This window comes from Variovorax sp. 22077 (genome assembly GCF_052044195.1).
GTDB classification, from domain to species: Bacteria; Pseudomonadota; Gammaproteobacteria; order Burkholderiales; family Burkholderiaceae_C; genus Variovorax; species Variovorax atrisoli.
This window is the reverse complement of the sequence record NZ_JBQEQC010000015.1, coordinates 55,984-168,230: the sequence shown is the minus strand read 5'-3', so window position 1 is coordinate 168,230 and position 112,247 is coordinate 55,984. Positions and strand designations below refer to the sequence as shown.

Annotated in this window: 92 protein-coding genes and 2 pseudogenes (1 of these 94 running past the window's edge); 47 read left to right on the top strand and 47 right to left on the bottom strand. The window is 68.7% G+C overall.

All coding sequences use genetic code 11. The features are described 5' to 3' along the window. The 6 genes from ACTJLF_RS21865 to ACTJLF_RS21840 form a co-directional block, all read left to right on the top strand. Positions 1–525 (top strand): TlpA family protein disulfide reductase (locus ACTJLF_RS21865; protein WP_440883905.1); only part of this gene is annotated, 525 nt, incomplete at its 5' end. Positions 526–625: 100 nt separating this feature from the next. Continuing rightward, complete coding sequence (accB, locus tag ACTJLF_RS21860) at positions 626–1,099, top strand: acetyl-CoA carboxylase biotin carboxyl carrier protein (RefSeq protein ID WP_019656789.1); 474 nt, start codon at positions 626–628, stop codon at positions 1,097–1,099. A gap of 2 nt (positions 1,100–1,101) precedes the next feature. Beyond that, positions 1,102–2,451 (top strand): acetyl-CoA carboxylase biotin carboxylase subunit, encoded by a 1,350-nt coding sequence (gene accC, locus ACTJLF_RS21855; RefSeq protein ID WP_019656790.1) that lies wholly within the window; start codon positions 1,102–1,104, stop codon positions 2,449–2,451. A gap of 115 nt (positions 2,452–2,566) precedes the next feature. Then, entirely contained in the window at positions 2,567–3,457 is an 891-nt protein-coding gene (prmA, locus tag ACTJLF_RS21850; protein ID WP_126182545.1) for a 50S ribosomal protein L11 methyltransferase, read from the top strand. An 82-nt stretch (positions 3,458–3,539) separates the two neighbouring features. Then, positions 3,540–5,063, top strand: a complete 1,524-nt coding sequence (locus tag ACTJLF_RS21845; RefSeq protein WP_126182546.1) for a zinc-ribbon and DUF3426 domain-containing protein — start codon at positions 3,540–3,542, stop codon at positions 5,061–5,063. Positions 5,064–5,122: 59 nt separating this feature from the next. After that, positions 5,123–6,025, top strand: a complete 903-nt coding sequence (locus ACTJLF_RS21840; protein ID WP_126182547.1) for a carbohydrate kinase family protein — start codon at positions 5,123–5,125, stop codon at positions 6,023–6,025. Between the two features lie 90 nt (positions 6,026–6,115). Here ACTJLF_RS21840 and ACTJLF_RS21835 read toward each other — a convergent pair whose 3' ends face one another. The 8 genes from ACTJLF_RS21835 to ACTJLF_RS21800 all read right to left on the bottom strand — a co-directional run bounded on the left by ACTJLF_RS21835 (position 6,116) and on the right by ACTJLF_RS21800 (position 16,493). After that, the gene (locus ACTJLF_RS21835; protein WP_019656794.1) at positions 6,116–6,625 is read right to left on the bottom strand and encodes a histone H1-like DNA-binding protein; all 510 of its coding nucleotides are present in this window, start codon (positions 6,623–6,625) and stop codon (positions 6,116–6,118) included. Positions 6,626–6,820: 195 nt separating this feature from the next. Beyond that, positions 6,821–8,080, bottom strand: coding sequence for a ribonucleotide-diphosphate reductase subunit beta (locus ACTJLF_RS21830; RefSeq protein ID WP_126182548.1), 1,260 nt, complete (start codon positions 8,078–8,080; stop codon positions 6,821–6,823). 191 nt (positions 8,081–8,271) lie between these two features. Beyond that, entirely contained in the window at positions 8,272–11,187 is a 2,916-nt protein-coding gene (locus ACTJLF_RS21825; protein WP_126182549.1) for a ribonucleoside-diphosphate reductase subunit alpha, read from the bottom strand. A 350-nt stretch (positions 11,188–11,537) separates the two neighbouring features. Continuing rightward, positions 11,538–12,155, bottom strand: coding sequence for a 1,6-anhydro-N-acetylmuramyl-L-alanine amidase AmpD (ampD, locus tag ACTJLF_RS21820; RefSeq protein ID WP_126182550.1), 618 nt, complete (start codon positions 12,153–12,155; stop codon positions 11,538–11,540). After that, entirely contained in the window at positions 12,142–13,719 is a 1,578-nt protein-coding gene (locus ACTJLF_RS21815; RefSeq protein WP_126182551.1) for a sigma-54-dependent transcriptional regulator, read from the bottom strand. The genes ampD and ACTJLF_RS21815 overlap by 14 nt, the downstream gene beginning before the upstream one ends. A gap of 5 nt (positions 13,720–13,724) precedes the next feature. Then, a complete protein-coding gene (locus ACTJLF_RS21810) occupies positions 13,725–15,422 on the bottom strand; it encodes a two-component system sensor histidine kinase NtrB (protein WP_019656799.1) in 1,698 nt (565 codons plus the stop codon). Next, positions 15,419–15,676, bottom strand: coding sequence for a PP0621 family protein (locus ACTJLF_RS21805; RefSeq protein ID WP_019656800.1), 258 nt, complete (start codon positions 15,674–15,676; stop codon positions 15,419–15,421). The genes ACTJLF_RS21810 and ACTJLF_RS21805 overlap by 4 nt, the downstream gene beginning before the upstream one ends. A gap of 1 nt (position 15,677) precedes the next feature. Next, positions 15,678–16,493: a cytochrome C assembly family protein gene (locus ACTJLF_RS21800; protein WP_019656801.1), complete on the bottom strand. Its 816-nt coding sequence runs from the start codon at positions 16,491–16,493 to the stop codon at positions 15,678–15,680. A 115-nt stretch (positions 16,494–16,608) separates the two neighbouring features. On the opposite strand from ACTJLF_RS21800, the gene ffh reads away from it, so the two are divergent. Then, entirely contained in the window at positions 16,609–17,997 is a 1,389-nt protein-coding gene (ffh, locus tag ACTJLF_RS21795; RefSeq protein WP_019656802.1) for a signal recognition particle protein, read from the top strand. A gap of 84 nt (positions 17,998–18,081) precedes the next feature. Here ffh and ACTJLF_RS21790 read toward each other — a convergent pair whose 3' ends face one another. From ACTJLF_RS21790 to ACTJLF_RS21755, 8 genes are all read right to left on the bottom strand, one after another. Beyond that, the gene (locus tag ACTJLF_RS21790) at positions 18,082–19,221 is read right to left on the bottom strand and encodes an AAA family ATPase (protein WP_126182552.1); all 1,140 of its coding nucleotides are present in this window, start codon (positions 19,219–19,221) and stop codon (positions 18,082–18,084) included. After that, the gene (locus ACTJLF_RS21785) at positions 19,218–20,117 is read right to left on the bottom strand and encodes an RNA ligase family protein (RefSeq protein ID WP_126182553.1); all 900 of its coding nucleotides are present in this window, start codon (positions 20,115–20,117) and stop codon (positions 19,218–19,220) included. Before ACTJLF_RS21785 ends, ACTJLF_RS21790 begins: the two co-directional genes overlap by 4 nt. Positions 20,118–20,407: 290 nt before the next feature. Then, complete coding sequence (gene mdoH / locus ACTJLF_RS21780) at positions 20,408–22,420, bottom strand: glucans biosynthesis glucosyltransferase MdoH (protein ID WP_126182554.1); 2,013 nt, start codon at positions 22,418–22,420, stop codon at positions 20,408–20,410. A 405-nt stretch (positions 22,421–22,825) separates the two neighbouring features. After that, positions 22,826–24,214, bottom strand: coding sequence for a sigma 54-interacting transcriptional regulator (locus ACTJLF_RS21775; RefSeq protein ID WP_019656806.1), 1,389 nt, complete (start codon positions 24,212–24,214; stop codon positions 22,826–22,828). A gap of 64 nt (positions 24,215–24,278) precedes the next feature. After that, positions 24,279–24,938 carry a hypothetical protein gene (locus ACTJLF_RS21770; protein ID WP_019656807.1) on the bottom strand — a complete coding sequence of 220 codons (660 nt, stop codon included), beginning with the start codon at positions 24,936–24,938 and terminating at the stop codon, positions 24,279–24,281. Positions 24,939–24,999: 61 nt separating this feature from the next. After that, positions 25,000–26,427, bottom strand: a complete 1,428-nt coding sequence (locus ACTJLF_RS21765) for a sensor histidine kinase (RefSeq protein WP_019656808.1) — start codon at positions 26,425–26,427, stop codon at positions 25,000–25,002. Further along, a complete protein-coding gene (gene miaB / locus ACTJLF_RS21760) occupies positions 26,427–27,776 on the bottom strand; it encodes a tRNA (N6-isopentenyl adenosine(37)-C2)-methylthiotransferase MiaB (protein ID WP_126182556.1) in 1,350 nt (449 codons plus the stop codon). The genes ACTJLF_RS21765 and miaB overlap by 1 nt, the downstream gene beginning before the upstream one ends. 90 nt (positions 27,777–27,866) lie before the next feature. Next, positions 27,867–28,328 (bottom strand): hypothetical protein, encoded by a 462-nt coding sequence (locus tag ACTJLF_RS21755; RefSeq protein WP_126182557.1) that lies wholly within the window; start codon positions 28,326–28,328, stop codon positions 27,867–27,869. Positions 28,329–28,578: 250 nt separating this feature from the next. On the opposite strand from ACTJLF_RS21755, the gene ACTJLF_RS21750 reads away from it, so the two are divergent. Together ACTJLF_RS21750 and ACTJLF_RS21745 are read left to right on the top strand one after the other, a co-directional pair. After that, complete coding sequence (locus tag ACTJLF_RS21750; protein WP_126182876.1) at positions 28,579–29,763, top strand: efflux RND transporter periplasmic adaptor subunit; 1,185 nt, start codon at positions 28,579–28,581, stop codon at positions 29,761–29,763. 55 nt (positions 29,764–29,818) lie between these two features. Next, positions 29,819–32,977 (top strand): efflux RND transporter permease subunit, encoded by a 3,159-nt coding sequence (locus ACTJLF_RS21745; RefSeq protein ID WP_019656812.1) that lies wholly within the window; start codon positions 29,819–29,821, stop codon positions 32,975–32,977. 162 nt (positions 32,978–33,139) lie between these two features. Here the strand turns inward: ACTJLF_RS21745 and ACTJLF_RS21740 are convergent, their stop codons facing one another. The 4 genes from ACTJLF_RS21740 to ACTJLF_RS21725 all read right to left on the bottom strand — a co-directional run bounded on the left by ACTJLF_RS21740 (position 33,140) and on the right by ACTJLF_RS21725 (position 36,480). After that, positions 33,140–33,781 (bottom strand): histidine phosphatase family protein, encoded by a 642-nt coding sequence (locus ACTJLF_RS21740; protein ID WP_019656813.1) that lies wholly within the window; start codon positions 33,779–33,781, stop codon positions 33,140–33,142. 20 nt (positions 33,782–33,801) lie between these two features. Beyond that, positions 33,802–34,428, bottom strand: a complete 627-nt coding sequence (locus tag ACTJLF_RS21735) for a DUF4136 domain-containing protein (protein ID WP_019656814.1) — start codon at positions 34,426–34,428, stop codon at positions 33,802–33,804. Positions 34,429–34,475: 47 nt separating this feature from the next. Beyond that, a complete protein-coding gene (gene ttcA / locus ACTJLF_RS21730; RefSeq protein ID WP_019656815.1) occupies positions 34,476–35,420 on the bottom strand; it encodes a tRNA 2-thiocytidine(32) synthetase TtcA in 945 nt (314 codons plus the stop codon). 67 nt (positions 35,421–35,487) lie between these two features. Then, positions 35,488–36,480, bottom strand: coding sequence for a LysR family transcriptional regulator (locus ACTJLF_RS21725; RefSeq protein WP_126182558.1), 993 nt, complete (start codon positions 36,478–36,480; stop codon positions 35,488–35,490). A gap of 100 nt (positions 36,481–36,580) precedes the next feature. Between ACTJLF_RS21725 and ACTJLF_RS21720 the strand changes: the two genes are divergently transcribed. Continuing rightward, a complete protein-coding gene (locus ACTJLF_RS21720) occupies positions 36,581–37,813 on the top strand; it encodes an MFS transporter (RefSeq protein WP_019656817.1) in 1,233 nt (410 codons plus the stop codon). Positions 37,814–37,834: 21 nt separating this feature from the next. On the opposite strand, the gene ACTJLF_RS21715 is transcribed toward ACTJLF_RS21720, so the two are convergent. Together ACTJLF_RS21715 and ACTJLF_RS21710 are read right to left on the bottom strand one after the other, a co-directional pair. After that, complete coding sequence (locus ACTJLF_RS21715; protein WP_019656818.1) at positions 37,835–38,209, bottom strand: dihydroneopterin aldolase; 375 nt, start codon at positions 38,207–38,209, stop codon at positions 37,835–37,837. 11 nt (positions 38,210–38,220) lie between these two features. After that, positions 38,221–39,000 (bottom strand): SDR family oxidoreductase, encoded by a 780-nt coding sequence (locus ACTJLF_RS21710; RefSeq protein ID WP_019656819.1) that lies wholly within the window; start codon positions 38,998–39,000, stop codon positions 38,221–38,223. A 23-nt stretch (positions 39,001–39,023) separates the two neighbouring features. Between ACTJLF_RS21710 and ACTJLF_RS21705 the strand changes: the two genes are divergently transcribed. Next, positions 39,024–40,139, top strand: coding sequence for a class I SAM-dependent methyltransferase (locus ACTJLF_RS21705; RefSeq protein ID WP_126182559.1), 1,116 nt, complete (start codon positions 39,024–39,026; stop codon positions 40,137–40,139). Between the two features lie 149 nt (positions 40,140–40,288). Here ACTJLF_RS21705 and ACTJLF_RS21700 read toward each other — a convergent pair. Continuing rightward, a pseudogene (locus ACTJLF_RS21700) lies at positions 40,289–41,440 on the bottom strand (IS481 family transposase). An 849-nt stretch (positions 41,441–42,289) separates the two neighbouring features. Between ACTJLF_RS21700 and ACTJLF_RS21695 the strand changes: the two are divergent. From ACTJLF_RS21695 to ACTJLF_RS21680, 4 genes are all read left to right on the top strand, one after another. Continuing rightward, complete coding sequence (locus ACTJLF_RS21695) at positions 42,290–43,180, top strand: TauD/TfdA dioxygenase family protein (RefSeq protein WP_126182560.1); 891 nt, start codon at positions 42,290–42,292, stop codon at positions 43,178–43,180. Between the two features lie 28 nt (positions 43,181–43,208). After that, positions 43,209–44,219 (top strand): ABC transporter substrate-binding protein, encoded by a 1,011-nt coding sequence (locus tag ACTJLF_RS21690; protein ID WP_126182561.1) that lies wholly within the window; start codon positions 43,209–43,211, stop codon positions 44,217–44,219. A gap of 59 nt (positions 44,220–44,278) precedes the next feature. Then, on the top strand, positions 44,279–45,145 hold the full coding sequence (locus ACTJLF_RS21685) for an ABC transporter ATP-binding protein (protein WP_240649902.1): 867 nt from the start codon (positions 44,279–44,281) through the stop codon (positions 45,143–45,145). 121 nt (positions 45,146–45,266) lie between these two features. Continuing rightward, a complete protein-coding gene (locus ACTJLF_RS21680) occupies positions 45,267–46,136 on the top strand; it encodes an ABC transporter permease (RefSeq protein WP_126182562.1) in 870 nt (289 codons plus the stop codon). A 25-nt stretch (positions 46,137–46,161) separates the two neighbouring features. On the opposite strand, the gene ACTJLF_RS21675 is transcribed toward ACTJLF_RS21680, so the two are convergent. Further along, the gene (locus tag ACTJLF_RS21675) at positions 46,162–46,560 is read right to left on the bottom strand and encodes a DUF5329 family protein (RefSeq protein ID WP_126182563.1); all 399 of its coding nucleotides are present in this window, start codon (positions 46,558–46,560) and stop codon (positions 46,162–46,164) included. Positions 46,561–46,674: 114 nt separating this feature from the next. Here ACTJLF_RS21675 and hisN point away from each other — a divergent pair, with 114 nt between their 5' ends. The 5 genes from hisN to ACTJLF_RS21650 are packed head-to-tail and all read left to right on the top strand — an operon-like array spanning position 46,675 to position 50,640. After that, complete coding sequence (hisN, locus tag ACTJLF_RS21670) at positions 46,675–47,451, top strand: histidinol-phosphatase (RefSeq protein ID WP_019654593.1); 777 nt, start codon at positions 46,675–46,677, stop codon at positions 47,449–47,451. 10 nt (positions 47,452–47,461) lie between these two features. Beyond that, on the top strand, positions 47,462–47,656 hold the full coding sequence (locus ACTJLF_RS21665; protein WP_019654592.1) for a DUF2905 domain-containing protein: 195 nt from the start codon (positions 47,462–47,464) through the stop codon (positions 47,654–47,656). Between the two features lie 34 nt (positions 47,657–47,690). Further along, positions 47,691–48,617: an ROK family protein gene (locus tag ACTJLF_RS21660; RefSeq protein WP_132752259.1), complete on the top strand. Its 927-nt coding sequence runs from the start codon at positions 47,691–47,693 to the stop codon at positions 48,615–48,617. Between the two features lie 41 nt (positions 48,618–48,658). After that, complete coding sequence (locus ACTJLF_RS21655) at positions 48,659–50,197, top strand: tetratricopeptide repeat protein (protein ID WP_440883904.1); 1,539 nt, start codon at positions 48,659–48,661, stop codon at positions 50,195–50,197. Further along, on the top strand, positions 50,194–50,640 hold the full coding sequence (locus ACTJLF_RS21650) for a DUF1877 family protein (RefSeq protein ID WP_354326738.1): 447 nt from the start codon (positions 50,194–50,196) through the stop codon (positions 50,638–50,640). Before ACTJLF_RS21655 ends, ACTJLF_RS21650 begins: the two co-directional genes overlap by 4 nt. A 32-nt stretch (positions 50,641–50,672) precedes the next feature. Here the strand turns inward: ACTJLF_RS21650 and ACTJLF_RS21645 are convergent, their stop codons facing one another. Further along, positions 50,673–52,118 (bottom strand): aminotransferase-like domain-containing protein, encoded by a 1,446-nt coding sequence (locus ACTJLF_RS21645; RefSeq protein ID WP_019654588.1) that lies wholly within the window; start codon positions 52,116–52,118, stop codon positions 50,673–50,675. 174 nt (positions 52,119–52,292) lie between these two features. Here ACTJLF_RS21645 and ACTJLF_RS21640 point away from each other — a divergent pair, with 174 nt between their 5' ends. After that, a complete protein-coding gene (locus ACTJLF_RS21640) occupies positions 52,293–52,637 on the top strand; it encodes a hypothetical protein (protein WP_019654587.1) in 345 nt (114 codons plus the stop codon). Between the two features lie 18 nt (positions 52,638–52,655). Here the strand turns inward: ACTJLF_RS21640 and otsA are convergent, their stop codons facing one another. The 5 genes from otsA to ACTJLF_RS21615 all read right to left on the bottom strand — a co-directional run bounded on the left by otsA (position 52,656) and on the right by ACTJLF_RS21615 (position 60,043). Further along, positions 52,656–54,041: an alpha,alpha-trehalose-phosphate synthase (UDP-forming) gene (gene otsA / locus ACTJLF_RS21635; RefSeq protein ID WP_019654586.1), complete on the bottom strand. Its 1,386-nt coding sequence runs from the start codon at positions 54,039–54,041 to the stop codon at positions 52,656–52,658. A gap of 88 nt (positions 54,042–54,129) precedes the next feature. Next, positions 54,130–56,052, bottom strand: coding sequence for a glycoside hydrolase family 15 protein (locus ACTJLF_RS21630; RefSeq protein ID WP_440883903.1), 1,923 nt, complete (start codon positions 56,050–56,052; stop codon positions 54,130–54,132). Then, a complete protein-coding gene (gene otsB, locus ACTJLF_RS21625) occupies positions 56,049–56,852 on the bottom strand; it encodes a trehalose-phosphatase (RefSeq protein WP_038114569.1) in 804 nt (267 codons plus the stop codon). Before otsB ends, ACTJLF_RS21630 begins: the two co-directional genes overlap by 4 nt. Before the next feature lie 84 nt (positions 56,853–56,936). After that, positions 56,937–58,778, bottom strand: a complete 1,842-nt coding sequence (locus tag ACTJLF_RS21620; RefSeq protein ID WP_440883902.1) for an ATP-binding response regulator — start codon at positions 58,776–58,778, stop codon at positions 56,937–56,939. A 77-nt stretch (positions 58,779–58,855) separates the two neighbouring features. After that, entirely contained in the window at positions 58,856–60,043 is a 1,188-nt protein-coding gene (locus ACTJLF_RS21615) for a multifunctional CCA addition/repair protein (RefSeq protein WP_440883901.1), read from the bottom strand. Between the two features lie 161 nt (positions 60,044–60,204). On the opposite strand from ACTJLF_RS21615, the gene ACTJLF_RS21610 reads away from it, so the two are divergent. After that, a complete protein-coding gene (locus ACTJLF_RS21610; protein ID WP_019654581.1) occupies positions 60,205–60,930 on the top strand; it encodes an OmpW/AlkL family protein in 726 nt (241 codons plus the stop codon). Between the two features lie 36 nt (positions 60,931–60,966). Here the strand turns inward: ACTJLF_RS21610 and ACTJLF_RS21605 are convergent, their stop codons facing one another. From ACTJLF_RS21605 to ACTJLF_RS21595, 3 genes are all read right to left on the bottom strand, one after another. After that, positions 60,967–61,656, bottom strand: a complete 690-nt coding sequence (locus ACTJLF_RS21605) for a glutathione S-transferase family protein (RefSeq protein WP_019654580.1) — start codon at positions 61,654–61,656, stop codon at positions 60,967–60,969. A gap of 122 nt (positions 61,657–61,778) precedes the next feature. Further along, positions 61,779–62,336, bottom strand: coding sequence for an MgtC/SapB family protein (locus ACTJLF_RS21600; protein ID WP_019654579.1), 558 nt, complete (start codon positions 62,334–62,336; stop codon positions 61,779–61,781). A 15-nt stretch (positions 62,337–62,351) separates the two neighbouring features. Continuing rightward, positions 62,352–64,382 carry a lytic transglycosylase domain-containing protein gene (locus ACTJLF_RS21595; RefSeq protein ID WP_126182573.1) on the bottom strand — a complete coding sequence of 677 codons (2,031 nt, stop codon included), beginning with the start codon at positions 64,380–64,382 and terminating at the stop codon, positions 62,352–62,354. 9 nt (positions 64,383–64,391) lie between these two features. On the opposite strand from ACTJLF_RS21595, the gene ACTJLF_RS21590 reads away from it, so the two are divergent. Next, a complete protein-coding gene (locus tag ACTJLF_RS21590; protein ID WP_019654577.1) occupies positions 64,392–65,009 on the top strand; it encodes a 5-formyltetrahydrofolate cyclo-ligase in 618 nt (205 codons plus the stop codon). A gap of 170 nt (positions 65,010–65,179) precedes the next feature. On the opposite strand, the gene ACTJLF_RS21585 is transcribed toward ACTJLF_RS21590, so the two are convergent. Further along, the gene (locus tag ACTJLF_RS21585; protein ID WP_019654576.1) at positions 65,180–66,163 is read right to left on the bottom strand and encodes a LysR substrate-binding domain-containing protein; all 984 of its coding nucleotides are present in this window, start codon (positions 66,161–66,163) and stop codon (positions 65,180–65,182) included. A gap of 170 nt (positions 66,164–66,333) precedes the next feature. Between ACTJLF_RS21585 and ACTJLF_RS21580 the strand changes: the two genes are divergently transcribed. Then, positions 66,334–66,651, top strand: a complete 318-nt coding sequence (locus ACTJLF_RS21580) for a DUF2917 domain-containing protein (protein WP_019654575.1) — start codon at positions 66,334–66,336, stop codon at positions 66,649–66,651. 120 nt (positions 66,652–66,771) lie between these two features. Here the strand turns inward: ACTJLF_RS21580 and ACTJLF_RS21575 are convergent, their stop codons facing one another. Further along, on the bottom strand, positions 66,772–67,179 hold the full coding sequence (locus ACTJLF_RS21575) for a BLUF domain-containing protein (RefSeq protein WP_019654574.1): 408 nt from the start codon (positions 67,177–67,179) through the stop codon (positions 66,772–66,774). A 92-nt stretch (positions 67,180–67,271) separates the two neighbouring features. Here ACTJLF_RS21575 and ACTJLF_RS21570 point away from each other — a divergent pair, with 92 nt between their 5' ends. Further along, complete coding sequence (locus ACTJLF_RS21570) at positions 67,272–68,042, top strand: Crp/Fnr family transcriptional regulator (protein ID WP_026346365.1); 771 nt, start codon at positions 67,272–67,274, stop codon at positions 68,040–68,042. Between the two features lie 34 nt (positions 68,043–68,076). Here the strand turns inward: ACTJLF_RS21570 and ACTJLF_RS21565 are convergent, their stop codons facing one another. Beyond that, on the bottom strand, positions 68,077–68,931 hold the full coding sequence (locus ACTJLF_RS21565) for a DUF6279 family lipoprotein (RefSeq protein WP_019654572.1): 855 nt from the start codon (positions 68,929–68,931) through the stop codon (positions 68,077–68,079). 49 nt (positions 68,932–68,980) lie between these two features. Between ACTJLF_RS21565 and glmU the strand changes: the two genes are divergently transcribed. Then, the gene (glmU, locus tag ACTJLF_RS21560) at positions 68,981–70,417 is read left to right on the top strand and encodes a bifunctional UDP-N-acetylglucosamine diphosphorylase/glucosamine-1-phosphate N-acetyltransferase GlmU (RefSeq protein WP_440883900.1); all 1,437 of its coding nucleotides are present in this window, start codon (positions 68,981–68,983) and stop codon (positions 70,415–70,417) included. A gap of 114 nt (positions 70,418–70,531) precedes the next feature. On the opposite strand, the gene ACTJLF_RS21555 is transcribed toward glmU, so the two are convergent. After that, positions 70,532–71,014: an Lrp/AsnC family transcriptional regulator gene (locus ACTJLF_RS21555; protein ID WP_019654570.1), complete on the bottom strand. Its 483-nt coding sequence runs from the start codon at positions 71,012–71,014 to the stop codon at positions 70,532–70,534. Between the two features lie 138 nt (positions 71,015–71,152). Here ACTJLF_RS21555 and glmS point away from each other — a divergent pair, with 138 nt between their 5' ends. Together glmS and ACTJLF_RS21545 are read left to right on the top strand one after the other, a co-directional pair. Beyond that, positions 71,153–73,033: a glutamine--fructose-6-phosphate transaminase (isomerizing) gene (glmS, locus tag ACTJLF_RS21550; RefSeq protein ID WP_440883899.1), complete on the top strand. Its 1,881-nt coding sequence runs from the start codon at positions 71,153–71,155 to the stop codon at positions 73,031–73,033. 294 nt (positions 73,034–73,327) lie between these two features. After that, positions 73,328–73,783 (top strand): carboxymuconolactone decarboxylase family protein, encoded by a 456-nt coding sequence (locus ACTJLF_RS21545; RefSeq protein WP_132796742.1) that lies wholly within the window; start codon positions 73,328–73,330, stop codon positions 73,781–73,783. Positions 73,784–73,828: 45 nt separating this feature from the next. Here ACTJLF_RS21545 and ACTJLF_RS21540 read toward each other — a convergent pair whose 3' ends face one another. After that, complete coding sequence (locus ACTJLF_RS21540) at positions 73,829–74,767, bottom strand: LysR family transcriptional regulator (protein ID WP_019654567.1); 939 nt, start codon at positions 74,765–74,767, stop codon at positions 73,829–73,831. Between the two features lie 151 nt (positions 74,768–74,918). On the opposite strand from ACTJLF_RS21540, the gene ACTJLF_RS21535 reads away from it, so the two are divergent. From ACTJLF_RS21535 to ACTJLF_RS21520, 4 genes and pseudogenes are all read left to right on the top strand, one after another. Further along, complete coding sequence (locus ACTJLF_RS21535) at positions 74,919–75,653, top strand: SDR family NAD(P)-dependent oxidoreductase (RefSeq protein ID WP_440883898.1); 735 nt, start codon at positions 74,919–74,921, stop codon at positions 75,651–75,653. Between the two features lie 36 nt (positions 75,654–75,689). After that, positions 75,690–75,938, top strand: a pseudogene (locus ACTJLF_RS21530) (tautomerase family protein); the annotation flags it as partial. Between the two features lie 137 nt (positions 75,939–76,075). Beyond that, on the top strand, positions 76,076–78,274 hold the full coding sequence (gene katG / locus ACTJLF_RS21525; RefSeq protein ID WP_132752273.1) for a catalase/peroxidase HPI: 2,199 nt from the start codon (positions 76,076–76,078) through the stop codon (positions 78,272–78,274). A 101-nt stretch (positions 78,275–78,375) separates the two neighbouring features. Then, a complete protein-coding gene (locus tag ACTJLF_RS21520; protein ID WP_019654563.1) occupies positions 78,376–78,768 on the top strand; it encodes a carboxymuconolactone decarboxylase family protein in 393 nt (130 codons plus the stop codon). A gap of 18 nt (positions 78,769–78,786) precedes the next feature. Here the strand turns inward: ACTJLF_RS21520 and putA are convergent, their stop codons facing one another. Continuing rightward, a complete protein-coding gene (putA, locus tag ACTJLF_RS21515) occupies positions 78,787–82,506 on the bottom strand; it encodes a trifunctional transcriptional regulator/proline dehydrogenase/L-glutamate gamma-semialdehyde dehydrogenase (protein WP_440883897.1) in 3,720 nt (1,239 codons plus the stop codon). A gap of 170 nt (positions 82,507–82,676) precedes the next feature. Between putA and ACTJLF_RS21510 the strand changes: the two genes are divergently transcribed. From ACTJLF_RS21510 to ACTJLF_RS21495, 4 genes are read left to right on the top strand one after another with little or no spacing between them, the layout of a single operon-like run. Continuing rightward, complete coding sequence (locus ACTJLF_RS21510) at positions 82,677–83,789, top strand: hypothetical protein (RefSeq protein ID WP_440883896.1); 1,113 nt, start codon at positions 82,677–82,679, stop codon at positions 83,787–83,789. Positions 83,790–83,849: 60 nt separating this feature from the next. Next, complete coding sequence (locus ACTJLF_RS21505) at positions 83,850–84,461, top strand: helix-turn-helix domain-containing protein (RefSeq protein WP_126182585.1); 612 nt, start codon at positions 83,850–83,852, stop codon at positions 84,459–84,461. Next, positions 84,458–85,000, top strand: a complete 543-nt coding sequence (locus ACTJLF_RS21500) for an N-acetyltransferase family protein (RefSeq protein WP_440883895.1) — start codon at positions 84,458–84,460, stop codon at positions 84,998–85,000. Before ACTJLF_RS21505 ends, ACTJLF_RS21500 begins: the two co-directional genes overlap by 4 nt. Further along, positions 84,997–85,806: a class I SAM-dependent methyltransferase gene (locus tag ACTJLF_RS21495; protein WP_440883894.1), complete on the top strand. Its 810-nt coding sequence runs from the start codon at positions 84,997–84,999 to the stop codon at positions 85,804–85,806. Before ACTJLF_RS21500 ends, ACTJLF_RS21495 begins: the two co-directional genes overlap by 4 nt. A gap of 24 nt (positions 85,807–85,830) precedes the next feature. Here ACTJLF_RS21495 and ACTJLF_RS21490 read toward each other — a convergent pair whose 3' ends face one another. From ACTJLF_RS21490 to ACTJLF_RS21480, 3 genes are all read right to left on the bottom strand, one after another. Then, positions 85,831–86,514 carry a CPBP family intramembrane glutamic endopeptidase gene (locus ACTJLF_RS21490; protein WP_440883893.1) on the bottom strand — a complete coding sequence of 228 codons (684 nt, stop codon included), beginning with the start codon at positions 86,512–86,514 and terminating at the stop codon, positions 85,831–85,833. A gap of 77 nt (positions 86,515–86,591) precedes the next feature. Continuing rightward, positions 86,592–87,731, bottom strand: a complete 1,140-nt coding sequence (locus ACTJLF_RS21485) for an NADH:flavin oxidoreductase/NADH oxidase (protein ID WP_440883892.1) — start codon at positions 87,729–87,731, stop codon at positions 86,592–86,594. Then, positions 87,728–88,708 (bottom strand): DMT family transporter, encoded by a 981-nt coding sequence (locus tag ACTJLF_RS21480; protein ID WP_440883891.1) that lies wholly within the window; start codon positions 88,706–88,708, stop codon positions 87,728–87,730. The genes ACTJLF_RS21485 and ACTJLF_RS21480 overlap by 4 nt, the downstream gene beginning before the upstream one ends. A gap of 141 nt (positions 88,709–88,849) precedes the next feature. Here ACTJLF_RS21480 and ACTJLF_RS21475 point away from each other — a divergent pair, with 141 nt between their 5' ends. The 4 genes from ACTJLF_RS21475 (at position 88,850) to ACTJLF_RS21460 (ending at position 96,761) form a co-directional block, all read left to right on the top strand. Further along, entirely contained in the window at positions 88,850–89,728 is an 879-nt protein-coding gene (locus ACTJLF_RS21475; RefSeq protein ID WP_440883890.1) for a LysR family transcriptional regulator, read from the top strand. Positions 89,729–89,917: 189 nt separating this feature from the next. After that, positions 89,918–94,711, top strand: coding sequence for a CapA family protein (locus tag ACTJLF_RS21470; protein WP_440883889.1), 4,794 nt, complete (start codon positions 89,918–89,920; stop codon positions 94,709–94,711). Further along, entirely contained in the window at positions 94,708–95,646 is a 939-nt protein-coding gene (locus ACTJLF_RS21465; protein ID WP_440883888.1) for an alpha/beta hydrolase family protein, read from the top strand. The genes ACTJLF_RS21470 and ACTJLF_RS21465 overlap by 4 nt, the downstream gene beginning before the upstream one ends. An 11-nt stretch (positions 95,647–95,657) precedes the next feature. Further along, on the top strand, positions 95,658–96,761 hold the full coding sequence (locus ACTJLF_RS21460; protein ID WP_440883887.1) for an aldose epimerase family protein: 1,104 nt from the start codon (positions 95,658–95,660) through the stop codon (positions 96,759–96,761). Between the two features lie 12 nt (positions 96,762–96,773). Here the strand turns inward: ACTJLF_RS21460 and ACTJLF_RS21455 are convergent, their stop codons facing one another. The 4 genes from ACTJLF_RS21455 to ACTJLF_RS21440 all read right to left on the bottom strand — a co-directional run bounded on the left by ACTJLF_RS21455 (position 96,774) and on the right by ACTJLF_RS21440 (position 102,172). Continuing rightward, a complete protein-coding gene (locus tag ACTJLF_RS21455) occupies positions 96,774–98,636 on the bottom strand; it encodes an ATP-binding response regulator (protein WP_440883886.1) in 1,863 nt (620 codons plus the stop codon). A gap of 37 nt (positions 98,637–98,673) precedes the next feature. Continuing rightward, positions 98,674–99,756: a hypothetical protein gene (locus ACTJLF_RS21450; protein ID WP_440883885.1), complete on the bottom strand. Its 1,083-nt coding sequence runs from the start codon at positions 99,754–99,756 to the stop codon at positions 98,674–98,676. Positions 99,757–100,040: 284 nt separating this feature from the next. Then, the gene (locus ACTJLF_RS21445; RefSeq protein WP_019654547.1) at positions 100,041–101,168 is read right to left on the bottom strand and encodes a 3-deoxy-7-phosphoheptulonate synthase; all 1,128 of its coding nucleotides are present in this window, start codon (positions 101,166–101,168) and stop codon (positions 100,041–100,043) included. 71 nt (positions 101,169–101,239) lie between these two features. Next, positions 101,240–102,172: an SMP-30/gluconolactonase/LRE family protein gene (locus ACTJLF_RS21440; protein ID WP_440883884.1), complete on the bottom strand. Its 933-nt coding sequence runs from the start codon at positions 102,170–102,172 to the stop codon at positions 101,240–101,242. Positions 102,173–102,311: 139 nt separating this feature from the next. Between ACTJLF_RS21440 and ACTJLF_RS21435 the strand changes: the two genes are divergently transcribed. Next, a complete protein-coding gene (locus ACTJLF_RS21435; RefSeq protein WP_132752286.1) occupies positions 102,312–103,085 on the top strand; it encodes an SDR family NAD(P)-dependent oxidoreductase in 774 nt (257 codons plus the stop codon). A gap of 67 nt (positions 103,086–103,152) precedes the next feature. Here ACTJLF_RS21435 and ACTJLF_RS21430 read toward each other — a convergent pair whose 3' ends face one another. Beyond that, on the bottom strand, positions 103,153–104,118 hold the full coding sequence (locus ACTJLF_RS21430; protein ID WP_026346361.1) for a LysR family transcriptional regulator: 966 nt from the start codon (positions 104,116–104,118) through the stop codon (positions 103,153–103,155). A 155-nt stretch (positions 104,119–104,273) separates the two neighbouring features. Between ACTJLF_RS21430 and ACTJLF_RS21425 the strand changes: the two genes are divergently transcribed. From ACTJLF_RS21425 to ACTJLF_RS21400, 6 genes are all read left to right on the top strand, one after another. Further along, positions 104,274–105,728 (top strand): aldehyde dehydrogenase family protein, encoded by a 1,455-nt coding sequence (locus tag ACTJLF_RS21425; RefSeq protein WP_019654543.1) that lies wholly within the window; start codon positions 104,274–104,276, stop codon positions 105,726–105,728. 77 nt (positions 105,729–105,805) lie between these two features. Beyond that, positions 105,806–106,771 (top strand): ABC transporter substrate-binding protein, encoded by a 966-nt coding sequence (locus ACTJLF_RS21420; RefSeq protein ID WP_019654542.1) that lies wholly within the window; start codon positions 105,806–105,808, stop codon positions 106,769–106,771. Positions 106,772–106,909: 138 nt separating this feature from the next. After that, positions 106,910–107,980, top strand: coding sequence for a multiple monosaccharide ABC transporter substrate-binding protein (gene chvE, locus ACTJLF_RS21415; RefSeq protein WP_132752287.1), 1,071 nt, complete (start codon positions 106,910–106,912; stop codon positions 107,978–107,980). Positions 107,981–108,018: 38 nt separating this feature from the next. Continuing rightward, positions 108,019–109,548, top strand: coding sequence for a multiple monosaccharide ABC transporter ATP-binding protein (mmsA, locus tag ACTJLF_RS21410; protein WP_126182880.1), 1,530 nt, complete (start codon positions 108,019–108,021; stop codon positions 109,546–109,548). Next, entirely contained in the window at positions 109,535–110,752 is a 1,218-nt protein-coding gene (gene mmsB, locus ACTJLF_RS21405; RefSeq protein WP_440883883.1) for a multiple monosaccharide ABC transporter permease, read from the top strand. The genes mmsA and mmsB overlap by 14 nt, the downstream gene beginning before the upstream one ends. Positions 110,753–110,762: 10 nt before the next feature. After that, on the top strand, positions 110,763–112,247 hold the 5' portion of the coding sequence (locus ACTJLF_RS21400) for a sugar ABC transporter ATP-binding protein (RefSeq protein WP_132752288.1). The gene runs 36 nt beyond the window's last position; only the first 1,485 of its 1,521 coding nucleotides appear in the window; its start codon is at positions 110,763–110,765; the stop codon falls past the right edge of the window.

Genomic DNA, 112,247 nt, shown 5'->3' with positions numbered 1-112,247 from the left:
CCTCCTGCCGGTTTCTCTTCCTCTTTTTCCCCCCCCGGGCTCGGTGGTGCCTGGTGGAAGGAGCGAAGCGCCGGCAGCGGTGCCGGCGGCAAGGAGATGCTCGATGCGGCCTTCTGGGCGCAGAGCTTCGAGCGCCCGGAGGGCGGTGACCTCGTTCTGTCGGGCCTTCGCGGCAAGCCGCTGCTGCTGAACTTCTGGGCGACGTGGTGTCCGCCCTGCGTCGAGGAAATGCCCATGATCGACGCCTTCTTCCGCCAAAATGGAGCGAATGGCTGGCAAGTGGTTGGATTGGCCATCGATCAGCCCAGCGCTGTCCGCAAGTTCCTGCAGCGCACGCCGGTCACCTATCCTACGGGCCTGGCCGGTCTGCAGGGTACCGAATTGGTCAAGAACCTCGGCAATACGGGCGGTGGGCTTCCCTTCACGCTGGTGCTGAATTCGGACGGATCGGTGGCTGCCCGTAAAATGGGCAAGCTCGAAGCGACCGACCTGGAGACTTGGCGGCGTGAACTGGTTCATGGTTAGAATCAGTTCCTTACGCTGGCGTTAGACGCCGAACGCCGAAAATCAACGATTTTCGAACAAGTTATATCCTGAAGACCGGCACAGCCGGCACTGGAGTCCCATGGATCTGCGCAAACTCAAGACACTGATCGATCTGGTGTCCGAATCGAATATTTCCGAACTGGAAATCACCGAAACCGAAGGCAAGGTTCGCATCGTCAAGGGCGGCGGCGCCGCCCCGGTGCAGTATGTGCAAACCCTGGCCGCGCCCCAGGCCGCTGCCGCAGCACCGGCCGCCGGCGCGGGCGCCGCAGCGGCTCCTGCCGCTGCAGCAGCACCGGCCGCCGAGGCCGCTCCTGCGGGCCACGCGGTGAAGTCGCCGATGGTCGGTACCTTCTACCGTTCGTCGAGCCCGGGCGCTGCGGCGTTCGTCGAGGTCGGCAGCAAGGTCAACGAGGGCGACACCCTCTGCATCATCGAGGCGATGAAGATCCTCAACGAAATCGAGGCCGACAAGTCCGGCACCATCACCCAGATCCTCGGCGAAAACGGCCAGGCGGTCGAATACGGACAGCCGCTGTTCATCATCGAGTAAGCATGTTCAAGAAGATCCTGGTTGCAAACCGGGGGGAGATTGCCCTCCGGATTCAGCGCGCCTGCAGCGAGCTCGGCATCAAGGCCGTGATGGTCTATTCCGAGGCCGACCGCGACGCCAAGTACATCAAGCTCGCCGAAGAAGCCGTCTGTATCGGACCTGCCCCCTCCGCGCAGAGCTACCTCAACATGCCGGCGATCATCTCGGCGGCCGAGGTGACGGACGCCGAGGCGATCCACCCCGGCTACGGCTTCCTGAGCGAGAACGCCAACTTCGCCGAGCGCGTGGAGCAAAGCGGCTTCCAGTTCATCGGCCCGACGCCCGACAACATCCGCACCATGGGCGACAAGGTGTCGGCCAAGCAGGCGATGATCAAGGCCGGCGTGCCCTGCGTGCCCGGCTCGGAGGGTGAGCTCTCGGACGACGCCGCCACCAACAAGCGCATCGCGCGCGCCATCGGCTACCCGGTCATCATCAAGGCGGCCGGCGGCGGCGGTGGCCGCGGCATGCGCGTGGTGCACACCGAGGCGGCGCTGGTCAACGCGATCCAGATGACGAAGGCGGAAGCCCAGGCGGCCTTCAACAATCCGGCCGTGTACATGGAGAAGTTCCTCCAGAACCCGCGCCACATCGAGATCCAGGTGCTTGCCGACAAGCACAAGAACGCCGTCTACCTCGGCGAGCGCGACTGCTCCATGCAGCGCCGCCACCAGAAGGTGATCGAGGAATCGCCCGCGCCCGGCATTCCGCGCAAGCTGATCGAGAAGATCGGCGAACGCTGCGCCGCGGCCTGCAAGAAGATCGGCTATCGCGGCGCCGGCACCTTCGAGTTCCTCTACGAGAACGGCGAGTTCTACTTCATCGAGATGAACACGCGCGTGCAGGTGGAGCACCCGGTGACCGAGTTCACCACCGGCATCGACATCGTCAAGACGCAGATCATGGTCGCCGCCGGCGAGAAGCTGCCGTTCACGCAGCGCCAGATCCAGATGCACGGCCACGCGATCGAATGCCGCATCAACGCGGAAGACGCCTGGAAATTCATTCCCTCGCCGGGCCGCATCACCATGTGGCACCCGCCGGGCGGCCCGGGCGTGCGCGTCGACTCGCATGCGTACACCAACTACTTCGTGCCGCCGAACTACGACTCGATGATCGGCAAGATCATCGTCTACGGCGACACGCGCGAGCAGGCCATGGCCCGCATGCGTACGGCGCTGAACGAGACGGTGATCGAAGGCATCCAGACCAACATCCCGCTGCACCGCGAGCTGATGGTCGACGCCAAGTTCATGAGCGGCGGCACGAACATCCACTATCTGGAAGAGTGGCTCGCCGCGCACAAACGATGAACACCCCCAGGCTCCGCGCACTTCGTGTCGCTTCGCCAACCCCCTCGCCCGGGGGCAACACCGGAGGCCCGGCAAAGCCGGTTCCTTGGTGTTCCTTGTGAAGAAGGAGCTTGTCATGTTTGAACTTCGCCTCATGGCGCCCGAAGATCGGGTCGAGACGCTGTGCGAGGCACTCGATGCATTCGATGCATTGAGCGTGTCGGTGGAAGACGCCGACGCGCAGACCGACGCCGAGCAGGCGCTGTTCGGCGAGCCGGGCATGCCGCCGCCCAAGGAGGGCTGGCAGCGTTCGCGCGTGATCGCGCTCTTTCCCGACGAAGCCCAGGCGAAGGAAACTGCGTCCGTGCTTGCGCTGCAGGACTTCTTCGAAGGCTGCGAGGTGCTCGGCATCGCGACGGTGCCCGAGCAGGACTGGGTGCGGCTCACGCAGTCGCAGTTCGCACCCGTCGAAGTCACGCCCGAGTTCTGGATCGTGCCCACCTGGCACGAGCCACCCGAGCAGGCGAAGCAGGTGATCCGGCTCGATCCGGGCCTGGCCTTCGGCACCGGTACGCATCCCACCACCCGCATGTGCCTGCGCTGGATCGCCACGCGAGGCGAGGGAGCATTGGCTGGCAAGCGCGTGCTCGACTACGGTTGCGGCTCCGGCATCCTGGCGATCGGCGCCGCGAAGTTCGGTGCCACGGACATCGATGCGGTCGACATCGACGAGGCGGCGGTCTCCTCGACCGTGCTCAACGCCGAAGCCAACGGCGTGAAGCTCAAGGCCGGCCTGCCCGATGCGGCCAGGGGCGAGTACGACATCGTGCTGGCCAACATCCTGGCCACGCCGCTCAAGCTGCTCGCGCCGCTGCTGCGCGGCCATGTGAAGGCGGGCGGATCGCTCGTGATGGCCGGCATCCTCGAACGCCAGGCCGACGAACTGAAGGAAGCCTACGCGCCGTACGCGGCGCTCGAAGTCAGCGACAGCGAGGACGGCTGGATCCTCATGACCGCCCGCTGCTGAGCCGTCGCGCTGTGCGCGGCCGGTTTTCTGCGTGGCCTTGAGCCCCCGCGCGGCGAGGGCCCAACCCTACAATCGCCCGGTCATGAGTCTCGTCACGCGCTGCCCCGCCTGCACCACCACCTTCAAGGTGGTGCGCGACCAGCTTCGCATCTCGGACGGCTGGGTGCGCTGCGGCCGCTGCAGCAACGTGTTCGACGCGACGCTCGACCTGCACGAGACACCCGACGGCGTCGGCAGCACTGCCGCCGCGCCCGGTGCTTCGTCGGCGGCGCAGGGCAGTGGTTTCATGCCGGGGCTGGTCGAACGGCCTGCTTCGCAGCCGGCGCCTTCACCCGGACCCGCCGCGCCGCCGTCTTCTGCCGAGTCGGAGTCCCTGCCGCCGGAAGAGCCCGAGCCGGCAGAACCGGAGCAACCCTTGTCGTCATCCTCCGAGGATGCGGACTTCTTCGACGACGAGCCCGAACACCAGCGCCAGCGCAAGGATTGGCTGACGGAAGATGAGCACCTGCTTCCGCCGGATGCCCTGGTCCTCGACCAGGTGCCGAAGACCGTGCCGCCGCCGGTTCAATCGCCGCCTGCTTCTCCGCTGCCCGCCTTCTCGCTGACGCTGCCGGAGCACGGCATCGCTGCCGACGAGCCATGGTCCGATCTCGACGCCACGCAGCCCGCCTGGAAGCCCCCGCCGAGTACGCTGCCGCCGTTTCCGAACATCGACCTGAATCTTGCGTCCCCGCCGCCTGCGTCGCCACCACCGGCGCCGCCACTGCCGGTCACGCCGCGCGTCTTCAAGACGCGCGCACTCATCGAGCGAGCGAGCGATGAGGGCGATGCGGGAGGTGCGGCGGATGAACGCGAGCAGCTCGAGAAGGACCACGACCAGGTGCAGATGCAGAAGGCGCTGCGCCGCGCCCGCGCCAAGTCGGCCAAGATCGCAAGCGCCAAGGCCCGCGAGGAACGCGCTGCGGCGAAGGCCCCGGCCGTGGTGGACCGCGAGGAAACCGAAACCGAAAGCCAAGCCGGCGAGCCCGATCCGGTGCTCTCGCCGATCTTCGAGCCGCCCCCTGGGCATCCCTTCGCGGAGGACGACGAGCCACTGGAGAACGCGCCGGGCTTCTGGCAGCGCAGGGGCGTTCGCGTGGTGCTGATCCTGCTGGTGGTCCTTGCTGCGCTGCTGCTCGTGCTGCAGATCGTTCGCCATGAACGCGACGGCATCGTCGCGCGCCAACCCAATCTGCGGCCCGCGGTCGCTGCGCTGTGCGAGTACACGGGCTGCGAACTCGGCGCACTGCGCCAGATCGGCGACATCGTGATCGAAGGCGCGGCCTTCGCTCGCGAGAAGAGCGGCGGCAACGACTACCGCCTGAGCTTCACCTTGCGCAACGGCGCCACCGTGCCGCTTGCGATGCCGGCCATCGAGCTCTCGCTGCTCGATACGCAGGAGCGCGCCGTGGTGCGCCGCGTGCTGCTGCCGGCCGACTTCGGGGCTCCGTCGGTGCTGCCTGCGCGCGCGGATCGCGCTGCCTCGCTGCCCCTGACCTTGTCGGCCTCCGAAGCAGCAGCGCTGCCGCCCGTCGCGGGTTATCGCGTCGAGGCTTTCTATCCCTGAGCGCGGCGCGTGCACGCGTCCCGCTCGCTTTCATCCACTCAACCACTCAACGGCTAACCATGGCAACTGTGATCTGCGGTTCCCTCGCATTCGACACCATCATGACTTTCGAGGGCCGGTTCGCCGACCAGATCCTTCCCGACCAGCTGCACATCCTGAATGTGTCGTTCCTCGTGCCCACGCTACGTCGCGACTTCGGCGGCTGCGCGGGCAACATCGCCTACAGCCTCAATGCGCTCGGCGGCACGGCGCTGCCGATGGCAACGCTCGGCAGCGACGGTGCCACCTACCTCGAGCGCATGCGCTCGCTGGGCATTAGCACGGAGTTCGTGCGGCAGCTCGACGACACCTTCACCGCGCAGGCGATGATCATGAGCGACGTCGACAACAACCAGATCACCGCCTTCCACCCCGGCGCGATGCAGCAGGCGCACATCACGAAGGTCGCCGCGCGAGAGGACATCAAGCTCGGCATCGTCGCCCCCGACGGACGCGAAGCGATGCTGCAGCACGCGGAGCAGTTCGCTGCGGCGGGCATCCCGTTCGTGTTCGATCCGGGCCAGGGCCTGCCGATGTTCGACGGCGAGGCGCTGCGCCACTTCGTCGATCTGGCGAGCTGGGTGGTGGTGAACGACTACGAAGGAAAGATGCTCTCGCAGCGCACCGGCTGGAGCCTGGCCGAGATATCGAAGCGCGTGCGTGGCCTCGTGGTCACGCTGGCGGCCGAGGGCTGCGAGATCTGGACCGACGGCGAGCGCGAGCATGTGCCGGGCGTTGTGGCCACCGAGGTGGTCGAGCCCACGGGCTGCGGCGACGCATGGCGCGGTGCGCTGCTCTTCGGCCTGGAAAAGGGCTGGCCGCTCGCGCAGTGCGCGGAACTGGGCAACAAGGTCGGCGCGATCAAGATCGCTCAGCGCGGCCCGCAGAACTACGAGATCGACCGCAAGGCGCTGGGCGTCTGATCTTCTTTTTGGAAGAGTGCTCGCAAGGGCGATAAAAAAAGCCCGGCACCGTGAGGTGCCGGGCTTTTGCCTTCAAGGCCGCTGAGAGACTCAGGGCTTGCTGGCCGTGGGGAACGGCCATGCTGCCTGAGGATTCAGCGTCGTTTGCGCCGCAGGGGCAGGCGCTACGGCGGCAGCCTTGGCAGGGGCAGCGGCCTTGGGAGCCTTCTTCGCAGCAGGCTTCTTGGCAGCAGGCTTTTTCGCGGCTTTCTTGGCAGCAGCCTTTTTGGCAGGGGCCTTCTTGGCGGCAGCCTTCTTCGCAGGCGCCTTCTTGGCAGCGGCCTTCTTCGCCGGGGCCTTCTTGGCAGCAGCCTTCTTCGCAGGCGCCTTCTTTGCTACGGCCTTCTTGGCAGGAGCCTTCTTGGCAGCGGCCTTCTTCGCCGGTGCTGCCTTCTTCGCTGCTACCTTCTTTGCCGGAGCCTTCTTGGCAGCGACCTTCTTGGCCGGTGCCTTCTTGGCGGCTACCTTCTTGGCAGGAGCCTTCTTCGCGGCGACGGCCTTCTTGGCCGGGGCCTTCTTTGCAGCGGCTTTCTTAGCCGGAGCTTTCTTTGCAGTTGCCATTTCTATTTCTCCTTGATCAAGTTGAAAAATCAACCTATTGAAGCACTCCACGCACCTCGGGTGCCGTGAAGCGATTCATGGTGTTGGAATCTCTGCTCCAGCACCATGAACACCTGAGCCCTCGTCCATGCCGCGCTCTTCGGCGCGATCGGTGGCAAGGGCAATTCTTGAATTCATTAATTCTTTTCGAAAGATTCAATCCCAGGAGAGCGCGCCACCCGACTGGTATTCGATCACGCGGGTTTCGAAGAAATTGCGCTCTTTCTTCAGGTCAATCATTTCGCTCATCCACGGGAACGGATTTTCCTCGTTCGGGAAGAGCGTTTCGAGGCCGATCTGCTGCGCGCGCCGATTGGCGATGTAGCGCAGGTAGCCCTTGAACATGGAGGCGTTCATGCCGAGCACGCCACGAGGCATGGTGTCTTCGGCGTATCTGTATTCGAGCTCGACGGCACGCAGGAACAACGCCTTGATCTCCGCCTTGAATTCCGCCGTCCAGAGGCCGGGGTTCTCAAGCTTGAGCTGGTTGATCAGGTCGATGCCGAAATTGCAGTGCATCGACTCGTCGCGCAGGATGTACTGGTACTGCTCGGCAGCGCCGGTCATCTTGTTCTGGCGACCCAGCGCGAGGATCTGCGTGAAGCCGACGTAGAAGAAGAGGCCTTCCATCAGGCAGGCGAACACGATGAGCGACTTGAGCAGCTTCTGGTCGGCCTCGGGCGTGCCGGTGTGGAAGTTGGGGTCGCTGATGGCGTCGATGAACGGGATCAGGAACTGGTCCTTCTCGCGGATCGACGGCACTTCGTTGTAGGCGTTGAAGATCTCGCTCTCGTCCAGGCCGAGCGATTCGACGATGTACTGGTACGCGTGCGTGTGGATCGCTTCCTCGAAGGCCTGGCGCAGAAGGAACTGGCGGCATTCGGGCGCCGTGATGTGGCGGTAGGTGCCCAGCACGATGTTGTTGGCGGCCAGCGAGTCGGCAGTCACGAAGAAGCCGAGGTTGCGCTTGACGATGCGGCGCTCGTCTTCGCTCAGGCCGTTCGGGTCTTTCCACAGCGCGATGTCGCGCGTCATGTTCACTTCCTGCGGCATCCAGTGGTTGGCGCAGGTGGCGAGGTACTTTTCCCACGCCCACTTGTACTTGAACGGCACCAGCTGGTTGACGTCGGTCTGGCCGTTGATGATGCGCTTGTCGGACGCCTTGACGCGCTGCGTGGATTGGGCGGCAACTACGGGCGCTGCTGCTGCAGAAGCGGTGGTGGCAACCGGGCGCACCTGCGCGCCGTCATCGAGCGTGCTGAAGGTGCGCAGGGCGGGTTGCGCGATGGAAGACGAAGCCGGAGCGTCCACCGAACGGCCTGCGGGAGATCCGCCGGTCGATGCGTTGTGGTGCTGCAAACCTTGTTGCATATCCTTTGGTAAGGAGGGCTTGACTTCTTCGTCCCAGGTCAACATAGAAAAATCCAATGCTCAAATTATCGGAGCAACGATGTGAGTTGCAAAGTGCTCGTTCACATCGCACGCCATTTATGTGGTTGTTATGTTGCTCGCATGCATCGCGCGATGTCAGTCAATGCCTTCATTGAATGAACGTCGCGCGATCTTGCATGCGCCTCACTGACTTGTCGTCGCGAGCATCGACGTGCTTATTGGCACGCTTCGCAGGTCGGATCGTCCACGCCGCAGAACGCGATGTCGGTGGCGGGAATCGCGCTCATCTGCGCCTTTGCGGCTGCTGCAGCGGCTTCGAGCGCGCTCATGCCGGAAGACGATTCGTTGCCCGACGACACGGCGTTGAGACGGCCCGACTGCACCGTCGACTTCTCGGCGTGCGTCGCGCTCTGCGTGCGCAGGTAGTAGGTCGTCTTCAGGCCGCGCAGCCATGCGAGCTTGTAGGTGTCGTCGAGCTTCTTGCCCGATGCGCCGGCCATGTAGATGTTCAGCGACTGCGCCTGGTCGATCCACTTCTGGCGGCGCGCGGCGGCTTCCACCAGCCACGTGGTCTCGATCTCGAACGCGGTGGCGTAGAGCGCCTTCACGTCCTGCGGCACGCGGTCGATGGGGCGCAGCGAGCCGTCGAAGTGCTTCAGGTCCATGACCATCACGTCGTCCCACAGGCCCAGGCGCTTGAGGTCGCGAACCAGGTAGTGGTTGATCACGGTGAACTCGCCGGACAGGTTCGACTTGACCGAGAGGTTGCCGAAGCAGGGCTCGATCGAGGCGTCCACGCCGATGATGTTCGAGATGGTCGCGGTCGGGGCGATGGCCACGCAGTTCGAGTTGCGCATGCCGTCGGCCTTGATCTTCGAGCGCAGCGCGTCCCAGTCGAGGGTGGCCGAGCGGTCGACCTCGACGTAGCCGCCGCGTGCCTTCTCGAGCAGGTCCAGCGAGTCGATCGGCAGGATGCCCTTGTCCCACAGCGAGCCCTTGTAGCTCGAGTACTTGCCGCGCTCCTTGGCGAGCTCGGTCGAGGCCCAGTAGGCGTGGTAGCAGATGGCTTCCATCGACTCGTCGGCGAACTGCACGGCTTCCTGCGAGGCGTAGGGAATGCGCAGTTCGTACAGCGCGTCCTGGAAGCCCATCAGGCCCAGGCCGACCGGACGGTGGCGCAGGTTCGAGTCGCGCGCCTTCTTCACGGCGTAGTAGTTGATGTCGATCACGTTGTCGAGCATGCGCATCGCGGTCGACACGGTCTTCTTCAGCTTCTCCTGGTCGACCTTGCCGTCCTTCAGGTGCTGCAGCAGGTTCACGGAACCCAGGTTGCACACGGCGGTTTCGGTGTCGCTGGTGTTTAGCGTGATCTCGGTGCACAGGTTCGACGAGTGAACCACGCCGGCGTGCTGCTGCGGCGAACGCACGTTGCATGCGTCCTTGAACGTGATCCAGGGGTGGCCGGTCTCGAACAGCATCGTGAGCATCTTGCGCCACAGGTCGGTCGCCTGGACGGTGCGGCTCGGCTTGATCTCGCCGCGGGCGGCCTTCTCTTCGTAGGCGACGTAGGCCTTCTCGAAGTCGGCGCCGAACAGGTCGTGCAGGTCGGGCACGTTGGAGGGCGAGAACAGCGTCCAGGTGCCCTTTTCCATCACGCGGCGCATGAACAGGTCGGGGATCCAGTTGGCCGTGTTCATGTCGTGCGTGCGGCGGCGGTCGTCGCCGGTGTTCTTGCGCAGCTCCAGGAACTCCTCGATGTCGAGGTGCCAGGTTTCGAGGTACGTGCAGACGGCGCCCTTGCGCTTGCCGCCCTGGTTCACGGCCACGGCCGTGTCGTTCACCACCTTCAGGAAGGGCACCACGCCCTGCGATTCGCCGTTCGTGCCCTTGATGTGGCTGCCGAGCGCGCGCACGCGGGTCCAGTCGTTGCCCAGGCCGCCGGCGAACTTCGACAGCAGCGCGTTCTCCTTGATCGACTCGTAGATGCCGTCCAGGTCGTCGGGCACGGTGGTCAGGTAGCAGCTCGACAGCTGCGAGCGCAGCGTGCCGGCGTTGAACAGGGTGGGCGTGCTCGACATGAAGTCGAACGACGACAGCACCTCGTAGAACTCGATGGCGCGCGCTTCGCGGTCGATTTCATTGAGCGACAGGCCCATGGCCACGCGCATGAAGAAAGCCTGCGGCAGCTCGATGCGGGTCTTGCGCACGTGCAGGAAGTAGCGGTCGTACAGGGTCTGCAGGCCGAGGTAGTCGAACTGGTTGTCGCGCTCGGGCTTCAGGGCCGCGCCCAGGCGGGGCAGGTCGTACTGCAGCAGCTTCTCGTCGAGCAGGTCGTTGTCCACGCCCTTCTTGATGAACTGCGGGAAGTAGTCGGCGTAGGCGGTTGCGCGTTCGGCGGGCAGCACTTCGCGGCCGATGATCTCCTTGAAGATCGTGTGCAGCAGCAGGCGCGCGGTGGCGAAGGTGTAGTCGGGGTCCTTCTCGATCAGCGTGCGAGCCGCCAGGATCGATGCCTTGTAGACCTCGTCGAGCGGCACGCCGTCGTACAGGTTGCGCATCGTCTCGGCGACGATCGGCGCGGCCGTGATGCTCTCGCCCAGGCCTTCGCAGGCCGATTCGATCAGGCTCTTGAGCTCGTTCACGTCGAGCGCGACCAGCTCGCCCTTGTCCAGCACGTGCAGCGCGGGCGTGGCCGGCGCGGTCTGCTCGCCCTGCTTGGAGCGTTCCTGCGTGCGGCGCTCGCGGTACAGCACGTAGGCGCGGGCGATCTCATGGTGGCCGCCGCGCATCAGGCCGAGCTCGACCTGGTCCTGCACGTCCTCGATGTGGAAGGTGCCGCCGCCCGGACGCGAACGCACCAGCGCGCGGATCACGCCCTGCGTGAGCGTGTCGACCGTCTCGCGCACGCTGGCCGAAGCCGCGCCCTGCGTGCCGTGAACGGCCAGGAAGGCCTTCATCATCGCGATGGCGATCTTGTTCGGCTCGAAGGGCACCACCGCGCCGTTGCGGCGGATGATCTGGTAGTGGGCCAGGTTCTGGCCGGTGGGGGAGCCGGCAGTGTCTCGCTGCGGCTGCGACGGCGTGGAGGGGATTGCACGCGGGGTCGATTGGGGATTCAGGGCTGTTTGCATTCGCTTCCTCTCGGTTGGCAATTCTTGTTGGATGGCGACGCCTGGCCCGGCGCCGCACCGGTGTACGGGACCGGACGGAAGACACTATATCTAGGGTGCAGGGGGCATACAACCCACTAGATGTAGCGTTTTCGAAAGGATACAAGGATTTCCGGTACTACTTCCGACATAGGACACCTGCGAAGATGCCCCATGAATACTGGCCTATGGTCCCGCAACCCGCATGCGCTGTGGCTTGCAGGCCGATTTGGGCTTGCAGGGCGCATGGTTGCTGCATTGCGCCCTTCGGATTTTCTCTTCGCTGCAGCGCGGTGGCGGTGCATCGCGAGGCGCCGCGCGATTGAAAAAAATTAGCGCCCGACGACCTGCTCAGGAAACATCTGTGGCTTCCAGCCGAGTTGTTCGCGCAGAAGGCGCCAGTCGAAACCGGCGCCCGGGTCCTGCTTGCGGCCCGGCGCGATGTGCTCGTGGCCGGCGATGTACGCCACCGGAAAATGCTGCGCGATGGCGGCGCACAGGCTCGCGAGCGTCTCGTATTGCGGCTCTTCGAAATGCTGGCCTTCGAGGCCCTCGAGTTCGATGCCGATGGAGTCGTCATTGCAGTTGCCGCGGCCGCGCCACGTCGACACGCCCGCATGCCAGGCGCGGTCGTCGCAGCTCACGAACTGCCAGAGCTCGCCGTTGCGCCGCACGTAGAAGTGCGAGGAAACCTCCAGCCCGCGGATCGACTGGAAGTAGGGGTGTGCGTCCCAGTCGAGCCGGTTGGTGAAGAGCCGCTGCACCGCGTCGCCGCCGTACTCGCCGGGCGGCAGGCTGATCGAGTGCAGCACGATGAGATCGATCTGCGCGCCCTGCGGCCTGGGCCCGAAATTGGGCGAGGGCAGCGCCTTCGCGAAGCGGTACCAGCCGGCCTGCCAGAGTGCGTCGCCGGACTCGGCGGCGAGCGCTTCTTCTTCAGTCGTCGGCATGGCTGCTGCTCGCGCCGTCATCGCCGTTGGGCGTGGTGATGCCCAGCCGCGCGATGCGATAGCGGATCTGGCGCAGGCTCATGCCGAGCCGGGCGGCGGCGGCGGTGCGGTTGAAGCCGCTCTCGTGCAGCGCGCGCACGAGGATCTCGCGCTCCTGCTGGTCGAGGTAGGCCTGAAGGTCGGAGGGCAGCGGCGGAGGCGCGGGCCGGGTAGAGGCCGCCACCGGCGCGGCCGGCGCCGGGGCCGGAGCGGCCGCCGCGTCGCCGCCCAGGAGCGAAAGCGGCGCGGGCGCAGAAGATGCCGCCGCTTCGGCCGCGGCCGTGAAGCCGCCCATCAGGTCGAGGTGCAGTTCGTCGCCGTCGTTCAGCGCGACCGCGCGGTGCAGCAGGTTCTCGAGTTCGCGCACGTTGCCATTCAGCGGATGCTGTGCGAGGCGGCGCAGCAACTCGTCCGACAGGTGAGGCACCGGCAGCCCGCCGTCCTGTGCGATGCGCGACAGCAGCGCGTTGCACAGCGCGGGCAGGTCCTCGCGGCGGTCGCGCAGCGCAGGCACCGCGATCTCGATCACGTTGAGGCGGTAGAAAAGGTCTTGCCGGAAGCGGCCGGCCTGCACTTCGGCGTGCAGGTCTTTATGAGTGGCGCTCACGATGCGCACGTCGACGGCATCTTCCTGCGTCGAGCCGATCGAGCGCACGCTGCGCTCCTGGATCGCGCGCAGCAGCTTCGACTGCATGGCCAGCGGCAGGTCGCCGATCTCGTCGAGGAACAGCGTGCCGCCGCGCGCGGCCTGGAAGTAGCCGTCGCGGTCCTGCGACGAGCCGGTGTACGAGCCCTTCTTCGCACCGAAGAACTCGGCCTCGAGCAGGTTCTCGGGAATCGCGCCGCAGTTCACCGCGACGAAGGGGCCTTCGCTGCGCTGGCTGCAGGCATGCACCGCGCGCGCAACCAGTTCCTTGCCGGTGCCCGACTCGCCGCGCACCAGCACCGGCGCCATGCCGCGCGCAACCTTGGCGATGCGCGACTTGACCAGCCGCATCGGCTCCGACTCGCCCACGAGGCGGTCGAGCGCGGCGATGCCGGTGCCGGAGGTGACCGGTGCCGCCTCGCCAGCCGCATTGCCGGCACTGGAGGGCGCCGCCTGCGCGGGCTTGGCCACCGGCTGCGGTGCCGTCCGCGCCTGCACGGCGGAGGCCACGACCGCGCGGAACTGCTTGAGGTCGACCGGCTTCGTGAGGTAGTCGAAGGCGCCGGCCTTCAGCGCCTCGACCGCGTTCTCGGCCGAGCCGTAGGCGGTCATCACCACGCAGCGCTCGCTGCGCTGGTCCTTCTGGATGCGGTGGATGATCTCCATGCCTTGCCCATCGGGCAGCCGCATGTCGGTGATCACCGCGTCGAAGCGCCCGGCCTCCAGGTGCTGCCAGGCTTCCGAGACGCTGCCTGCCGCCTCCACGCGATAGCCCTCGCGCAGCAGCGTCAGTTCGTACAGCGTGCGCAGGTCCGGCTCGTCGTCGATGACCAGGATCTGCGCCGGCCGCTGGGTGGAAGAAGAGGGGGAGTTGCTCACGGGCGCTATTGTGTCAGCCGGTTTTCGCTGGGGGCAAAACTGACGAAGAATTCGTTGCCCTCGGGCCCGCCCGGCACCAGCGCGCGGCGCTCGTAGCCGATGGTGGCGCCGTGCCGCCGGCACAGTTCGCGGCACAGGAAGAGACCCAGCCCGCTGGAGCGGCTTTCCGAAGAGAAGAAAGGCTCGAACAGGTGCCGCTGCACCGCGGGCTCGAGCGGCGCGCCGTCGCTCCATACCATCAGGCTCGGCCTGGCGACGCCGCCTCGCTGCATCGCGGTCAGCACCTGGATCGCGCCTTCACGCGTGCTGGCGTAGCGCGATGCGTTGTCCAGCAGGTTCACGATCAGGCGGCGCAGGTGCTCGGCGTCGAAGCGCACCTCGCTCGCGGGCGCATCGAGCGACACCAGCACGCCCTTGCGCTGCGTCTGGCGCACCCATTCCTCGGCCAGCACCTGCACGGCCGGGTCGAGCACCAGCTGCTCGCCCAGCGAGAGCACGCGCTGCTGGCGCGCGCGGGAGACGTCGAGCACGTCGTCCACGATGCGCGCGAGGCGCTGCGCGTTGTGCTGCACCATGCTCGTGAGCTTGCGGTGTGCGGGGTCGGTCAGGTCTTCGTTGAGCAGCGCGCTGGCCTGCGTGATGGCGGCCAGCGGATTGCGGATCTCGTGCGCCACGGCCGCCGACATGCGGCCCATCGCCGCCAGCTTCTCGGTGCGGATGCGGGCCTCGAGTTCGCGCAGGTCCTGCAGGAACATCACGCACAGGCTGTCGGCGCGCTTCTCGCTGGCGGGCGTGAGCCGCGTGCGCACGCGCACCTCGCGCGCCGCGCCTCGCGCCTGCGCCACCGGAATCTCCTCGGCCTGCGGCGCCCGCCGCGCGAAGGTCTGGCGTGCCAGCGCGGCCAGCGCGTGCCAGGCGGGCTGGGCATGCAGCGGGAAGGGCAGCGTCAGCTTGGCCAGGCCCTGGCCGAGGATCGCGTCGGCCGCGGGATTCGCCGCGTGCACCAGGCCCTCGGCGTCGATCACCAGCACGCCTTCGCTCAGCGTCTCGATCACGAGGTCGTTGACCTGCGCCTGCATCCGCGCGCTGCTGCGGTTGCGCTGCGCCACCGCTTCCTCGCGCGCCAGCCGGCGGGCCATCTCGTGGGCAAGCAGCGCCACCACGAAGAAGCCCGTGCCGGTGAGCGCCGCCTGCACGAATCGCGACGACGAATCGCCCGGCTGCTGCAGCCAGTGCCAGCCCGCGTCGCCCAGCAGAAGCAGGGTGACGGAGGCGGTGGTGCCCAGGCTCACGATCATGGTGCCCAGCACCGCGCTCATCAGCACCGGCAGCGCGAACAGCGGCGTGTAGTTGACGTTGCCGCCCTGCAGCACCTGCAAGGCGGTGAAGGCCGCCAGGTCGATGCCGATGGTCAGCAGCCAAAGCGGCGTGAAGCCGCGGATCGGCGGCTGGAAGGCGGTGTAGCGCATGCCCAGCCAGGCCGCGACGAGGTAGATCGCCGAGATCGCGATGGCCGCTGCCTGCATGTTCTGCCCGATCGCGAAGGACACGGCCTGCAGCAGCACCAGCACCAGGGCGACGAAGCAGCGCGCTCCCATGAAGCCGCGCCAGAGGCGGCCCAGTGCCGAACTCTCGGCCGGGCCCTGGTCGAGCACGTCCCAGTCGGTGACCGGCTCGCCGCGCGACCAGAGGGGCGTGCTCATTGCCGGGTGGCGGCCTCGCGGTGCGCGGTGCTGCAGTAGACCGCGCCGCCGGGACCGGCGATGGCTTCGGTGGCCGGCAGGTGCAGGCCGCAATGGGCACAGCGCACCATCGCCTGCGGCGGTCCGGACGGCGCGGGCGTGCGTTGCGCCTTGGCTGCTCGCTCGCGCATGGCGTCCTGCATTTCTTCGCGCCGGTTCTTGCGCCAGAGCCAGATCGCGACCCAGAGCACCGCGAGGACGAGGAGGTATTTCATTTCAGACGGGAGGGCGCGCGAGAACCACTTCGAGCACGAAGCGCGAACCGACGTAGGCCAGCAGCAGCAGCGCCGAGCCGGCATAGAGCACGCGCCGCGCGGTGCGCCCGCGCCAGCCGAAGCGGGCCCGGCCGATCAGCAGGATCGCGAAGCTGATCCAGGCGAGCACCGAGAAGATGGTCTTGTGGTCCCACTTCCAGGCGCGGCCAGCCAGCCCGTACAGCTGCTCGCTGAAGAGCAGGCCGGCCAGCAGCGTGGCCGAGAGCAGCACGAAGCCCGCGGTGACGAAGCGGAAGGTGAGCCGCTCGAGCGTGAGCAGCGGCACGCCGCCCTGCGGCTCCACGGCCGCGGCCAGGCGGATCTGCTTTTCGGCGCGGGTGATCAGCCAGGCATGTACCACGGCGGCGCCGAAGAGGCCGTAGGAGGCGATGCCCAGCGCCAGGTGCAGCGGCAGCCACGGCGATGCCGTCACGTGCAGCGGCGTGCCGGGAAACAGGATGGCCAGCAGCACGGCGGCCGCGCCCAGCCAGGCGAGTGCGCGCCGCACCTTCAGCTGGGGATACATGCGGCTTTCGACGGCGTAGACGGTCAGCACCAGCCACGCCGTGACCGACAGCGCCGGCGCGAAACCGAAGCGCGGCTCGCTGCCGACGAGACCATGGGCCAGAGCGGCGGCATGCAGCAGCCATGCGATCCCGAGCGTCCATTGGGTCGACTGGCGGCTGAATCTGGCGCCGGCGGCGGCGACAAAACCGTAGGCAACCGCGGTGGCGATGCCCAGAGCCACGCCGAGCGGGGAGGGGATCGCTAAAATCATCGGCCGGAGTTTAGCGTCTCGCTATTGCGTTCCCGGCGCCCGGCTTCAAGTTCTTTCCCGTCTCCCAGGCTTCTCACCCGGCCCGCGCCATAGCGGGCAGCAAGGCATCCCCCTCATGGCCACCGCCCTCACAGAAAAGTTCTCCCGCCTCGTCAAGACGATGAGCGGCCAGGCCCGCATCACCGAAAGCAACGTGCAGGACATGCTGCGCGAGGTGCGCATGGCGCTGCTGGAAGCCGACGTGGCCCTGCCCGTGGTGCGCGATTTCGTCGCCCGCGTGAAGGAAAAGGCCCTTGGCCAGGAAGTGCTGGGCTCGCTCAAGCCGGGTCAGGCGCTGGTGGGCATCGTCAACCGCGAACTCGCTGCCACCATGGGCGAGGGCGTGTCCGACATCAACCTCGCGGCCCAGCCGCCGGCCGTGATCCTCATGGCCGGCCTGCAGGGCGCCGGCAAGACCACCACCACCGCCAAGCTCGCCAAGCACCTGATCGAGAAGCGAAAGAAGAAGGTGCTCACCGTGTCGGGCGACGTCTACCGTCCCGCCGCCATCGAGCAGCTCAAGACCGTCACCAGGCAGGCGGGCGCCGAATGGTTCCCCAGCACGCCCGACCAGAAGCCGCTGGACATCGCGCGCGCCGCGCTCGACCACGCGCGACGCCACTATTTCGACGTGCTGCTGGTCGACACGGCCGGCCGCCTCGCCATCGACGAAGTTCTGATGGCCGAGATCAAGCAGCTGCATGCTGCGCTCGACCCGGTCGAAACGCTCTTCGTGGTCGATGCCATGCAGGGCCAGGACGCGATCAACACCGCCAAGGCCTTCAAGGAAGCGCTGCCCCTCACCGGCATCATCCTGACCAAGACCGACGGCGATTCGCGCGGCGGCGCTGCGCTGTCGGTGCGCCAGGTGACGGGTGTGCCGATCAAGTTCGCGGGCGTGAGCGAGAAGATCGACGGCCTCGAGGTGTTCGACGCCGAGCGCCATGCGGGCCGCATCCTGGGCATGGGCGACATCGTCGCGCTGGTCGAGCAGGTCACGGCCGGCGTCGACGTGGCGGCGGCGCAGAAGCTCGCGGCCAAGGTCAAGAGCGGCGCGGGCTTCGACCTCAACGACTTCCTCGGCCAGCTGCAGCAGATGAAGCAGATGGGCGGCCTCTCCAGCCTGATGGACAAGCTGCCCACGCAGATGGCCGCCAAGGCCAGCGAGGCCGACCTGAGCCGCGCCGAGCGCGACATCCGCCGCAAGGAAGGCATCATCAACAGCATGACGCCGCTGGAGCGCCGCAAGCCCGAACTGCTGAAGGCCACGCGCAAGCGCCGCATCGCCGCGGGCGCCGGTGTCCAGGTCCAGGAAGTGAACCGCCTGCTCAACGAGTTCGAGCAGATGCAGGGCATGATGAAGAAGATGAAGGGCGGCGGCCTCATGAAGATGATGAAGCGCATGGGCGGCATGAAGGGCCTCGGCGGAATGGGCGGCCCCGGTGGGCCGAAGCTGCCGTTCTGAGCGCACGCCGCACGCGCACATATATATGAGAAGGCCCGCCGGGGTGAACCGGCGGGCCTTCTGCTTTTCAGGTCCGCGCTTCCTTCAGGTCTGCACTTCGTAGACCGTCTCGTGCGCCTCCACCGGCGTTGGCAGTTCCCAGCGATGCAGCATGCGCTCGATGCCCGCGTTCGACAGCGTGGTGTCGCGCTCGCGGTTGCGGCGCATCAGCTCCGGGTGGGGCACTTCCAGGTACACCAATTCGATGTGCGCGTGGTAGGCCCACAGCAGGTCCAGCGTCTTGGTGCGCATCTGCTGGCTCAGGTGCGTGGCGTTCCAGACGAAGCGCTCCTGCCTGCGCAGCAGCGCCTTGGCCTGGTCGACCGCGTGGTGCGCGGCGAGGCCGTCGTTCTCGCCGTGCTTGAGGCCGAGTTCGGCGCGCGCATCGTCGAAGGACACCACCGGCCAGCCCTTTCGATGCTGCGCCACCCAGTGGTTCTTGCCGCTGGCGGGCAGCCCGCACATCACCGTCACCTGCGATCCGGCGTTCTGGAACAGCGGGTAGTCGGGGCTGGTGTCGGCGCCGCGGAAGTAGGCCAGGCGCGTGTGGGCGTCTGCCATCTTCCGCGGGCCCTCCCAGCAGCCTTCCTCCTGCGCCAGCTGCTCGAAGAGCGCGATGTCGGCCATGCTGTCCGCACGCTTCTCGTAGTGGCGCCCGAGCATGTCGCAGCGCGCCACGCAGCACAGGTCGGGCAGGCTCAGCTCCCACGAGAGCCTGTGCGCGAGCCACTCGGGCCGCACGCCCTTGCGCGAGGCGAAGGCATGGAACGGCACCTGGTGCACCGCGATGATCCGACACACCGCCTCGCGCAGCGCGAAAGGCACGCGGGCCTTCCACATCAGCACGCGCACGTCTACCGCGCCCCGGCGCGAGTGGCCCGGCTGGCCGACGCGGCCGCTGGCCTCGTCGATCACCGTGGTGTCGGGCTTGGCGATGTCGTGCAGCAGGCAGCCCATGAACAGCACGAAGCGGCGGTCGGCGTCGGCACGGCGGTAGTGCTCGTCCTGCATCAGCGCGTCGAGCACCATGCGGGTGTGGATGCCGACGTTGCCTTCGGCGTGGTAGTACGGGTCCTGAGGCGTCTCCTCGAGGCGCAGCAGGGCCGGCAGCAGTTCGCAGCATTGCGTCCAGTCGGTGCCCTTGCCGGGCTCGGGCACCAGGGCGCGGAGATCGTCGAAGTTCATCGCTTCCTCCCTGCGGCGGTCAGCTCGGCCGGGTCGCGCAATGTGCGCAGGCCCAGGTCCTGCCAGGTCAGCTGCGGCGTCGGCGCATAGAGATCCACGCCCGGCGCCAGCTGGTTGGGCAGCACCGGCCGGCGACTGTGGTGCGAGCCCGAGTCGAGGATGGTCTGGACGAAATCCGGGCGCACCCACTTGTAGCGGCCTGTCACCTGACCATCGGACTCGGTCTTGAGGTACAGGCCCTCGGCGAGGTCGGACAGGTCGGTCTGCTGCCGCACGAGTTCGAGCGGCTGGCCTTCCTGCGCCACAGCGGCTTCGAAGGCCGGCTTCCAGTCTGCGCTGCGCGCCAGCGAGGGCCGCACCAGCGTCTGCAATGCCTTCGCGCTGCGCGGCATCTCGCCTTCGTAGAGCACGGGCACCGGCAGCACCGGGCCGCCTTGGAGCAGCGCATGCCGTGCCGGCGTCGAGAGGAAGCACTGCGACTGCCGGTCGTAGATGTCGAACTCCAGGAAGAAGGCGGGCAGCCGGTCGTACCAGCAGCTGTGCTTGGCGAAGCACCACTCGCCGTACATCACGTAGCGGTCTTCGAGCCGTTCCAGCAGCGCCGCTTCATGGGCGGCAGCCCAGTGCTTGAACAGGTTGAACTGGCGCTCGCCGGCGCCGCCCGCGAGGTAGTGGCCGCGAGACTGGAGCAGCAACTCGCCTGCTGGCGTGAACGACACGGCCGCATTGGCGCCATCGAGCTTTTCCTCGATGACGACATGCATGCCCTGCAGTTCGGACAACGGCGTCTGGCCGTCGTCGCTGTCACCGGCCTGCAGCCGGGAGCCTTCCAGGTGCGCAGTACGCGGGTACTTGAGCAGCGGGATCGATGAAAGAGAAGAAGAGAGGGGAAACACGTTTGTTCTCCGGATGGAACCAGGAAGAACCGACAACGTGCGGGAGCGAAGCTGGAGAGCTGGGGAACGGATTGCGGTCAGCGGAAAGCGCAGCTTGGCGCCCGACATGACCGGCAATGAAGCGGCGTTGTCGGCGTCAGAGGGTGATGACGGCGAGACGGGGCACTTGGCGCTCCTGTGGATCGAAGGGATCCGTGGGTGGATGAAAAGAAGTCGGCGATTCTAGCCACGCGCCATGAAAAAAAGCCGGCCCAGGGGCCGGCTTTTCGAGGCGGTGTGTCTTCAGCGCATCAGGCGGTGGCCAGCGCTGCCGGGCGAGCCAGGCGCAGCGCGTGCATCCATGCACGGCGCAGCACGGCCGGCGAGCGCGATTCCTCGGGAATCAGCAGATAGCCGCGGTCACGCAGCGTGGTGCCCAGCGCGATCTGGCTGGTCAGCACGGTCAGCGGGATCGCCAGCAGTAGCGGCAGGCCGACGGGCATGAGCCACACCAGCGCGCTCGGGTCGATCATGGCGACGCCAACGGCCAGCAGCGCGATCACCAGCGTCATGGGAGCCAGCTGCGAGGCAGCGACCTTCCACGGCACGGCGGCGGCTTCACGCGGGGGCGACTTCCAGTCGAGCTTGATGCCCGTGAGGGCGACCAGCACGAAGAGCGAGTGAGCCAGCATGCGCACCGGTGCCTGAACGATGGCCAGGCCGGCTTCCATCACCGAGCTCTTCACCAGGCCCCAGAGGCCACCGTACTGGCGCTGCTCGCCGCGCATCAGCACGGCGGCGATGCCCAGCACGCGCGGCAGGAACAGCAGGCACAGGGTCCAGACCCACAGGCCGGCCAGTTCGGCCGGCAGCACGCTCCAGCTGGAGACCAGGCTCGAGCCGCTCAGCCACAGGGCCGTGCCCAGCGTCAGGAACGCGAGCCACAGCGGGGCCGAGACGTAGGCCATGGTGCCGGTCACGAACATCGCGCGGTGGACCGAGTGGATGCCGGGCTCTGCCATCAGGCGGGCGTTCTGCAGGTTGCCCTGGCACCAGCGGCGGTCGCGCTGGAGTTCGGCCAGCAGGTCCGGCGGTTGCTGTTCGTAGCTGCCGACGAGGTCGGACACCAGCCACACGTTGTAGCCGGCGCGGCGCATCAGAGCGGCTTCGACGAAGTCGTGCGACATGATGCCGCCCGACATGCCGCCGGTGCCCTTGATGGGAGCCAGCGCGCAGTGCTTCATGAAAGGCTCGACGCGGATGATCGCGTTGTGGCCCCAGTAGTGCGACTCGCCCAGTTGCCAGAACTGCATGCCCAGCGTGAACAGGCGGCCCGTGACGCGCGAGGCGAACTGCTGCGCGCGTGCGTGCAGGGTGACGTGGCCGATGGCCTGCGTCGCGGTCTGGATGATGCCGGCGGTGGGGTTGGCTTCCATCAGCTTGACCATCGAGGTCAGGCAGTCGCCGCTCATCACCGAGTCGGCGTCGAGCACGACCATGTAGCGGTAGTCCTTGCCCCAGCGGCGGCAGAAGTCGGCCACGTTGCCGGCCTTGCGGTGCGTGCGGCGGGTGCGCAGGCGGTAGTAGACCTCGACCTGCGGCTGGTTGGGGCTTTCGGCCAGCGCGGCGCGCAGGTCTTCCCAGGCGGCGCGCTCGGCGGCTGCGGTCTCGGGGTTGTAGCTGTCGGACAGCACGAACACGTCGAACTGCCTGGCGTGGCCGGTGGCCGCGACCGATTCGCAGGTGGCGCGCAGGCCGGCGAACACGGTGGCCACGTCCTCGTTGCAGATCGGCATGATGATCGCGGTGCGCGCCTCGGGGTTCATCGGGTGGTGGGCCACCTGCTTCGCCGAGAGGGAGTACTTGTCACCGCGCACGGAGACGTAGAAGCCCATGAGCGCCGTCACGAAGCCGGTCACGACCCAGCCCGAGAGCAGGCCGTACAGGCCGATCTGGCCGTATTCGAGCCAGAGGTTGTCGTAGTCGGGCTGCACGCTGGCGAAGAGCGAGGACGCGATCACGGTGCTCAGCAGCGTGAGCATCATGAAGGCGAAGCGGCGGCGGGCGGCGGCGCGCTGCCAGGGCTGCTTCGTTTCGTTGGCGGGGTGAGCGCCGGCTTCGGCGTCACGGCCTGCGCCGAGCTTGACCAGCGCTGCCGTGCCGAGGCTGTTCCAGAAGCCGCGCCAGGGGCGGGGCGTCATCGAGCCGCGGTTGATCGGAGGAGCGGTGACCGAGTTGGGATGGCGTTCCTCGCGGACCGGGCTGCGGCGCGAGAAATCGGTGTCGGCCAGCACGTTCAGTTGGGAGAAGTCGTTCGGCTTCATGTGATTTACCAACGTTGCTTGTCGATGGAGGAGGGGGTGTCGCCAATGGCCGGAAGGCGCTTGAAGACACAGTCGGAAGAGGCGCCGCCGGCGCTTGCGAGCGCGGCCAGCGAATGCCCCGCGGCACGGGGCCGCGAGGAGGAAAACTGCTTTTGACGCAGGCCGTCGCGCTGCTGGCGCAGTGCGAAAGAAGGGCTGGTAAGTGCTGTCATGCCGGTACAGGGGCAAACCCTGTGCCAGGCTGGAAAAACGCTTTCAGATCAATGACTTGGCGGTGATCCGATGCATTTTTCGGGCTGGAGCGTCGCTGAAGTGGCTCCAAACCCACGATTTTGTCGCCGAATCCCGACAAGCCTGGATTGCCGGTGGGCTTTGCTCAATGAAATCAACGACTTAGCAGCGTCGCTACTCGGCGACAGGGTCCCCGCCGCCAGCGACAGCGTCCGCCTTGAAGTGGCCCGGGGTGAGTTCGTGCTTCTGGAGCAGCCGGTAGAACTCGGTGCGATTCCGGTCAGCGAGGCGGGCCGCGTCGGCCACGTTCCCGTCCGTCAGTTTCAGCAGGCCGACCAGGTAGTCGCGCTCGAAACGCTGCTTGGCCTCGGCGTAGGTCTGCACCTCGACCGTCGGCACGCGCAGCGCCCGCTGCACCAGCGCTAGCGGGATCAGCGGCGAGCTCGACAGCGCGCAGACCTGTTCCACCACGTTGTAGAGCTGGCGCACGTTGCCCGGCCAGGCGGCCATGGTCAGCGCCTTCAGCGCTTCGGGGGCGAAGCCCGAGAGCCGCTTGCCGTACTTGGTCGACAGGCGCTGCAGGAAGTGGTTGGCCAGCAGCGGGATGTCTTCCCGGCGCGCCGACAGCGGCGGCAGCGTCAGCGTCACCACGTTCAGGCGGTAATAGAGGTCTTCGCGGAACTGCCCGGCCTCCATCGCGGCGTCGAGGTCGCGGTGGGTGGCCGAGACGATGCGCACGTCGACCTGGATCGACTGGCTCGCGCCCAGCGGCCGCACCGCGCGCTCCTGCAGCACGCGCAGCAGCTTGACCTGCAGGGCGGGCGGCATGTCGCCGATCTCGTCCAGCAGCAGCGTACCGCCGTCGGCCTGCTGGAACAGGCCCTTGTGATTGGCGTGGGCGTCGGTGAAGGCGCCCTTCATGTGGCCGAAGAGTTCCGACTCGAGCAGCGCCTCGGGGATGGCGCCGCAGTTGACCGCCACGAAGGGCTTGTCGGCGCGCGCGCTGGCCTTGTGGATGGCGCGCGCGAGCATCTCCTTGCCGGCGCCGGAGTCGCCGCGCAGCAGCACCGAGGCGTCCGACTTGGCGACCATGCGCGCCTCGGCCAGCAGCTCGGCCATGCGGTTGCTGCGGCTCACGATCTCGGAGCGCCAGCTGTCGTCGCCGGCCTTGCTGGGCGTGGCGGCGGGGGCGCCGAGCGCCAGCGCCTGCGCGATCTTCTCGAGCAGCTCGCGGCCGTCGTAGGGCTTGGTGAGATAGGTGAAGACGCCGCGCGCCGTGGCCTCGACCGCATCGGGAATGGTGCCGTGCGCGGTCAGCAGGATCACCGGCAGCGAGGGATGGCGCTTGCGGATTTCGTCGAAGAGCTGCAGGCCGTCGCGCCCGGGCAGGCGCACGTCGCTCAGCACCAGTTGCGGATGCTCGATCTCGAGCTGCGTGAGCGCGGTCTCGGCCGAGGTGACGGCCGTCACCTGGTAGCCCGCCGAGCTCAGCCGCATCGAAAGCAGCCGCAGCATGTCCGGGTCGTCGTCGACCACGAGGAGGCGGGCGCCGGTAGTGCTCATCGAAGAATCTCCATGCTTGGCGCTGCGGTGCTGCGGGCTTGCCTGCGGCGGCGCTGCAGCACGCTTATTGGCTCGGCTTGCTGCCCGCAGGCGGCGCGGCCGGTGCCGGGTTCATGTTGGGCCGCGCGAAGCTGCGCTCGATGGCGCGCAGCGCTTCGATGCGGTCGTTGAGCTGGTCGATGCGGCGCTGGCTGTCGCGCAGCTGCTGCACCTGCCTGTCGCGGTCGTCTTCCACGCGGCGCTGCTCTACGTAGCGCGCGGCCAGCGCGCGGGCCAGCGGCTGCAGCGGCTGCGCCTCGGGCGCGGGGTTGGCGATCACGCGCTGCAGCAGGCCCAGCGCGCGCGCCAGGTCAGCTGGAACGCGGGTCTGCGAAAGCAGCAGCGCCAGCTGCATCTGCACCGTGGGCGAGTCGCCGGGGTCGCCGATGCGGGCGATCTCGGCGCTGAGGTCGGCGCCGTTGAGCGGGCGCACCTTGTCGGCGTACGACAGCATCGAGGACACCGGGCCCTGCAACATCGTCGAGAACAGCGACGCGGCGGGCTGCGTGGCCGGCGCCCTGGGTTCGGCCTCCACCGGCATCACGCGCGGCACGACCGGCGGGGGCGGCAGCGCTTCGGCCTCGGCGGGCGGCTTGGGCTGCGAGGCGCAGGCGGCCAGCAGCAGGATGAAAGGCACGGTCATCGCCCCGGCGAAGGAGGAGCGGCGGACGAACGGAAAAGACATGGGTCGAAGAAGGACGCGAGGCGTTCGGACGGTGTGTTCTGGAGAGGGGAAGCCGGGGTGGTCAGGCCGTGCGCGGCAGCTCGATGCGGAAGTGCGCACCGGGACCGCCGGGCTGCAGTGTGATGCGGCCCCCGTGGGCTGCAATGTACTCCTGCACGATGGAAAGTCCGATGCCCGTGCCCTTCACGGTGTGTTCGGGCTGGCGCTCGCCGCGGAAGAAAGGCTCGAAGATCCGGTCGCGGTCCCCCTCTGCGATGCCCGGCCCGGCGTCATTCACGTCGATGTGCACCGCTTCCGGTGTCTGCGACACGGTCAGCGTGATGACACCTCCCGTTACCGAAAAGCGGATGGCGTTGCTCAACAGGTTGGCGATGGCGGTGCCCAGCTTGGCGCGGTCGACCGTGACGGTGACCGCTTCACCCTCGGCACGCACCCGCAGGCCGTGCGACTGCCACTGCAGGCGCTGGCCCTCGATCTGCTCCTCGATCAGCGGCAGCAGTTCGGTGCGTTCGCGGCGCAGTTCGCGTGCCTCGAAGGCGGCGGCGTTGAAGCGCAGCAGCGCCTCGATCTGGCCCTGCAGCGCCACGGTGTTCTGGTTGAGGATCTGCGCCACTTCCAGCTGCGCCGGGTTCAGCGGCCCGGTCACGCCGTCTTCCAGCAGCGACACGCCCTCGCGCAGCGCGGCCAGCGGCGTCTTCAGCTCGTGCGACACGTGGCGCAGGAAGCGGGCCTTGTCGGCGTCGAGCTCGGTCAGGCGCAGGCGCAGCCATTCGAGCTGCTGCGACACGCGACGCACGTCGGCCGGGCCGCGGATGTCGATCGGCTCGTCGAGCCGGTTCTGGCCGAGTCCGACGATGGCGTGCTCCAGCCGCTTGAACGGCCGCGCCAGCCAGATGCCGAATGCCAGCGCCAGCGAGACCGCCAGCACGCTCGCGGCCACCACCTCGCGCATCAGCCGGCGGCGCGCGTTCTCGATGCGCCTGGCCAGCGCGTCGTTCTGCGTCTCGATGAGGAACTGCGCCTGCTGCGCGATGTTGGTGTTGAGCGCGTCGAGCTCGCGGAACTGCATCGCCATCGTGCTCTCGCGGGCCAGGGCGCTGTCGGCGCTGCCGCTCATCAGGCCCTCGATCACGCCGAGCTGGGTGCGCCACATCTCGATGCCGGCGGGCGGCAGGCCGTTCTTCTCCAGGCGCTCGAGTACCTGGTGCGCCTCGCGCGCGGCGTCGTCGAAGCGGCGGCGCAGCACCGCGTCGTTTAGCACCAGCGACTGGCGCCCGGCGCGCTCCATCGCCGCGCTGCGCTCGGCCAGCGACTGCGAGGCGCCGGACAGGCGCAGCGCGCGCGCGGCCGCGTCGCGGCTCTGGGTCATGAGCGCGTCGTACTGCAGCACCGAGCGAATCGCCACGCCCACCAGCAGGGCGGTGATCAGCAGGAAGGCGAAGAGCAGGAGCTGCTGGAACGAGCCCCGCATGGATGGACGCTTCGCCATCAGTGCTGGGCGAGCGCCATCGGCGATTCGTTGGTGACGACCTCGCCGCGCAGCGTGTAGGCCAGCGAGCGGGTGATGCGCAGGTCGGCCATCTGGCCCACCAGCCGCGCATCGCCCTCGAAGTTGACGACGCGGTTGCAGGCGGTGCGGCCCATGAGCTCGGTTGCGTCCTTGCGCGAGGCGCCTTCCACCAGCACGCGCTGCGTGGTGCCGACAAGCGCCTGGCCGAAGCGCTTCACGTTGGCGTCGATCACGCCCTGCAGCTTCTGCAGGCGTGCGAGCTTCACCTCGTGCGGGGTGTCGTCGTGCAGCGCGGCCGCCGGCGTGCCGGGGCGCGGGCTGAAGATGAAGCTGAAGCTGGCGTCGAACTGGCAGTCGTCGATCAACTTCATCATCTTGTTGAAGTCGTGCTCGGTCTCGCCGGGGAAGCCGACGATGAAGTCGCTGCTCAGAGCCAGCTCGGGGCGGATGGCGCGCAGCTTGCGCACCGTGCTCTTGTATTCCATGGCGGTGTAGCCGCGCTTCATGGCCATCAGGATGCGGTCGCTGCCGTGCTGCACCGGCAGGTGCAGGTGGCTCACGAGCTGCGGCACCTTCGCATAGGCCTCGATCAGGCGCGGCGTGAACTCGTTCGGATGGCTGGTGGTGTAGCGGATGCGCTCGATGCCGGGAATCTCGGCGACGTATTCGATGAGCAGCGCGAAGTCGGCGATCTCGGCGGTGTCGCCCATCCTGCCGCGGTAGGCATTCACGTTCTGGCCCAGCAGCGTGATCTCGCGCACGCCCTGGTCGGCCAGGCCGGCGATCTCGACCAGCACGTCGTCGAGCGGACGGTTCACTTCCTCGCCGCGGGTGTAGGGCACCACGCAGTAGCTGCAGTACTTGGAGCAGCCTTCCATGATCGACACGAAGGCGGTCGCGCCTTCGACGCGCGCGGGCGGCAGGTGGTCGAACTTCTCGATCTCGGGGAAGCTGATGTCCACCTGCGGTCGGTCCAGGCGCTCGCGGTCGCTCAGCATCTCGGGCAGGCGGTGCAGGGTCTGCGGGCCGAACACGATGTCGACATAGGGCGCGCGCGCGATGATGGCCTCGCCCTCCTGGCTGGCCACGCAGCCGCCGACGCCGATCTTCACGCCCTTGGCCTTCAGGTGCTTCACGCGGCCGAGGTCGGAGAACACCTTCTCCTGCGCCTTCTCGCGCACCGAGCAGGTGTTGAACAGGATGAGGTCGGCCTCGTCCACGTTCTGGGTGGGCTCGTAGCCTTGTGCGGCGTTGAGCACGTCGGCCATCTTGTCCGAGTCGTACTCGTTCATTTGGCAGCCGAAGGTCTTGATGAATACTTTTTTCATGGGGAGCTCTCTCTCGCGGCCCCTGCCTTAGGCGGGGGCACGGCGGCCGGGCGCGCGGCAACCTGCCGCGCCGGCCGTCTTCTTGCTTGCTTACTGCGTGTTGAGGGTGTCGTTCGAGGTGAACGGCCAGACGTTCAGGAACGGCTTGTTCAGCGATTCGCGGCTGGCGGTGGCCTCGGTCGGCGTGAGGATCCACACCTCGCGCAGCAGCCCGGCGGCGTCGCGCGTGTAGTTGACCAGGTACTTCTGGCCGATGATGGCCCCGGGCATGACCAGCATGTTCTGGTCGCTGCGGATGCGCGCGCCGGCGCCCAGGCGGTCGGGCTTGCCGTCGAGCTCGACGTCGGGTGCGTTGGTCACCATGAACTTGCCGCGCAGGGTGCCGACAGGGAAGACGCGGCCGCCCACGATCGACTCGTTCTGGGTCTGGGGGCGGGGGACTTCGTCCTGCGCGCTGGCGGCCAGCGGGAAAAGGCCTGCGGCAGCAATGGCTGCTGTGCAAAGCGCTATGGAAGTGAGAGCATTCGTGGGTTTTTTCTTGCAGCGGTTCATGGGGTTCATCCAGAGGCTGTGGACCGGCGATTTTAGCGATGGGCCCCTGTCCGCCCGTGCCGGCCGCAGCGAGTAGTGCGACTTTCGGTTGACCTGCTTTACATTTCTTTACGGGACCCGTGATCGCCAGGAGTCGGCCGCTGATCCAATAGCCATGTCAGCCCAAAGTGCACAAGAACCCATGAAGAAAAATGTCGCCGTCGCCCTCGGGGGCGTGTTGATCGTAGCCGTCGCGCTCGGGTGGTGGAGCATGTCTGGGGACAAGTCCGCCGCCCAGACGGCCAAGGCGCCGGGCGCCAAGGGCGGCGCCCCGGCGGGCGGCGCGCCCGCGCTGGTGACGCTGGCCACGGCGAAGAAGCAGGACGTGCCCGTGACCGTGCAGGTCAACGGCAGCGTGGTCTCCCTCAACAGCGTCGACCTGCGCCCGCAGGTGACCAACACGGTGAGCGCGGTGCACGTGAAGGAGGGCCAGTTCGTCAAGGCGGGCCAGCTGCTCTTCTCGCTCGACGACCGCAACGACCAGGCCAACCTCGCGCGCGCGAAGGCGCAGCAGCAGAAGGACGAGGCCACGCTGGCCGACCTCGAGCGCCAGTACAGGCGCAGCCAGGAGCTGGTGGCCCAGAACTTCATCGCCAAGAGCGCGGCCGACGCCACGCTCTCGCAGCTCGAGGCGCAGCGCGCCGCCGTGGCGGCCGACCGCGCGGCCGTGCAGTCGGCGCAGGTGGCGCTGGGCTATGCCACGCTGCGCGCGCCCATCGCGGGGCGTATCGGCGCGGTCAACATCTACCCGGGAACGCTGGTGCAGCCGACGCTGTCGCTGGTGACCGTCACGCAGCTCGACCCGATCGCCGTGAGCTTCCCCGTGCCCGAGGCCAACCTGCAGGACCTGCTGGAGGCCGCGCGCTCGCGCTCGAAGGTCGAGGCCGTCGTCCCCGGCCGCAGGGAGCCGCTGACGGGCACGCTCGACTTCGTCGACAACACCGTCGATCCGACCATCGGCACCGTGCGCGCCAAGGCCGTGTTCGGCAACCCCGACCAGAGCCTGTGGCCCGGGCAGTTCGTGGCCACGCGCATCACGGTGCGCACGCTCGGCGGCGCCACGGTGGTGCCGGCGGCGGCGCTGATGATGCTGTCCGACGGCGCCTCGCTCTACGTGGTGGACGAGGCCAAGACCGCCACGCGCCGCAAGGTGAAGGCGCTGCACACCTTCGGCACGCAGGTGGCCGTGAGCGGCGTCGAGCCCGGCGAGCAGGTGGTGATCGAGGGCAGCCAGAACGTGCGCCCGGGCGGCAAGGTGCGCGTGGACGAGAAGGCACCGGCTGCCGCTCCGGGTGCGCCGGGCGCGCCTTCCAACGGCACCACGGGCGTCACGCCCGGCAGCGCGGCGTCATCCGACGGCACCGACGCCAAGCCGCCGCGCCGGGAACGCGCATGAGCCGCCGGGCCGCTCCGAAGGCGAATACCGCAGCGCGAAGCGCGGAGGTCGACCGATGAACATCTCGGAACTCTGCATCCGACGTCCGGCGATGACGGTGCTGCTGTCCGCCGCCGTGGTGGTCATCGGCATCTTCGCGTACTTCAGCATCCCCGTCGCCGCGCTGCCCAGCTACAACACGCCGGTCATCAACGTCAACGCGCAGCTGCCGGGGGCGAGCCCCGACACCATGGCGTCTTCGGTGGCGCTGCCGCTGGAAAAGCAGTTCTCGACCATCCCGGGCCTGCAGACCATCAGCTCGGTGAACACGCAGGGCGTGACCTCGCTCACGCTCGAATTCGTCAGCAGCCGCGACATCGACGCCGCGGCCGTCGACGTGCAGGCAGCGCTGCTGCGCGCCCAGCGCCAGCTGCCGCAGGAGCTGACGCAGCTGCCCTCGTACCGCAAGGTGAACCCGGCCGACGCGCCGGTGCTCTTCATCGCGCTGATCTCGCCGTCGATGAACCCGTCGGAGCTCAACGACTACGCCGAGAACCTCATCTCGCCCACGCTCTCGACCATCGACGGCGTGGCGCAGGTGGGCGTGTACGGCCGCAAGGCCTTCGCGGTGCGCATCAAGGCCAACGCCGACCTGCTCAACGCGCGCAACATCACGCTCGACGAGCTGGCCAAGGCTGTGAACACGGCCAACGCCAACACGCCGGTCGGCGTGCTCGACGGCCCGCGCCAGACGCTCACCATCCAGGCCAACCGACAGCTCATGAAGGCGGCCGATTTCGCCAAGCTGATCGTCGGACAGCGCAACGGCTCGCCGGTTCGCCTCGACGAGGTGGCGACCATCGAGGACAGCTTCGAATCGGTGAAGACCGCCAGCAGCTTCAACGGACAGGATTCCATCTCGCTGGCCGTGCAGCGCCAGCCCAACGCCAACACCGTGCAGGTGGTGGATGCGGTGCGCGCGCTGATCCCGCGCTTCAAGGCGGAGCTGCCGCAGTCGGTCGAGATCCAGATGGTGAACGACCGCTCCATCTCCATCCGCGAGGCGGTGCACGACGTGCAGCTCACGCTGCTGGGCACCATCGCGCTGGTGGTGCTGGTGATCTTCCTGTTCCTGCACCGGCTGGTGGCCACGCTGATCCCGGCCGCGACCATCCCCATTTCGCTGATCGGCGCGGTGGCGCTGCTCTATGCCTTCGGCTACAGCCTGGACAACATCTCGCTGCTGGGCATCACGCTCGCGGTGGGCCTGGTGGTGGACGACGCGATCGTGGTGCTGGAGAACATCATGCGCTACGTCGAGAAGGGCATGGACCCGTTCGCCGCGGCGCTGCGCGGCGCGCGAGAGGTGGGTTTCACCATCGTGTCGATCTCGATCTCGCTGGTGGCGGTTTTCATCCCGATCTTCTTCATGCCGGGGGTGATCGGCCTGCTGTTCCACGAGTTCGCGGTGGTGGTGGCGCTGGCGGTGCTGGTGTCGGCGGTGGTGTCGCTCACGCTGGTGCCGATGCTCGCGAGCCGCCTGCTCAAGCAGGTGCCGCGCAAGGAAGGCGCGCTCGACCACGAGGAAGAGCATCCCGAGCCCGGCACCGCCATCGGCCGCGCCTTCGAGCGCGGCTATCGCAAGGTGCATGCGACCTACATGAGCACCCTCGACTGGACGCTGGGGCACCGCAAGGTGATGCTGCTGATGGCGGCGCTGACCTTCGTCGTCACCGGCTGGCTGTTCGCGACCATCCCCAAGGGCTTCTTCCCCGAGGAGGACATCGGCCAGATCCAGATCACCACCGAGGCCGCCGAAGACATCTCCTTCGTCGCCATGAAGGCGCTGCAGGACCGCGTGGCCGCCGCGCTCAAGGACGATCCGAGCGTCGACTACGTGAGCTCCTTCGTCGGCGTGGGCGGGCCCACCGCCACGCAGAACTCGGGCCGCCTCTTCGCGGTGCTCAAGCCGCGCAGCGAGCGCCCGCAGATGTCGAAGGTGCTCGAGTCGCTGCGCCAGCGCTTCCGCGAGATCCCGGGCATCGCCGTCTACATGCAGCCGGTGCAGAACCTGCGCCTGGGCGGGCGCCAGAGCAAGGCGCGCTTCCAGTACACGCTGCAGAGCGTGAACGCGGGCGAGATGGTGCCGTGGGCCACGCGGCTCATGGAGCGCATGCGCGCAGACCCCGACTTCCGCGACGTCACCAGCGACTCGCAGAACCGCGGCCTGCAGGCCACGCTCGACATCGACCGCGACAAGGCCGGCGTGCTCGGCGTGGCCGTGGGCGACCTGCGCACCGCGCTCTACAACGCCTACGGCGACCGCCAGATCGGCAGCATCTACGGCCCGAGCAACACCTACCAGGTGATCCTCTCGGCCGCCGACAACGACCGCCAGTTCGAGGAAGACGTCTCGCGCCTGTCGGTGCGCAGCACCACCGGCAAGCTGGTGCCGCTGTCGGCCTTCTCGACCGTCAAGCGCACCGTGGGACCCACCGCGGTGAACCACCAGGGCCAGCTGCAGGCGGTGACGGTGTCGTTCAACCTCGCGCCCGACGTGCCGCTGGGCAACGCGACCGCGAAGATCGACCGCTTCAAGGAAGAGCTGAAGATGCCCGCGTCGATCATCACCACCTACGGCGGCGATGCGGCGGTGTTCCAGAGCTCGCAGTCGAGCCAGGCCGTGCTGCTGGTGCTGGCGGTGCTGGTCATCTACGTGCTGCTGGGCGTGCTCTACGAGAGCTACATCCATCCCATCACCATCCTGGCGGGCCTGCCTTCGGCCGCAGTGGGCGCGCTGATCTCGCTGAAGATCTTCGGCTTCGACCTCACACTGATCGCCACCATCGGCATCCTGCTGCTGATCGGCATCGTGAAGAAGAACGCGATCATGATGATCGACTTCGCGCTCGAGGCTCAGCGAACCGAGGGCATGAAGCCGGTTGACGCGATCCGCGAAGCCTGCCGCCTGCGCTTCCGCCCCATCCTGATGACCACGCTGGCCGCGCTCATGGGCGCGCTGCCCCTGGCCCTGGGCCTGGGCGCAGGCGCCGAACTGCGCCAGCCCCTGGGTGTGGCGGTGGTGGGCGGCCTGATCTTCTCGCAGGTGATCACGCTGTACATCACGCCGGCGATCTACCTCGCCCTCGACCGCTACAGCGGCACCGGCCCGATGGTCGACCTGCCGGGTGAAGCGCAGGCCGAGGTGGCCCACTCGCAGCACTCGCACGCCTGAAGGCGGGAGCGGCAGCCGAACACACAGGTAAGACAGGAAGACAGAAGCTGCGCAAAAGTCGCGAAAGAAACCGGGAAACCCTTTCAGGTCTTCTTTCGCAGCCTTTGCGAAGCCTTCGCGTCCTTTGCGGCCTCTGCGGCCTGCAGCCCGATCCCGCCCGCCTCAGGTGGTCGTTTCGTCGAGAGCACCGTCCGTGAGGTGCGTCGTATCGCTCCACCCGACGAGGCTGAACCCCTCGCTCGTCCACAGCATGCGGTTGATCGCCGCGTTGCCGAGCTGCCAGGTGCGCGGCGCCTGCAGTTCCTGGCGCGTGGCTGCGCGGTAGAGCACGTCCATCACGCCGCCGTGCGCCACCAGCACCACCAGTTCGCCCGGATGGCGCGCCGCCAGTTCGGCCGCCACGCCCGTGACGCGGTCGCGGAAGGTCAGGAGGCTCTCGCCGCCCTCGGGTTCGAACTCGGGGTCGCGCTCGCGCCAGCGCCTGGCTTCCACCGGCAGCGTGGCCTCGATCTCGGCGAAGCTCATGCCCTCGAACTTGCCGAAGGCGCGCTCGCGCAGGCGCGGCTCGGGCTGCACGGCCAGGCCGTGGGGCTCGGCGATGGCCTGCGCGGTCTGCCAGGCGCGCGAGAGGTCGCTGGCATAGACGACGCCGATGGGCTCGTCGGCCAGCGCCGCGCCCGCGCGCTGCGCCTGCCAGACGCCGGTGGCGTTGAGCCCGATGTCGAGCTGGCCCTGGATGCGGGTATCGACGTTCCAGGCGGTTTCGCCGTGGCGAACTGCGATCAGGCGGGTGGGTTCTTCCATCCGGGGAATTCTAGAAGCCGCTATTTCCTGGCCTGCTGGGCCGTCGGCAGTTCGATGTTGACCCGGCGTTCGCCCTGCGGCGGGTTCGGGAAGCCCTGCAGCGCCGCCTGGAACATCACCGGCAGGATCGCAGCGCTGGAGGTGTAGGGGCCGTCGTTGCGGGCGCGGGTCTCGTAGACCACGCGGTTGGTGCCGGCCTCGCGCAGCACGATGCTCACCTCGCGCTCGTACCAGGGATTGGCAGGCGGCGCGAACGCCGGGCCGCCATACCAGCCGCCGCCGTACCAGCGCCGGCCGTAGTAGCCATAGCCTCCCCAGCCGTAGCCCCAGGGGCCGTTGTAGAGCCATGGATCGGCCCAGGGCGAGAGGCCGGCCGTCACGCGCGCGCCGATCTGTGCGGTGTACTGGGCCTTGGCGTCGTCGCGGCGCAGGCCGACCTGGTCGAGCGCCGCGCCGGCCATGGCTTCGAGCGATTCCTGCCGCGCGCCGTCGGCCTGCTGCGAGGGCAGGCGGTCGAAGCGGTAGGTGGCGCCGGGCGCGATGGCGCCGGGGGAGGCGAAGCTCTTCACGTCGCTGTCGACCACCCAGGAGGTGGCGCAGCCCGTCAGGCTTGCGGCGAGAAGAAGAGCCGAGAACGCAGATTTCATGAGGGTCTCCGGGCACCGGGTGCCCCAAATTCCCCTGGGTTGCCCGTTCAGCCCTGAACGATGCGCAGGGCGGCAGGTGCCTGGGAGAGCAGATCGAAGGAAGGCGGATCGAAGGCCTTGTCGCCCTCGTCGTCCGCCACGCCGGTCGCCTTCAGACCCTTGAAGTCGTGCTGCGTTCCGTCGAGCAGGTGCGAAGGCACCACGTTCTGCAGCGCGGTGAACATGTTCTCCACGCGACCGGGATATTTCTTGTCCCACTCGCGCAGCATTTCGCCCACCTGCTTGCGCTGCAGGTTCTCCTGGCTGCCGCACAGCGTGCACGGAATGATCGGGAATTCGCGGTGCTGGGCCCAGCGGATGGTGTCCTTCTCGGACACGTAGGCCAGCGGGCGGATCACGACGTGCCTGCCGTCGTCGCTCACCAGCTTGGGCGGCATGCTCTTGAGCTTGCCGGCGAAGAACATGTTGAGGAAGAAGGTCTGCAGCATGTCGTCGCGGTGGTGGCCCAGCGCGACCTTGGTGGCGCCCAGCTCGTCGGCCACGCGGTACAGGATGCCCCGGCGCAGCCGGCTGCACAGGCCGCAGGTGGTCTTCCCCTCGGGGATCACGCGCTTGACGATGCTGTAGGTGTCCTGGTTCTCGATGTGGAAGTCCACGCCCAGCTCGCTCAGGTACCTGGGCAGCACCTCCTCGGGAAAGCCGGGCTGCTTCTGGTCGAGGTTGACCGCCACGATGTCGAAGTGGATGGGCGCGCGCGCCTTCAGCTTGAGCAGGATGTCGAGCAGCGCGTAGCTGTCCTTGCCGCCCGAGACGCACACCATGACCTTGTCGCCCTCCTCGATCATGTTGTAGTCGACGATCGCCTGCCCGACCTGGCGGCACAGGCGCTTCTCGAGCTTGTGCGTCTCGCGCTCGATCTTCATGGAATTGGCGGGAGAGGAGGCGGTGGCGTCGGCGGTGGCGGGCGCCTCGTCGATCCAGACGGCGTTCATGGGCAGGCTGCTTCGGGGAGTCGGGGGAAGAGGGTGATTGTCCCCGATCCCCACTTCACCTGCCATGTCACCCGTCATCTCGCCTGTCATCCGGCCCATTTCCCGGGGCTCCCGCCGCGGGGATCGGGCTTTCCGGAAAGGCCTGCCGCATCGCCTCCACGAAGAGCCGCAGCCTCGCCGGATAGAAGCGCGCATACGGATACACGATGTACACCGGCGCCGGCACACCGCGCCACCGGGGCGCCAGGTGCACCAGCCGGCCCGCCTCCAGCTCCTCGGTCAGCATCCAGGCCGACGACACCCCGACGCCCGCGCCCAGCACGGCCGCGCTGCGCAGGGCGTAGAGGCTGTCGGTGATCATGCGAGGGCGTATCGGCACCCGGTACACCTCGCCCGTGCCCTCGTGCGTGAACACCACCTCGGTCCGGTAGAAATTGCGCGCCGCCAGCCAGGGCAGGGCTTCGAGCTCACCGGGATGCGCCGGCACCGGCGTGCCGGCCCCGAAGAGCGACGGCGCCCCGACCGCGATGCGAGGAACGTCGAAGAGGCGGATCGCCACGGCGTTGGGGTCCGTCACCTCGCCCACGCGGATCGCGCAGTCGACGCCCTCGGCGATGAAATCGGGCGTGGCGTCGTGCGGGCTGTCGTGCAGCAGCCATTCGACCGTAACCTGCGGATGGCGCTTCAGATAGGAGGCCAGCGGCCCGACCAGCAGCTGCTGCCCGAAGGCATGCGGCACCACCACGCGCAGCCGCCCCTCGGGCTGGTCGCCCACGCCGCGCAGCTCGGCCTCGAAGGCGCCCCAGCTCAGGATCAGCTCCTTGGCGCGGTCGAAGCAGCGCTCGCCGTCTTCCGTGAGCTTCATCGCATGGGTGGATCGCTGCAGCAGCCGCACGCCCAGCGAGCGTTCGAGCGCCTGCAGGCGGCGGCTCACCGTGGGCTGGGTGGTGCCCATCTGGGCCGCGGCGGCCGACAGGCTGCCGGCCTCGACGATGCGCACGAAGGTCTGCATCAGCTCGATGCGGTCGGCCTGAGGCGGGGGCGGGAGAAGCGTGGCCATGCGTCAAGCGTATATCAATTGTTCGGCCCGCAGGGCTACCTTGAGAGGAGGAGGGCCCGCAAACTCCAGCCCTTGCTTCTCGAAACCAAGGGTTTACACCATGTCTTCCATTCAAAAAGCGCATGAAAAGCTGCCGGGATCGCTGATCCTGCTGCTGGCTGCCAGCGCCGGCTTCGGCGTCGCGGCGCTCTACTACAGCCAACCCATGCTGGGCGTGCTCGGCCCCGACATCGGCGCCTCCGCCCGCTCCGTGGGCTTCGTGCCCACGCTCACGCAACTGGGCTATGCGCTGGGCATCCTGCTGCTCGCGCCGCTGGGCGACCGCTTCGACCGGCGCCGCATCATTCTCGCCAAGGCCTCGGTGCTGGTGCTCGCACTGCTGGGCGCGGCCTTCTCGCCCTCGGTCGCGCCGCTGCTGGCGGCGAGCCTCGTCATCGGGCTCTCTGCCACGCTGGCCCAGGACGTGGTGCCGGCCGCCGCCACACTGGCCCCCGAGGCGCATCGCGGCCGCATCGTCGGCACCGTGATGACCGGGCTGCTGCTGGGCATCCTGCTGTCACGCGTGCTCGCCGGCTTCGTGGCCGAGCACTTCGGCTGGCGCACGATGTTCGTCGTCGCGGCCGTGAGCATCGCGTTCATCGGCGCCGCCGCGGCGCGCGGCCTCCCGCGCCTGCGCCCGACCACGCACCTGGGCTACGGCGCGCTGCTGGGTTCGCTGGCCGGCCTGTGGAAGCGCCATGGCGCGCTGCGCCGCGCGACCTTCGCGCAGGCCCTGCTGTCGGTGGGCTTCAGCGCCTTCTGGTCGACGCTGGCGGTGATGCTGCACGGCGCGCCGTTCCACCTGGGCAGTGCGGCAGCCGGTGCCTTCGGCCTGGCCGGTGCTGCGGGCGCGCTGGCCGCGCCCATCGCCGGGCGCCTTGCCGACCGCCGCGGTCCCGAGCTGGTGATCCGCATGGGCGCCGTGCTGGTCGCCGTGTCCTTCGCCGCGATGCTGTTCGCACCGCTGCTGGCGACGCCCGCCGCGCGGCTGGGGCTGATCGTGGTCGCCGCCATCGGCTTCGACTTCGGGCTGCAGGCCGCGCTGATCGCGCACCAGACGGTGGTCTACGGCATCGACCCCGGTGCACGCAGCCGGCTCAACGCGGTGTTCTTCACGGGTGTGTTCGTCGGCATGGCCACGGGCTCGGCGCTGGGTGCCCTGGTGCTGGCGCAGTGGGGATGGCCGGGCGTGGCGGCGATGGCCTCGGTGTCGGCGCTCGGGGCGCTGGCGGTGCGCATGTGGCCTGCCGCCTCGAAGAAGAAGGCAGCCGTTGCCTGCGGCTCGGCCGCCTGAAATGCAGGACGTCCGGCTAGCTCACCACTGGCCGGCTTCCATGCGGATCGCCACCTCGCAGTCGTCGAAGATCTCGAGCTTGGCGATCTTCACGCGCACGCCCAGCACGCCGGGCAGCTGCAGCAGCCGCTGCGCCAGCTTGCCGATCAGGCTCTCCAGCAGGTTGACGTGCTCGGCGGTGCACTCGTCGATGATGATGCGGCGCACCTTGCGGTAGTCGAGCACGTGGAAGATGTCGTCGTCCTGCGGCAGCAGCGGCTGGGGGCCGAGATTGAGTTCGGCGTCGACCAGGATCGGCTGGGGCGCCGTCTTCTCCTGCTCGAGGATGCCCAGGTTGGCGTCGAAGCGCAGGCCCTGGAGAGTGAGTGTCTGGTGGCCGTGCGAGGGAGTGGACATGGTGAATGGGCTCACATGAGCGAGAAATCGCGCTCGAATTTCATCAGGTGCTGGCCGCCGTCCACCAGCAGCGTGGTGCCGGTGATGGAGCGGTTCTCCAGCGCGAACTTCACCGTGGCGGCCACGTCCCCGGGCGTGGAGGAGCGGCCCAGCGGCGAGAGCTTGTGCAGTTGCGCGAACTTGTCGTCGTCGAGCATGTGGCTCGCCAGCGTGAGGCCGGGCGCCACGCCCACCACGCGCACCCTTGGCGCGAGGGCCAGCGCCAGCAGCGGCGTCGCCGCTTCGAGGGCCGCCTTCGACAGCGTGTAGCTCAGGAAGTCGGGGTTCGGGTTCCAGAGCTTCTGGTCGAGCAGGTGCACGACGGCGCCGTGGGCATCGCGCGCGTCCAGGTGCTCGTGCAGCGCATTCGCCAGCAGGATGGCCGCGCCGGTGTTGCTGCGCGCGTGGCGCTCCATGAGCGCATAGCCGAAGGTGGAAGCCTCGTCGTGCTCGAAGAGGGCGGCGCTGTGCACCACGGCATCGACGCTGCGAAAGCGCGCCACCACGCGGGGCAGCAGGGCGCGGGTGGCCTGCTCGTCGTCGAGGTCGGCTGCGAACAGGGCCGAGTCGCCCGAGAGCGCGGCGCAGTCGGCGACCGTCTGCTCGGCTTCGGCGCGCGAGCTCCGGTAGTGCACCGCCACCTGCCATCCGCCCGCGGCGAGCGCGAGCGCGATCTCGCGGCCGAGCCGGCGGCCCGCGCCCGTGACGAGTACCGTGCGGGGGGAGTTGGATGCTGGGGAGGCGGGGCTCATGCGGGGAGAGGGAGAATGGCGCTGTGACGACAAAGACGACCCCCAGCAGTTTACCTACCGCCCTCGACCACCTCATCGCGCGTTCCATCGAACGTGCGGGCGGCTGGATCGGCTTCGACCGCTTCATGGCCCTCGCGCTCTATGCGCCCGGCCTCGGCTACTACGCCAACACGCTGGCCAAGTTCGGCCACATGCCCTCTTCAGGCAGCGACTTCGTGACCGCGCCCGAACTCACGCCCATGTTCGGCCAGGCCCTGGCCGCGCAGGTGGCCGAGGCGCTGGAAAAGACAGGCACCGACACCGTGTGGGAATTCGGCGCCGGCTCCGGTGCGCTGGCCGTGCAGTTGCTGCATGCGCTCGACGGCATGGGACGTGGCGACGTGCGCTATCGCATCGTCGACCTGTCGGGCACCTTGCGCGAGCGGCAGCAGCAGGCGCTCGCCGCACATGCGGGCCGCGTCGAATGGCTTGACGAGCTGCCGGAGGCGATGGAAGGCGTGGTCGTCGGCAACGAAGTGCTCGATGCGATGCCGGTGCAACTGCTGGCCCGGGTCGGAGGGCAGTGGTTCGAGCGCGGGGTGGTGCGCAACGCCGCCGACGATGGCTGGGCCTGGGCCGACCGCGAGACCGAACTTCGGCCGCCGGTCGATGTGCCCGGAGAGCATGACTACCTCACCGAGATCCACCCGCAGGCCAGGGCCTTCGTCGCGACCCTGGCCGATCGCTTGAAGAAGGGAGCTGCGTTCTTCATCGACTACGGCTTTCCCGAGGCCGAGTACTACCACCCGCAGAGGCACATGGGGACCGTGATGTGCCATCGAGGGCACAAGGCCGATGGCGATCCGCTGTCGGACGTAGGGTTGAAGGACATCACGGCGCACGTCGACTTCACCGGGATTGCGCTGGCTGGGCAGGATGCGGGGCTTGCCGTGCTGGGCTATACGAGCCAGGCGCGGTTTCTGCTGAACTGCGGATTGCTTTCCCTGATGGAGCGGGGCTCTGTTGCCGAGCGGGGGATGGCGGCTCGGCTCATTCATGAGCATGAGATGGGGGAGTTGTTCAAGGTGGTGGGGTTTGCTGTGGGGGGGGATTGGGAGGCGATGGGGTTTGGTGAGGGGGATCGGAGTCATACGCTCTGATCTCTCTTTTGGCTTTTTGGTCGCTGAGGGCTGGTTGGTTTTCGGGGCCGGGACTCGCCCCGGCGGGCGACCTACTTTCTTTTGCTTCGCTGTATGGACCGGGGACCTGGGTAACAGGTGTGCGCGGACATAGGAAACACATTGGCAGGTTATCGCCTTACTGTCAGGCAGTTCAAGTCCAGCCGCATGAACGGCTGGTGGCAGAAGAACACATCGAAGTGGCCGTCGTGTTGCGGATCCGCGCGGAATGCGATGGGCAGTTTCAGAAGGCAGTTGGGCACTTTCAGCCTGTGGCCGCGGAAGCTGGCCTCGCCGTTGTGCTTGACGATCACCACCGTGTCCCCGGGCTGGTACTCGATGGGAGCCAACGCCCGTGGATAGGGCCTGGGGCTGATCGCGTAGCGCTTGGCGGGCGTGAGAAGGTCCAGCGCGTCATGTGGGCGCTCGTGGTTGTAGATGCCGCGCCAGCGCTAGAAGGCCGCCTGGGCCTGGCCCAGATCGGCGAAGCTGCGGCCGGCGAGCACCTCCGTCTTCAGCGAGCGGTGGAAGCGTTCGATCTTGCCGTTGGTCTGAGGGTGATACGGCGCGCTGTGGCTCAGCCGAATCCCCAGCCTGATGAGCCATACGCCCAGCTCGGACAGTCCATGCTCCGGTTGGCGCGGCGCGCCCCAGGGAGCGCCGTTGTCCGTGTTGATGCGCACCGGCAGCCCGTAGCGGGCAAAGACCTGCTCCAGGTGCGGTCGCACACTGTCGGTGCTCACGCCAGGACAAGCCCTCAGCGCGAGATTGAAGCGCGAATGGTCGTCCAGCACGGTCAGCGGATAGCAGCGCGCCGCAGCCATGGCGAAGTCGCCCTTGAAGTCGATCTGCCACAGGGCATTGGGCTGCTCGTGCTCGAAGCGGCACCAGTGTTCGCTTGCCCGACTGGACTCTGGAGTGATCAGCCCATGGCGATGCAGGATGTTGGTGACGGTGCTGGGCGCAGGAACCTCGCCCAGGCCCTGGTCGGCCAGCCTGCGGGCGATCTTGCGTCCACCCCAACTGGGGTGTTCGCGCCGCAGCTGGACCACGGCCTGCTCCAGCGCATCGGTGCTGCGCGCAGGCGAGTTCAGCGGCCGTGTGCTGCGCGGTGTGCATGCTTGCACCATGCCTTGCAGCGCATGGCGCTTGAGCAGCGAATAGCCGGTCTTGGGGCTGATGCCGAAGCGCCGGCACAACTCGCGCCGGTTCGCCCCCTCCTGCAAAGCCAGTTCCACGAACTCTCGCTTGGTGTCCATCAGGTCTCTCGGTTGCCAGGGCATGGGGCACTTCCTCGGTCATCTCGACCCAGAAAGTGTTTCCTATGTCCGCGCACACCTGTTACCCAGGTCCCCGGTCCATACACTTCGCCAAAAGAAAGTAGGCAAAGAAGAGGCGACCCCGCTGTCTGCGTCCCTCCGCTTCGCTGCGGGCAACCTGCGGTGCTCGCGTTTCGCGGGGTCTCGCCCAAACTCGCTTCGCTCAGACAAGGGCGAGCCCTGATCCGCGAAACGCTGCGCTCCTCGGCGCAGCCAGAGGGGAGGGGAGAGAGTCGGGCCATCGCGTTGCTCGGCCTCCAAGGCACAGCAGGCGCTTCGCGCCTGCTGTGCTTGGAATGAATTGCGGGATCGCTCCGTGTCGTTTCGAGGGGCGCTTGCTGGTGGTATCCAGCGGTGCCGGGAACCCAGAGTCCTCTTGCGCATCGCGACCGCATCAGCATCTCACCCAAGACAACGAGCCTGAACACAGGCTCGAAATCAATCCAAGGCCCGAATCCCTGGCCGAGCAAAGCGAAGGCCCGTCCAGGCCGTTCCCAAAGCCGAGCGAAGCGAAGGGACGCAGACAGCAGGGTCGCCTTTCTTTTGCCTACGTTTCTTTGGCGAAGCAAAGAAAAGTAGGTCGGCCGCCGGGCCGAGACCCGGCCCCGGGAAGCAAACCCGAAACAACTTCTCATCAAGATAAAAAACCCGCCGGGCGGCCCCCCGGGTGGCAAGCAACTACTCAGAGTCTCACCAAGACTCAAGCGCCAACGCAATGAGCCAGCCCAAGCCCCAGTCCCGCCAAAAACATAGTCATAAGCTAGCAACAAAGAGTTCGTTGGCGATCCCAACCCCGCCCCCTACATTCCCGGCATGACTGCCGCCCTAACCAGCGAGGTAGACGCCCCCTCGCAGCACTTCGAAGTCCGCCCCTTCCCCGCCCCCGTAGGCGCCGAAATCCTCGGCCTCGACATCTCGAAGCCCATCAGCACCGAAGACTTCGCCCGCATCCACAAGGCTCATCTGGACCATCACGTCCTGGTCTTCCGCAACCAGCAGATCACCCCGCAGGAGCACATCGACTTCAGCCGCCGCTTCGGCCCGCTCGAGATCCACGTCCTGCACCAGTTCCAGCTCAAGAACCATCCCGAGATCCTCATCGTCTCCAACATCAAGGAGAACGGCGAGCCCATCGGCCTCGGCGACGCGGGTGTCTACTGGCACTCCGACATCTCGTACAAGCCCAAGCCCAGCCTCGGTTCGCTGCTGCACGCGCAGGAGCTTCCCAGCGAAGGCGGCGACACGCTCTTCGCCGACCAGCATCTCGCATGGGAATCGCTGAGCCCCGAGCTGCAGCAGCGCATCCTGCCGCTGAAGGCCGAGCACAGCTACCTCGCGAAGTACGAGGAACTGCGCGCGAAGAACCCGTGGCGGCCGAAGCTTTCGCAGGCGCAGATCGACCAGGTCGCGCCTGCCGTGCAGCCGGTGGTGCGCACGCATCCGGAGACGGGGCGCAAGGCGCTGTTCGTCAGCGAGCACTTCACGACGCGCATCGTCGGGCTTCCGCAGGCAGAGAGCGACGCGCTGCTCGCCGAGCTGTTCGCGCACAGTGTGAAGCCCGAGTTCGTGTATCGCCACAAGTGGGAGCCGCACGACCTGGTGTTCTGGGACAACCGTTCGCTGATGCACCTGGCAGCCGGCACGCCCGACCACCTGCGCCGGCGCCTCAATCGCACCACGATCGTCGGCGACACGCCTTTCTGATTCTTTCCATTCCCTGCTCCCGACAAAAATGAACCGTTTCACCCGCAAAGCCGCGGCGCTCGTCGCCGGCCTCGGCCTTCTGGCCGGCAGCCTTTCCGCGCATGCCGAAGGCCAGATCCGCATCGCCGAGCAGTTCGGCATCGTCTACCTGCTGCTCAACGTGGCGCAGGAGCAGAAGCTCATCGAGAAACATGCGAAGGCCGCGGGCATCGACGCCAAGGTCGAGTGGGTCAAGCTTTCGGGCGGCTCGGCGGTGAACGACGCGCTGCTGTCGGGCAACATCGAGATCGCAGGTGCCGGCGTGGGGCCGCTGCTCACGCTGTGGGACCGCACCAAGGGCAAGCAGAACGTGAAGGGCGTGGCCTCGCTGGGCAACTTCCCGTACTACCTCGTGAGCAACAACCCGAACGTGAAGTCGATCGCCGACTTCACCGACAAGGACCGCATCGCGCTGCCCGCGGTGGGCGTGTCGGTGCAGTCGCGTGTGCTGCAGTTCGCCTCGGCCAAGCTGTGGGGCGACAAGGAGTTCAACAGGCTCGACAAGATCAGCGTGGCAGTGCCGCACCCCGATGCGGCGGCCGCCATCATCAAGGGCGGCACGGAGATCACGGCGCACTTCGGCAATCCACCGTTCCAGGAGCAGGAGCTCGCGGGCAACCCGAACGCGCGCATCGTGCTCAACTCGTACCAGGTGCTGGGCGGCCCGTCGTCGGCGACGGTGCTCTACGCCACCGAGAAGTTCCGCAGCGAGAACCCGAAGACGTACAAGGCCTTCGTCGATGCGCTCGACGAGGCGGCGAAGTTCGTCACCGCCAATCCTGAGAAGGCGGCCGACATCTACCTCAAGGTGAGCAACGCGAAGCTCGATCGCGACCTGCTTCTGAAGATCATCAAGAACCCCGAGGTGCAGTTCAAGACCACGCCGCAGAACACCTATCCGCTGGCCGAGTTCATGCACCGCGTGGGCGCGATCAAGAACAAGCCGGCTTCGGTGAAGGACTACTTCTTCGACGACGCGCAGAACGTGTCGGGGAATTGATGAGCATGGCCGAGGTGTCTTCGGGGTTCGACTCCTTCCCCCTCTGGGGGAAGGTTGGGATGGGGGCTGGCAGGGCGGTGAATGCGCGGGCGCCGTCTGCCCCCACCCCAGCCCTCCCCCAGCGGGGGAGGGAGCAAGACGCCAAGGGACAGGCATTGCTGCAGGTCGACAGCGTCAGCCTCGAATACCGCACCCCCGAGCGCGTCGTGCGCGCCACGCACCGCGTGAGCTTCGACGTCCATGCCGCCGACCGCTTCGTGCTGCTCGGTCCCTCGGGCTGCGGCAAGTCGACGCTGCTGAAGGCCGTGGCGGGCTTCATCCCGCCGGTCGAGGGCGAGATCCGCCTCGACGGCGGGCGCGTGGCGCAACCCGGCCCCGACCGCATCGTCGTGTTCCAGGAGTTCGACCAGCTGCCGCCGTGGAAGACGGTGAAGCAGAACGTGATGTTCCCGCTGCTGGCCTCGCGCACGCTCGGCAAGAAGGAAGCGGCCGAGCGCGCGCTGCACTACCTCGACAAGGTCGGCCTCTCGAAGTTCGCCGATGTGCATCCGCACCAGCTCTCCGGGGGCATGAAGCAGCGCGTGGCAATCGCACGCGCACTGGCGATGCAGCCGCGCGTGCTGCTGATGGACGAGCCCTTTGCCGCGCTCGATGCGCTCACCCGCCGCAGGATGCAGCAGGAGCTGCTCGAGCTTTGGGACGAGGTGCGCTTCACGCTGCTGTTCGTCACCCACTCCATCGAGGAGGCGCTGGTGGTGGGCAACCGCATCGCGCTGCTGTCGCCGCATCCGGGGCGCATGCGCGCCGAGATCAACAGCCACGCCTTCACGCTCGACAGCCTGGGCGGCGCCGAATTCCAGGGCACGGCGCAGCGCATCCACGACATGCTGTTCGAGGAAGAACAGCAAGTGGAGGCTGCGCCATGAGCCCGATCTTTCTCCCTCCCCCTCTGGGGGAGGGCAGGGGTGGGGGCAAGCGGCGCATCCGTCGAGCGCTCTGCCTGCCCCCATCCCAGCCTTCCCCCAGCGGGGGAAGGAGCAACACACCATGAGCGCCGTCATCCCGCCGATCCGCCCCGAGTACGAGCGCACGCTCGAGCCTTTCACCGAAGTGCCGGTCGAGCGCCGGCTGCCGCTGGGCGAGCGCATCTGGTCGCAGGCCTGGCTGCGCAAGGGGCTGATCCTTGCCGTCATCGCGGTGCTGTGGGAGCTGGCAGCACGGTGGCAGAACAACGACCTGCTGCTGCCCACCTTCACCGCCACCGCGGCGGCACTGTTCGAGGGGCTTGCAAGCGGCGAGCTCATCGAGAAGGTGCGCATCTCGCTGGCCGTGCTGCTGCAGGGCTACGTCGCCGGCGTGCTGCTGGCCTTCGCGCTCACCACGCTGGCGGTGTCGACGCGCATCGGCCGCGACCTGCTGGACACGCTCACTTCCATGTTCAACCCGCTGCCCGCCATCGCGCTGCTGCCGCTGGCGCTGCTGTGGTTCGGGCTCGGACGCGGCAGCCTGGTGTTCGTGTTGATCCATTCGGTGCTGTGGCCGCTGGCGCTCAACACCTACGCGGGCTTCCAGGGCGTGCCCGACACGCTGCGCATGGCCGGGCGCAACTACGGGCTCAGGGGGCTGCGCTACGTGCTGCAGATCCTGGTGCCGGCGGCGCTGCCGTCGATCCTGTCGGGGCTGAAGATCGGCTGGGCCTTCGCCTGGCGCACGCTGATCGCGGCGGAGCTGGTGTTCGGGGCTTCGTCGGGCAAGGGCGGGCTGGGTTGGTACATCTTCCAGAACCGCAACGAGCTCTACACCGACCGCGTCTTCGCCGGCCTCGCGCTGGTGGTGCTGATCGGCCTGCTGGTCGAGAGCCTGGGCTTCAGGACGCTGGAGCGGCTGACGGTGCGCCGCTGGGGGCAGCAGCGCTAGCTGCTGGCTTGCCGGCCCGCGGCGGCTAGCCGCCGGCCTTCTTCGCGCCCGTTGCCTGCCGCAGCGCGCGCAGTTCGCTGTTGAGGAACTCGTTGGCGTCGCGCACCGTACCGTTGGTGAGCTTGACCTTGTAGGCCTGCCCGGTCATCTCCGAGCGCGAGGCGCAGCGCTCGATGAAGTCCTCGGCCGTGAGCAGTTCCTTTTTGAAGTAGTCGTACTTTGCCTGCATGTGCCTGGCGGCGTCAGAGGCGTTGTACTCGCTGCCGTTGCGCAGGAAGATCATCGAGCTCATCTTCGAGACGCGCTGGATCAGCGTGTCGATCAGCTTGTCTTCGGTGTCGGAGGGCGTGGCGTGGGCCAGCAGGGCCGCGGTGCCGAGCATGAAGGCGAGCAGCGCCGTGCGCAGGTGAGTGAAAGAAGCCATTTGTCGTAGTTCGTGGCAATTTCCGGGCCATGCTAGGGCTGGCTGCCCCGCCGTGTCAAACCCGCTCCGGCTCGGGTCTAATTGCAGGTTTTGGCAAGCGTCTCCAACTCTTTCATGAGCTCCTCCTCTTCCGACCTCTCGCCGATCGCCCAAGCGCTGGCCGATGCCGCCGCCGCCAAGTCGATGCACTACTTCCGCACGCCGCTGGACATCATCACCAAGGCGGACGAAAGCCCCGTCACGCTGGCCGACCGCGCCGCCGAGACGGCCATGCGCGAGATCCTCGCCGCCCGGGCGCCTGCCGACGGCATCTACGGCGAGGAGCACGGCCCCGAGCGGCTCGATGCCGAGCGCATCTGGGTGCTCGACCCGATCGACGGCACGCGCAGCTTCATCACCGGCTCGCCGCTTTGGGGCACGCTGATCGGCGTGCTGCAGGGCGGGCGCGTGGCGCTGGGCATGATCGACATGCCGGTGCTCAAGGAGCGCTGGATCGGCGTGGCGGGCCAGGGCGCCACGCGCGACGGCCAGCCGGTGCGCGTGAGCGGCTGCACCGAAGTGGCCAAGGCCCGCATCGTCACCACCTCGCCCGACATCTTCGCGCCGGCCGACTGGAGCGCCTTCGACAGGCTCAGCCGCCAGTGCGCGATGCGCCGCTTCGGCGGCGACTGCTACGGCTACGCCCAGCTGGCGGGCGGCACCATCGACCTCGTGGTCGAGACAGGCCTGCAGCCCTACGACTACCTCGGCCCGGCCGGGCTGATCGAGGCGGCCGGCGGCGTCGTCACCGACTGGCAGGGCCAGCCGCTGGGCCTGAAATCCGACGGCCGGGTGATCGCGGCGGCAACGCCCGAACTCCACCGACAAGCGATGGCCATTCTCTCGGCCTAGACTGTTGCCCATGCTTCGCTGGCTGATCGTCGTCGTCCTCGCGCTGGTGCTCATGAGCGGCCTGACCGCCTGGCTGCGCCGCTTCGGCTTCGGACGGCTGCCCGGCGATTTCGAGTTCCGCGCCTTCGGCCGCGAGTGGCAGCTGCCGATCGCGAGCACCGTGGTGCTCAGCATGATCGCGGCGCTGGTGGCGCGCCTCCTGTAGAGAAGACGAACAATCAAGGAAAAGACGGACAGCGATGAGAGCCTGCGTAGACATCGGCGGCACCAAGGTTGCCGTGAGCCTTTCCGCCTCCAGCGACGCGCCGCTGATCGGCCGCCTCAGCGAGCCCACGGCCAAGACCGGTGACAACGACGCGGTGGCTGTGCAGATCATGCGGATGATCGACGAGGTCTGCGCGCAGCAGGGGGTCGATCCGGCGAGCATCGACCGCGTGGGGGTGTCGTCGACGGGGCCCTTCGAATTGCGCGACGGGCTGGTCGAGCTCGCCACACCCAACATCTGCGGCGGCATCGCGGGACCTTCGCGCGGCCTGCCCAATTCATGGATGACCGCGATCGTCGAGGCGCCACTGGTCCAGCGCTTCGGCAACGTTCGCGTCGAGAACGATGCCGTGGCCGCGCTGGAGGCCGAGCGCCACTGGGGCGCGCTCAAGGGCCTGGACAACTGCGCCTATGCCACCTGGAGCACTGGCGTGGGCGTCGGCCTGTGCGTCGACGGCAGGGCCCTGCGCGGGAAGAACGGGAATGCCGGTCACGCGGGGCACAGCTTCGTGGTCGACGATGCCACCGGAGCGCTGTGCGGCTGCGGCAACTACGGCGACGTCGAGGCGCTGGTCGGGGGAAACTCGATCGGGCACCGGTTCGGGCAGTCGGCTGCCGATCTGTTCTCCGCCGCATCTGCCGGTGACCCGAAGGCGCTGGAGACGGCGGATGCCCTGTGCCGCGTGTTCGGCCGGATGCTCTACAACATGGTCATCATCCTCGACCTGCAACGCATCAGTCTCGGCGGAAGCGTGTTCTGGCATCACCAGGACTTCGTCTTGCCCCGCCTGCAGGCCCAGATCGACGGCAGGCTGCTCCCGCTCACGCGCGGCGTGATGCTCGTGCCCGCCGGCCTGGGCGACAAGGTCGGCGACTACGCCGCGCTCGCGCTGCTCGACTGAACGAACGAACGGACGGTCGAGCCCACGCAACCCGGCGAACCATGACCCCGCTGCCTCGCCGCCGCTCCTTCGCCTACCTGCTGTGGCTGGTGGGGGGCTTCATCGGCGCGCACCGCTTCTATCTGGGCAGCTACCTGGGCGGCGCGGGGCAGATGGGGCTTCTGGGCTACGGCATCGCCGGCCTGCCGGGCGGCCGCTTTTGTCTGGCGGTGGTGCTGCCGTGGATGCTGTTCGACCTCTGGTGGATTCATCGGCGCATGGACCAGCTGCAGGCGCAGGGTCAGGACGAGGACGAAGAAACCCCCTCCGCCGCGGCGCGCCCCGCATCCCTGCGCCACGCGCCGAGGGACGCCGCCAAGGACTACGACCTTGCGGCCTTGGCCGAAGCCAACAAGCTGCAGGAGCGCTTCGTGGCCGCCGCCGAGGCCGGCGACTGGGCGCAGGCCGTCGCCATCGGCGAGCAGATCGTCGCCGCCACGCGCCGCGTGTTCAAGGGGCCGCACCAGAACCTCGCGATGACGCTGTGCATGCTCGGGCAGGCCTGCTACCAGAGCGACGCCTTCGACAAGGCGCGCTCGAGCCTCGAGGAGAGCCTGTCCATCGGCCGCATGCTCGGCATGCCCGCGGAGGACATGGACGTGGCCCGCAGGGCGCTCGACCTGACGCTGGTCGCCATCGCGCAGCGCAAGGCGCGCGGCGCCGCTTCCGACGATCAGGGCGTGCTGCTGAAGCTGCTCGACGACCATGAGGCCCGCTACCGCGCCGCGCTCGCCCAGGGCGACCTGAAGAGCGCCGAGCAGTCCTGCGCGGAGGCCATCGCCGCCGCCCGCCGGTTGCACGGCGGGGCGCACCGCAGCGTGGTGCTCCACCTGTCCAGCCATGCCGAGCTGTGCCGCCGGCTGCGCTGGAACGAGAAGGCGCAGGCCTCTGCCGACGAGGCGCTCGCCGTGGCTGCGCAGCTGGGCCTGGACGACAGCTGGCGGCGCGGGCCGACCAACACGCTGGCGCTGCTGCATGCCGCGGCCGGACGCGCCGACGAGGCAGAGGCGCTCTACAAGAAGACCATCGCCATGGCGGTGGCCGAGGCCGGAGGCGGCTCCAGCGACGGCGTGGTGCGTGCGTTCAACAACCTGGCCTTCCTCTATGCGGAGTCGGGCCAGGACGCGAAGGCCGAGCTCTGCTATGCGCGCGCCCTGGTGCACCTCGACAAGCTCCCGCCGGGCGAGGGCGACGCGGAGCTGCATTCCGACATGCTCAACAACTTCGCGAGCCTGTTCATGGCGCGCCGCGACTTTCCCCGGGCACGCGAACTGTTCGAGCGCTCGCTGGGCATCCAGCAGCGCAACTGCCGCGGCATCTCGTCGTCGGCCGCCAACGCGCACAACGACCTGGGCCTGATCGCGCAGGAGGAAGGCGACCTGCGCCAGGCACTGGTGCATTTCAAGCGCACGCTGCTGCTCAACCAGATCTGCGCACCCGACCACTTCCGGAACATCGACAACGCGCAGCGCAACATCGACAGCGTGAGCATCGCGCTCGCGGCGGTGGCGCGCGCTGCCCGCATGGAGCCCAGCACTTGAGCATCGGCGCCGCCTTCCACGCCCTCGACCGCTACCGGCTGCGTGCGCTGGTGATCGATCCGTCCACCGTCTCCGGCTTCCTGAACACAGCCTCGGCCAAGGGCGGTCCCCACGACAGCCAGACCGTGGAGCAGGCCTGGGACGTGGTGCGCACGCTGATGCCCGAGGCGGTCGACGGCGAGGAGCTCGACGGCACCGACGGCCTGGCCTGCATCTACCTCACGGCCGCCCATGTGGAGCGCGCCGCGGCCCGGCTCGCGCAGTGCGACGTGGCGGCGCTGGTGGGCCGCTTCACGGCCGAGCCGGCGAAGTTCGGCGAGCTGTACTGGGCCAAGGTCTGGCAGGAGGGCGCGCAGGACCTCGCGGGCTTCATGGAGGGCGTCAAGCGCTTCTTCGCTGGCGCGGCCGCAAGGCGCGACGCCGTCCTGTTCTACATCGTCTGAATCGCGCGGCCGCGTCTGAATGTCGACGCGCCCTAGCGCGAGGGCTGCACCGCCGACACGATCTCGCCGAGCCGCCGCAGCCCCGCGTCCACCGCTTTCGAATACGGCCAGCCGCAGTTGATGCGCAGGTAGTTGTCGAAGCGCCCGGAGTTCGAGAACTGCGCGCCCGGCGACACCAGCATCTGCTCGCGCAGCGCGGCTTCGAACACGCTCACCGACGATCGCTGCTGCGGCAGCTCCACCCACAGCTGCAGCCCGCCGCGCGGCAGGTTCAGCCGCGTGCCCGCCGGGAAGTAGCGGGCGATGGCGTCGGCCGTCTGGTCGCGCTGCGTGTGCAGCCGTTCGCGCAGCCGGCGCAGGTGGCGGTCGTAGGCGCCGCTGGCGATGAACTCGCCCGCGGCGATCTGCGCCAGCGCCTCGTTGTTGCGGGTCTGCGCGTACTTGAGCATCTCCACCTGTGCGTGCCAGCGTCCGGCGGTGATCCAGCCCAGCCGCAGCCCCGGCGCCAGCACCTTGTGCAGCGAGGCGCAATAGATCACGTTGCCCGTACGGTCCCACGACTTGACCGCGCGCAGCGGCGCGTCGGTTTCCACGAGGTCGCTGTAGGTGTCGTCCTCGACCAGCGCGATGCCGTGGCTCTCGCACAGGTGCACGAGCCGCTGCTTGTGGCTGTCGGGCATCACGCTGCCGATGGGGTTCTGCAGGTGCGGCACCACCACCACCGCCTTGATGTCGTCGTAGGTGTGGATCGCCAGGTCCAGCGCCTCCAGCGACATGCCGGTCTGCGGGCTGGTGGGGATCTCCAGCGCGCGCAGGCCCAGGCTTTCGAGCACTTGCAGCAGGCCGTAGAAGGTGGGTGACTCCACCGCGACCGTGTCGCCGGGCTTGGCGATGGCGCGCAGCGCGAGGTTCAGCGCCTCGATGCAGCCGTTGGTGACCAGCACCTCGTCGGGCGCCACCGTCATGCCCACGCGCAGGCTGCGCTGCGCCACGGCCTCGCGGAACTGCTCGTGGCCTTTCTGCGACGAGGCGGTGGTCAGCAGCTCGGGCCGCTGGCGCAGCGCGCGCGTCATCGAGTTGCGCAACGCCTCGGCGGGATACAGCTCGGGCGCCGCGCGGGCGATGGCGAAGTTGAGCTTCACGCCCGTATGCCGCCCGCGCGCCATGAAGTTGGCCATGCGCGTGCGCATGCTCACGAACTGCGCCGGATCGGGCGGCACGTCGGCCACCGGCTCCTCCATCGGCGCGATGGCCAGGCGCTGCGGTCGGCGCACGAAGTAGCCCGAGCGGTCGCGCGCCTCGACCCAGCCGTCGCTTTCCATGGCGCGGCAGACCTGCAGCGCGGTCGAGAGGCTGATGCCGTGCAGCCGCATCAGGCTGCGCAGCGAGGGCAGCTTGTCACCCTGCTTGAGCGAGCCGGTGTGGATCGCATCCACGTAGTGCGCGGAAAGCTGGCGGTAGAGCGGTAGCGAGTCCATGGATCGATGTTCCCCGCATCGGGCATCCGAAAACAGATGCAGTTGCCGGGGAAAACGACCATAACAGATGCGTTTCCGGCCCCGCTGTTCCGGTCGCAATAGCCATGGCGTGTGCCTGTTTTCCGGGCAGCGGGATTCCTACGATGAAGCCTCGTCCAACCGAGCTTCGCCGCCATGATCACCACACTTTCCCAGGCTCCCGATTCCATCGTTCTAGAACCCGGCCAGTCCCTGCGCACCTCGGTCGAGGCCGGCGCCTGGCTCCAGCTGGCGGAGGGGCGCGCCCGCGTGGTGTCGCCGCCGGGCTGGTTCGGCGAGACGGTCTTCATGACCGAGTCGCTGCTCGAGGAGGGCGACATGCACCGCCTGCCGCACGGAGGGTGGATCGAGGTTTCGGCTCTGACGCCGGTGCACCTGCGGGTGCACGCGCCCAAGGCCCCAGCGATGGCCGCGAAGACCGCCGCTCCCGCGCTGGCGCGGCCGGTGATGCGATTCGTGCGGCTCCTGACCGGCTGGTGAGCCGCCGGCCACGCGGGGTCAGCGCTCGCTGGGCGCCTCCCGCAGCGCCTCGAGGAAGCTGCGCCGCCACCAGTGGATGTCGTGTTCGCGGATGCGCGACAGCAGCTTCTGGTGCCGCTCGCGCCGCTCCTCGAGCGGCATCTGCAGCGCCTGCTGCACGGTCTCGGCGGTGCCGTGGGTGTCGTAGGGGTTCACCAGCAGCGCTTCCTTCAGCTGCTCGGCGGCGCCGGCGAAGCGCGACAGCACCAGCACGCCGGGGTCGGCCGGGTCCTGCGCCGCGATGTATTCCTTGGCGACGAGGTTCATGCCGTCGCGCAGCGGCGTCACCAGGCCCACGGCCGCCGCGCGGCACAGGCCCGGCACGCGCTTGCGCGCCACCATGCGGTGGATGTAGCGCACGGGCATCCAGTCGAGCTCGCCGTAGTCGCCGTTGATGGCGCCGCACAGCGATTCGAGCTCGCGCCGGATGTCGCCGTAGGCGTCGACCGTCTCGCGCGTGGGCGAGGCGATCTGGATCAGCGTGGCGCTGCGGCGGTTCTCGGGGTAGTTCGCCAGCAGCTCGCGGAACGCCCGCACCCGCTGCGGGATGCCCTTGGAGTAGTCGAGCCGGTCGATGCCCAGCAGCAGCCGGCGCTGCGAGTACTCGCGCTTCATGGTCTCGTACATGTCGCGCGATTCCTTCGCGTGCGTGAGTGCCGCGAACTCGTCCACGTCGATGCCGATGGGGAAGGCCGCGCTTCGCACCGTCTGCCCGTAGGCGCGGTACATGTCGTCGCCCAGGTACTCGCCGTTGGCCTCGTTGCGCACGTAGTGCTCGAAGTGCTGCACGTCCTGCTGCGCCTGGAAGCCGATCAGGTCGTACGAGAAAAGCGAGCGCATCAGCCAGGCGTGCTGCGGAATCGCCGCGAGGATGATCTGCGGCGGCAGCGGAATGTGCAGGAAGAAGCCGATGCGCTGCCTGCAGCCCATCGCGCGCAGCTCGGCCGCCAGCGGGATCAGGTGGTAGTCGTGCACCCAGATGATGTCGTCGTCCTTCAGGAGCGGCAGCAGCTTGCGCGCGAACAGCTGGTTCACGCGCCGGTAGCCGCCGACGAAGCCGGCCTCGAAGTGCGCGAGGTCGAGACGGTCGTGGAACACCGGCCAGAGCACGTCGTTGCTGTAGCCGAGGTAGTAGCTGTCGTGGTCCTCGCGGCTGAGGTCGATGGTCGCCAGCGTGACCTTGCCTGCCTGGTGGCGGTGCAGCTCTCCCTCTCCGGTCGGGCCGTCCTCGACGATCTGACCGCTCCAGCCGAACCAGAGGCCGCCGCTTTGCTGCAGGCTTTCGCCCAGCGCCACGGCGAGGCCGCCGGCGGCGGGCTTGCGCGGGTCGGCCACGCGGTTGGAGATGACGACGAGGCGGCTCATGGCGCCTCCTTGCGCCAGCTGCCGGGCAGCGTCTTCCCCTCTGGGGGTGGCGTTGCACGGGTGCAGCGGGTGGAAGACCGGGTGGCGTTCATATGGCGGAGTCCCAGGGAGCGGACAGGCGCACCGCCGCGTTGATGATGCCGACCATCGAGTAGGTCTGCGGGAAGTTGCCCCACATCTCGCCGGTGACCGGGTGGGTGTCTTCGGACAGCAGCCCCAGCGGATTGCGCGCGGCGAGCATGGTCTCGAAGATCTGGCGCGCCTCGGCCTTGCGGCCGATCTTGGCCAGCGCGTCGATGCGCCAGAAGGTGCAGATGTTGAAGGCGGTCTCGGGCTTGCCGAAGTCGTCGGCGGCCTCGTAGCGGCGCATGTAGGGGCCGTCGCACAGCGTCTTCTCCATGGCGTCGACGGTCGAGATGAAGCGCGGGTCGCGCGCGTCGATCAGGCCCACCTCCACCATCAGCAGGATGCTCGCGTCGAGCTCGTGCCCGCCGAAGCTCTCGGCGAAGGCCTGGCGCTCCTCGCACCAAGACTTGGCGAGGATCTCCTCCTTCATGCGCGCGGCATGGCCGTGCCAGTAGGCGGCGCGTTCCGCCAGCCCCAGGGTGCGGGCGATCTTGGCGAGCCGGTCGCAGGCGGCCCAGCTCATCAGCGCCGAGCTGGTGTGCACGCGCGCGCGGGTGCGAAGCTCCCACATGCCGGCGTCGGGCGTGCCGTAGACGGCCACCGCGCGCTCGCCCACCGCCTCGAGGTGCGGAAACTCCGCCAGCCCCGCGCGGCTGAGCAGCCGGTGGTCGTGGAAGGCCTGCGCCGCGCCGAGCACGATGTTGCCGTACACGTCGTGCTGGAAGTGCTCCTGCGCCTGGTTGCCGACGCGCACCGGGCCCATGCCGCGGTAGCCGGGAAGGCCATCGACGAAGGACTCCGGCAGCTCGCGCTCCAGCCCGATGCCGTACAGCGGCTGGATGTGCTCGCCGTGCGAGCCGATCACCACGTTGCCGAGCCAGCGCAGGTAGTCCTCCATGGTGCCCACTTCGCTCAGCGAATTGAGCGCGCGCACCACGAAGAAGGCGTCGCGCAGCCAGCAGTAGCGGTAGTCCCAGTTGCGCTGGCTGCCCGGCGCCTCGGGAATGCTGGTGGTCATGGCCGCGACGATGGCGCCCGTGTCCTCGTACAGCGAGAGCTTCAGCGTGATGGCCGCGCGGATCACCGCGTCCTGGTACTCGAACGGAATGGCCAGGCGCTTGCTCCAGACGCGCCAGTACGCGATGGTCTCCTGCTCGAAGCGGCGCGCGGTGTCGGCGATGCCGTCCATCAGCGTCTCGTCGACGCCGAACATGAAGTTGTATTCGCGCGAGAGCACGAAGGGCTGGCGCGAGAGGATGTGCGAGATCGAGGCGTCGGTGTTCAGCCGCAGCGTCACGTCGGGCCCGACATAGCGGATGTGGTTGCTGCCGCGCGTGACCTCCAGCGGCGCCGAGGCGCCCCACTGGAAGCGCGGATCGAGCGACACGCGGACGCGCGGCGCCCCCGCGATGGGCCGCACGCGGCGCACCAGCATCAGCGGGCGGAAGTAGCGCGAGCGGCTGTAGAAGCGCGGCGCGAAGTCGGTGATCTCGATGCCCTGGCCCGCGCTGTCGAAGAGCTGCGTGCGCAGCACGGCGGTGTTCGGCTCGTACCACTGCTTCGATTCGGCGAAGTCCTCGATGTCGATGCTCCAGGCGCCCGCCTCCTCGCCGGGATGCAGCAGGGCGTTGAACACCGGGTCGCCGTCGAAGCGCGGCAGGCAGCACCACACGGCGCGGCCGCGCGAGTCGATGAGTGCGCTGTAGGCGCAGTTGCCGATCACGCCCACGTTGAGCGAGGGCTCGGCCGGCGGCGCGAAGCCGCGGGCGCCAGGCCTTGCGGCTGCCTGCGGATCGACCGGTGCGCGGTCGTCGGGACCGGTCGCGCCGGCCAGGGCCTGCCCGGCGCGGTCCTCGGGCGCCACCGGCGTCTGTTGTTCTGTCATCGGGGGCTCCTCGGTGATTCTTCGGATCGGCTTGCAGAGTCCTGCGGCCGTGCGGCCAGCAGGTCGCGTGCCTGCACCAGCCATTCGTAGACGGCCAGCGGCGATTCGAGGCGGTGCAGCGCCAGGCTGGGGCCCGAGCCCACCTTGATCGCGATGCCGCCGCGCGGCTGCACCACGGCGAATCCGCTTTCGTCGGTGGTGTCGTCGCCGAGGAAGACCGGCACGCGGCCGGCGAAGGGCGCCTCGGTCATGAAGGCATCGATGGCGATGCCCTTGTTGACGCCTGCGGGCTTCACCTCGAAGACGAACTTGCCGTGCATCAGCTCCAGCATCGGATCGAGCGCGATGGCGCGCGACATCGCGTCGCGGCACACCGCCTCCAGCTGCGGAGCGAGCCGGTAGTGCAGCGCGATGGCCGCGTGCTTGCGCTCGACAAGCAGGCCTTCGTGCACGCGCGCCAGCTCGTTGGCGATGTCGAGCACGGGGGCGAGATCGGGCGGCCGCTGCTCCTGCATGCTGCCGGCGGCATCGCGCCGCTGCACGCCGTGCTCGCCGGCCGCAGGCAGCCGCAGGGGCGCGAGAAAACGGTCGATGGCATCGATCTGGCGGCCCGACACCACGGCGAGCGCACCGCCGAGCTGGTCGCGCAGGTCGCTCAGCAGGGGCACGAGGGCGGGTGGAATCTCGATGGCTTCGGGCGTGGGCGCGAGCCCGACCAGGGTACCGTCGAAGTCGAGGAAGAGGGCTGCGTCCCGCGCCAAGGGAGGAGGCAACGGCGGGTTGCTGGAGGACTTTGGCATCGGTAAAAACCTTAACACGCGCCGTTCGCGGCGCATGTCGGCCAAAGCCCCATGTCGCCCCGGCCGCGCCGGGAGCGCTTCGAATCAGTGCGCTGCCAGCGAGGGCGCCGGCGCCAGTTCGGCGAGCGCGCGCAGCAGCGTCGCCGGGTTCACCGGCTTGAACAGCACCGGAATGCCCGAGGCGCGCACGCGCTGCAGCCGCTGGGGCGAGGTCTCCCCCGTCACCAGCAGCAACGGTGCTTGAAGGCCGAAGCGCTGCTGCAGGCGCTGCCCCACGTCGAGCCCGTTCTCGCCGCCGCCGAGGCGGTAGTCGCACATCAGCAGCGAGAAGGGGCGCTCCTGCGCGTCGGGGCTTGCTAGGAGCTCCGCGGCTTCGGCCTCGCTGGCGACGGCCTCCAGCGAGAGATGGTGTGACCTGAACAGGCCGACCATGGCTTCGCGGATATCCGCTTCGTCGTCGATGAGCAGGATGCGTCCGTGCACTGCCCCCGGCGTGCAATCGGGGCGCGGCCCTGCGGCGCGGCGGGCTGCAAGAGGCCCGCCCTCGGCATCGGACACTGCGGCTTCTTCCGCGGCCGGCAGTTCGAGGCGGAAGAGGCTGCCGCGGCCGGGGCGCGACTTCAGCTGCACCGGATGCCCGAGCAGCTGCGAGAGCCGCCGCACGATCGACAGGCCGATGCCCAGCCCCTGCGTGCGGTCGCGGCCCGGGTTGTGCACCTGGTAGTACTCCTCGAACACGCGCTCCTGCTGCTCGGGCGCGATGCCGATGCCGGTGTCGAACACCTCGATCCATACCGTGTCGCCGCGCGCGCGGGCCCGCACCGACACGCCGCCGCGCGTCGTGTACTTCAGCGCGTTGTCGACGAGGTTGGAGAGCATGCGGTGCAGCAGCTGCGCATCGCTGCGCACGCGGAGGCCGCTGGCGCGCAACCGCAGCTGCAGCTGCCGCTCCTCGGCCCTGGCCGCGAACAGGTGGTTGAGCGAGCGGAACAGCGCGTCGAGCGACACCGGCGCGATGTCCGGCGTGACCACGCCCGCATCGAGGCGCGACACGTCGAGCATGGTGTCGAGCGAATTGCCCAGTGCGTTCACCGCGCGCATCAGTTGCTGCGCGTTGCGGCCGCCGTGGTGCTCGCGCAGCTCGTTCTCCAGTGCCGCGCCGAAGAGCGCGATGGCATGCAGCGGCTGGCGCAGGTCGTGGCTGGCGGTGGCGAGGAATCGCGACTTCTCGGCGCTCGCGCGCTCCGCCGCGGCGATCTGCCTGCCCAGCTGGCCGGCCAGCGCCTCGTTCTCGAAGCGCAGCACCAGCGAGTCGGTCAGCAGCTCGTGCTGCTGGCCGCCCACGCGCAGCGTGAAGAGCAGGTAGCCCAGGCTGAAGAGCGCCAGGAAGAAGTGCGTCGCGTCGCCCTGCCACGCCAGCGCGGCGATCAGGCTCAGCATCATCGGCAGGGTGTAGCCGTACAGCGCCGGCTTCAGCGGCCACAGCAGCTGCATGGCCCGCGCGCAGCTGCCGATGATGGCCACCGTGACGACCGAGGTCACGGGCAGGTCGCCCGGTGTGATGAAGAGCAGCGGCGCACTGGCCATGACTGCGCCCACCACCATGACGGTGCAGGAATGCCTGCGTGCCCAGCGCCTGGTGTCGGCCAGCGGCACGCCGGCGTGCCAGCGCGGCATCGAGAGGAGGAACAGGCCCAGCAAGAGGTGCGCCGCCATCCACACGAGGATCCAGGCGCGGGGCTGGTGCAGGTACATGGCCGCGCCCAGCGCAGCGCCCAGGCCGAAGTGCACGAACACCGACGCGTCGTAGGCCGCGTACACCGAGGCCACGTGCTCGCGCAGCACGCGCAGGCCCAGCTCGTCCGCCCCTGGCGGGTGCGGGAAGTCGGCGGACTCGCGTGACGGCTTCGGCGCGGTGGCATTCACCCGGCCGATGCTATCGACGGGGTTCGCGCACGGAAGTGTCGTAAGTCATGCCCCGAAAGGGCTGGCCCCGGTCGGCCTCAAGCCTGACCCAGCGACGAAGCGACCGCCTCGACGCGCGCCCGGTGGATGGCCTCGCCGATCTTCGGTCCCGTGGCGCCCGACTGCTGGGCGGCCCGGGCCACCACGTCGGTGGCCACGGCCGACGCCGTCGCCAGCACCGCGAGCAGCCGCTGGCGCTGCGGCCAGGGCGCATCGGCCTCGATGCCGGTGCCCGGACGACTGCGCGCCGCGCACTCGCAGGCCAGCAGCGCCTCTGCGAAGCGTGCAGGCTTGCGGAAGGCGTCGCAGCGCTCCAGCAGGCGCACCAGCCCGGCGGCATCGAGCGCGCCGCTCTCGTCGATGTGCGAGTGCTCGCGCGCCACCATCTCCGCCAGCTCGCGGATCTCCACCGGCACGCGCCAGCGTTCGCACAGAGCCTGGAGCGAGGCCACGCTGCCCTTGCCGCTACCGAAGCCGCCGGTCAGGCAGGCGAAGCGCACGGCCAGCGACGCCTTCAGCCGGGCGGCGGTGTCCACCACCTGCATCGGCAGCGGGTCGTTCGCGTCGATTTCGGGCAGCAGCACTGCCAGCGCGCCGCATTTGCGCAGCACGTCAAACATGCGCGAGGGGCGTGTTTCCATCAGGCCGCGCGAGAGCTCCTGCCACACGCGCTCGGCCACCAGCGCATCGACCTCGCCGGCCGCGACCATCCCGCGCATCAGCGCCATGGTTTCCTGGGCCACGTCGAAGTCGTCGAAGCGGGCGGCGAAGCGCGCCACGCGCAGGATGCGCACCGGGTCTTCGCGAAAGGCATCGGTCACGTGGCGCAGCACCTTGTCGCGCAGGTCGCGCTGGCCGTGGAAGGGGTCGGCCAGCGTCTCGGGCGCGGGATCGAAGCGGCCGTCGGCGCTCACCAGTTCGGCGGGCAGCGCGATCGCGTTGACGGTCAGGTCGCGGCGGGCTAGGTCCTGTTCGAGCGTGACGTCGGGCGCGGCATGCACGGTGAAGCCGCGATAGCCCGGCGCGCTCTTGCGCTCGGTGCGCGCGAGCGCGTATTCCTCGCGCGTCTCGGGATGCAGGAACACCGGAAAGTCGCGCCCCACGGGCAGGTAGCCGCGCGCCACCATTTCCTCGGGCGTGGCACCGACCACCAGCCAGTCGTGGTCGGACACGGGGCGCCCCAGCAGGCGGTCGCGCAGGGCACCGCCGACGAGAAATATCTTCATGGCGGCAGTTTAGGGATAGTCCCCCCTGTCAGAAATAGAACGGTCGTTCGATAATCCGCGGCGCAGACCGGGCAATCGTTCGTCATCCGGGCGATCTTCAGCGGCGAGCACAGCCGGCGTCCGCATCCGCAGAGGGATATTCAATCAAAAGGACACATTTCATGAAGAAAACAATGATTGCACTGGCAGCGCTCGGCGCCCTGGCGTCCGGCAGTGCCATGGCGCAGAAGGCCGGCGACTGGGTCGTCGGCACGGGGTGGTTCCATCTGTCACCGCAGGATTCGAGCAAGCCGCTCACCGTGACCTCGCCGATCCCGAGCGTGCTGCCCGGTTCCGGCGCCAGCGTGAGCGATTCCGACACCCTGGGCCTCAACGCCACCTATTTCATCGACAGCAACTGGGCGGTGGAAGGCGTGTTCGGAGTGCCGCCGAAGTTCAAGCTCGACGGCACAGGCACCCTCGGGCGCGTGGGCCAGCTCGGCGAGGCCCGCCAGTGGAGCCCGACGATCCTGGGCAAGTACTACTTCAACGACGGCGAATCCGCCTTCCGTCCCTTCGTCGGCCTCGGCGCCACCTATGTCTGGTACAGCGACGTCAAGCTGACCCCGAACCTGCAGAGCGCGCTGGCCACGCAGTTCCACCAGTCGCCCTTCGCGGTCAACACCACAGCCAAGCTGGACAGCAAGTTCGCCCCGGTGCTCAACATCGGCGCGGCCTACCAGTTCGACAAGCACTGGGGCATCTCGTTCTCGGTCTCCTACATCCCGCTGAAGACCAAGGCCAAGCTGACCACGAACTCGGTCTTCGGCCTGCCGGTGGCGACCAGCGAGGCGAGCCTGAAGCTCAACCCGATCGTCACCTACGTGGCGGCGACCTATCGGTTCTGAACCGGGCTCGGGCTCGCCCTTGCAGCGTTTGAAGCCCTATCGCCCCGTGCGGTAGGGCTCTTCGAACTGCAGGAAATCCTTTTCGGCCAGCCCCGCGTCGATCCAGGCCTTCACCCCCGGCAGCGCCTGCACGCGCTCGATGTAGGCGGTGATCTGCGCCGGCACCGGCAGGCCGTAGGTCTTGATGCGCGTGCCCACGGGCGCGAAGTAGGCGTCGGCGATGCCGAACTCGCGGCCGAAGAGCATCGGGCCGCCATGGGTCTCGAGCAGGCCGCTCCACATCTGCACGATGCGCGCGAGGTCGCTGGCGACTTCGGGCACCTCCTTCAGCAGCCGTGCGCCCACTTCGGGCAGCGACGCCTCGAGGTTCATGCCGCAGTGGTTGCGCAAGCCGCCGAAGCCGGCGTGCATCTCGGCGCAGACGCTGCGCGCGCGGGCGCGGTCGGCCCTGGCCTGGGGCCAGAGATGCTTGTCGGGGAAGCTCTCGGCCAGGTATTCGGCGATGGCGAGCGTGTCCCAGATGACGAGGCCGTCGTCTTCCACCAGCACCGGCACCTTGGCCGCGGGGTTCAGCGCGCCGATGATGTTCTTGAACTGCGAGTCGGCCTCGAAGGAATCGAAGCGCACCGCGACTTCCTCGAACTCGATGCCGGCCTGCTTCATCAGGATCCAGGGCCGCATCGACCATGACGAGTAGTTCTTGTTGCCGACATAGAGCTTGCGCATGAGAGGGTTCTCCGGTCCGTTGCGGTGATGCTGAATAGGGTCTTCGATGCTAGCCGTGCGCCATGCGGCGATTGATGCCGAACGCGGCGCGAATTGATGCCGCTGCGGAGGCGGCCCGGCGTTCAGTGCCGGGGCTTGTCGCCCGAGTCCTGCCCGCCGGCGCGGGCGGCGTCGCCATCGGCCTTCGGCTGCCCGGGTGCCCGCTCGATCAGGCCCACGAGGCGCGGCACCAGCGCGAGAACGGCGAGCGCGAGCAGCGCGCTCGTCACCGCCGTCACCTCGCGGCCGAGCCCGCAGGCCATGCCGATGGCGGCGGTCATCCACAGGCCCGCGGCGGTCGTCAGGCCCTGCACGTGGCTCTCGTCCTTGCCCTGCTTGAGGATGGTGCCGGCGCACAGGAAGCCCACGCCCGCCACCAGCCCCTGTATGACACGGCTCATGTCCGCCGGCACGATGCCGGTCTGCTGGGGAATCAGCACGAACATCGCCGAGCCGATGGCCACCAGCATGTGGGTGCGCACGCCGGCCGCCTTGCCCTGCTGCTCGCGCTCGAAGCCGAGCACGAAGCCCAGCACGCCCGCCAGCGTGAGCCGCAAAACGATGCGCGTGAGCTGCGCGACGTCGCCCACGTCCGAGAACTCGGACGCCAGCGTGTCGAGGACCTCGTCGCGCCAGCTCATCTCAGGCGGCGGCCTTCAGGGAAGATCCTTGTTCGGCTCGGGCTCGGAGGCGTCGCGCGGGCCGACGCGGCCCAGGCGCTCCTTCAGCGACTGCGGCCGGCCGCTGATGATGGCGGCGTAGTTGGTGGTGTTGGCCAGCACCTTCTTCACGTAGTCGCGCGTCTCGTTGAAGGGCACGTTCTCGGCCCAGATGGCCGCGTCGAGCACCGGGCCGTTGCGCCAGCTGCGCGGGCGGCCCGGGCCGGCGTTGTAGGCGGCGGCGGCCAGTGCCATAGAGCCGTCGAAGTCGTCGAGCGCGAGCTTCAGGTAGTTGGTGCCGATGGTGATGTTGGTCTCACGGTCATTGATCTGGCTGGGCGAGAAGTCGGTCAGGCCGATCTTGCGGGCCGTCCAGCGCGCGGTGGCGGGCATGACCTGCATCAGGCCCGAGGCGCCGACGCCGGAGCGCGCGTCCATGATGAAGCGGCTTTCCTGGCGGATCAGGCCATAGACGTAGGCCGGGTCGAGGCCGATGTCCTGGCTCTTGCGCAGCACCGTGTCGTGGAAGGGCATCGGGAAACGCTGCTCCACGTCGACCACGCCCTTGGTGCGCTCGCTGGTGTTGATGCAGCGGTCCCACACCTCGCGCTGGCAGGCGAAGTCGGCCGCGGCGAGCAGCGCGCGGTCGTCCATGCCGCCCTTGTCGTGCAGGTTGGTGGCGTAGTTCCACTCGCGCGTGCCCTCGGGGCGCAGCCCGATGGCGATGGCGTAGAGGCCGCGCGCCAGCGAGGGGTTGCTGCGCGCGGCGGCTTTCTCCTCGGGCGTGAGCGGAGCGGGGCGCGTGGGCACCACGGTGCGCTGGCCCATTTCTTCCAGCGCCAGCATCTCGTAGAAGCCGCGCGAGCCGGCGATGCTCTGGTAGAGCTCGCGGGCCTGGGCGCGGCGCTCGTCGCCGCCTGCGCTGGCCAGTGCGCGGGCCTTCCAGTAGACCCAGGTCGGGTCGAGCTGGGCGGTTTCGCTCATCGCGTTGATGGCGGGCACCACTTCCTTCCACTGGCCGGCGCGCAGGGCGGCGCGCACGCGCCAGGCGAGCATGTCGTCGGACAGGTCGCTGTTCTTGGTGACGTTGGCGAAATAGCTGCCGGCCTGCGGCCACAGCTTGATGGCGGCGGCGCGGCCGATGGTGCCCCAGAGCCAGTTGCGCTCCTCGGCCGAGAGCATCGGGCCCCACTTGCTGTCGAGCTGGGATGCTGCCTGCTCGGGGTCGGCGATGGCGACCTTGATGAGCGCGAGCACCACCAGCTCCTTGCGCGACTTGGCGGCCACGAAGGCACGGCCGGTCAGGAACTTGGCCGAGCTCGCGTTGAGTTCCTCGAAAAGCGGCAGCGCGTCGGGCGCGGCGATGGTGACGGCAGCGCGCGCGGCCTGCGGCCGGTTGGCCTCCATGGCCAGGCGCGCCTTCTTCCAGACGTCGTTGGTCGACAGCAGGCGGGCGGCGACCATGCGGTCGGCGGCGGTGAGGCAGCCGTCGTCGAGGTCCTTCTGGCCGAACCAGTTGCGGCGCACCTCGTCGGCCTGTGCCTGCGTGGCGGTGCCGGTTCGCAGCGTGTCGACCAAGATCGCGTAGCAGCGCACCTGCGGGTCGTCGCCCATGCGGAAGCCGTCGAGCGAGGCGGAGAAGTTGTCCCAGTCGCGGCGCTGGCCGGTCAGCAGCAGCCAGTCGTTGCGCAGGCGGTCTTCCTGGTAGGTGCCGGGGTAGCGGGCGTAGAAGTCCTGCACTTCGTTGGGTGCGGCTTCCTGCAGCCTTGCCTTGAGTTCCCAGTAGGCCGCCCAGGGTTCGAGCGCATGGCCGCGGGCCTGGGGCAGCAGGGCCGTCAGCCGGGCCTTGTCGCCGCGCTGGAAGGCCTGCTTCATCTGGATCAGGACGTCGTCGTTGGTGTTGCTCTGGGCCGCGGCGGGCTGCTGCGAGAGCATTGCGGCGAAGGCGATGACCGCGGAAAAGACCAGCGCGGGGACCGCATTGCGCGGATGGCTGCGCTTGGATGCCAAAATGCTTGGGAACTGCATCGGGGGATTATGGACAAGTCAAAGGGTGCCGACACCTCGGCAACGGCGAGTTTTCTTAAGGAACAGTTGAGGAAGGCCCTCATCGAGCAACGTCTGGCGATGCCCGACCGGCTGACACGCGCCGACCTTTTGCAGCGCGTGATGCGGATCTGGCTCGTGGGCCGGCCCGACACAGTGATCGGCGCCTACTGGCCGATCAAGGGCGAGTTCGATCCGCTGCCCGCACTGCACCGCTGGAAGGAAGACGGCGAGCTCATGGAGGAGCCGCAGCGCCGCCGCATCGGACTGCCGGTGATCGACAAAGTTCACAAGACCCTGACCTTCCACGCCTGGTACCCGGGCTGCCAGATGGAGGAAGACGCCTACGGCATCCCCAAGCCCAAGGACACCGAGCTGATCGTGCCCACGCTGCTGTTCGTGCCCTGCGTGGGCTACAGCGCGGGCGGCTACCGGCTGGGCTACGGCGGGGGCTTCTACGACCGTACGCTGGCCGCGCTGGAGCCGCGGCCCTTCACGGTGGGGCTGGGCTTCACCAACGGCTTCATCGAGGACTTCGAGCCCGAGGCGCACGACCTGCCGCTGGACGCCATCCTCAACGACAACGGCGTGGTCTGGCCCGTGGCTTGACTCTCCCCCAGGCTGCGCGCACTTCGTGTCGCGCACTGGGCTCTCCCCCAGTCTTCGCGCACTTCGTGTCGCTTCGCCAACCCCCTTCCGGGGGCAACACCTGCGGCCCGGCGGAGCCGGTTCCGCGGTGTTCCTGGAAGAAGCTGCCAGGCTGTTCTTCCTTTTGAGGCTCAGTCGATGTTGTCGACGGTGTCCGGGTCGGGCACCTCGCCGATGGTCTCGCGCGTGGTCACGGCCTGCAGCTGGAGCCAGTCGCAGAAGGCCTTGATCTCCGGGCGCTGCATGCTGCGCGGGCCGGCGATCAGCCAGTAGGACATCGGCGAATCCATGCGGTGCTGCGGCAGCACCTCGACCAGGTCGCCGTTGGCCAGGCTCTCGGCGATCAGCGAGCTGCGCGCCAGGGTCACGCCTTGGCCGGTGAGGGCGGCCTGCACCATCTGGTAGGCGTAGTTGAAATAGAGCCAGCGCTTGGGCTGGGCGCGCTCCAGCCCGTTCACCTCGAACCAGCGGCGCCAGGTCAGCCACTCGAGGTGGGTGCGGTGGGCGTCGCCGGCCTCGATCAGGGTGAACCGGGTCATGTCTTCCGGCGTCCTGATGGGCGGGCTGCTCTTGAGCAGCCAGGGGCTGGCCACCGGCGTGAGCGTCTCGCCGAACAGGCGCACCGCGCTCGGCGGCATGGCGTCGCGCGGGCCGTAGCGCAGGGCGATGTCCACGTCGGCCACGTCGAGGTCGACCGCCACGTCGCTGGCGTCGATGCGGATGTCGATCTCGGGGTTGTCGCGCTGGAAGGCCTCCAGCCGCGGGATCAGCCACATCGAGGCGAACGACGCGAAAGTGGTCAGCGACACGCTCTGCCGTCCTGCGCTCTGGCGGATCTGGCGCACGGCCGTGTCGATGCGCGGCAGCGACTGCTGTACCGCCAGCAGCAGCAGGGCGCCGGCGCTGGTGAGCTCCACGGCGCGGGTATGGCGCAGGAACAGGGCCACGCCCACTTCCTCTTCCAGCGACTGGATCTGGCGGCTCACCGCCGACTGGGTCAGCGCCATCTCCTCGGCGGCGGCGCGGAAGTTCAGGTGGCGGGCCACCGCCTCGAAGGCTCGCAGGTGCCCGGCGGAGATCGGGCGGGAGCGCAGATGGGTCTGGGAATGTTGCATGGGTGTGAATCGAGGGCGGGTCGCGGCCAGTCAATTGATGCGAAACCAGCATCAGTAGGCTAACTCGTTTTCATTGGACCGCCAACGCGGGAGAAACGATCATTCATTCCCGAACTGCGCCATTGCCTCTTTCTGTCAAGCGCGTCGGCAAAGCCCCAAGGAGTTACACCATGTCCACCGCCGTCTGCACCACCGAATCGCTCTCGCCCCTCTCCGTCCCGGCCCGCGCCGCCACCGTCCCCCCGGCAGTCCGCCGCGGTGCATGGCAGATCGCTCCCGGCGAGGCGATGAGCCTGAAGGCGCGGGCGGCCAGCATCCTGCGCGTGAAGCAGGGCCGCGTGTGGATCACGCCCGATGCGACGCTCGCCAATCCCAGCGAAGACCTGGTGCTCGCACCCGGCGAATCGCTGATGGTGGCTGCGGGCCAGCGCATCGTGATGGAGGCGTGGGATGGCTACGGAGCCACCTACAGCTGGGACAACGCCTGATCGTTCCCAGTCCTCCAGGTGCTGAAAAAGGCGGCTTCGGCCGCCTTTTCCTTTTTCGGGAGCTGTTTGGGGTGCTTTTGGGGCTACCTCGGGCGACGCCCGGGCGGTTTCCCCGCCGCTTCAGCCGTTGATGTCGAAGCTCGGCACCAGCGCCAGGAAGTGGCGCAGCGCCGCTTCCCCCTGGAGCGCGTGCACGCCAGCCATCAGGTGGGGTCCCTCGCATTCGGCCAGCCCCATGCCGAAGCCGCTGTACCTGCGCACCGACAGCGGTGCCTCGTAGACCACCTTGACGTCGACGTGCCGCGGGTCCTCCTTGATCCGTTTCATCAGCTCGTCCACGGCATCGGCCGGGCCTTCGAGGTGCTGGCAGAAGCGCATGCCGTCGAACACCAGCAAGCCGGTGATGTTGTGCCGTGCATTCTGGGCGCGGGCACGCGAGACGATCTGACCCACCGTCTGCGGAGGCAGGCTCTGGGTGAGCATGCTGCAGTAGAGAATCTCGTGGAGGGGCGTTGCGTCTGCGGTCATGCGATCGGAGTTGAAGGGGGCCGTCGAGTGTAGGCGGCACGGGCAAGCCCGCGAAATGTCAAAAGACACAGGCCAGGCGCCTATAGTGAAGCGTGAAATACGAGGACTACCCTGCCGCCGCGGCCCCTCCGGGGGGTGCGAACCCTTGCGATCGATGCGGGTTGCGACGCCTCGAGGCGTTCCTGCCCTGCTCGCCGGAAGAGTTGAAGACCATCCAGTCCTTCCGCGTGGGAGCCCGGCGCGTGGCGGCCGGCGGCTCGATCATCGAGGAGCACCGGCGCAGCCCGCAGCTGTTCACCATCTATGCCGGCTGGGCGTTCCGCTACAAGACGCTGAGCGACGGCCGGCGGCAGATCCTGAGCTTCCTGCTGCCCGGCGACTTCCTGGGCCTTCAGGACGAGTTTGCCGACGGCCACACGCACGGCGTCGCGGCGGTGACCGACGTCACGCTGTGCGCCTTCTCGCGCGACCGCCTCTGGGAACTGTTCCACGCCCAGCCCAAGCTCGGCTACGACATCACCTGGCTGGCCGCGCGTGAAGAGAAGATGGTCGACGACAACCTCGTCTCCACCGGCCGGCGCAACGCCAGCGAGCGGGTGGCGATGCTGCTGATGCATCTCTTCCGCCGGGCCCAGCGCGTGGGCATGGAGCGCGACGGCTGGATCGAGTTTCCGTTCAACCAGCAGCACATCGCCGACGCGCTGGGGCTTTCGCTGGTGCACACCAACAAGACGCTGCGGCGGCTGCAGCGCCTGGGGCTCTACAAGATCGACGCCGGCTGGCTGCGCATCATGGAGCCGCATGCCCTCGAGGCGCTGGGCGACTACTTCGAGCGGCCGATGCGGCCCACGCCGCTGATCTGAGCGGGCACTTCCCGATCGCGGCACCCCGGCGCGCTCAGCGCGCCGCCACCAGTTCGCGCAGGTCGTCCTGGTAGGCCTGCAGCCGCCGCACCGCCTGTGCGCGCTGGCTGGCGCTGGTGCCGTTGTGCATGGCCGCGGTGTTGCGGCAGCCTTCCTGCAGAAGGGCCTGCTGTTGGTCGCGCCAGGGGCCCGGCGGCGGCTCGGCGATGCGCTGGATGTAGTCGTGCAGCGCCGCGCGGGCCTGTGACGGCGAAGGCCTGGCGGCGACGAAGCCGCGCAGCAGCCTGAGCGCTTCCTGCTGCCGCTTGCGGCGCTCGGCGTCCGCCAGCTTCGGGTCGAACACCGACTGCGCGACCTGCTGCTTCAGGAGCTCGCGCTGCTCGGCGCTCAGGCGGCCGTAGAAATCCTCGGTGCGGTCGAGGAACTGGTCGTAGCGCTTCTCCTGCACCTGCTCGGGCGTGCGGTCCAGCCAGTCCTTGCGGTACTGGGCGTTGTTCTTGGCGTACTTGCGCTCCAGCTGCTGCAGCTGCGCCTCGGTCAGGCTCAGCGCCAGTTCGGTGCCGGCGGGCTCGGCACGCTCGGTCACGGCCAGCAGGCGCTCGCGGATGCGGTCTGCCATCGCGCAGACCTGCTCCGGTGTGACTTCGCCCGGGGCCATGGCCTGTGCATCCTTCAGCAGCGAGGCCAGGCGCGGCAGCTCGTTCTGCCGGTGCCACGCCAGCAGCCGGGAGAGCTCGTCGCGCACCTTCGGGGTCTGGGTGCCGTCGAAATCGAGGTACTCGTCGAGCCACCAGTAGCTCACCGTCGGCAGGTTGTTGTAGGCCAGCTGGATCGCGCTGCAGGCGCCCAGGGCGGCCGCCACGAGCAGCACGCCGATAATTCGGGGCACCGCAGAGATTGCCGAGCAAGTCGCGCAACGAATCCTGGAAAAGAAACGCATGAATCAGCCTCCGCAACAGAACAACGACCAAGGACCGATCGACGTCGTCATCATGGCCGCCGGCAAGGGTACCCGCATGAAGAGCCGGCTGCCGAAAGTGCTGCACCGGCTGGGCGGCCGGGCCCTGCTGGCGCACGTGGCGGGCACGGCTGCGCGCATCGGGGCGCGCGACGTGGTGGTGGTCACCGGCCACGGCGCGGACCAGGTCGAGGCCGCCATGGCCGGCGGCGTGGGCAATGCCGCCGTGCGCTTCGCGCGCCAGGAGCCGCAGCTGGGCACCGGCCACGCGGTGCAGCAGGCCGCGCCGCTGCTGTCGGATGACGGCACGGTGGTCGTGCTCTCGGGGGACGTGCCGCTCATCGGCGAGGAAACCCTGCGCGCGCTCGTCGCGGCCAGCGCCGGCGGCAAGCTGGCGCTGCTGACCATCGAGTTCGACGACCCCACGGGCTACGGCCGGGTCATCCGTGCGGCCGACAACGGCGAGGTGCGGGGCGACGTGCAGGCCGTGGTCGAGCACAAGGACGCCACCGAGGCCCAGCGCGCGGTGCGTGAGATATACAGCGGGGTGATGGCCGTGCCGGCACGCCTGCTCAAGGGCTGGCTCGGCCGCCTGGACAACGACAACGCCCAGGGCGAGTACTACCTGACCGACGTGGTCAAGCTCGCTGCCGCCGACGGCGTGCCCGTGGTCGCGCACGTCACCGTCGACGCGCTTCAGGTGGCCGGCATCAACAGCCCTGCCCAGCTGGCGGCGCTGGAGCGCGCATGGCAGCTGCGCCAGGCCAGCGCGCTGATGGAGCAGGGCGTGCGCCTGGCGGACCCGTCGCGCTTCGACCTGCGCGGCACGCTCGAATGCGCGGGCGACGTGGAGATCGACGTCAACTGCGTGTTCGAGGGCGCGGTGTCGCTGGGCGAGGGCGTGCGCATCGGCGCCAACTGCGTGATCGCCAATGCGCGCATCGAGGCCGGCGCTGTGATCCACCCCTTCACCCACATCGAGGGCGAGAAGGCCGGCGTCACCGTCGGCGCGGGCTCGCTGATCGGCCCCTTCGCACGCCTGCGCCCCGGCGCGCAGCTGGGCGCGGAGGTGCACATCGGCAACTTCGTGGAAGTGAAGAACTCCACCCTGGCTGCCGGCGCCAAGGCCAACCACCTGGCCTACCTGGGCGACGCCACCGTGGGCGAGCGCGTGAACTACGGCGCGGGCAGCATCACCGCCAATTACGACGGTGCCAACAAGCACCGCACCGTGATCGGCGACGACGTGCACGTGGGCAGCAACTGCGTACTGGTGGCGCCCGTCACCATCGGCGCGGGCGGCACCATCGGCGGCGGCTCGACCATCAACAAGTCAACCGAGCCGGGCGCGCTGACCGTGGCGCGCAGCAAGGCGGTGAGCTTCCCGAACTGGAAGCGCCCGCAAAAGAAGAAATAGGCTCGCCCCCAGGCTGCGCGCACTTCGTGTCGCTGCGCCAACCCCCTTCCGGGGCCAACGCCTGCGGCCCGGCAAAGCCGGTTCCGCGGTGTTCGCGAAGGGGCATGAGGACTTTCACCCCAGCGGCATCCGGGGCTCGAACTTCGCGCGCTTCAGGCTGAAGAAGGCCTTGACGTTGCGCACGTTCGCATCGGCCGTGAACAGGCGCTGCGTGAGCGCGGCGTAGTCCGGCATGTCGCGCGCCGCCACCACCAGCACGAAGTCGGGGCCGGGTGACACGCGCCAGCACTGCTGCACCGCGTCGTCGGCGATCACGCGCGCCTCGAAGGCATCGAGCGAGGCGGCGTCCTGCCGGTCGAGCGAGATCTCGATCACCGCCTGCAGGCCGTGGCCCAGCACCGCGGCGAGCCGGTCGGGCGACAGGAGCGCGACCTGGCGTTCGATCAGGCCGATGTCGCGCAGCCGCTGCACGCGGCGCAGGCAGGTGGGCGGGGAGATGCCCACGTCGGCGGCCAGGCGCTGGTTGGTCTGGGAGGCGTCGCGCTGCAGGGCGTCGAGCAGGCGCAGGTCGGTTGAATCCAGAGAGATTGATTCCATATTCAATGAAATTATGAAATAAAACTCCAATCGACAGAAATGAAGAAATAAAAGTCCGAAATCGAATGAATTTCGAATGCATATTTCTTTCGTGCCTTCCTACCATCGAGCCTCTTCTCCATTCAAAGGCAGCTCACCATGTGCGGCATCGTCGGGGCAGCGTCCCATCGCAACATCGTTCCGGTCCTCGTGCAGGGCCTCCAGCGGCTCGAGTACCGCGGCTATGACTCCTGCGGCGTCGCGGTGCATGCCGGCGGCCTGACGCGGGCCCGCACCACCTCGCGCGTGGCCGACCTCGTGGCGCAGGTGCGCGACGACAAGGTCGAGGGCCTCACCGGCATCGCCCACACGCGCTGGGCCACGCACGGCGCGCCGGCGGTGCACAACGCGCATCCGCACTTCAGCCACGGCCCGGGCGCCGACGCGCAGGCCGCGCGGCCCGGCCGTATCGCGCTGGTGCACAACGGCATCATCGAGAATCACGAGACGCTGCGCGCAGCGCTCGAGGCCAAGGGCTACGTGTTCGAGAGCCAGACCGACACCGAGGTCATCGCCCACCTCGTCGACAGCCTCTACGACGGCGACCTGTTCGAGGCCGTGAAGGCCGCGGTGCTGCAGTTGCACGGCGCCTACGCCATCGCCGTGATCTGCCGCGACGAGCCGCAGCGCGTGGTCGGCGCGCGCGCGGGTTCGCCGCTGATCCTCGGTGCGGGCAAGGACGGCGCCGAGAACTTCCTCGCCAGCGACGCGATGGCACTGGCGGGCGTCACCGACCAGATCATCTACCTGGAAGAGGGCGACGTGGTCGACGTGCAGCCCGGCAAGTACTGGATCGTCGACAGGAACCACAAGCCCGTCACCCGCCAGGTGCGCACCGTGCTCGCGCACAGTGGCGCCGCCGAACTCGGCCCCTACCGCCACTACATGCAGAAGGAAATCTTCGAGCAGCCGCGCGCCATCGGCGACACGCTCGAGGGCGTGGAAGGCATCGTGCCGGAGCTGTTCGACGGCATCGGCCAGGACGGCGCCACCGGCGCGAGCGCGCACCGCGTGTTCCAGGACATCGACAAGATCCTCATCCTTGCGTGCGGCACCAGCTACTACAGCGGATGCACCGCCAAGTACTGGCTCGAAGGCATCGCGAAGATCTCCACGCAGGTCGAGATCGCGAGCGAATACCGCTACCGCGAGTCGGTGCCCGACCCGAAGACGCTGGTCGTCACCATCAGCCAGTCGGGCGAGACGGCCGATACGCTGGCCGCGCTCAAGCACGCTCGCTCGCTGGGCATGGAGCAGACGCTGACCATCTGCAACGTCGCCACCAGCGCGATGGTGCGCGAGTGCAAGCTGGCGTACATCACGCGTGCCGGCGTGGAAATCGGCGTGGCGTCGACCAAGGCATTCACCACGCAACTCGCGGGACTCTTCCTGCTCACGCTCGCCATCGCCCAGGCCAAGGGCAGGTTGAGCGATGCCGACGAGGCACGCTACCTGAAGGAGATGCGCCACCTGCCGGTCGCGCTGCAGTCGGTGCTCGCGCTGGAGCCGCAGATCATCGGCTGGGCGGAAGACTTCGCTCGCAAGGACAACGCGCTCTTCCTCGGCCGCGGGCTGCACTACCCGATCGCCCTCGAAGGCGCGCTCAAGCTCAAGGAAGTGACCTACATCCACGCCGAGGCCTACGCCGCCGGCGAACTCAAGCACGGCCCGCTAGCGCTCGTCACGAGCGAGATGCCCGTGGTGGCCGTGGCCCCCAACGACGCGCTGCTCGAGAAGCTCAAGAGCAACCTGCAGGAAGTGCGCGCCCGCGGCGGCGTGCTCTACGTGCTGGCCGACGGCGACACCAGGATCAAGAGCGGCGAGGGCCTGCACGTGATCCGCATGCCCGAGCACTACGGCGCCCTCTCGCCGATCCTGCACGTGGTGCCGCTGCAGCTGCTGTCGTACCACACCGCATGCGCGAGGGGCACCGACGTCGACAAGCCGCGCAATCTGGCGAAGAGCGTGACGGTGGAGTGAGCTGAGCGAGCGGCAGCGCATCATCGATCGATCGAGCGAGCGCCAGCGCATCATCGATCGATCGAGCGAGCGCCAGCGCATCATCGATCGAGCGAGCGCCTGGACGGCGCGGATGCCTCTGATCAATGCGCAGTCCCGTCGGGCGGGTCGTCCCCCCACGCCTCGACGCGCGGATGTCCCGGCGTTCAGGCGAGTTTTGCTGGACTTGTCACAACGGCCTGCGCTCGACCGTCTGGCAGTTGATGGACCGGCATGGTGCCGGCTCCTCAGCTTCTCTGAAAGGACGGTGAAAACATGAAACGCGCCAACTGGTTTGCTGTTTCTCCCGAGGGTGCCAAGGCCGTTGGCGGTCTGCATCACTTCGTCACGACAGGCACCGCGCTGCCGCCCAGGCTGATCCACCTGGTGTTCCTGCGAGTCTCCCAGATCAACGGTTGTGCCTACTGCATCGACATCCACACGCGCGATCTCATCAAGGAGGGCATGTCCGTCGATACGGTCGTGCTAGTGCCGGTGTGGCATGAGGTGCCCCGCCTGTTCTCGGATCAGGAGCGCGCTGCGCTCGCCTGGGCCGAGGAAGTGACCCGGGTCAGCGAAACGCATGCCTCCGAGGAGGCCTACGCGGCAGCGGCGGCGGCTTTCTCGGAGAAGGACCTGGTCGATCTCACGCTGACCATCGCCGCCATGAATGCCATGAACAGGATGGGCGTGAGCTTTCGCCTGAAGCCGCGCGCCATCGCCGACGCCTGAGACGGCGAGCCCTTCCCGCTGCTGCGGCTGTCTCGGAGATAGTTTTCAAGATACGGCTTCCGTCTGCGGCGGCGGCGCCGAGCCGCGCTCCACCAAGAATTCCACGAACGCCCGCACGCGCGAAGGCAGCAGCCGTGCATGCGGATAGATCAGGCTCACCGGACGTGAGCGCCCTGCATAGGGCTGCAGAACCTCGACCAGGTCGCCGCGTGCCAGGTCTTTCTCGACGACGAAGCCGTAGGTCTGGAACAGCCCGGCGCCGGCGCGGGCCAGCGTCACGCCCGCGAGCACGTCTTCGGCGCAGCTGTAGTTGCCGCCGGAGAGCATCTCCTTCTCGCGGCCTTCGTCCATGAACAGCCAGGGAATTTGCCGGCCGCTGCTGGGCAGGTCGAACTGGATGCACTCGTGGTGCACAAGATCGTCCAGCGTTTGCGGCTGTCCCGCGCGCAGAAGGTAGCCGGGGCTGGCGACCACCACGAGCTTCGCGTCTTCGAGGTGGCGCGCCACCATCGTCGAATCCGGCTGGGCGCGAAAGCGGATCGCGATGTCGAAGTTTTCCTCGTGCAGGTCGATGTTGCGGTTGCTGATGTGCGCCTCGACCTTGATCAGCGGGTAGCGCGCGCGGAACTCTGGCAGCAGCGGTAGCAGCCGGTGATGGCCGTAGGTGGTGGGTGCGCTGATGCGCAGCGTGCCCGAAGGCTGCACGTGCTCGCCGGTGAGCTTGTGCTCGGCCTCCGCCAGCTGGTGCAGGGCGGTGCGGCACTGCTCGAAGTATTCCCGGCCGCCTTCGGTGAGGCGGATGCTGCGCGTGGATCGCACGAACAGGCGCACGCCCAGGCGCTTTTCCAGTCGCGCGATGGAGCGGCTCACTGCGGCGGGCGTGACGCCCGCCGCGTTGGCCGCGGCCGTGAAGCTGCCGGCTTCCGCCGCCAGGCAGAACAGCTCGATGCTGCCCAGGAGAACGTCGTCGAATTGGCGCTGCATATTGATTACATAGCGTATCAAGACAAGTGTAGTTGCGTGTGTTTATTGCTTTTCAGGTCATCAATAAAGTTCTGTCCAACCGGTGGCGAAACGCGGATTCCGCACCGGCCATTCGAACTTTTCCTAAAACCGAACCTGATCGAGGACCACCATGAGCAAGTCTGAAAACACCGTCGTCATCACCGGAGCCACCAGCGGCATCGGCCTGGGCCTGGCAGAGGCCTTCCTGCGCGAGGGCTACAACGTCGTAGGCACCGGCCGCACCGAACAGCGCCTGCAGGCCGCGGCCGAAAAGCTGAACGCGGGCGTGCGCTTCCTCGGCGTGGCGGGCGACGTCGGCCGGTCCGAATCTGCGCGCGAGCTGTTCGCGCAGGCCATCGCGCGCTACGGCCATGTCGACGTGCTGGTGAACAACGCCGGCATCTTCACCGCCAAGCCTTTCGTGCAGTTCACGCCGCAGGAGATCGAAGAGAACATCGCGACCAACCTGAAGGGCGTGCTCTACGCGTCGCAGGAAGCGGCGAAGCACATGAGCGAGCGGCGCGCCGGCAGGATCATCAACATCACCGCCGCGATCGCGATGCAGCCCCACAGCGGCGTGCCGGCGCTGCTGGCGGTGGCGCTCAAGGGCGGCGTCAACGAGGCCACGCGCGCGCTGGCGCTCGAGCTCGCGCCGTACGGCGTGACGGTCAATGCGGTGGCGCCCGGCGTGGTCGACACGCCCATGCACAGCGCCGACAACCACGCGGCGCTCGCGGGGCTGCATCCGCTGGGCCGCATCGGTACCACGCGCGACATCGACGAGGCCGTGCTCTACCTCGCGCGCGCCGGCTTCGTGACCGGCGCCGTGCTGCCGGTGGACGGCGGCTTCAGCGCCGGGCGCTGAGCGCCGAGCGGCGAAGAGACAAGGAAATACAGACAAGGAGATCAGGCCATGCCATTCGTCAGCATCCGCATCACCCGCGAGGGCAACACCGCCGAGCAGAAGGCGCAGGTCATCCGCGAGGTCACCGACACGCTCGAACGCGTGCTGCACAAGCCGCCCGAGTGGACGCACATCGTCATCGAGGAGGTCGACACCGACAACTGGGGCTTTGGCGGGCACACGACCACCGCAGTCCGCCAGGGGTTGGCCGCCGTGCCCGGCTCCCGGGCGAAGACGGACGGGTAGACCTTCATCGGGGGAGGGTAGTGGGGCATAGCCCTTCGCTATTCACCCAATGAACCCAATTTGGTTGATGGATGAGCCCGGCATACCTAGACTGAGCCGGCTCCACCCCGAGCACCCGACAACCAAAGGAGAACCCCTTGTCCGATGAAGCCAAATGCCCGTTCCCGGGCCATGCAACCACCGGCACCGCCCGCCGCGCCGCGGCGAACACCGACTGGTGGCCCAACCAGCTCAACCTGAAGCTGCTGCACCAGCACTCCGCCAAGTCCAACCCGATGGGCGAGGACTTCGACTACGCCAAGGAGTTCGCGACCCTCGACCTCGACGCGGTCGTCAAGGACCTCCACGCGCTGATGACCGATTCGCAGGACTGGTGGCCCGCCGACTACGGCCACTACGGTCCGCTCTTCATCCGCATGGCCTGGCACTCGGCCGGCACCTACCGCACCTTCGACGGCCGCGGCGGCGGCGGTGCGGGCGCGCAGCGCTTCGCGCCGCTCAACAGCTGGCCCGACAACGGCAACCTCGACAAGGCGCGCCGCCTGCTGTGGCCGATCAAGCAGAAGTACGGCCGCAAGCTCTCGTGGGCCGACCTGATGATCCTCACCGGCAACGTCGCGCTGGAGTCCATGGGATTCAAGACCTTCGGCTTCGCCGGCGGCCGCCCCGACATCTGGGAGCCGGAAGACGACGTCAACTGGGGTGCCGAGACCAAGTGGCTGGGCGACGAGCGCTACAGCGGCGACCGCGAGCTCGCCAACCCGCTGGCTGCCGTGCAGATGGGCCTGATCTACGTGAACCCCGAAGGCCCCAACGGCAACCCCGATCCGCTGAAGTCGGCCCGCGACATCCGCGAGACCTTCGCGCGCATGGCGATGAACGACGAGGAGACCGTGGCGCTCACCGCCGGCGGCCACACCTTCGGCAAGGCGCACGGCGCGGGCGATCCGTCCAAGGTGGGTGCCGAGCCCGAGGGCGCCGGCATCGAGGAGATGGGCCTGGGCTGGCGCAACGCCTTCGAGAGCGGCATCGGCGTGCACGCCACCACCAGCGGCATCGAAGGCGCCTGGACGCCCACACCCACCAAGTGGGACAACAGCTACTTCGAGACCCTCTTCGGCTACGAATGGGAGCTCACGAAGAGCCCGGCCGGCGCGCACCAGTGGAAGCCCAAGGGCGACACCGGCGCCAACACCGTGCCCGACGCGCACGACCCGTCGCGCCGCCACGCCCCGATGATGACCACCGCCGACATGGCGATGCGCGTGGACCCGGCCTACGAGAAGATCTCGCGCCGCTACATGGCCAACCCGCAGGAGTTCGCCGACGCCTTCGCCCGCGCCTGGTTCAAGCTCACGCACCGCGACATGGGCCCGCGCGCCCGCTACCTCGGCAAGCTGGTGCCGAAGGAAGAGCTGATCTGGCAGGACCCGATCCCCGCCGTCGACCATCCGCTGGTCGATGACAAGGACACCGCCGCGCTCAAGGCCAAGGTGCTGGCCTCGGGCCTGGGCATCGGCGAGCTGGTGCGCACCGCATGGGCCTCGGCCTCCACCTTCCGCGGCAGCGACAAGCGCGGCGGCGCCAACGGTGCGCGCATCCGCCTCGCGCCGCAGAAGGACTGGGAAGTCAACCAGCCGGCAGAGCTGTCGAAGGTGCTGTCGGTGCTCGAAGGCATCCAGAAGGAGTTCAACGCAGCGCAGTCCGGCGGCAAGAAGATCTCGCTGGCCGACCTGATCGTGCTGGCGGGCAACGCGGGCGTCGAGGCGGCCGCGAAGAAGGCCGGCCAGGACGTGACCGTGCCCTTCTCGCCGGGACGCATGGACGCTTCGCAGGAGCAGACCGACGTCGAATCCTTCGCCGTGCTGGAGCCTCTGGCCGACGGGTTCCGCAACTACCTGCGCAAGGGCACCAACCCCGCGGCCACCGCCGACCTGCTGCTCGACAAGGCGCAGCTGCTGCGGCTGAGCGCGCCCGAGATGACGGTGCTCGTCGGCGGCCTGCGCGTGCTGGGCGCCAACTACGGCCAATCGCCCAACGGCGTCTTCACCAAGCGGCCCGAGACGCTGAGCAACGACTTCTTCGTGAACCTGCTCGACATGCGCACCGGCTGGAAGAAGCCGGCCGCCGACGTCGACCTGCTCGAAGGGCGCGACCGCACCAGCGGCGAGGTGAAGTGGACCGCCACCACCGCCGACCTGGTGTTCGGCTCGAACTCGCAGCTGCGCGCGATCGCCGAGGTCTACGGCGCCGGCGACGCGCAGCAGGTGTTCGTGCGCGACTTCGTGGCCGCCTGGGCCAAGGTGATGGACCTCGATCGCTTCGACCTGAAGTGATCGGCTGGGCACGGCGGCCGGCTGCGGCCGGTCGCCGTGCGCGAGCTGTGCTGCGAAGGCTGGTACCGTCGGCCGGCCTTCAACACCAGCAGGAGCCTCGCATGAAACCCCAGCCCATCGAGTACGCGGCAGCTTCGCCGGAAGTGCGCGCGGTCTTCGACGACATCAAGACCACGCGCAACGTGCCCGACGTCAACAATTTCTGGAAGTACCTCGCCAACGATCCCGCCACCCTCAGGCGCACCTGGAGCAGCCTGAAGGAGGTGATGGCGCCCGGCGCGCTCGACCCCGTGGTGAAGGAGATGGTCTACCTCGCCGTGAGCGTGACCAACGGCTGCGGCTACTGCACGGCGAGCCACCACGCCGGCGCCGAGAAGGCCGGCATGACGCCCGCGATGTTCGCCGAGCTCATGGCCGTGGTCGGCATGGCCAACGAGACCAACCGGCTCGTCAACGGCTACCGCGTGCCCGTCGATCCCGCGTTCGACAAATAGCAGGCAGGGCGGGCGCGCTTAGCCGATCGTCATCAGGCTCGCGTTGCCGCCCGCCGCCGCGGTGTTGGTGCTGACGGCGCGCTCCACCACCAGGCTTTCGAGCGGGATGCGTGCCTCGCCCGGCGCGAAGCCGCGCACGCCGACGATCGGGCCCGGCCGCGCGGCGATGCGCCGCAGCACTTCCGACAGCCCCTGCGCATCGCCGTGATGCAGCGCCGCGTCGAACGCCACCGTGTCCGAACTCCAGTCGTTTGCAATCGCCACGCATTGCTGCACCCCGGCCGGCAGCGATGCGCGCAGGCTCTGCGCTGCGGCATCGGCGGGCCAGATCGCGCAGCTGCCCGCCGCGAGCACGGCGGCCAGCTGCGTCAGCCGGTCGGCCTCCGCACCGGCCAGGCACAGCACGGCCTCGCGCGGCTCCAGCTTGTAGACGTTGCGCTCGCCGGTCGGCCCCGCCAGCGTGCGCGAGCTGCCCGAGCGCGACTGGGCCGCAAAGCGCGCGCACTGCGTCGACAACTCGGTGCGGCCGGTGGCATCGGCCCAGCGGGCCAGTGCAGACAGCGCGGGGTGCGCTGCCGGTGGAGCGCCAGCTACGGCGCGCGCCATCGCGTCGTCGGGCCGTGCCGCCAGCATGCGCAGCATGTACAGCGGCCCGCCCGCCTTCGGTCCCGTGCCCGACAGGCCCTCGCCGCCGAAGGGCTGCACGCCGACCACCGCGCCCACGATGTTGCGGTTCACGTAGACATTGCCGGCCTTCGCGTTCTCCACGACCTGCGCGATGGTCTCGTCGATGCGCGTGTGAACGCCCAGCGTGAGCCCGTAGCCGGTCCCGTTGATCTGCCCGACCAGCGCGCCGAGGTCGCGGCGGCGGTAGCGCACGAGGTGCAGCACCGGGCCGAACACTTCGCGCTGCAGCTCGCCGATGCTGTCGAGCTCGATCAGCGTGGGCATCACGAAGGTGCCGTGGCGCGTGTCGTCGCCATGCTCGCGGGCCTGGCGGAACACCGCATGGCCGCGCGAGCGCATCGCCTCGACGTGGCGTTCGATGCCGTCGCGCGCCTCGGCGTCGATCACCGGGCCCACGTCCACCGAGAGACGCGCGGGGTTGCCGATGGCGGCCTCGGCCATCGCACCCTTGAGCATCGCGACCACGCGGTCGGCCGCCTCTTCCTGCACGCACAGCACGCGCAGCGCGGAGCACCGCTGGCCGGCGCTGTCGAAGGCGGAGGCCATCACGTCGGCCACCACCTGCTCCACCAGCGCGGAGGAGTCGACGATCATCGCGTTCTGCCCGCCGGTCTCGGCGATGAGCGGCACCGGCGCGCCGTGCGCACCGAGGCGCTGCGAGAGCGTCTTCTGCAGGATGCGCGCGACCTCGGTGGAGCCGGTGAACATCACGCCCTGCACGCGCGCATCGGCCACCAGTGCCGCGCCCACCGTCTCGCCGCGCCCGGGCAGCAGCTGCACCGCCGCACGGGGAATGCCGGCCTCCCACAGCACCCGCACTGCCTCGGCCGCGACCAGCGGCGTCTGCTCGGCCGGCTTGGCCAGCACCGGGTTGCCGGCCGCGAGCGCGGCCGCCACCTGGCCGGTGAAGATCGCCAGCGGAAAGTTCCACGGGCTGATGCAGGCCATGGGGCCGAGCGCGCGATGCGTGTCGTTGGAGAAATCGCTGCGCGCCTGCGCCGCGTAGTAGCGCAGGAAGTCCACCGCCTCGCGCACTTCCGCGATGGCGTTGGCGTACGTCTTTCCGGCCTCGCGAGTGAGCAGGCCGAGCAGGCGCGGCATCCCTTGTTCGAGGATGTCGGCGGCGCGTTCGAGCAGCGCCGCGCGTTCCGATGGCGGCGTGGCGGCCCATTCCGGCGCGAAGGCGTGGGCCTGCGCGATGGCCGATTCGACCTCGGCAAGCGTGGCCTCGCGCACGCGGCCGACGATGTCGCGATGGTCGGCGGGGTTCTGCACCTTGGCCGTTTCGCCATCGGCGGGCGCGGCTTCGGCGAGCATCGGCTCGGCGTGCCACTGCTCGCCCGCGCTCTCGCTCAACGCATGGCCCAGCGTGCGCAGGCTGTCGTCGCTCGCGAGGTCGAGGCCGCGAGAGTTGGCGCGCTGCGTTCCGTAGAGCGCCGCCGGCAGCGGGATGGCCGGATGCGGCAGGCCGGCAGTGCCCTCCTGCGCCGCCATGCGCTCCGCCGTGGCGACCGGGTCTTCCACCAGCACGTCGAGCGAGATGGTCGGGTCCGCGATGCGGTTCACGAAGGAGGTGTTGGCGCCGTTCTCCAGCAGCCGTCGCACCAGGTAGGCCAGCAGCGTCTCGTGCGTGCCCACCGGCGCATAGATGCGGCAGGGCCGCGCGAGCGGGCCCACCACCTGCTCGTAGAGCGGCTCGCCCATGCCGTGCAGGCACTGGAACTCGTACTGCCCCGGCTCGTAGCGCGACGGATCCGCCATCGTGTAGATGGCGGCCAGCGTGTGGGCGTTGTGCGTGGCGAACTGCGGATACACCGCCTCGGGCGCGTCGAGCAGCTTGCGTGCGCAGGCCAGGTACGACACGTCGGTGTAGGCCTTGCGCGTGTAGACCGGGTAGCCGTCGAGACCGTCGAGCTGTGCGCGCTTGATCTCGCTGTCCCAGTAGGCGCCCTTCACCAGCCGCACCATCAGCCGGTGGCCGCTGCGGCGCGCGAGGTCGACAACGAAGTCGATCACGAAGGGGCAGCGCTTCTGGTAGGCCTGCACCACGAAGCCGATGCCGTTCCAGCCCGCGAGTTCGGGCTCGAAGCACAGGCGCTCCAGCAGGTCGAGCGAGAGCTCCAGCCGGTCGGCCTCCTCGGCGTCGATGTTCAGGCCGATGTCGTATTGGCGCGCCAGCAGCGCGAGTTCGCGCAGCACCGGATACAGCTCGGCCATCACGCGCGAATGCTGCGCGCGGCTGTAGCGCGGGTGCAGCGCCGAGAGCTTGATCGATATGCCCGGACCCTCGTACACGCCGCGCCGCGCCGACGCCTTGCCGATCGCGTGGATCGCCTGCTCGTACGCGACGCGGTAGCGCTTCGCGTCCTCCATGGTCAGCGCCGCCTCGCCGAGCATGTCGTACGAATAGCGAAAGCCCTGCGCCTCCAGCTCGCGCGCGTTGGCGAGCGCCTGAGCGATGGTCTCCCCGGTGACGAACTGCTCGCCCATCATCCGCATCGCCATGTCCACGCCCTTGCGGATCAGCGGCTCGCCGCCCTTGCCGATGAGGCGCGTGAGCACCGTCGACAGGCTGCTCTCGCTGTGCGTGGCCACCAGCTTGCCGGTGAGCAGCAGGCCCCAGGTCGCGGCGTTGACGAACACCGAGGGGCTGCGGCCCGCGTGCGACTGCCACTGGCCGTGCGCGATCTTGTCGCGGATCAGCGCGTCGCGCGTGCCCGCATCGGGAATGCGCAGCAGCGCCTCGGCCAGGCACATCAGCGCCACGCCTTCCTGCGACGACAGCGCGTATTCCTGCAGCAGGCCCTGCACGAGGCCGGCGCGGCCGCTCGCACTCTTGCGCTCGCGCAGCTGCCGGGCGATGCGATGGGCGAGTTCCTGCGCCTCTCCCGCCTGGCCGTCGGGCAGCCGTGCCTGCGTGAGCAGCGGTGGCAGGGCTTGCGGCTCGGGCGTGCGGCATGCCGCGGTGATGCGAGCGCGCAGCGGTGGGGGCTCGGATGGCAGTCCGTCGGCGAACGTGTCGAAGGAGGAGGGAAGGGGGTCGGGGTTCATGGTGCCTGGTGGTGGGTTTTGTTGGATGATCCGCGTCCCGCAGCCGAATTTGTGTTCGAAGAGTGGCGTTCCGGCAGAGTAAATCTCCGGTAAACCAGCGCACCGGTCAGGTTGATGCGAAGGGGCGGGCAGAGAATCCGCGTTCCGTCGATTCCGGGAGTGACACGAACATGCCCAGCAGCCGCAGATGGTTCCTTTCCTTGGCCCTTGCCGCTTCGTTCATCGCGCCATGGCAGGCGCACGCGGCGACGACCGAAGCCTCCACATGCCAGGAATCGGCCGCCGTGGAGTGCTTTCGCAGCTTCACGCCGCCGGGGGCTGGAGGCGCGCTTCACTACTACTCGTCGCTCGATCCCGATGCTCCCGATGCGCCGGCAGCGGGCGGTAGCGCCGGGCCGACCAGAGCGCTCATCGCCATGCACGGCCACTCGCGCGATGCCGACAAGACCTTCGAGGCCGCGCTGCGCACCCTGCGCAACGCCGATGCGCTCGGCGACACGCTGGTGGTCGCACCGCTCTTCCAGGTCGCGGCCGACAAGGCGGTGGCCGGCCGCTGCAACACCGTGGGCGTCCCGGTCGCGCAGCCCGGCGACCTGCTGTGGACCTGCGGCTCGTGGCTCGAAGGCGCGCGCTCCGTATCGGGCAGCAACGTCGGCTCCTTCGCGGCGATGGACGCGCTGGTCGATGAACTCGCGCGGCGCTGGCCCGGCGTGCGCACCATCACCGTCGCGGGCTTCTCGGCCGGCGGGCAGTTCGTGCAGCGCTACATCGCCTTCACGCGGCACGACGGCACGGCAGCGGGCAGGCCGGCGATGCGCTACGTGGTCGCCGACCCGAGCACCTGGCTCTACTTCGATCCGGTGCGCCCGCAGTTCTCGGCCGACGGCGCCTCGGTCACCGGCTTCGCCGTGCCCGACGCAGCGGCATGCCCGCAGATGAACCGCTGGAAGTACGGCACCGACGACCTGCCCGCCTACCTGGGCCGCACCGCCGCGCAGGCACGCCGGCAGTACGCTCAGGCCGACATCAGCTATCTCGAAGGCGCGCTCGACAGCAGCGACGCCAGGGGCACCGCCTACCGCGTGCTCGACAAGTCGTGCGCCGCGCTCGCGCAGGGCCCGTTCCGCATGCAGCGCGGACTGGCCTATGCGGCGTACGACCGCAAGCTGCTCGCGCCCGACAGGCGCCGCGAGGTCGTGGTGGTGCCGGGCTGCGCGCACGACGTGGCCTGCGTCTTCCCCTCCGACGCCGCGCGCGCCGCGCTGGTCGGGCCGACGCGCTGACGGTAGCAGCCCGCCGGCGGGCTTGACGCGATTTCCTGAATGGTGGATATTTCGTCCACTATGACGGAAATCAAGGAATCGGCCGGCACGGAAAGCCCGTCCGGCCTCAACCATCGCATCGCCCAGCGCGTGCGCGATCTGCGCGCAGCCCGGGGCCTGTCGCTCGACGCGCTCGCCACGCAATGCGGCGTGAGCCGTTCGATGATCTCGCTCATCGAGCGCGGCGAGAGCAGCCCCACCGCCGTGGTGCTCGAGAAGCTCGCTGCCGGCCTCGGCGTCTCGCTGGCATCGCTGTTCGAGGCGCCTGCGCCGGCCGCCGATCCGGTCTCGCGGCTGGCCGACCAGCTGCAGTGGCGCGATCCGCATTCCGGCTACCTGCGCAGGAACGTGTCGCCCAGCGGCTTCGCATCGCCGATCCAGATCGTCGAGGTGGAGTTTCCGCCCGGCGCGCGCGTGGCCTACGAGACCTCGGCGCGCGAGCCGCTCATCCACCAGCAGGTGTGGGTGCTCGACGGTGTCATCGAAGTCACGCTGGGCGAGGAAAACCACCGGCTCGAAACCGGCGATTGCTTTGCCATGGTGCTCGACCGTCCCATGAGCTATCACAACCCCTCGCGCAGGAACACCCGCTACGTGGTCGTGATCGCGACCGCCCCTTCTTCCTGGAGATGAACATGACAACCGTTTCCGCCGGGACCGCCCCGGCCATCCGCCTGCTGGACAACGTTTCCGAAGCGCAGCTGCGCGGCCTTGCCGCAGTTCTGGCCGATTGCGTCGACGGCGGCGCCTCGGTGAGCTTCATGCACCCCCTGAGCGAAGAGCGCGCCCAGGCCTTCTGGCGCAACGTGGCCGCCGGTGTGGCCAGCGGCGAACGCGCGCTGCTGGTGGCCGAGGACGAGGAAGGCATCCTCGGCACCGTGCAGGTGGTGCTGGCGCAACCCGAGAACCAGCCGCACCGCGGCGAGGTCGCCAAGATGCTCGTGCATCGCCGCGCTCGCCGCCGCGGCGTCGGCGGGCTGCTGATGAAGGCGGCCGAGCAGGTGGCGCGCGAACGCGGCAAGACGCTGTTGGTGCTCGACACATCGAGCGCCGACGCCGAACGGCTCTACGAGCGCTCGGGCTGGGTGCGCGTCGGGTCCATTCCCGGCTTCGCGCTGCTGCCGCACGGCGAGCCTTGCGACACCACCTTCTTCTATCGCGAGCTGAAGTGAACGCCGGCGCGACGCAGGGCCGCTTCGACGAGCTGCTGCAGCAGGCGCAGGCCAGCCCTCTCGTCGGCTGGGACCTCTCCTTCGGCGGCCGCGTCACCACGACGCCGCCGCCATGGAATTTCGAGCGCATCGTCGAAGCGCATGCGCGCCGCTCGCCCGACATGCTCGACCTGGGCACGGGCGGCGGCGAATGGCTCGGTCGGCTGGCCTTTCGTCCGCCGCGCACCGTGGCGACCGAGGGATGGGCGCCCAACGTCGCCGTCGCGCGCGAACGGCTGGCGCCGCTGGGCGTGGAGGTGGTCGAGGTCGAAGGCGCGGACGACAACGCATCGCAGCAGGATGGCGCGGAGCAGGCGCACCTGCCGCACCTGCCTTTTGCCGATGCGTCGTTCCACCTTGTCGTCGACCGGCACGAGTCCTTCGTGCCGTCCGAGGTCCATCGCATCCTCGCGCCGGGCGGGCGCTTCGTCACGCAGCAGGTCGCGTCCGACTTCAATGCCGACTGCTACGCGTTGCTCGGCCTGCCGATGCCCGCGCAGCCGCGCTGGCAGCGCGACACCGCCGTGGCGCAGCTGGAGCGCGCAGGCTTCGCCGTGGAGGACGGCGCGGAAGGCACCGAGCTGATCGCCTTCGCCGACATCGGTGCCTTCGCGTGGTACCTGCAGCAGGTGCCGTACGTCTGCCCCGAGTTCGGCATCGACGCGTGCCGGCCCGCACTGGAGCGCCTGCACCGTCGCATCGAAGGCGGCGAGCCGCTGGCGATGCGGCAGAAGCTGTTCTGGCTGAGTGCCCTCAGGCCGGCCTGAGCGGCGGCTGCGCGGCAGGCCGGTTCAGAGAAAGGGCAGGGTGTCCGCGAGCATGTGCGCGAACACCACCGGCCAGAGCCAACCGGTGCGCAGATAGAACACGCCGAACACGATGCCGACCACCGCCAGCGACAGCGCGCCGTTCGGCCCTTGGTAGAGGTGGTAGAGCACCCGCACCAGCACGCTCACTCCCAGCGCGAAGGAGGCGCCGTGGTGGCGCAGGCCCTTCTGCAGGTAGCCCAGCAGGAACACTTCCTCGTACAGGCCGTTGACCACCGACAGCGCGAGGACCATCGCCATCGACGGGCGCGCCGTCTGCATCATGCGTTCGATCGGCTGCGTCGCCGCGCCGTCGGCCAGCAGAGAGACCGCGACGAGGCTGGCCAGCACGGCGACGAGGTAGAGCAGCGCTCCCACGCCGCAGCCCTTCAGCGACGGCACGGGAAGCAGGTCGCGCACCGAGTAGCCCCGGCTGCGCAGGATGAGCAGTGCGATCGGCCCCACGAACAGCTCGAAGGCCATGATGCCGAAGAGCGATGCGTCGTCGAACGCGGCGTCGCGGAAGCCGGCGCTCACCGACCACAGCGAGCCGATGATGAACCAGCCGAAGCACAGGGTCACGATGCCCAGTGCTTCCAGCGGCGTGGCGGTCGGCTGAGGGGAGGGTTGCTTCATGCGCGTCGGATGGGGATCGATGAACGCGCTCATGCCGGCCTGCATGTTGCGCTGGCCGGCATGTTAAGGGGTCGAGGGGGCCGAGCGTCGGCGGCCCGGTCTGGCCTGGTCTAACGCGCGCCGAAGGCCGCGTTCTCGAACAGGTCCTTGAACTCGCGCGGCTGCGAGCGCCAGTACTGGTGGGGCGCCTTCACCTGGGCGCCCAGCGCCGCCGCCGCATGCCAGGGCCAGCGCGGGTCGTACAGGATCGCGCGCGCCAGCGACACCGCATCGGCCTGCCCGTTGGCGATGATGGCTTCGGCGTGCGCGGGTTCGGTGATCAGCCCCACCGCGATCGTCGGCAGGCCGACCTCGGCCTTGATGCGTTCCGCGAACGGCACCTGGTAGCCCGCGCCGAGCGTGATCGCCTGTTGTGGCGACACGCCGCCGCTGGACACGTGGATGGCCGCGCAGCCGCGCGCCTGCAGCGCGCGCGAGAAGGCGACGGTGCTGTCGAGGTCCCAGCCGCCGGGCACCCAGTCGCTGGCCGACACGCGCACCCACACCGGCCGATCGGCGGGGAACTCCTTGCGCACCGCATCGAACACTTCGAGCGGGAAGCGCAGGCGGTTCTCCAGGCTGCCGCCGTATTCGTCCTCGCGATGGTTGGCGATGGGCGAGAGGAACTGGTGCAGCAGGTAGCCGTGCGCCGCATGCAGCTCGATGCCGTCGATGCCCAGCCGCGCGGCGCGGCGGGCAGCGGCCACGAAGGCGTCGCGCACCCGGGCCAGCCCGGCGGCATCGAGCGCGATCGGCGCGTCTTCGCCCGGCGCATGCGGCACGGCCGAGGGTGCCCAGGCCTTCCAGCCGCCGGGCTCGCCGGGGCGGATCTGCCTGCCGCCTTCCCACGGCGCGCGGCTCGACGCCTTGCGCCCCGCGTGGCCGAGCTGGATGGCGACCTTGATCGGCGAGTGCGCGCGCATCGCCTGCAGCACCTTCGCGAGGCCTTCCTCGTTGGCGTCGGAATACAGGCCGAGGTCGCCGGGCGAGATGCGGCCGTCGGCCTCCACCGCCGTCGCCTCGATGATGAGCAGCCCGGCGCCCGAGAGCGCGAGGTGGCCCAGGTGGATCAGGTGCCAGTCGCCCGGCGTGCCTTCGGTGGCGGAGTACTGGCACATCGGCGCGATGACGATGCGGTTGTCGATCTTCAAGAGGCCGAGCTGCAGGGGCTCGAAAAGATGGCTTCGGGGGTTGCTGTCGCTGATGCTCATGAGGGTGTGGCTCCGCAGGTCCGGTAATTCTGCTGTGGCCGCGCGATCGGCGCAGCCGCGGCCGCGGAAGCCTTGCGGCTCGATGCGGTATGGATCAGCAGCGCCGCGATCACCATCGCCATGCCGGCGGCCTCGCCCGCCGTGGGCAGGTGGCCCAGCGCCGCGCTCATCAGCAGCGCCGACACCGGCACGAAATTGAGGAATGCCGTGCCCGTGACCGCGCCGAGCGCGCGCACGCCGTAGTTGAAAGCCAGCACCGAGATGGCCGAAGGCACCACGCCGACGAAGAGCAGCGCATGCCACGACAGGCGCAGCCCTTGCGTGCTCGGCACCGCGGACCAGCCCAGCGCCGAAGCGCCGACGGCCGCCGCCAGCAGCACGGGCCACGAGGCCAGCACCGTGAGCGCGGTGTACTCGATCACGTCGAGATCCGGAAAGCGCGTGGCGCCGCGCGTGTACCAGACCCAGCCCAGCGTGCCGACGAAGGCGATCGCGTCGCCCATCAGCGTGCTCGCCCCGCCAGGGGAGCCCGCGCCGCCCGCCAGCAGGCCCGAGACGGTCGCCACGCCCAGCAGGGCGAGCGCGCTGGTCAGCAGGGTGGTGCGTGTGGGGCGCACGCCGTCGAGCAGCCAGCGCACGAGCTGCGTGGTCATGGGCGTGGCGGCGATGATGACCGCGCCGTGCGAGGGCACCGAATGCGCCAGCCCCACCAGCAGCATCACGCTGAACACGCCGAAGCCGGCGGCGCCGCGCAGGGCCAGCGGCCCGGCATGCCGCCGCAGCTTGCGCCAGGGCGCCGCCCCGCGCGGCAGGATCAGCAGCACGAACAGCAGCGCCGACAGCGTGTAGCGGATCAGCGTGAACCACACCGGTTCGACGTGGTGGAGCACGCCCTTGCTCACGAGGAACAGGGAGCCCCACCCGGAGGTGGCGAGCAGCAGCGCGGCGGTGCCGGCGATGCGTTGGCGAGTGGACATGGGGAGCCAGCCTTTTCTTTGCGATGGATCGATGCCACAAGAATCGGGGCTGCGGGCCGCCATTGCCATTCGCATCTTTGGACAGGGGGCTCCAAAAAAGCGAACGGACTCCCTCGGCGCCGGCGCTCACAATCGGCAGCCATGGAGCTCTACCAACTGAAGACCTTCGTCGCCATCGCCCGCGAGGGCAGCCTGACCCGCGCCGCCGAGCGCGTGTTCACCAGCGCGCCCGCGGTGAGCGCCCAGCTCAAGGCGCTGGAGGACGAACTCGGCGTGAAGCTGTTCGAGCGCACGCCGCGCGGCATGTCGCTCACCGAGGCCGGCGTGCGTCTGCTCGACGAGGCCGAGCGCACGCTGGCCTCCGCGATGCGCATGCGTTCGGCCGCCGACCAGCTGCGCGGCGCGGCGCAGGGCGTGGTGCGCTTCGGCACGGTGGTCGATCCGGTCGCGCTGCGGCTCGGGGAGGTGCTGGTGAAGCTGGCCCAGCGCCATCCGCAGGTGACGCTGCAGCTGAAGCAGGGGCTGTCGTACGAGACGCTGTCGGCCGTGCAGCGCGGCGATCTCGACTGCGCCTACGTGCTCAGCGACGCCGAGCACATCGAGGGAATGGAGCTGCACCGCCTGGGCGCGGTCGACCTCGTCGTGGCGCTGCCGCCGCCGGTGGCCGAAGCGCGTCCCGATCTGTCGCTCGACGAGCTCACGAACCTGCCGTGGGTCGGCACGCCGCCCTCGTGCATCCTGCGCGTGCATCTCGAGAAGCTCTTCGCGGGCGCGGGCCGCGAATACCGCCAGGGCCGCACGGCCGACGGCGAGAGCGCCATCCGAAGCATGGTCGCCAGCGGCATGGGCGCGGGGCTGATCCGGCTCGACCAGGCGGAGCAGGGCGAGCGCAACGGCGAGCTCGCGATCTGGAAGGGCTGGCGCTCGCACACGTGGTTGTGCTGGGTGGCGCCTGGCGGTGCCCGGCAGGCCGTCGCGGTCGAGGCGGTGAAGGAGTCCGTGATGGAGGCCTGGGCCTGACGCTGCGCCTCGCGCCCCACCCGGCATGCGCAGGCAGTGCTGCGCCAAGAACCGGCGCGCTGAACCGCTGAAGCGCCGGGCGGCAACATGCCGGCCGGGGCGCGGTCAGCCCACGGTCAGGCTCGGCGCAGATCCCATGGATTGACGGGATGGCGGCCCGTGCCGGGGCCTGTCATGATTCGCGGCTGCATGAATCACGACGCGAAGAATCCTCTTGCAGATCTGTTGAACCGCGCCAGGCAGGCCCTGGCGGATCCGGCGGGCGCGATGCCCGCCGCGGCTGCGGCCACAGCGGAAGCGGGTTGCGTGGTCTTCTTCGCCATCGGCGAGGACGGCAGCCGGGCCCGCGTGGCCTCGGGCCGCGGCGCCGACGTCGGCGCGGCATGGCGGGCCGCCGCCGAAGCCGTCGCCACGCAGGCCAGGCGAGGCGCGCAGCCTCCGCAGCGCTTGCGCGCGGAGATCGTCGACAAGGTCGTGCCGATGAACTGGGGCGAGCTGAAGGCCAGGCTCGCGCGGACCAAGCGCAACTACTTCAACGAGGGCATCGCCTTCGACGCGCGCTTCGAGTTCGCCCTGCTCGCGCAGGAGATGCACGGCAGCGCCGTGCTCTACAACGGCGACGTGGACCATGCCGAGCCCAACACCGGCAACCTGCGGCTGCACACCAGGCGGCGCTTCGGCCGCGAGCTCGACTTTCCTTCGGACGACGCGGCGCCGGTGTGGTGCTTCACCACGCGGGCCGTGTACGTCGATGCGAAGGGCGCGTGGCCCATCACCGCCGAAGGGCAGGCCGCGGGCTTTCGCGAACTGAGCGACTGGAACGCGCAGCAGGTGCATGCGCTGATCGACGACGCGGGCAACTACCTCGCCGCGCAGGTCAAGCCCACGGGCGAGTTCCACTACGGCTGGTTCCCCTGCTTCGACCGCACCATCCCGACCTACAACACGCTGCGCCACGCGAGCTCGACCTACGCGATGCTCGAGGCGTGGGAGCTCACGCGCAACGACACGCTCAAGGCCGCCATCGACCGCTCGCTGGCCTTTCTCACCGGCACGCTGATCCGCCCGGCCAGCCTGCCCGACGGCACGCGCGCGGCCTACCTGCTGGACATCGGCAGCGAGATCAAGCTCGGCGGCAATGCCGTGTGTCTGCTCGCGCTGGTCAAGTACACCGAGCTCACCGGCGACGAGCAGTACCTGCCGCTGCTGGAGCAGCTCGCGCTGGGCATCCGCCACATGCAGGATGCACAGACCGGCAGCTTCGTGCACGTGCTCAATGCGCCCGCGCTCGACGTGAAGGACAGGTTCCGCGTCATCTACTACGACGGCGAGGCCGCCTTCGGGCTGATGCGCCTGTACGGCCTCACGCGCGATGCGCGCTGGCTCGCGGTGGTGGAGAAGGCCTTCGAGCACTTCATCGCCGCCGAGCACTGGCGCGCGCACGACCACTGGCTGAGCTACTGCGTCAACGAGCTCACGCGCTACCGGCCCGAGTTGCGCTACTACCGTTTCGGCCTGCAGAACGTGGCGGGGTATCTCGACTTCGTGCTGGAGCGCATCACCACATTCCCCACGCTGCTCGAGCTGATGATGGCCGCGCGCGACATGGTGCTGCGGCTGGAGGCCGACCCTGAGCTTCGCCCGCTGCTGGCCGGGCTCGATCGCGACCGCTTCGACCGCGCGCTCGAATACCGCGCGCGCTACCTCGCCAACGGCCACTTCTGGCCCGAGCTGGCGATGTTCTTCCGCAACCCTGCGCGCATCGCGGGCTCGTTCTTCATCAAGCACCACAGCTTCCGCGTGCGCATCGACGACGTGGAGCACTACCTCTCGGGCTACGTGGCGTACCACCGCATGCTGAAGGCGGGCGAGGCCGCCGCCGCCGCAGCAGCAGCAGCAGATGCCGATGCCGATGCCGTGGGCGGCGCCACGGGCACCGTCGCATGGGGCGGCGACGTGAACCTTGCGCGCCGCCAGCACTACCGGCTGAAGGATCTCGGCGGTGCGCACAGGATGCTCGGCGACATCGCCGCGCTGCGCGAGGCCGACCTGGGCATCGTGAACCTCGAATGCGTGGTCGCCACCGTCGGCGAGCAGGGCGTGGACAAGGGCGAGACCGGTCCCTACTACTACCGCGCGCGCCCCGAAATGCTCGCGGTGCTGACCGATGCCGGCATCGGCATGGTGGCCACCGCCAACAACCACAGCGGCGACTACGGTCCCGAGGCGCTGATGGAACAGCAGGCCCTGCTGGCGGTCGCGGGCATCGCGCACGCAGGCACAGGCCGCACGCCCGAGGCCGCGCTGCGCCCGGCCTTCCGTCGCGCGGGCGGCGTGCGCGTGGCGCTGTTCTCGCTGGACGCCACGCAGCCGAGTTTCGCCGCGACCGCGGAACGCGCGGGTGCCGCATGGCTGTCGCTCGAAGACCCCGCCGCATGGACCGCCACGCTCGCGCCGCGCATCGAGGCCGCGCGCCGCGAGGCCGACGTGGTGCTGGTGGCGGTGCACTGGGGCGCCAACCTCGAGACCGAACCCTCGCCGGCCGAGATCGCCGTCGGCCATGCCATCGTCGATGCGGGGGCGGATGCCATCCTCGGCACCTCGGCGCACGTGCTGCAGGGCATCGAGATCCACAAGGGCCGGCCCATCCTGCACGACGCCGGCGACCTGCTCTTCGACTCGGTGCGCAACGACTTCGCCGATTCCGGCGTGTTCACGCTGAAGCTGAGCACGCGCGGCGTGGAGGAAGTGACGTTCACGCCCGTCGGCGTGGGCTTCGGTTTCTCGCGGCAGCTCGAAGGCGACGAGGCACGCGCCCTGAGCGAGCGCTTCGCCACGCAGTGCCTTGCGCTCGGCACGCAGATGAGCCCGCTGCCGGACGGCCGTTGCTCGGTGCGCCTGTCGCCGCCCGCGCGGCCCGCGTTCCATGCAGACCCCGTCGGTGCCGCCGCCCGGCACCTCGAGCCAGCGCGCGCCACCGCACCCCTGATGGCGGCCCTGCCGGCGCCGCGGCCCGAGTGGCTGGTGGACGAGGTGCCCGCGCAGGCGCGCATCGCGCCGCTGCAGTTCGGCCCCCTGCGCCTGGTGGGGCTGCGCTGCATGCCGCGGCAGATCGTGGGTCGTCGCATGTTGTGGGTCGAATCGTTCTGGAGCGCCGACACGCCTGTTTCCGCCGACCTGCGCCTGCACTTCCGCGCACTGCCGATGCGCAGCACCCGCATGCCGCCATGGGGCGAGGGCATGGACCACGACCCCTGCGACTGGATGTGGCCCACCAGCCGCTGGGAGCCCGGGCGCATCTACCGCGACCGCTACGGGCTGCGCCCGCCGCGCGCGGGGCTGCTCGAAAGCGACGTGCTGCAGATCGAGGTGAGCGTGCGCGGCGACTGGCCGGGGCTGCCGCCCGCGCGGCGTCTCGCGCTGTGGTGCGGGCTGCGCGTGCCCGATGCGCCCGTGCCGCTGCCTCGGCGCCCGGCGCCTGTGCTCTCGGCCGATCGCCCCGGCGCGGGCCCCGAGGCCGCGCCCGTGTGGACCGCCGAAGAGCTGCAGCGCGTCACCGGCGGTCGCTGGCTGGTCGAGCCGCCGCCGGGCTGGTTCGCCAACTCGGTGGTGCGCGGGCCCCTGCACATGTCGCTCCTGCCCAGGCCCTCGCTCTTCATCGCTTCCGACTACCGCACGCTGGCCGTGCACGAGAGCTACAGCAAGCCGCGCCCCGACAACTGGGACCGCCACCTCGAACTGCCGCGGCTGCAGTCCGCGCTGGCCGGCGCCGTGGTCGCGCACCCGGTGGAAGGGCTCGACCCGGCCTTTCCGCTGCTGCAGGCGAACGACCCCATCGCCGCGATGATCGCCATGGGCGCCGCGGCGCGGGCGCGCTACAAGGGCATGGTCGTGGGCGTGACCGGCACGGTCGGCAAGTCGTCCACCATCTCGATGCTGCGCGACCTGCTGCCCGAGCGCGCGCGGGTGCACACCACCATCGACAACTACAACTCGCGCGTCGGCGTGCCTGCCATGCTCGCGAACCTCGGTCCCGACGTGGACGTGTGCATCCTCGAGATGGCGCAGAGCGGCCTGTGGATGGACCGCGGCCCGATCTCGCTGATGGCCCGCCCGCACGTGGCCATCGTCACCGAGATCGGCCTGTCGCAGACCCGGCAGGCGTCGACCGTCGAACTCACGGCCATGTACAAGTCGCGCATCTTCCTCGGGCTGGAGCCCGGAGGCGTGGCGATCGTGCCCGACCACATTCCCTGCCTGCGCCAGGTGGTGGACGCCGCAGCGCTCACGGCGGGCGCGATCTGGGTGGTGGGCAGCGGACCCGACGCCGACGTTCGCATGCTCGAGGCGCGGCCCGAGCCCGGCGGCGGCTGCCGCGTGCGCGTCGCCGTGCCGGGGCGCACCTTCGAGTACCTGTTCCCGGTCGAGAGCGCGGGGCTGGTGCGCAACTCGCTGCTCGCCTTCGCGGCGCTGCTGGCCATGGGCTTCGACGGCGAGGCCGCCTGCGCGCGCATGCCGCGGGTGCGCCTGCCGGCCTCGGTGATGCAGGTGCGCGCGCTGCGCACGCAGGCCGGCGTGCAGGCCACGCTGATCGACGACAGCTGGAACGCCGAGGTCATGTCGATGCGCAACGCGATGGAGTTCGTGCGCACCTGGCAGCGTGCCGACAGCGGTCCGGTGCTGCGCAAGATCGGCGTGCTCGGGCGCATCGTGAACCTCGGCAACGATGCCGAGGCCATGCACCGCAGCCTGGGCCCACCGCTGCTGGCCTCGGGCATCCAGCACCTCGTGACGCACGGCGAGGAGATGCGCTGGCTGCGCGAGGAAGTGCCTGCCGAACTGCTCGGGCCGCACTTCGGCGATGCCGCGCAGCTCGCGCTCTACCTCGGCGGCGTGCTGCGCAATGGCGATCTCGTGCTGGTGAAGGGCGACCGCGTCGGCTCCGACTTCGGCAGCATCCCGGAACTCCTGCAAAGGCTATGACGCTGCTGCACACGCTTCGAAGACTGCGCTTCGTGCTGCTTCTCGTGGCGCTGGCGCAGACCGCCTGCGCACAGCGCACCGGGCCCGACGTGCCCCGCGTCTTCGCCGCCGGCGCCGACGAGGTGCTGTACTGGAACCAGCCCGCCGACCGCGCGCACTGCCCCGACCGCATGGGCTTCCTGTGGGTGCAGGCCGCGGAGGGGCCGTCGTGCATCCGCTACTTCGCGAGCGACGACATCGACGGCGCGCGCATCGCCATCGTGCAGTTCTCGGGCGACCGCGACGGCGTGATGGACCAGGCCCCCACGCGCATTCCCGGCAACACCGAGGAGCTGCGCACGCTCGACGCGCAGCGCAGCCGCGACCGGGCGGGGGTGCCGTGGATCTTCATGGCGCGGCCGGGCACCTACGGCTCCTCGGGCGACCACCGCAAGCGCCGCCAGCTCGTGGAGTTCCACGCGCTCGATGCTGCGCTCGACGCGCTCATGCAGCGCCACCGGCTGCAGCGCATCGTCATCGTCGGCCACAGCGGCGGCGCCACCGCGGGAGCCGCGCTGCTCACGATGGGGCGCACGCGCATCGCCTGCGCGGTGCTCACCTCGGGCGCCTACGGCCTGCTGGAGCGCGCGCGCATGCTGGGCCGCTCGAGGGACGGCCGCACCGACACCACCGGCAGCGCGGAGTTCTACGATCCGCTCGACCACGTGGGCGGCATCGCGCGCGACCCGGCGCGGCGCATCGTGCTGATCGGCAGCCGCGAAGACCGCAACACGCCCTTCGTGCTGCAGCAGCGCTTCGCCGATGCCGTGGCCAAGGCCGGCCACGGCATCGAACTGCGCACCCACGCGGCCGAGCCGCCCGACTTCCACGACCTCAAGGACCGCATCGCGCTGCAGACCGCCTCGCAGTGCGCGCGCGAGGCACTCCTTCCCTGATAGCCGGACACATGAGCAATCGAGAACAGAAAAGCAGCATCGCATCGCGCGAGTACGGCCGCATGCCCGACGGCCGCGTGGTCACCGAGTACACCCTCGACAACGGCCTCGGGCTGAGCCTGAGCGCCATCAACGTCGGCGGCATCGTCACCGCGCTGCGCGTGCCCGACCGGCACGGGCGCAGCGGCAGCGTGGTGCTGGGCCTGCCCTCGCTGGCCGACTACCTCGGGCCGCATCCGCACCTGGGAACCATCGTCGGGCGCTACGCGAACCGCATCGCGGGCGGGCGCTTCACGCTCGACGGCAGGGTGCATCAGCTGGGCCTGAACGACGGCCCCAACTCGCTGCACGGCGGCGCTGCGGGCTTCGGCAAGCGCTACTGGGAGATCGAGCCGCTTCCGGCGCAGCAGGCAGGCGCCGACGGCATCGCCCTCGAACTGCGCTACACCAGCGCCGACGGCGAGGAGGGCTATCCGGGCGAAGTGCGGCTCACGGTGCGCTACACGCTGAGCACCAGCGCGAACACCTGGCGCATCGACTACAGCGCCGTCGCCGACAGCCCCACCGTGCTGAACCTGAGCCACCACGACTACTTCAACCTCGCGGGCAGCGGCTCGGTGATGGACCATCGACTGATGCTTCCCGCGAGCCGCTACTGCCCCGTGGACGAGACGCTGATCCCGCTGGGTACCGCCGACGTGGCCGGCACTCCCTTCGACTTCCGCACCGCGACGCACATCGGCGAGCGCATCCGCGAGGGCCACGAGCAGCTGATGCGCGCCCATGGCTACGACCACAACTGGGTGCTCGATCGCACCGGTGCCGCCGGTGCCGCACAGGGCCTCGCGCTCGCGGCCCGGCTGGAGCACGATGCCTCGGGCCGCGTGATGGAGGTGCACACCAGCGAGCCGGGCGTGCAGTTCTACTCGGGCAACTTCCTCGACGGCAGCCTCTTAGGCAGTGCGGGCGCGAGCATCAGGCAGGGCGACGGGCTGTGCCTGGAGACGCAGCACTTCCCCGATTCGCCGAACCGGCCGGAGTTTCCGTCGACGGTGCTGCGGCCCGGCGAACGCTTCCACAGCGCGACCGAGCACCGGTTCGGATTGCTGGGCTGACGCGGCGGCCGGTCAGGCCCGCTCTCTCGCCTCGCTGCGGATGATCTGGTGCAGCGTGCGCAGCAGCACCTCGGGCTGCACCGGCTTGAACATCACCACCAGGCCGCTGGCATAGGCCGCGCGCACGCGCTCGGGGTCGGTGTCGCCCGTGACGAGGATGGTGGGCACGCGGCGGCCCGCGAGCTGGCGCAGTTCGGCGGTGGCCTGGATGCCGTCCTGCGGATCGGCCAGCCGGAAGTCGACGATGAAGGCGTCGAAGCCCTCGGGCGTGGCCCGCACCTGCGCGCAGGCATCGGCCAGTCGGCTGGTGATCTCGATGCGCTCGCAATAGGGCGCGAGCCACATGCGCACGGCTTCGCCAACGGGCTGCTCGTCGTCCAGCAGCAGCACGCGTGGGGGCACGAGCGGGGTTTCCGTCGTGTCGGCACTGGCAGTGTCCGGGGCGGCCGCCGGGGCGAGGGCCAGCGGCGCCGGGGCCGCCGGCGGCCTGCGCGGCAGGTCGACCCAGAACACGCTGCCGCGGTCCTGCTGCGAGCGCACGCCGATCTCGCCGCTGAGCAGGTCGACCAGCCGCTTGACGATCGCCAGCCCGATGCCCAGCCCGCGCGCGACGTCGCGCTGCGGGTTGTCGACCTGGTAGAACTCGTCGAACACGTGCGGCAGGTGCTCGGGCGCGATGCCCAGGCCCGTGTCCCACACGGCCAGCCGCAGGCGGTCGCCGCGCGGCCGGGCGCTCACGAGGATGCCGCCGCTTCGGGTGTACTTGAGCGCGTTGTCCACGAAGTTGGTCAGCACGCGCAGCAGCAGGTCGGGGTCGGTCTGCAGCCATTCGGGTGCGGTGTGGAAGCGCAGCGAGAGGCCCGCCTGCTGGGCGCGGGGCTCGAAGAGCTGCGCGAGCCGCAGGAACAGCGGGTCCACCGCGATCTCCGTCGGCCGGGGCACCACGGTGCCCGCGTCGATCTTGGAGATGTCGAGCATCGCATTGAGCAGGCCGCTGACCGCATCGGTCGCCTGCACCACGCGGCCGGCCACGGGGGCCAGCGGGTGCTCGGCGAGGTCGCGCTCCAGCGAGCGCGAGAACAGCGCCAGCGCATGCACCGGCTGGCGCAGGTCATGGCTGGCCGAGGCGAAGAAGCGGCTGCGCTCGCGATTCAGGCGCTGCAGCTCGAAGGACTGGCGCATCAGCTGTTCGCTCAGCAGCTCCTTGTCGATCTGGTCCGAGAGGCTGCGCCGGATGAGCTGGTGCTGCGACAGCGCATAGCGCGCCATCGAGCCGCCGAAGAGCAGGCCGACCACGCAGGCGAACCAGCCGTCGGTGCCGCCCATCCACGCGAAGCGCGTCACCACGCCCAGCGTGAGCGGAACGGTGACCACCGGCACCATCGCGCGCCAGGTGGCGATCACCGGCACCGAGCCCATCAGCACGGCGAACATGCCCAGCAGCAGGATCAGGATGCGCGAGGGCGACTCGGTGCCGGGTGGCATCAGGGCCCAGGGCGCCAGCGTCCACATGGCCATGTAGGTGCCCAGCGGCAGCATGAAGCGCCATGCGCCGTCGGGTTGGCGCAGGGTGAATTCGGGTTCGGGATAGAGGCGCGCGTTCCAGCGCATGAACAGCAGCCGCAGGCCGAGCAGCGCGCAGGTCGCGATGCCCCAGGTCAGCGCGCCGATGCCTCGCGTCATCCAGAAGAACACGGCCGCCATCGCGATGGCGGCCGCAAGCGCCGTCAGCACCGTGGGCGGGCCCATCACGAACATGCGCCGCAGCAGGCGTTCGCGGACCAGCTGGGCATGGGAGTCGGCGATGCCGGGCGGGGCGTCGGTGCCCGCGATCGTGCCGTCCGCCACGGAGGAGGTTGAGCCCTGCGTACTCATGGGCGGCAGTGTAAGGGGGCGGTGTGTGCCCTCCGGGTCAATAGAGGCTGTAGTGGTAGTCGTAGCTGCGCATCCACAGCCGCGGCTTTCGAGGCTCGTCGAAGCTCAGCTGCAGGAGATTGCGCGGGTGCGCCGTGTCGATCAGCAACTGCTTTTCGCTTTCGGGGGAGGCGGCCTGCGAAAGGGCGAAGCGCTTGAACACGCTGGTCAGGGCGGCTTGCGCGGTCTGCGGCCTGTAGTCGTCGTCCAGCAGCAGTTCGGGCTCGGCGATGCGCTCCTGATGCAGCCAGTACCAGACGCCCTCGTTGGGCGTCGCGGGCTGCGCGCCGGGGTTGCCATGGTCGCCCGTGGTGTTGGGCGGCTCATCGGCGATCACGCCCTCAGGGTCCCAGGCCAGCGCGCCAAGGCCGTCGCCGATTTCGACGAACACCGCCACGCTGCGGCGGTAGCGGGCGAGCACGGGCGGCGGCAGCAGCTCGTCGAGGCTGGGCGCTCCTCCATCGCCGCTGCTGTAGCCCCCGAGTCCGAGCAGCAGGCCCGCAGCCGTCTGCAGGTCGTGGGGCTGCAGGAAGTACGAATTCCCGATCTCGATGTGGATCTCTGACAGCACCTCGCGCAGCGGCGAGGGCAGCGAGGTGCCCAGGCGGGCTTCGGCTTCGAGCAGGGCGGCTTCGGCCGTGGTGCCGACAGGCAGGGTGGTCGCGCCGAGTTCCACCAATGGGGAGAGATCGGCAAAGGCGCGGATCCGGTCGACCAGGGGTTTGCCTTGGTCGTAGAGAGGATGGGAGAGCCGGGCCATGTCGAGCACGGACCAGCGCCTCTTGAACGAAGCGGATTTCCCTTGCGTGTCGACGTGCGAGCCGCGCAGTTCGAGCTGCTGGAGTCCTGCAGGCAGGTCGAACGCGACGGCGGGATGCTTCTTCAGGCCGGGCAGCGCGGACGTGTGCTCCAGCCGGGCGATGGCCCTGCCATCTGCAAGCACGTCGGCATGTACCTGCTCGCCGACCTGCAGCCAGGGGTGGATGCCTGCCCGACCCTTCACCGCCCCCTGGGACGGCGTGGTCTTCGTGAAGATTCTGGAGAAGAGATTGCCGAGGGCAGAAGATGGAGTCGCTGGCATGTTCGATGTCTGTATGTCGCCTCCGCAGTCGATGCGCAGGTGCCGTGAAGCGGGACGCAGAGTATCGTTTCACGAAACTTCCCCATGCACTTCACTTCGACTTCACCGGCCGGGGGCACACTGCGTCCCGACAGCGGTTCGGCGCTGGTAGAGGCAAAAAAAGGGAGGGGGGAACAACACCGCTCAGGGACCGCCTCGATGCCAGCCGCTGTCGCCATTCACCCGGCGTGTTCAAGGCCCTCGAGCCTTGAACACCGCCACAACCACTCGAGCTCCCGTTCTCCTCAGGCCGTCGGCGACAGGCGCCGCCGCGCCTTGACGGCCGATGCCAGTCCTTCGAGCACAGGCACCGTCTGCGCGAAGCCGATGCAGGCGTCGGTGATCGACACGCCGTGCTTCAGCGGCACGCCGGGCTTCAGGTCCTGCCGTCCTTCTTCCAGGTGGCTCTCGATCATCACGCCGGTGATGCGGCGCTCGCCGGCGGTGATCTGCGCCGCCACGTCCTCGGCCACCACGATCTGGCGCTGGTGCTGCTTGCTGCTGTTGCCGTGCGAGACGTCGATCATCACCTGCGGGCGCAGGCCGTTGGCCAGCAGCGCCTCGCAGCTGGCGGCGACGTCGGCGGCCGAGTAGTTGGGCGCCTTGCCTCCGCGCAGGATCACGTGGCAGTCGTCGTTGCCGCGGGTTTCGAAGATCGCGGACATGCCCATCTTGGTCATGCCCATGAAGGCGTGCGGCGCGCGGGCCGCGAGGATGGCGTCGGCCGCGACCTTCACGCTGCCGTCGGTGCCGTTCTTGAAGCCCACGGGGCAGCTCAGGCCCGAGGCCAGCTGCCGGTGGCTCTGGCTCTCGGTGGTGCGCGCGCCGATGGCGCCCCAGGCGATCAGGTCGGCGATGAACTGCGGGCTCAGCAGGTCGAGGAACTCGGTGCCGGTCGGCAGGCCCAGCGTGGTCAGCTCCAGCAGCAGGCGGCGCGCGCGCTCCAGTCCTTCGTTGATCGCGAAGCTGCCGTCCAGGTGCGGGTCGTTGATGTAGCCCTTCCAGCCTACGGTGGTGCGCGGCTTCTCGAAGTAGGCGCGCATCACGATGAGCAGGTCGTCCTGCAGCGAATCGGCGACCTTCTTCAGGCGCTGTGCGTATTCGATGGCCTGGTCGTGGTCATGGATGGAGCAGGGGCCGACCACCACCACCAGCCGGTCGTCGCGCCCGTGCAGCACGTCGGCGATCTCCGCGCGGCTGCGCTCGACCAGCGCCAGCGTGTTGTCGCGAACCGGCACGCGCTCCTGCAGCAGCGCGGGCGTGATGAGCGGCCGCACCGCGCCGATGCGCACGTCGTCGATGCGCGTGGTGTCGAGCGTGCTGTCGCGGGAGCCGATTTCGGCATCGTGGAGGGGGTCGTCGAGGCGGGGCATGGTCGTTGTTGCGGTTTCCGGTGGATGCCTCGATTGTCCCCTCGACGTGGCCCGGCCTTTCCGGAAGCTGCTCAGCCCGCGAACAGCGCAGCCGGCACGCCCGGGCTGTCGATGCGCACCCTGAAGAGCCCACCCGCCAGCGGTTCGGCCGCTTCCTGCTCGGGCGTGAGGCCGTTGCGTGCGGTCGTGATGTAGAGCGTGCGCAGGTCGGCGTCGCCGAAGGCGCAGTCGGTGACGTGGCTCGCGGGTATGGCGATGCGGCACAGCTCGGCCGCGCTCACCGGGTCGTGGCAGGTGACGCAGGAGCCGCCCCAGTGCGCGATCCACAGGCGGCCTGCGGCATCGGTGGTCATGCCGTCGGGCAGTCCGTCGGGCTTGGGGAAGCGGTGCCACACGCGGCGGTTCGACACGGTGCCTGCTTCCATGTCGAAGTCGTAGGCGTACAGGTTGTTGAGTACCGTGTTGTTGAAGTACATGGTGCGGCCGTCGGCCGACCAGGTCGGGCCGTTGGTCACTTCGAAGCCGTCGTCGTGCTTCGCGCAGCGGCCGTCGGCGTCGTAGCTGTAGAGCGCGCCGGTGGGGGCCTTGCAGTCGAAGTCCATGCTGCCGGCCCAGAAGCGGCCGCGCGCGTCGCACTTGCCGTCGTTGAAGCGGTTGCCGGTGCGTTCGGGCTCTGGCTGGTGCAGGTAGCGCGGCTTCGCCTCGTCGCCGGGCGCGGTGGTGTCGACGAGCGCGAAGCCGCGGCGCAGCGTGACGAAGAGGCCGGGCGCCGATGCGCGCTCGGCGATGGCGGTGATCTCCTCGTCGAAGTGCCAGGTGCGCTGCGCGCCGGTGGCCGGGTCGTAGCGGAAGAGGCGCGGCGTGAGGATGTCGATCCAATACAGCGCCTGCTCGCGCTGCGACCACATGGTGCCTTCGCCAAGGTTGGCGCCGGCGGGCCAGATGCATTCGGCCTGGCCGATGACGGAAGGAGAGGGAACGGGGCTGATTGTCTCTTTGCTCATTGGTCTTCTTTCCTGTTCGTGTCTGTCTTCTTGACGCGGCGGATCGTATCAAGGCATATTGATAACCGAAATCGAAAATCACGGCATCGATTGATATCTGTATTGCAATATCTCTCGATGCCCATTCCGGAGACTTTTCTTGAATTCCCCCCAGCTTTCCATTCATCCGAGCCTGAAGGGCCGCACCGTGTTCGTCACCGGCGGAGGCAGCGGCATCGGCGCGGCGATCGTCACCGCTTTTGCGGAACAGGGTGCGCGCGTGGCCTTCGTCGACATCGCCGAAAGTGCCAGCGCGGCACTCGCGCGGCAGATCGAGGAGTCCGGCCATGCCGCGCCGTGGTGGCGCGCCTGCGACGTGCGCGACATCGCCGCGCTGCAGAAGGCCATCGCCGATGCGGCGGCCGAGTTCGGCGACTTCGCGGTGCTGGTCAACAACGTGGCGAGCGATGACCGCCACACGCTCGAATCGGTCACTCCCGAGTACTACGACAACCGCATGGCCATCAACGAGCGGCCCGCGCTCTTCGCCATCCAGTCGGTGGTGCCGGGCATGCGAAGGCTGGGTTTCGGGTCGGTGATCAACCTGGGCTCCACCGGCTGGCAGACCAAGGGCTCGGGCTATCCCTGCTACGCGATCGCGAAGTCGTCGGTGAACGGCCTCACCCGCGGCCTCGCGGTAGACCTGGGCCGCGACCGCATCCGCATCAACACCGTCTCGCCCGGCTGGGTGATGACCGAGCGGCAGGTCAAGCTGTGGCTCGACGACGAAGGCGAGCAGGCCCTCAAGCGCAACCAGTGCCTGCCCGACAAACTGATGCCGGAAGACATCGCCCGCATGGTGCTGTTCCTCGCGTCCGACGACTCGAAGATGTGCACGGCCCAGGAGTTCACCGTCGACGCCGGGTGGACCTGAGGTATCGGAAGAGATCGGACAGGCGTACGCGAAGGGCGCAAGGGCTGTCCGATCCCGCATCCGGAGATCAGTCGATCTCCATCTCCAGCTTGCGCCCGTAGACGCTGACGCTCGCCGTCTTCAGCGCCTTCATCATCACCTTCGCCGCCGGTGACAGAAGCCGGTCGGTGCGCGTGATGATGCCGAAGGCGTCCATGTGGCAGGGCATGTCCAGCGGCAGCAGCGACACGATGCCGTGCGAGGCGTAGTAGCGCGCCACGTCGGTCGCGAGCACCGCCACCATGTCGCTCTGCTGCAGCATGCGCGTGATGAAGAGCAGCGCCGGGCTCTCGATGGTGTTGGTGGGCGGAGCGAGGCCTTCCTCCTGGAACATGAGCTCGAAGCGGTGGCGCAGCACGCTGCCTGCGGGCGGCACGATCCAGCCGGCGCCCACCACGTCGCGCAGCGTGAGGCCGCTCACGCCCAGCAGCGGATGGCCGGGGCGCACCAGCGCGCACACGGGCTCCTCGCTGAGTGCCTCGTAGCGCAGCTGCGACTTGTCGTGCTCGGCGAAAAGGCGCGCCACCAGGATGTCGAGCTTGCCCTGCTCCAGCCGCTCGATCAGCACCGGGCTGGTCTCGATCTCCAGCGAGACGCGCAGGTCGGGGTGCTCGCGCTTCACCATCGCCACGGCCGGCGGCATCAGCGTGAGGCCGGGCGCGGTGATCGCGCCCACGCTCACTTGGCCGAAGCGTCCGGCCTTGAGCGCGGTGAGCTCGTCATGCGCCTGGTTCAGGCTCGCGAGGGCCACGCGGGCGTGGCGGATCATGGTCTCGCCGTACCAGGTCGGGCGCATGCCGCGCGGCAGGCGTTCGAACAGCGGCACCTCCAGCACGTCCTCCAGGTCTTTCAGCAGTTTGGAGGCCGCGGGCTGCGTCATGTTGAGCACCTGCGCCGCGCGATGGATGTTGCCCTCTTCCGACAGCGCCACGAGCAGCAGCAGCTGGCGGGTCTTGAGGCGGGCGCGGATGAACCAGTGGTTGTAGTTGGTCATGTCTCCGAAGGTCTTGTTCAAACAAAGGACTGATCGGGTTTTCCAGAATCCGGCGATCGATATCTATTTTGCTCAAAAAACGATTGGATCGATATCAAATCTGTTCCTAGACTTCGGACACTCCAATAACAAAAGAGACAAGGTCCAGGCCTGCGGTGATCCACGGCGAGCTTCATCAGAACGTGCGGCAGTACATCAACGGCCGCTGGGAAACCAGCGCGACCACCGGTGTAAGCGCCAATCCCTCGGACACCAGCGAGGTGGTGGCCGAGTACGCACGTGCCGATCGCCGCCAGGCGGAGGCGGCCATCCGCGCCGCCACCGAGGCCTTTCCCCACTGGAGCCACAGCACGCCGCAGCGGCGCGCCGACGTGCTCGACCGCATCGGCACCGAGCTGCTCGCGCGCAAGGACGACCTGGGCATGCTGCTGGCGCGCGAGGAGGGCAAGACGCTGACGGAGGCGGTGGCCGAGGTGGCCCGCGCCGGCCAGATCTTCAAGTTCTTCGCCGGAGAAGCACTGCGCGGCGGTGGCGGCGAGAACGTGGCCTCGGTTCGCGCGGGGGTGCAGGTCGACGTCACGCGCGAGCCGGTGGGCGTGGTGGGCCTCATCACCCCGTGGAACTCGCCCTTCGTGGTGCCCGCATGGAAGATCGCGCCCGCGCTGGCCCACGGCAACAGCGTGGTGTTCAAGCCGGCCGAGCTGGTGTCGGGCTGCGGCTGGGCGCTGGCCGAGATCATCAGCCGCGCCGCATTGCCGGCCGGCGCATTCAACCTGGTGATGGGCAGCGGCCGCGAAGCGGGGCAGGCGCTGGTCGACAGCCCGCTGGTCGATGCTCTGAGCTTCACGGGCTCCATGGCCAACGGCGAGCGCATCCTGCAGGCTGCGGCCGCTCGCCGCGCCAAGGTGCAGCTGGAGACCGGCGGCAAGAACGCGCTGGTGGTGCTGGCCGATGCCGACCTCGACCGCGCCGTCGATTGCGCGGTGCAGGGCGCGTATTTCTCCGCCGGCCAGCGCTGCACGGCCTCGAGCCGGCTCATCGTCGAGTCGGCGGTGCACGACGCCTTCGTGGCGAAGCTGCGCCAGCGGCTGAAGACGCTGAAGATCGGCCACGCGCTGGAGCGCGGCGTCGACATCGGCCCCGTCGTCGACGAAGAGCGCCTCGCGCAGGACCTCGCCTGGGTCGACACCGCACGCGAAGAGGGCGCCGAGCACGTGTGGGGCGGCGAGGCGCTGGAGCGCGCCACCACCGGCCACTACATGAGCCCCGCGCTCTTCCTCGCGAAGCCCTCGCACCGCATCGCGCGCGAGGAGATATTCGGCCCGCTGGCCTGCGTGCTGCGCGCCGACGACTACGACGAGGCGCTCGCGCTGTGCAACGACACGCCATTCGGCCTGTGCGCCGGCATCTGCACCAATTCGCTGAAGCACGCGATGCATTTCAGGCGCCATGCCGTGGTCGGCATGACCATGGTCAATCTGCCGACCGCGGGGGTGGACTTCCACGTGCCCTTCGGCGGCCGCAAGGGGTCGGGCTACGGGCCGCGCGAACAAGGGCGCCACGCCGCGGAGTTCTACACGACGGTCAAGACCGGCTACATGCTGGCCTGAGCCGGATGGGGTTTCAGTACGTCAACAGCCAACGCCGACAGGCAAATCCTCGGAAACATCAAGAAGGAGACATTCCCATGACCATGAATCGCCGCACCCTCAACACCGCCCTGGCTGCCGCCGCGCTCGGCGGACTGCTGCCCGCTTCCGTGCTCGCGCAGAAGAAGCTGGTGCTCGGCTTCGCGCAGGTTGGCGCCGAGAGCGAATGGCGCACCGCCAACACCGAGTCGATCAAGTCGTCCGCCAAGGACGCCGGCATCGAGCTCAAGTTCTCCGACGCGCAGCAGAAGCAGGAGAACCAGATCAAGGCCATCCGTTCGTACATCGCCCAGAAGGTGGACGTGATCGCCTTCTCGCCGGTGGTCGAGTCGGGCTGGGAGACCGTGCTGCGCGAGGCCAAGGCCGCGAAGATTCCGGTGGTGCTGACCGACCGCTCCGTCAACACCAAGGACGACTCGCTCTACGTGACCTTCATGGGCTCCGACTTCACCGAGGAAGGCCGCAAGGCCGGCCGCTGGCTGGTGGAGAAGATGAAGGACCAGAAGGGCGACGTGAACATCGTCGAGCTGCAGGGCACCGTGGGCTCGGCACCGGCCATCGACCGCAAGAAGGGCTTCGAGGAAATCATCAAGGCCGACCCGAAGTTCAAGATCATCCGCTCGCAGACCGGCGACTTCACGCGCGCCAAGGGCAAGGAGGTGATGGAGGCCTTCCTGAAGGCCGAGGGCAAGAAGATCAACGTGCTCTACGCGCACAACGACGACATGGCCATCGGCGCCATCCAGGCCATCGAGGAAGCCGGCCTGAAGCCCGCGAAGGACATCGTGATCATCTCCATCGACGGCGTGAAGGGCGCCTTCGAGGCCATGATCGCCGGCAAGCTCAACGTGTCGGTTGAGTGCAGCCCGCTGCTCGGCCCGCAGCTGATGCAGGCGGTGAAGGACATCAAGGACGGCAAGACGCTGCCCAAGCGCATCGTGACGGTCGAGAGCATCTTCCCCATGGAAGTCGCAGCCAAAGAGTTTCCCAACCGGAAGTATTGAGTACTCCCCCAGGCTGCGCGGCACTTCGTGTCCGCTTCGCCAACCCCCTCGCCGGGGGCAACACCTGCGGCCCGGCGAAGCCGGTTCCCCGGTGTTCCTGGAAAAGATATAGCACCCATCGAAAAAAACGGATCGAACATGAAACGCAACTTCCTCAAGGCATCGCTCGCAGGCGTCGCGCTGGCCATCGTCGGCTTCTCGCCGCTGGCCAGCGCGCAGGACAAGGGCCTGATCGCCATTTCCATGCCCACCAAGTCGTCGGCGCGATGGATCGCGGACGGCGCCAACATGGTCAAGTACTTCAAGGACAAGGGCTACAAGACCGACCTGCAGTACGCCGAAGACGACATCCCCAACCAGCTCGCGCAGATCGAGAACATGGTGACCAAGGGCTCGAAGGTGCTGGTCATCGCCGCCATCGACGGGACCACGCTGTCGGACGTGCTGCAGAAGGCGGCCGACAAGGGCGTGAAGGTCATCGCCTACGACCGGCTCATCAAGGGCTCGAAGAACGTCGACTACTACGCCACCTTCGACAACTTCCAGGTGGGTGTGCTGCAGGCGCAGTCGATCGAGAAGTCGCTCGACCTGAAGGGCGGCAAGGGTCCGTTCAACATCGAGCTCTTCGGCGGCTCGCCCGACGACAACAACGCCTTCTTCTTCTACAACGGCGCGATGTCGGTGCTCGACCCCTACATCAAGGGCGGCAAGCTGGTGGTGCGCAGCAAGCAGATGGGCATGGACAAGGTCGGCACGCTGCGCTGGGACGGCGCCGTGGCGCAGGCGCGCATGGACAACCTGCTGTCGGCCTTCTACACCAAGGACCGCGTCGATGCGGTGCTGTCGCCGTACGACGGCCTTTCGATCGGCATCCTGTCGTCGCTCAAGGGCGTGGGCTACGGCTCGGCCTCGCAGCCGATGCCGGTGGTCACGGGGCAGGACGCGGAGATTCCTTCGATCAAGTCGATCCTGCGCAAGGAGCAGACCTCCACCGTGTTCAAGGACACGCGCGAGCTGGCCAAGGTGACGGTGGCGATGGTGGACGCGATGCTCTCGGGCAAGACGCCCGAGGTGAACGACACCAAGACCTACAACAACGGCATCAAGGTCGTGCCCTCGTACCTGCTCAAGCCCGTGAGCGTGGATGCGTCGAACTGGAAGCAGGTGCTGGTCGACAGCGGCTACTACAAGGAAAGCCAGATCAAGTGAGCGTGCACGGTCGCACTGCCGATGCCGCCATCCTGGAGATGCGCGGCATCACGAAGACGTTTCCCGGCGTGAAGGCGCTGAGCAACGTCAACCTCAGCGTGCGCGCGGGGGAGATCCACGCGGTGGTCGGGGAGAACGGCGCGGGCAAGTCGACGCTCATGAAGGTATTGAGCGGCGTCTACCCGTGCGACTCCTACACCGGCGAGATCTTCTTCGAGGGCGAGGAGCGCCGCTTCAGGGGCATCGCCGACAGCGAGAAGCTCGGCATCATCATCATCCACCAGGAGCTGGCGCTGGTGCCGCTGCTGTCCATCGCCGAGAACATCTTCCTCGGCAACGAGCTTGCCAACGGCGCCGGCGTGATCGACTGGTTCGCCGCCTATGCGAAGACGCGCGAGCTGCTCGCCAAGGTGGGCCTGAAGGAGCCGCCCACCACGCTGGTGACCGACCTGGGCGTGGGCAAGCAGCAGCTCGTCGAGATAGCGAAGGCGCTGGCCAAGGAGGTGAAGCTGCTGATCCTCGACGAGCCCACCGCCAGCCTCAACGAGAACGACAGCGACGCGCTGCTGATGCTGCTGCTGGAGCTCAAGCGCCAGGGCATCGCGTCGATCCTCATCTCGCACAAGCTCAACGAGATCGCCAAGGTGGCCGACGCCATCACCGTGCTGCGCGACGGCGCGACCGTGGAGACCATGGACTGCCGCGGCCAGCCGATCAGCGAGGACCGCATCATCCGCGGCATGGTGGGACGCGACATGGCGCACCGCTATCCGCAGCGCGACCCTAAGATCGGCAGCACCGTGTTCGAGGTGCGCGACTGGCGCGTGCACCACGCGCTGCACGCCGACCGCGAGCAGATCAAGGGCGTGAGCCTGAACGTGCGCCAGGGCGAGATCGTCGGCATCGCGGGCCTCATGGGCGCGGGCCGAACCGAGCTGGCGATGAGCATCTTCGGCCGCTCCTACGGCCAGCGCATCAGCGGCTCTGTGTTCATGCACGGCAAGCCGGTGGACGTGAGCACGGTGCGCAAGGCCATCGACCATGGCATCGCCTACGTCACCGAAGACCGCAAGGGCCTCGGGCTGGTGCTGGAGGAAGACATCCGCAAGAACATCAGCCTCGCGAACCTCGATGCGATCGCCGACAGATCGGTGATCGACCACGGGCGCGAGTTCAAGGTGGCCAACGAGTACCGCAAGGCGCTCAACATCCGCTGCTCGGGCATCGAGCAGCTGGTGGTCAACCTCTCGGGCGGCAACCAGCAGAAGGTGGTGCTGAGCAAGTGGCTCTTCACGAAGCCCGAACTGCTGATCCTCGACGAGCCCACGCGCGGCATCGACGTGGGCGCCAAGTACGAGATCTACACCATCATCGACAGGCTTGCCAGCGAGGGCAAGGGCATTCTCATGATTTCTTCCGAACTGCCGGAGCTGCTCGGCATGTGCGACCGCATCTACGTGATGAACGAGGGGCGCTTCGTCGCCGAGTTTCCGGCTGCAGAAGCCTCGCAGGAGCGCATCATGCATGCCATCGTGAGTTCAGGGAGTTCCGTCCATGTCGCATCCTGAAGTCAACGTGGCGAAGCCGGCAGTGCCGGCGCAGGAAGGAGCCGCGGCGCGGCTGCACGCGGGGTTCCTGAAGAACAACCTGCGCGAGTACGGCATGCTGATCTCGCTGGTCGCGATCATGGTGCTGTTCCAGGTGCTGACCGACGGCACGCTGCTGCGGCCGCTCAACCTCACCAACCTGCTGCTGCAGAACAGCTACGTGGTCATCATGGCGCTGGGCATGCTGCTGGTGATCGTGGCGGGGCACATCGACCTGTCGGTGGGCTCGGTGTGCGGCTTCATCGGCGCGCTGGCTGCGGTGCTGATGGTGGAGTACGACTGGCATTTCGTGCCGACGGCACTGGTGAGCATCCTCGCGGGCGCGGTCATCGGCGCGGCGCAGGGCTGGTTCGTGGCCTTTCGCAAGATCCCGTCGTTCATCGTCACGCTCGCGGGCATGCTGGTGTTCAAGGGGCTGACGCTGGCGCTGCTGGCGGGGCAGTCGGTGGGGCCGTTCCCGGTGGAATTCCAGCGGCTGAGCTCGGGCTTCATTCCCGACCCGCTGGGCGGCGACACCTTCCGCACCACCTCGCTGATCGTGGGCGCGCTGGCCGCCGTGGCGCTGGTGTTCTTCAAGATGCGCGGGCGCGCCAAGCTGGCGGCGCACGGCATGGAGCAGGAGCCCTACGCCTTCTTCCTGGTGAAGAACCTGTTCTTCGCGGCCATCATCCTGTTCTTCAGCTACCTGCTGTCGACCTACAAGGGCCTGCCCAACGTGCTGATCGTGATGGCGGTGCTGATCGTGGTGTACGACTTCGTCATCAACCGCACCACCGTCGGCCGGCGAATCTACGCGCTGGGCGGCAACGAGAAGGCGGCGCGCCTGTCTGGCGTGAAGACGCAGCGGCTCGCGTTCCTGACCTTCGTGAACATGGGCGCACTCGCGGCGCTGGCGGGCCTCGTGTTCGCGGCGCGGCTCAACACAGCCACGCCCAAGGCCGGCCTGGGCTTCGAGCTCGACGTGATCGCGGCCTGCTTCATCGGCGGCGCCTCCGCTTCGGGCGGGGTGGGCAAGGTGATGGGGGCGGTGATCGGCGCCTTCATCATGGGCGTGATGAACAACGGCATGTCGATCCTGGGCATCGGCATCGACTACCAGCAGGTCATCAAGGGACTGGTGCTGCTGGCCGCGGTGTTCATCGACGTCTACAACAAGAACAAGTGAAGCACGGCACATGGCAGACGCAAGCGCCAGCCCCGTTCTCCAGCTCAGGGGCATCCACAAGCAGTTCGGCGGCATCCCGGTGCTGCGCGACGTCCGGCTCGATCTTTATCCGGGCGAGATCCACGCGCTCATGGGGCAGAACGGCGCTGGCAAGTCGACGCTGATCAAGGTGCTTACGGGCGTGCTGCCGTCCAGCGGCGGCGAGATGCTGCTCGAAGGCAAGCCGATCCGCGCGCATTCGCCGCTGGAGGCGCAGAAGCTGGGCATCAGCACCGTCTACCAGGAAGTGAACCTGTGCCCGAACCTTTCGGTGGCGGAGAACGTGTTCGCCGGGCGCTATCCGCGCAAGGGCGCGGTGCAGGGCTTCCGCATCGACTGGGCCGCGGTGAACCGGCGCGCCGAGGAGCTGCTGGCGCGCATCGGGCTCGACATCGACGTGACCCGGCTGCTGTCGAGCTACTCGGTGGCGGTGCAGCAGATGGTGGCCATCGCGCGGGCGCTGGGCGTGTCTTCGAAGGTGCTGATCCTCGACGAGCCCACGTCCAGCCTCGACGACGACGAGGTCGAGAAGCTCTTCGACGTGCTGCGGCGGCTGCGCGCCGAGGGGTTGGCCATCGTCTTCGTGACGCACTTCCTCAACCAGATGTACGCGGTGTCGGACCGCATCACCGTGCTGCGCAACGGCGCATGGATCGGCGAGTGGAAGGCGGCCGATCTCGGGCCGCAGGCGCTGATCGCCGCGATGCTCGGGCGCGAGCTCGCTGCGCAGTCGGCGAGGCCGGCCGCGCTGCCTTCGTTCGACGAGGCCGCCCCCGCGCTGCTCCAGATCGAGGGCCTGGGGCAGGCGGGCCAGCTGCAGGCGACCGACCTGCGCGTGCGCGCGGGCGAGGTCGTCGGCATCGCGGGACTGCTCGGCGCCGGCCGCACCGAACTCGCACGGCTGCTGTTCGGACTGGAGACGCCGGACCGCGGCGTGCTCAAGGTCGACGGCCGCAGCCTCAGCTTCTCGAACCCGGCCGATGCGATCCGCGAAGGGCTGGCGCTGTGCCCCGAGGAGCGCAAGACGGACGGCATCGTCGCCGAGCTGTCGGTGCGCGAGAACATCGCGCTGGCGCTGCAGGCACGGCTGGGCACGAGGCGCTTTCTCTCGCATGCGGAGCAGACGGCGATGGCGGAGAAGTTCGTCGCGTCGCTCGGCATCAAGACCGCGAGCGTCGATACGCCGATCGGGCTGCTCTCGGGCGGCAACCAGCAGAAGGCCGTGATCGCGCGCTGGCTCGCGACCGAGCCGCGCCTGCTGATCCTCGACGAGCCCACGCGGGGCATCGACGTGGCGGCCAAGCAGGAGATCATGGAAGAGATCCTGCGGCTGGCGAAGGCCGGCATGGCGGTGATCTTCATTTCCTCGGAGATGAGCGAGGTGGTGCGCGTGGCGCATCGCATCGTGGTGCTGCGCGACAGGAAGAAGGTGGGCGAGCTGCCGGGCGGTTCGACC

Coding starts and splice junctions, on each gene's coding strand:
- accB (WP_019656789.1), top strand. CDS start 626: ATGGATCTGCGCAAACTCAAGACACTGATCGATCTGGTGTCCGAATCG.
- accC (WP_019656790.1), top strand. CDS start 1,102: ATGTTCAAGAAGATCCTGGTTGCAAACCGGGGGGAGATTGCCCTCCGG.
- prmA (WP_126182545.1), top strand. CDS start 2,567: ATGTTTGAACTTCGCCTCATGGCGCCCGAAGATCGGGTCGAGACGCTG.
- ACTJLF_RS21845 (WP_126182546.1), top strand. CDS start 3,540: ATGAGTCTCGTCACGCGCTGCCCCGCCTGCACCACCACCTTCAAGGTG.
- ACTJLF_RS21840 (WP_126182547.1), top strand. CDS start 5,123: ATGGCAACTGTGATCTGCGGTTCCCTCGCATTCGACACCATCATGACT.
- ACTJLF_RS21835 (WP_019656794.1), bottom strand. CDS start 6,625: ATGGCAACTGCAAAGAAAGCTCCGGCTAAGAAAGCCGCTGCAAAGAAG.
- ACTJLF_RS21830 (WP_126182548.1), bottom strand. CDS start 8,080: ATGTTGACCTGGGACGAAGAAGTCAAGCCCTCCTTACCAAAGGATATG.
- ACTJLF_RS21825 (WP_126182549.1), bottom strand. CDS start 11,187: ATGCAAACAGCCCTGAATCCCCAATCGACCCCGCGTGCAATCCCCTCC.
- ampD (WP_126182550.1), bottom strand. CDS start 12,155: ATGCCGACGACTGAAGAAGAAGCGCTCGCCGCCGAGTCCGGCGACGCA.
- ACTJLF_RS21810 (WP_019656799.1), bottom strand. CDS start 15,422: ATGAGCACGCCCCTCTGGTCGCGCGGCGAGCCGGTCACCGACTGGGAC.
- ACTJLF_RS21805 (WP_019656800.1), bottom strand. CDS start 15,676: ATGAAATACCTCCTCGTCCTCGCGGTGCTCTGGGTCGCGATCTGGCTC.
- ACTJLF_RS21800 (WP_019656801.1), bottom strand. CDS start 16,493: ATGATTTTAGCGATCCCCTCCCCGCTCGGCGTGGCTCTGGGCATCGCC.
- ffh (WP_019656802.1), top strand. CDS start 16,609: ATGGCCACCGCCCTCACAGAAAAGTTCTCCCGCCTCGTCAAGACGATG.
- ACTJLF_RS21790 (WP_126182552.1), bottom strand. CDS start 19,221: ATGAACTTCGACGATCTCCGCGCCCTGGTGCCCGAGCCCGGCAAGGGC.
- mdoH (WP_126182554.1), bottom strand. CDS start 22,420: ATGAAGCCGAACGACTTCTCCCAACTGAACGTGCTGGCCGACACCGAT.
- ACTJLF_RS21775 (WP_019656806.1), bottom strand. CDS start 24,214: ATGAGCACTACCGGCGCCCGCCTCCTCGTGGTCGACGACGACCCGGAC.
- ACTJLF_RS21770 (WP_019656807.1), bottom strand. CDS start 24,938: ATGTCTTTTCCGTTCGTCCGCCGCTCCTCCTTCGCCGGGGCGATGACC.
- ACTJLF_RS21765 (WP_019656808.1), bottom strand. CDS start 26,427: ATGGCGAAGCGTCCATCCATGCGGGGCTCGTTCCAGCAGCTCCTGCTC.
- miaB (WP_126182556.1), bottom strand. CDS start 27,776: ATGAAAAAAGTATTCATCAAGACCTTCGGCTGCCAAATGAACGAGTAC.
- ACTJLF_RS21755 (WP_126182557.1), bottom strand. CDS start 28,328: ATGAACCGCTGCAAGAAAAAACCCACGAATGCTCTCACTTCCATAGCG.
- ACTJLF_RS21750 (WP_126182876.1), top strand. CDS start 28,579: ATGTCTGGGGACAAGTCCGCCGCCCAGACGGCCAAGGCGCCGGGCGCC.
- ACTJLF_RS21745 (WP_019656812.1), top strand. CDS start 29,819: ATGAACATCTCGGAACTCTGCATCCGACGTCCGGCGATGACGGTGCTG.
- ACTJLF_RS21740 (WP_019656813.1), bottom strand. CDS start 33,781: ATGGAAGAACCCACCCGCCTGATCGCAGTTCGCCACGGCGAAACCGCC.
- ACTJLF_RS21735 (WP_019656814.1), bottom strand. CDS start 34,428: ATGAAATCTGCGTTCTCGGCTCTTCTTCTCGCCGCAAGCCTGACGGGC.
- ttcA (WP_019656815.1), bottom strand. CDS start 35,420: ATGAACGCCGTCTGGATCGACGAGGCGCCCGCCACCGCCGACGCCACC.
- ACTJLF_RS21725 (WP_126182558.1), bottom strand. CDS start 36,480: ATGGCCACGCTTCTCCCGCCCCCGCCTCAGGCCGACCGCATCGAGCTG.
- ACTJLF_RS21720 (WP_019656817.1), top strand. CDS start 36,581: ATGTCTTCCATTCAAAAAGCGCATGAAAAGCTGCCGGGATCGCTGATC.
- ACTJLF_RS21715 (WP_019656818.1), bottom strand. CDS start 38,209: ATGTCCACTCCCTCGCACGGCCACCAGACACTCACTCTCCAGGGCCTG.
- ACTJLF_RS21710 (WP_019656819.1), bottom strand. CDS start 39,000: ATGAGCCCCGCCTCCCCAGCATCCAACTCCCCCCGCACGGTACTCGTC.
- ACTJLF_RS21695 (WP_126182560.1), top strand. CDS start 42,290: ATGACTGCCGCCCTAACCAGCGAGGTAGACGCCCCCTCGCAGCACTTC.
- ACTJLF_RS21690 (WP_126182561.1), top strand. CDS start 43,209: ATGAACCGTTTCACCCGCAAAGCCGCGGCGCTCGTCGCCGGCCTCGGC.
- ACTJLF_RS21685 (WP_240649902.1), top strand. CDS start 44,279: ATGGGGGCTGGCAGGGCGGTGAATGCGCGGGCGCCGTCTGCCCCCACC.
- ACTJLF_RS21680 (WP_126182562.1), top strand. CDS start 45,267: ATGAGCGCCGTCATCCCGCCGATCCGCCCCGAGTACGAGCGCACGCTC.
- ACTJLF_RS21675 (WP_126182563.1), bottom strand. CDS start 46,560: ATGGCTTCTTTCACTCACCTGCGCACGGCGCTGCTCGCCTTCATGCTC.
- hisN (WP_019654593.1), top strand. CDS start 46,675: ATGAGCTCCTCCTCTTCCGACCTCTCGCCGATCGCCCAAGCGCTGGCC.
- ACTJLF_RS21665 (WP_019654592.1), top strand. CDS start 47,462: ATGCTTCGCTGGCTGATCGTCGTCGTCCTCGCGCTGGTGCTCATGAGC.
- ACTJLF_RS21660 (WP_132752259.1), top strand. CDS start 47,691: ATGAGAGCCTGCGTAGACATCGGCGGCACCAAGGTTGCCGTGAGCCTT.
- ACTJLF_RS21655 (WP_440883904.1), top strand. CDS start 48,659: ATGACCCCGCTGCCTCGCCGCCGCTCCTTCGCCTACCTGCTGTGGCTG.
- ACTJLF_RS21645 (WP_019654588.1), bottom strand. CDS start 52,118: ATGGACTCGCTACCGCTCTACCGCCAGCTTTCCGCGCACTACGTGGAT.
- ACTJLF_RS21640 (WP_019654587.1), top strand. CDS start 52,293: ATGATCACCACACTTTCCCAGGCTCCCGATTCCATCGTTCTAGAACCC.
- otsA (WP_019654586.1), bottom strand. CDS start 54,041: ATGAGCCGCCTCGTCGTCATCTCCAACCGCGTGGCCGACCCGCGCAAG.
- ACTJLF_RS21630 (WP_440883903.1), bottom strand. CDS start 56,052: ATGACAGAACAACAGACGCCGGTGGCGCCCGAGGACCGCGCCGGGCAG.
- otsB (WP_038114569.1), bottom strand. CDS start 56,852: ATGCCAAAGTCCTCCAGCAACCCGCCGTTGCCTCCTCCCTTGGCGCGG.
- ACTJLF_RS21615 (WP_440883901.1), bottom strand. CDS start 60,043: ATGAAGATATTTCTCGTCGGCGGTGCCCTGCGCGACCGCCTGCTGGGG.
- ACTJLF_RS21610 (WP_019654581.1), top strand. CDS start 60,205: ATGAAGAAAACAATGATTGCACTGGCAGCGCTCGGCGCCCTGGCGTCC.
- ACTJLF_RS21605 (WP_019654580.1), bottom strand. CDS start 61,656: ATGCGCAAGCTCTATGTCGGCAACAAGAACTACTCGTCATGGTCGATG.
- ACTJLF_RS21600 (WP_019654579.1), bottom strand. CDS start 62,336: ATGAGCTGGCGCGACGAGGTCCTCGACACGCTGGCGTCCGAGTTCTCG.
- ACTJLF_RS21595 (WP_126182573.1), bottom strand. CDS start 64,382: ATGCAGTTCCCAAGCATTTTGGCATCCAAGCGCAGCCATCCGCGCAAT.
- ACTJLF_RS21590 (WP_019654577.1), top strand. CDS start 64,392: ATGGACAAGTCAAAGGGTGCCGACACCTCGGCAACGGCGAGTTTTCTT.
- ACTJLF_RS21585 (WP_019654576.1), bottom strand. CDS start 66,163: ATGCAACATTCCCAGACCCATCTGCGCTCCCGCCCGATCTCCGCCGGG.
- ACTJLF_RS21580 (WP_019654575.1), top strand. CDS start 66,334: ATGTCCACCGCCGTCTGCACCACCGAATCGCTCTCGCCCCTCTCCGTC.
- ACTJLF_RS21575 (WP_019654574.1), bottom strand. CDS start 67,179: ATGACCGCAGACGCAACGCCCCTCCACGAGATTCTCTACTGCAGCATG.
- glmU (WP_440883900.1), top strand. CDS start 68,981: ATGAATCAGCCTCCGCAACAGAACAACGACCAAGGACCGATCGACGTC.
- ACTJLF_RS21555 (WP_019654570.1), bottom strand. CDS start 71,014: ATGGAATCAATCTCTCTGGATTCAACCGACCTGCGCCTGCTCGACGCC.
- glmS (WP_440883899.1), top strand. CDS start 71,153: ATGTGCGGCATCGTCGGGGCAGCGTCCCATCGCAACATCGTTCCGGTC.
- ACTJLF_RS21545 (WP_132796742.1), top strand. CDS start 73,328: ATGAAACGCGCCAACTGGTTTGCTGTTTCTCCCGAGGGTGCCAAGGCC.
- ACTJLF_RS21540 (WP_019654567.1), bottom strand. CDS start 74,767: ATGCAGCGCCAATTCGACGACGTTCTCCTGGGCAGCATCGAGCTGTTC.
- ACTJLF_RS21535 (WP_440883898.1), top strand. CDS start 74,919: ATGAGCAAGTCTGAAAACACCGTCGTCATCACCGGAGCCACCAGCGGC.
- ACTJLF_RS21520 (WP_019654563.1), top strand. CDS start 78,376: ATGAAACCCCAGCCCATCGAGTACGCGGCAGCTTCGCCGGAAGTGCGC.
- putA (WP_440883897.1), bottom strand. CDS start 82,506: ATGAACCCCGACCCCCTTCCCTCCTCCTTCGACACGTTCGCCGACGGA.
- ACTJLF_RS21510 (WP_440883896.1), top strand. CDS start 82,677: ATGCCCAGCAGCCGCAGATGGTTCCTTTCCTTGGCCCTTGCCGCTTCG.
- ACTJLF_RS21505 (WP_126182585.1), top strand. CDS start 83,850: ATGACGGAAATCAAGGAATCGGCCGGCACGGAAAGCCCGTCCGGCCTC.
- ACTJLF_RS21500 (WP_440883895.1), top strand. CDS start 84,458: ATGAACATGACAACCGTTTCCGCCGGGACCGCCCCGGCCATCCGCCTG.
- ACTJLF_RS21490 (WP_440883893.1), bottom strand. CDS start 86,514: ATGAGCGCGTTCATCGATCCCCATCCGACGCGCATGAAGCAACCCTCC.
- ACTJLF_RS21485 (WP_440883892.1), bottom strand. CDS start 87,731: ATGAGCATCAGCGACAGCAACCCCCGAAGCCATCTTTTCGAGCCCCTG.
- ACTJLF_RS21480 (WP_440883891.1), bottom strand. CDS start 88,708: ATGTCCACTCGCCAACGCATCGCCGGCACCGCCGCGCTGCTGCTCGCC.
- ACTJLF_RS21475 (WP_440883890.1), top strand. CDS start 88,850: ATGGAGCTCTACCAACTGAAGACCTTCGTCGCCATCGCCCGCGAGGGC.
- ACTJLF_RS21470 (WP_440883889.1), top strand. CDS start 89,918: ATGAATCACGACGCGAAGAATCCTCTTGCAGATCTGTTGAACCGCGCC.
- ACTJLF_RS21465 (WP_440883888.1), top strand. CDS start 94,708: ATGACGCTGCTGCACACGCTTCGAAGACTGCGCTTCGTGCTGCTTCTC.
- ACTJLF_RS21460 (WP_440883887.1), top strand. CDS start 95,658: ATGAGCAATCGAGAACAGAAAAGCAGCATCGCATCGCGCGAGTACGGC.
- ACTJLF_RS21455 (WP_440883886.1), bottom strand. CDS start 98,636: ATGAGTACGCAGGGCTCAACCTCCTCCGTGGCGGACGGCACGATCGCG.
- ACTJLF_RS21450 (WP_440883885.1), bottom strand. CDS start 99,756: ATGCCAGCGACTCCATCTTCTGCCCTCGGCAATCTCTTCTCCAGAATC.
- ACTJLF_RS21445 (WP_019654547.1), bottom strand. CDS start 101,168: ATGCCCCGCCTCGACGACCCCCTCCACGATGCCGAAATCGGCTCCCGC.
- ACTJLF_RS21440 (WP_440883884.1), bottom strand. CDS start 102,172: ATGAGCAAAGAGACAATCAGCCCCGTTCCCTCTCCTTCCGTCATCGGC.
- ACTJLF_RS21430 (WP_026346361.1), bottom strand. CDS start 104,118: ATGACCAACTACAACCACTGGTTCATCCGCGCCCGCCTCAAGACCCGC.
- ACTJLF_RS21420 (WP_019654542.1), top strand. CDS start 105,806: ATGACCATGAATCGCCGCACCCTCAACACCGCCCTGGCTGCCGCCGCG.
- chvE (WP_132752287.1), top strand. CDS start 106,910: ATGAAACGCAACTTCCTCAAGGCATCGCTCGCAGGCGTCGCGCTGGCC.
- mmsA (WP_126182880.1), top strand. CDS start 108,019: ATGCGCGGCATCACGAAGACGTTTCCCGGCGTGAAGGCGCTGAGCAAC.
- mmsB (WP_440883883.1), top strand. CDS start 109,535: ATGTCGCATCCTGAAGTCAACGTGGCGAAGCCGGCAGTGCCGGCGCAG.